Genomic DNA, 89,008 nt, shown 5'->3' on the forward strand with positions numbered 1-89,008 from the left:
GCCAAAGCGCCGGCCGCAACCCGGGCAGGTTCGCTTCGTTCGGCTCCGCTACGCTCCGCCTCACTTCGCTTCACCTGCCCGGTGGTTAACTCTCCAATACAGTTACTTAATATTTATTTACACAAAGAACTAAACACTACCAAATTGAGAGACCCTTCGGCTTCACTTTGTTCCGCTCAGGGTGACGGAACGGGGGTTACGTTCTTCTACCAGGATGGCCGCCCCATTACGGTTCGGTAAAATCGCAAACGGGATAAATATCCACGCCGCGGGATTGGATATAGGCGGCTTCTAACAGTTTCATTAAATAAAACCATACGGAAAATTCATCCATCTCCATGCTAACGGCGCGGTCCGTGACGCCGTGGTATAGCGCCAGTGCATGCTAATTTAATTTTGTCTAATTGCTAAGTAGTCCTTTGTTATGTTCATTTGGCTCAATTAAGTCCCACAAGTTTCCATATAAATCTTCAAAGACAGCAACTGTTCCATATTCAAAGTCTTGTGGTGGTCTTACAAAATTTATCTCCCTGCTTTTCAATTTTTCGTAATCTCTCCAAAAGTTGTCGGTAAAAAGAAATAAGAAAACGCGTCCTCCGGTTTGATTGCCAACAATTGAGCTTTGCCGTTCATTCGAAGCTTTTGCCAATAACAAACAACATTCTTTTGCTCCTTGGGGTGATAGCATTACCCATCTTTTGTCCTCACTTAGTTTTGTATCTTCTAACAACCGAAAGTCCAGTTTTTTTGTATAGAACTCAATGGCATCATCGTAGTCGTCAACTACTAAAGCAATATGTGCTATTCTTTGATACATTTTTCGTTTGTTTTGCTATATGTGCGTTACTTAAATTGTGTCTGTTGCAATGACCGCTAACTCTTAAATATACGCAATTTGCCTATTTTTAGGCGTCTATAATGAATGATAAATATGCCTTTTATAAAAATGTAGAATGCACGTGGGGGCTACAATAGCTTCTCAGGAAAGGCCAGGGCCGATTTGCAGTCCCGACCCTATGAGATGAGGTCCCGGTTTTTTACAAACCGGGTTTTTTATGCAAAAATTTGAAGGTGAAACAAGATTTACCAGTAAATTTGGGTAGATTAGATTAAACGAAAATCCTATGTTTGAAAAGTTGATTCCCAAAGAGGCAATAGAGCAGTATCATATTATCCAGGCAGAGGAAGACCGCAGTATTCATTGGAAAGAGCATCTGGGTTATGCCGTGCGGCTGGGTAATGAATTTAAGAGTAAAACAACCGTTACATTTAATACCACCGAGGGGCCCCAGTCTGTAGAAACAACCGTATGGTCGCTCACGGAAAATTATATTTCATTAAAAGGAGGTATCCTGATCCCGTTGAACAGCATTATCGATGTTCATTTTTAGTGTCTAAAATTCAGTTTCCCTTCAGTATTATCATCCAACTTTGCAGGAATGAATATCCTGATCGTTGAAGACGAGCCTGCATTAAGCAAAAGTATCGTTACCTACCTGAAACAGGAAGGCTATACCTGTGCAGTAGCAACAACCGCCGCAGATGCGCTGGCTAAAACAGAGGTATTTGATTATGATTGCATCCTGCTGGATATCATGTTGCCCGACGGTAACGGGCTCGACCTGCTCCGGATCCTGAAACGGGATAAACGTATGGATGGGATCATTGTGGTTTCTGCCAAGGATGCGCTGGACGATAAAATAGCCGGGTTACAATTGGGGGCAGATGATTACCTGGCCAAACCCTTTTATCTGCCTGAATTGAGTGCGCGTGTGGCTTCCGTAATCCGTCGCAGGAAATTTGAGGGCAGCAATGAGCTGGAGTTGAACGAAATCAAAATAGATACGGCTTCCCGGATGGTTAGGGTACACCATAATGTGGTGGACCTTACAAAAAAAGAATTTGATCTGCTCATCTATTTTATCGTTAACAAAAACCGCGTATTATCCAAAACAGCTATTGCCGAACACCTTTCCGGTTCGGATGCCGATCTGTTCGAAAATTTTGACTTTATCTATGCGCATATCAAAAACCTGAAAAAGAAGCTGGCGGCTGCGGGTGCAGATGATTACCTTAAGTCAATTTACGGGATGGGGTATAAATTTGAAGTGCTTTGAAGCTGATCCATTATATATCCACGCGGTATAGCCTTTATACGATCTTGCTGGCCATTTTATCGGTGCCGTTGTTTTATCTGCTGGTGCAGCGCATTATGATGTATAACCTGGATGAATCGCTGGGCTACCAGAAAGCCTGGATCCAGCAGAAGCTGGAGAACGGTCCGCCGGAGGATTTTACCTCTTACAATAACAGTGTGGTGATTACACCTACCGCTAATAAAACGGTACGCGATACGTTTTACAGTAAAGATATTTTCATACCTGAGGATCATGAAAGGGTAAAGCACCGGGTACTGGAATCGGTGATCCATGTAAACGGGAAGTACTACGCACTGCAGATACAGAAATCCATGCTGGAGGATGCGGATCTTGTAAAAAGCATATCCCTGCTGCAATTTGTTTTTATTCTTTTCCTGCTGGCCGGCCTGTTCCTGATCAACCGGAATCTTTCCCGTAATATTTTAAGGCCCTTCCAGGATACGTTGCGCAAGCTTGCTGACTATCGGGTAGACAAACATCAAACCCCTCAGTTTGAACAGACGGCCATACAGGAGTTTGAAGCGCTGAACCGTTCGCTGGACGCGCTGATACTGCGGAATGCCAATCTGTATAAGGCGCAAAAGGAATTTACGGAAAATGCGGCCCACGAAACACAGACGCCATTGGCCATTATTCAAAGTAAGCTGGACCTGCTGCTGCAAACACCTGTAAACGGGGAACAGGCGGGACTTATAGAAGAGTTGACCCTGAGTGTGCGCAAGCTTCAAAAGCTGAACCGTACGTTGTTGCTGTTAACAAAAATAGAGAACAACCAGTTCCCGGAAACCGAACCCATCGAAGTAAAAACCGTGGTCTTGCATACTGCGGACCAATTTGCAGACATGATTGCAGAGAAACAGATCCAACTGGAGACAGGCTTGCTGGAAACCTGCCATGTGGAGGCAAATGGTCCGTTGATCGATATCCTGGTCAGTAATCTTTTTTCAAATGCCTTCCGGCATACCGCTTCAGGGGGTAGGATCGGGTTATCATTAACCCAGCATATCTTTACGATTAGCAATACCACTTCCGGTTCAGCATTAAATGAGGAGCAGATCTTTCAGCGGTTTCAAAAACAGTCAACCGATTCGAGGAGTGTGGGGCTGGGACTGGAGATCTGCAAACAGATCTGCGAGTTATATGGATACCAATTGCAGTACCGGTTCAGGGAGCAGCAACATTTTTTTTCGGTTGTCTTTCCCTGATGCAGCGCCCGCAAATTTCACAGATAAGCGCAAACTCAATGGATGTGATGTATTTCTGCGTTTCATCGGCGGGATCTGCGGGAAACAAACAGCATCTTAAGCCCCTAATTTTTTGTTAAGGAGCTGGCTGGTTGTAAAAATTCCATTTTTCTACAGAATCACCCCCCAATTTTATACTGTCCGATTTTTATCCTACTCTAAAAAAATGTTGAAAATGAAAACGAAGATCTTACTGGCCGGCCTGTTTGCGGCGGCCAGCCTTACCGGGTTCGCCCAGTCAAAAAGCGCGGCTCCTGTACCGGCTGCTGTAAAAACTGCTTTTGAGCATCAGTACCCAGGCACAAAGGCGAAATGGGAACCGGAGGATGGTAATTGTGAAGCCTCCTTTATCAACAAGGGTGTAAAGACAAGTGCCGTGTATAACAAAGCCGGCAAGCTGGTAGAAACAGAAACGGCCATATCCGGGGATGCATTTCCCAAGGCAGCAAAGGATTATATCGCCCGGAAAAAATTGGGCGTCGTAACCGAAACTGCTAAAATCATAAAGGCAGATGGTACCGTATCCTACGAGGCTGAAATCAAGAAGACGGATTATTTGTTTGATGAAAAAGGAAATTTTTTACGTACACAAAAGGATTAGCCGGCAGACGCATTATAAAAACGAACGCATACGATGTACCGAATTTTTGTTTTGTTGACAGGAGTTATTTTTAGTTTGAATGTCCATGCCCAGTCAAAACTGCGGTTTCAGTTTCAAAACCCGGTTTCGGATAAGGCAGTTCCGGGGGTTACCGTTTCTGAGAATGGAAAAGCAACAGCCATTGCTGATAGCAGTGGCGTTGCTGTTTTGCCGGTTCCGGCAGGGATCCACAATTTTTCTTTTTCCGCCGTGGGTTATGAAAAGGAGCTATTGATGATTCATATTACGCACGATACGACGCTGGTTATAAAAATGAATGCCCTTGCCAGGGAAATGGATGAAGTAGTGGTAGTATCTACTACCCGGAATAATCAATCCATCGAAAACGCACCTATAAAAGTAGAAGTGCTGGGGAAGGAAGAAATGAACGAGGAAAATGGTATCCGGCCCGCTAATATCGCCAGTATTCTGGGTGATGTAAGCGGTGTACAGATCCAGCAAACCAGTGCCACATCGGGTAATTCCAATGTGCGCATCCAGGGGCTGGATGGGCGCTACACCCAGATCCTGCGGGATGGCATGCCTCTGTATGATGGCTTTAGCGGTGGGTTTGGCATCCTTACCATTCCGCCGCTGGATCTGCAACAGATCGAACTAGTAAAAGGATCAGCCTCTACTTTATATGGTGGTGGCGCCATTGGCGGATTGGTTAACATTATTTCAAAACGGCCAACAGCGGCGCAGGAAGGAACCCTTACGCTGAACCAGACCACCCTGAAGGAGACCGATGGAAATGTCTATTTGTCGAAACGGTATAAAGGATTTGGGTATACGCTTTTTGGCGGGTATATACACCAGAACCCGGTGGATGTAAACAAGGATGGCTTTTCGGATGTTCCGAAACTGAATAGTTATAATATACACCCGCGTTTGTTTTTCTATCCAAAAAATACCACCATCATCCTTGGTTATAACGGGAATGCGAATAATACGAAGGGAGGGGATATGCAGGTATTAAAGGGCAACTCCGATGCCGTGCACCAGTATTTTGAGCAAAACAACACAACACGTCATACCGGCGAACTGGTGGTGGAGCACCATTTCGATAGCGGTAAAAGCCTGTATTTTAAAAATACGGTAAGTGACTATACCAATAATTTTGCAGATGCCCAATTGAATTATAAAGGCAACCAGCTGAGTTACTACAGTGAGTTGTCTACACTGATCCCTTACGGAAATAAGAACAGTTTTGTAGGCGGGGTAAACGTAACCGGCCTTACGGAAATAAGAACAGTTTTGTAGGCGGGGTAAACGTAACCGGCGACCAGTTTAAGGCAACGCATCAGAATCAGTTTATCCCCATCGCTTCGCTGAACAATAATACCATCGGGGCCTTTGCACAAAATACCTGGACCATAAAAGATCAGGCTACATTGGAACTGGGCCTTCGGGATGACTATCATCAGAAATATGGCAACTTCTTTTTGCCAAGGCTGGCGTTTTTCAACCGGTTTAATGAGCATTGGGCCACCCGCCTGGGAGTAGGCTGGGGCTATAAAGTGCCCAATCCGTTTACGCCCTGGTATATGGATTATACCCCGGATAAAATTGCCGCCTTGCCAGCCAGTATCACGCCTGAAAAATCGGTAGGATATAATGCAGAAGTGAATTACAAGTTGGAATGGGAGGGTGGAAACAGCCTGTTTATTAACCAGGCCTTCTTCCTTACACAGATCAAAGATCCGATTTACGGAACCATTAATCCGGATGGAACCCTGCTCTATCAGAACGGGAATAAAAATGTGCTCAGCCGCGGTTTTGATACCTATGTGAAGGCCAAGCTGGATGAATGGGAGCTGTATGCCGGGTACACCTATACCGTGGTGACCCGCAACTATCTCCCTCAAAATCAGTTTATGCCATTAACCCCCAGGAACCGGACTTCTTTTGTATTGGCACGGGATTTTGAAAAAGCGGGCTTATTGACCGGACTGGAAGGTTCTTATAACGGAAGTCAAAAACGGCTGGATGGCTCCAATACGCCCGGTTATATGTTTATGGCGGCGGTGATTCAAAAGCACCTGGGCGATCATGTAACCCTGGTATTGAATTGCGAGAACCTGCTGAACTATAAACAAAGTAAGGTAGAAGCCTTGTATACGGGGTCGGTAACCGATCCGCAATTTAAACCGCTATGGGCACCTATCGACGGAAGAGTGGTAAATCTGTCGATTCGTCTTAAATTGTGAGCATGAAGAAAATCATATTCCTGTACCTGTGTTTTAGTTCATCCTTTTCTTCCCTGTTGGCCCAGCAGGATTCTACTGTATCGGCTGTTGATTCCGCTCAGATACGGCTTCGCGAGCAGCCGGCCTCCGGTAGCCCAGTGCGGTTAAAACAATTTATTGCACCGGCTACGCTGATCGCGTTGGGCGGACTGGCAGATGGTACCAATCTGTTCAAGGGATTGAATCAAACGACCCGGAACGAAATTGTAGAAGACCATCCGAACTTCGCAACGCATATCGACAATGTGCTGGAATACACGCCCGGACTGGCAGTGTTTGCGCTGCGGGGGCTGGGGATAAAAGGAAAAAATACGCTGGGGCATGAGGCTATCCTGTATGCCATGTCCCTGGGGATCAATGCGGCTTTGACGGTACCGTTAAAGCATATTACCAATGTGGAGCGCCCGGATGGCAGCAACCGTTTGTCCTTCCCTTCAGGGCATACGTCAACAGCATTTGCTTCGGCTGAGTTTCTCCGGAGAGAATACAAGGATGTATCGCCCTGGTATGGCGTTGGCGGCTACCTGGTGGCAACAGCAACCGGTGTGCTCCGGATGTATAACAACCGGCACTGGCTGGGTGATGTGGTGGCGGGCGCAGGGTTTGGTATCGCTTCTACTAACCTGGCCTATCTCTGTTACAATAAATTGCATATCGGCCAGAAAAAAGACAGGCAGGGAAGTACCACGTATTTTTATCCCGCTGTTTCGGGCAGGTCGTACGGGGTCGGATTGGTAAAGAATTTTTAGTAAAACAATTTATATGTGGTGGTTTTACGCATTGCTGTCGGCATTTTTTGCGGCGCTCACAGCCATCTTTTCAAAAATCGGTGTGTCTTCGGTAAATGCCAACCTGGCCACGGCCATACGCACCATTGTGATATTGCTGGTGGCCTGGGGCATTGTGTTTGTAAAGCGGGAGCAGCAGGGACTTAGTTCCATATCCCGGCATTCCCTGCTCTTCCTGGTTATTTCCGGTGTGGCCACGGGGCTTTCCTGGCTTTGTTATTTTAAGGCGCTGCAAATGGGCAAGGCCTCCCAGGTGGCGGCGGTAGATAAGCTGAGTGTACCGTTTGTGTTTGTGCTTTCCCTCCTGTTTTTAAACGAATCGCTCAACTGGAAAGCCCTGGTGGGCGTGCTCCTGATCGCCTCCGGTTCTGTTTTAATGATCCGGGCATAAAAGAACGGCAACGTTGCCCATGATCTGTATTCGGATTTATTTTAATAATTTCACCCTATGGCAATGGGAAGAAAACGGGCACAGGGAAAAACGGTAGACAATACCGGGCTGAATACGGCGGTAACGGCCAAGTACGCCCGTTTTATCAATAAAGATGGCAGCGTCAATGTGGTCAACCGGTCGGGATCGGTGTTTGATAAATACAGTATTTACAATTTCCTGATCAACCTGAGCAGCTGGAAATTCGGTCTGCTAATTATCGGGTTTTATACCATCATCAACCTGCTGTTTGCTTCTGTTTATTATTTGTTTTGTATTCCCCATTTACAGGGACTTGTAAGAGGCACCCCCATAGAAACCTTCGAGGAAGCCTACTTCTTTTCTTCGCAAACCTTAACCACGGTAGGATACGGCCGCATCAGTCCCATCGGGTTTATCACCAATACCATTGCCTCCATTGAAGCGCTGGTGGGCATTCTCACCCTGGCCATCATTACCGGTTTGCTGTATGGCCGCTTTGTAAAACCCCGGGCCTATATCCGGTTTAGTAAACACGCCATTATTGCGCCCTTCCGGGAAGGAAAGGCCATTATGTTTCGTATGGCGCCCATAAAAAACGCCACGCTTAGTGAAGTGTCGATACAGGTTACGGTAAGCATGCTGATCAATGAGAACGGTCAGGACAGTTACCGGTATTTTTCCCTGCCCCTGCAGTTCAATACCATTAATTCACTGCATATATCCTGGACGGTGGTGCATCCCATCAACGAGGAAAGCCCGGTGTACAATATGACCATGGCGGAGCTGGAGCAGGCCGATTTTGAAATGATGGTCTACCTGAAGGCTTTTGATGAAGATTTTTCCAACACGGTAATTGCACGTACCAGCTATACCTATGGTGAGTTGGTGAACGGGGCAAAATTTGTTCCGGTGTATCATGAATCCCCGGAAGGAAGGGGCACCATTGTGGAATTATCCAAATTGCACGACTACCGGCAGCATCCCGAAGCCGCGATCTGATGATTTGCATGCATTTCTTTAAATTTGCCTCGCTTGAAAATACGGTACCATATTATTATATATAGTTTGCTGGCAGCAGGGATCCTGTTGTTCAGCATGCCTATGTTAAGACCGGCCTGCAAGCGGCTGATGCACCAGGTGAGTGCGGCAGCCGGTAAGCACCCCGTTCCGGCCGGAGATATGGAGGCCCCGGCTTCCTGTGGTGTTGCGGGTATTGCCATTGAACCGGTTGTGGTGGAATATGTACCGGTGCTGGCTGCATTGATCCTGAAGAAGAACTACCCACCGGCAAAGACCCGCTTTCCGGCAGATCCTTTTCCCGAATGCATTGATGCGCCTCCGCGTGGTTGCCCTGTTGTGATATAAAATAAAGCCGCTGGTAACAAGAGGCTGGGCATATATAATCTTAATTTAACAATCAAAAAACAGTGAATGAAACTGAATACTATTATACTAATGATCGGGTTGGGTATGGTTACCCTTGCAGCCTGTAAAAATGAAGAAAAGCCGGATACGGCTAACAGCACGGCACCTGCTGCAACAGATACAACAACAGTGGCACCCAATGTGGAAACGAATACAGCACCGGCAACACCTGCGGTATCGATGATGCCGGCATTTAAAATGTCAGACGAGCAGGGCAAGCCGGTAACCCTTGAATCCCTGAAAGGAAAAAAAGTGGTGGTGAATATCTGGGCCTCCTGGTGCCCGCCCTGTCGCGCGGAAATGCCTTCCATTCAGAACCTGTATAAAAAAACGGATAAAGAAAAAGTGGCCTTTGTATTACTGTCGGTAGATGATCAGATGGAAGACGCTGCGGCATTTAAAAAGAAACAGGGCTTAAACATGCCGGTGTTTTTCCCCGCGGAAAACCTGCCGCTCCTCTTTAATGTACAGGCCATTCCTTCCACTTTTATTTTTAATGAAAAAGGAGAGCTGATCAAGAAAATGGAAGGCATGGAAGACTATGATACCCAGGAGTATGTAGATCTGCTGAAGGGGTAATTATATACGTTAACAGGTTAATAAGTTGATGGGTTAACAGGGGTATTAACGGAAAACGTTGCTCCCTTGTTAGCCCGTTTGCTTTATGCATGTTCTGGTAAATGTGTAGGCCCGTCATAGGGCTTTTTTATTGTCCCGGCTGTAGTGCCGATGGCAGCTGTCTTGCGTCGCACACTTCAGCAGCTCAATATAGGGCAGCTGGTTGTTTTCGGGGGACTTGGGCGACTGGTTCGACATTGAGTAATCCCCAGGGTATGATTGCTTGCCCTGGTCGACCAGGGCAACACGTAATTATTTCACTTTTCCAAGAAATAGCTGCAATACCCATGTTCTCCAAGTCCCACCAGTCCCCTCAATGATGTGGTATTATTTATTATAGCAGTTCTATTTCCCTTTAAAAATTGGATCATCAAAAAACTTACTTAATGAAATTCCAATCTCTTTACAAATTTATTAACGGTATATATAGTAGCGCCGCGCCCGGTTTTCCCATCGGCTTGGGATTTACCGGTCTTTTTCAGCATCGCTTGCAAAAGCGGATTGTTTTTTCCAGAGCTTTCCCGAAGACTTGCTTCGGCTGCGCTCGAAATGACAATGGTCCTTTTGTCATCGAGGCCATTGAGTTTGCATCACAAATGGAATAATCGGGGTGCAAAGCGCATTACATAAAAACAAACCAGGCTGGCGTTGGTCTTCTGACCAGGGCCTGCTGTTTAGTTAAGCCAGAAATGGCCTATAAGCTCCGGCCACCAGTGAAAGCCTCCGCTCAATGTCCCGCCGGTCTCCCCGTCACCAGGCAAGCACCCAAATCATTTCACCATCCCGTTATAAAGTTCATTAATCACATCATACAACAATGCCACTACTGATTTTTTATACTGCGGCAGGCAGCCATTGGTGATGACCACAAACCCAAATTTCTTTTCCGGTTGAAAAAACATACTGCTGAACAACCCATAGGCATCACCGGTATGGCCCACCATTTTTTCACCGTCTATTAACTTTTCGGTTGACCAAAGCGCAAGGCCGTAGTTCTCCTTGTCGGACAGTTTGGTTTGCATGGTCCTGCTGCTTGCTTCACTGATGATCCGTACATTATTGGAGGTACCATAGTTCATATGCATCATCATATACCGGGCCAGGTCCAGGGCGGAGATCTTCATGCCACCGGTAGGCGAAAATACAGGCGTGCTGTATCCCCTGGTATAGTTGGCCAGCTTAGCCTTTGGAGAAGCATACGCACCCGGGGCAACTTCAAAGGTTTTTGAAGAATCGTTGTATTCATAAAGCGGCACCAGGCGGTTGCGGTCCAGCGAATCTACATTGTAGCCACCATATAAACGGAGCGGATTTAAAATGTGATTCTTTACATACTGGTCAAATTGCTCTCCGGAAAATTTTTCCAGGATGCTGCCGGCCAGGTTAAAATTCAGATTGCAGTATTGATAACCTTCCCCGGGTTTGTAATCATTATAGCATTGCGCCCAGTTGGGATTTTTATCGGGGTTAATGGCATCCAGCGTGAAATAACCGTTTTTATCGTTGATGCTGGATGTGTGGGAGAGGATCATTCGGAGGGTGATCGGCACATCGGGGTATTTAGGATTGTGCACCTTAAAGCCAACGAGTTTGCTTACCGCATCATCCAGGCTCAGCTTGCGGGCTTCCACCAGCTGCAACAGCGAAGTGGCAGTAAAGGACTTGGAAATAGAAGCAATACGGAAGATATCGGTGTTCTGGATAATGGTTTTATCCTCCCTGTTCTTGTATCCGAAAGACTTATTGAAAATGATCTTATTATCTTTTACAACAGCTACGGATAAGCCAATAGCCTGATATTGCTGCATCAGTTTTAATAGATTCGTTTCAACAGAAGTTTGTGCCGTTGCGTTCCCCAGCAATAGCCCCGTCAGGAGCATGATAAAAAAACAATGTTTCATCGTTGATCAGTGGTTTGGAAAAGAAAGATACAATTATACTTCGTCTTTGCTCAGTATAATGGAAAATTGATCACTTTTTTTATCCGTTGCCCGGCACAAAGGCAGAAAAGGTCAAACTTATTGTATAACTTTGAGCGAAGTGGCAAACGATCGGTGACCTTTGAATAGCGGAAAAATCCATCTTTTAACGGTTAAACCTGAATACCATGAGCACAACATTGTTGGAAGAGCGCCTGAAAAACTGGTGGCTGCTTCTTGTTTCCGGGATCCTGTTTGTATTGCTGGCCTTTTATATTTTTAACCAGCCGGTAGCCTCTTATCTCGCCCTGTCCATTTTCTTTGCTTCCACATTTTTGGTAGCGGGTGTTTTTGAAATTGCCTATGCGGTCAGCAGCCACAAGCACGACCAGGGCTGGGGCTGGTCTTTATTTGGCGGTATTGTAGACCTGCTGTTTGGCATCTTCCTCCTTTCTTCACCGGCGCTTACCATGGCCGTATTGCCGATGTACATTGGTATCGTCATTTTGTTCCGTGCCCTGATGGGCGTGTTTTATGCCTTTCATTTAAAGAAGGCGCAGGTGTCCGGTTGGGGCGGCGTGCTGTTTATGGCCATCATCGGGATCCTCTTTGCCTTGCTGATGATCGGCAACCCCGTCTTCGGCGGACTGACGATCATCATCTATACTGCGGTTTCTGTTTTAATGCTGGGCATCGTTCAGATCGTGCTTTCATTGCGGTTGCGGAAATTGAAAAAGCGGTTGGAATCCTGATCCGCTATCAATTTTGTTTCGCGGTCGTTGGCGGTAAGGATCTGTTTTCGAATAGGCTTCATTCAAATCAGGCTTCACTGTTTGCGGCAGCAATAATTTTGACATGCTAACGAAGCGATTACATACTCGCGGGGCGTCCGCCGCACAGCGAAAGATAAAATCAAGTGGAATGGCGGTTGTGACGCCAATAAGAGCGTCTCAAAAATAAGGTTGTGCGAAAGGGTGTCATAACCAGGCCTGCAACGCAGATTTTATCGGTTCCGCATTGCCCGTAAATGTTCGAAAAATACCGAAATTTCATCGGGCGGAACTCGCCTTGTGGCGGACAAGATTTTTATTCGCTGATTTATTATTTTTTTAATGGACCTTATGAGCTCCCTTCGGTCGGTTGCTCCACTTTTCATTCCCGATTGATCCTATCGTGTGGACACATTTTTTGGGGTTGTACCGGGCGATCATTCTATAACTGTGCCCGCAGGGTGCCATGTGCAAAGCCCCCGGCTTTAGCCGGGGGAAGAGAAGCGTAGCCGATGCGGCCCCGGAGGGGTCGAATGGGATGAACCAGATTGGTTCTTCGAAAATTAAATGTAAATTAGAGCGGACAGAACAATATTTTATAACCTATGAAATCAATATCATGAGCTACCGCCAAATTTTCTACCAGATTATTTTTGCTACTAAAAATCGCCGTAAAACAATTACAGAAGCGCACTGTGAAGAACTTTACAAGTACATCTGGGGGATTGTAAAGAATAAAAAATGTAACCTCTATCGCATCAACGGCATAGAAGATCATATACATATTTTTTCAGATCTTCATCCGTCAACATCACTTGCGGATTATATCAGGGATATAAAAGCATCCAGCAGTATATGGATGAAAAACAGCAACCTGTTTCCTGAATTTCGTGGATGGCAGGAAAGCTATGGCGCCTTCACCTATTCAATAAAAGAGAGGGATATCATCATCAACTATGTCAAGAATCAAAAAGAGCATCATAAGAATGAAATGTTTTACGATGAATATAAGCGGTTGCTAATTGAGAATGGCGTTGAATTTGACGAAAAATATTTATTATGAGACCCTATTCGACCCCTCCGGGGCCGCGTCCTATACACCATCTGTTACCCCTGGCGCAGCCAGGGGCTATGCACATTAGACCCTTTGGGCCACACCCGCTTTATTTCGATAAGTATTCGTTATTCAGTTGTTGTAAAATTGCCTTTTATGAAACTCCAGGTTCTTTGACCATCTTTAAGAAATGTGTCCACGCGATAGGATTGATCGGGAGAAAAGTGGAAAAAGAAAAATCCAGGAAGTCCAACTTAAGCAGCTAGCCCTTTATATAGACTCAACGCTGCACTGCAGCTTTTCACTGGGTGAAAATTTATGTACTTACAACAGCGGAGACAACAACCTGCAGGTTTTTTCAAACAGCTGAATATACAGCGGCCGGCTCAGCCATTTTTCAGCGTCGATCTGTTCCGCATCCAGCAGGTCATTTTCAAAGGCCTGTGCCAGCTGCTCCGCAATCGCGGTATCGTATACGAGGGCATTCACTTCAAAGTTCAGGTCAAAGCTGCGATGGTCCATATTGGCCGTGCCCACCATTACCAGGTTGCGGTCTGATACCAGGGTTTTGGCATGCACAAATCCCTTTTTATAACGATAGATCGCTACACCTGCTTTCAGCAATGTAGCATAATAGGAATTAGCGGCGGTATTTACGAGTAACGAATCGGAAATGCCCGGTACCAGGATCCGGATCCTGATGCCACTGTAGGCTGCTACGATGAGGGCCTCCATAATGCTTTCTCCGGGGATGAAATAAGGCGTGGTAATCAGCAACTCTTTTTTAGCCAGACCAATGGCCCGCAGGATGGCATAAAGAATAGTTGGATTATCGGAATCCGGACCACTCACGGCGGTTTGCACCAGCTTGTTTTCCTTCTGCAGGAGGGTATGCACGGGTGGAAAAAAATGTTCATTCACCGTAAGCCGGTCGCCGGCACAAAAATTCCAGTCGGCCAGGAACAGGTATTGCAGGTAATACACACCGGGGCCCCGGATCATCAGGTGGGTATCCCGCCAATAGAGTTTGTTATTAAAAGCCGGATCGTTCACATACTTATTGCTTACATTAATACCGCCTACAAATGCGGTAAGTCCGTCAATGATGATGATCTTCCGGTGGTTGCGGTAATTGAGCCGGTTAGCCAGGGCAATAAAAATGATCTTGTGAAAAGGAAAGGCCTTCACACCCGCACTACGCAGGCGTTTGACCAGTTTTCTCCGGATGGAATGACTGCCAAAATCATCATAGATAAAGCGGACTTCAACACCCTGCTGTACTTTTTCAATCAGCAGATCGGCAATCGCATTGCCGGTTTCGTCGTTCTCGTAAATATAATATTCTATGTGAATGTGATGGGTGGCCGCGCGCAATTGTTCCAGCACCCGGGGAAACTTTTGCTCGCCATTTAATAGCAGTTCTACATGGTTCTGTCCGGTTAGCGGACTGCCCTCCCGGAGTAAGTATTGAAAGAGCCGGTCATTATTACTTACTGCTGCTTTTCCCTGGGTATATGCTTCCAGCGAGCTGGACTGTATCCGGTCGTTGAGCGATTGTTCCATCGCCTCATTCATCAGCAGTTTTTTGCTGTACAATTTTCTGCGCCGGTAATTAATACCAAAAGAAAAATAAGTAAACATGCCAATCACCGGTAGAAAGATGATCAGCAGCAGGTAGGCCAGCGTTTTGGTGGAGCTGCGTGTATCATAGATCACCCGCATGCAAACCAGGATCACCAGGATCACATACAGTACTTCTGCCACAAGAAGCCAACTCCAGTTCATACCTGTAAGTTAGCTCAAGGAATTTAAATTAACCAATGTAAAATGTAAAAGGAAGCGGGCCCTCGCTGTTGCTCCGCAAATCGCATTCTTAAAAAACAATCGATACTGTTGCATTCCTCGGTCCCCCCAGTCTCCCCGTCCCTTAATGTTGGCGCGTGAGAACACGCGCCAACCAGAAAATCACCCCTCTGCAAAAATATCCTTCAACAACGAATAAGACCGCAGTTTCTTTTTCTGATCAAACACCTGCGAAATAACCATCAATTCCTGTATCCCTGTCTGCTCAATAAAATCCGTTAGCTCCTCCTTTACTTTTTCCTTACTTCCAAAAAAAGCATTGGACAGCATGTGCATTACCCCGTATTTCTGTTCCGGAGTCCAGAGCTTTTCCAGTTCTTCGTGTGTAATGGGCGGTTGCAGCGGTGAGCGACTATTGGTAAAAATACCCAGGAACATCCGGTAAAGCGAGGTGGAGAGTGCCGCTGCTTCGGCAGAGCTATCGGCTACAATCACGTTTACACAGGCCATGGCGTAAGGCTTGTCAAGTACGGCGGACGGTTTAAAGCGACTATGATAGATCTCCATCGCCTGTATCAGTTGCGCGGGGGCAAAGTGTGCTGCAAAGGCATAAGGCAAACCCATCTCTGCAGCCAGGTAGGCGCTATCGGTACTGGAGCCCAGCACCCATAGGGGAATGTCCACGCCCTCACCGGGGAGCGCCCTTACTTTAGAGTGACTGTTCTCCTTACTGAAGTATTGTTGCAGGGCTTCGATATTACTTTTAAAATCATAGGGGATGTTAACCGGCGCCTGGCGGATGGTCATAGCGGTAAGCGCATCGGTGCCGGGAGCCCGTCCCAGACCCAGATCGATCCGGTTGGGATACAGGATGCCGAGGGTACCAAATTGCTCAGCGATGATCAGTGGCGAATGGTTGGGCAGCATAATACCGCCGGATCCTACACGGATGGTTTGGGTACCGCCGGCTACATAGCCAATGAGGATGGAAGTAGCAGCACTGGCCACGCTTTCCATATTATGATGCTCAGAGAACCAGTACCGGGTATAGCCCAGCTGTTCGGCATGCCGGGCACTTTCCAGGCTGCGTTCAAAGGTTTGTTGTAAAGTATCGCCCTGGCAAACGGTAGCCAGGTCCAGGATGGAATACCTGATGTTTTGTAAACGGCTCATATATCCGGTTTTACTGTTGGCCCCGCATTTCCGGGAAACAGGCAAGTAAAAGAACAGTTCTGGAAGAAAAAAGTTTTAAGGCCACTGAGGCACAGAAACACAGAAGGGCTTCTTTTTACTTTAGAACCCATTGGCAAAAGTTTTGCACACATGTCTCCCTGGTCTTCCCGTCCCCTAAGCCGCACTGGCAATAACAGCCCCTTTACCATTTCGTAATATCGCCAACTATTTAATCGATTGTAAATGAATTATTAATGAGCCATTTTATAATGCCTTTAACACGATTCGCCGTCCAAAATAACCGTTGGGTATCATGTTCCCGGCAGTATTTTGTAACCATAAAACCGGTTATTAAAACTACCTTGCATAGAGCGATTTGTGTTTGATGAACAACAATGTGTACTAACTACATATTATTATTAATAAAGATCTTTATTTGAGGCAATGAATAAAAAATTATTTCCCCTGGCACTTGGCGGCCTGGGTATCGGAACAACAGAATTTGTGATCATGGGGCTGCTGCCGGATGTGGCGCAGTCGCTGGGTGTGAACATCCCGGTGGCCGGGTACCTCATTTCCGCCTATGCGCTGGGTGTGGTGATAGGTGCGCCCTTGCTGGTAGCCCTGTCTGCCAAATACCCACCTAAGCGGATCCTGATTGGACTGATGGCCCTGTTTACCATGTTTAACGGACTGTCGGCCTTAATGCCCGGCTTTTACAGCCTGTTCTTTGCCCGGTTCTTTTCCGGCTTACCCCATGGTGCGTTCTTCGGAGTGGGGGCTATTGTAGCTTCGCGACTGGCCCAGGAGGGCAAACAGGCGCGCGCCATTGCCATGATGTTTACCGGTTTGACGGTGGCCAACCTGGCCATGGTGCCCCTGGTTACGTTTATCGGGCACCAGTTTAACTGGCGACTGGCCTTTGGAATGGTATCCGTTATCGGTGCGCTCACCATCTTATTCCTGCACCTGTGGTTACCAGCCATGCCCAGCATGAAAACGACCGGCCTTCGGGAGGAGCTGCAATTCTTCAAAACCAAAAAATCCTGGCTCATCATTGCCATTACCGGTATCGGTTTTGGCGGATTATTTGCCTGGTTCAGTTACATAGCCCCGCTCATGACCCATGTATCCGGCTTTAGCGAAAGCTCTATTTCTTATATCATGGTGCTGGCCGGCGGCGGCATGGTAGTGGGCAACCTGGTAGGCGGTTATATGGCCGACCAGATGAAACCCATTAAGGCGGCAGCGATTCTCTTTTCGTTGATGGTAGCCGCGCTCATCGCCGTATTCTTTTTCTCCGGTAACCAGCCCGTATCCCTGGCGCTCACCTTCATCTGTGGTGCACTTTCTATGGCCGTGGGTACGCCGGTAAATGTGCTCATGCTGCGTTCGGCCAAAAAATCAGAAATGATGGCTGCTGCTATTATGCAGGCGGCTTTTAACGTGGCCAATTCATTGGGCGCTTACTTTGGCGGTATCCCGTTAAAGCATGGATTCGGATACCAGTATCCCTCGCTGGTGGGTGCGGTAATGGCCTTTGCCGGTCTGGGGCTTTGTGTACTGTTTATACGGCGTTACCAGCAGGAGCGGACCGTTAACAAAGTACCCGCAGTGGCTGCTACCACCCGGATCATTGCTCCAGAAAACCGCGAAGCGACCTGCCCATAATTTCGTTCCAGCCCTGTTCATAGTTTTCTTTTGCAAAGGCGGCACCACCATCTGCCAGTTGCTCAATGCCCGAATGGGTGAGCAATACACGGGTCTGGTCCCCTTCCGGAAACAGCTCCCAGGTAAGTAAGGAAATGCCCTTGCTTTGCTCCGGGTGCGTCCAGGTATGCTGAAACTTTTGCAGGGGAACGATCTCCGTAATAGTGCAGCGGTGCAGGAATTCCTTTTTCTCGCTTTCATAAAACTCAAAGCTGCTGCCCACCTCGTGCCGGAAATCGGGGATGTTGAAATACCAGCTTTTCATCTGGTCCTTATCCGTAAGCGCCAGCCAAACTTTTTCCACCGGCGCATTATAGGTTTCTTCATGTGTTACGGTTTGCGGTTCCATTTTTTTTTATAAAGTTAGCACGAATCCGGTAAATACCCGAGCAGGCGGGTGGCATGCATTTTTGGGCGTGTCCCCGGCCTTCCCCTGAACCAGAACCACGCACGGCCGGGGCCGGGCTGTGCGCTCATACTCCGCCACAGATCCATCGCACAGGGCTTCAGCGGGGTATCCGCTGCCATCCCTCACGCGGACTTCCCGTTCCTTAACCCGGTTTGCGGTAGGGAGCGGAAACTATATGTCGTGTTGAGCTGACAAGGCAGCTTCTATAATCAGGCAGTTATAATCAGATGATTTGATTACGGAAAAATGAAAAGTGATTTTATACTTCATTATTAATTTTTTACAAATCCGGATCTTTCTCCATTTATTTGCACCAAATATTTTCTATGAAATGGTACCTGACCGTCTGTTGTGTATTCTGTTTTTGTGGCTATGCAGCTGCTCAAACAAAGCATCCGGAAAAGGAAGTGCTCCTGGTGGGCGTCTTTCATTTTAATAACCCCGGAGCCGACTTAACCAAAACAGAAACGTTTAATGTAATGAGCAGGGAGTCGCAACAGCAGCTGGAGGTAATGGCGGCGCAGGTAAAGAAGTACCATCCTGATAAGATATTCGTAGAGTGGGATTATAACGATCAACCGGCCCTGGACTCCCTCTATGATCTCTACCGGAAGGACCAGTATTTTTCATACGTACAGAACAAGTATCCTAAAAGTACCTTTTACACGCAAAATGAAATATTTCAGCTGGCATTCAGGGCGGGGAAGAAAGCGGGACTTCAGAAAATACATGCCATAGATGTGCAAATGGACTGGCCTTACGACAGTCTGCAGTTGGCCATGCAAAAGGCGGGGCAAACAGCCCTCCAACAGGAAATCGAAAGCAAAATAGCAGCCTTCAGCAAACACGCCAATACATTAATAAAAAAAATGTCGCTTACCCAGCTTTTGCTGGAGGAAAATAAAAAAGCAACCCGTGATATGAATCTGGGCCTTTACATCACCCTGCTGAATAAAGGTGGTGCGCTCACCGATTTTATGGGAGCCGAAGTGGTAAATGCCTGGTACCGGCGCAACTTATATATGTACTCGTTGGTGCAAAAGCTGACAACGGAGCAGGATAAACGTATAATGATCATTGTAGGAGGTGGCCATGCTGCTTTATTTAAGCATTTTATTGATATGGACGAAAATTATAAAGTAGTGGAGCTGGCTGAGGTGCTAAAAAAATAACTCAATACCAGCTTGAGGCGGTTCTTTACCCCAGTAGGTGTAAAGCACGTTTTATATGATCGTCTGTTGTTAACCGGATTTTTGATGATGAAAGAGGCATAAAGAATCGTCTTCTGGCTACTCAGAAAAATCTGAACATTGGAATCATGATATAAAATGAAGATACTCTGGTTGCATCATTGATAAAGTAATTCCGTGGAGATCGCTCCGCGATGGTCGAGGTGACGATGATCATTGTTCTTCAAGTGCTGCCAATCAATCTACAACAACGCCCGCAGATCCTCCTTGGTATTGGCTTCAGATGCCGGCTTGTCCTCCCGCCAGCGCAGGATGCGGGGAAAACGCAGGGCTACACCGGATTTATGCCGCTTGCTTTCCTGGATGCCTTCAAAAGCGATTTCAAAAACCAGCTCCGGCTGCACACTTCTTACAGGACCAAACTTTTCAATAGTATGGGTTTTTACCCAGCGGTCGAGCCGCAGAATCTCCTTATCCGTAAGACCCGAATAGGCCTTTGTAAACGGCACCAGCTGATCACCATCCCAAACGGCAAAGGTATAATCGGTAAATAAATTGGACCTTCTGCCGGAGCCGCTTTGTGCATAGATGAGCACAGCATCCACGGTCATAGGCGCTGTTTTCCATTTCCACCAGTTGCCCCGGCGCCGGCCGGTTTCATATACACTGCTGATCCGTTTGATCATGATGCCCTCGCAAAAGAAATCTCTTGCCCGTGCACGGAACTGCGCTGCTGCTTCCCAATGATCAAATTCGAGTAAATGGGATAATTGCAATACGGAATTGACTGACGGCAATGCGAGCAGGGAGGTGAGCAGCAGCCTGCGTTCTTCCAGTGTTTTATTGCGGATGTCTTCCCCATTATATTCCAGCAGGTCGTAACAGATCATGATCAGCGGTACTTCGGTAAGGTGTTTTGTCGTCAGTTTTTTGCGACCGATGCGTGTTTGCATCTGCGCAAAGGGAAGCACCTGGCCATCTTTCCAGGGAATGATCTCCCCATCGATGACCGTGCCATTGGGCAGCAGGTCTTTGAGCCGGTCAAATTCCGGGAACTTATCGGTAACCAGTTCTTCGCCCCGGCTCCACACAAATACCTGGTGGTTGCGAACGATGATCTGCCCGCGGATGCCATCATACTTTTTTTCCAGGTACCAGTCGCTGATGGGGCCCAGACTGTCTTCCGGCGCGCCTTCCAGCGGATAGGCCAGGAAAAAGGGATAAGGCAGGTAGGCTTTATTTTCAACAGTGCGTTCCCCAAAAAGCGATTCCAGGGTTTCGGCTGCCGGGTTCCACTTGCCCATCAGCCGGTGGGCTACGGCTTTTTCATCCTGCCCCAGGTATTGCGCCAGCGCCTTAATGACGAGTTGTTTGCTGACGCCCATCCGGAAATTACCGGTAATGAGTTTATTAAAAACAAAATTCTCCTCGCCGCGGTGCTCCATCCAAAAGCGGGTAATGAAGGTTTGTTGTTCTTCGTGATCTAACCCTGCTAATTGTTGCAGCGCCTGTAATAGTTCGGTGAGGGTAAGCACCGGTGCTTCGGTGTTTTCCTGGTCGCCGGCCAGCAGCGCCAGTGTTTCTGCCAGATCGCCCACGATGTAGTAAGACTCTTCGATCAGCCACAGGGGCAGACCGGTGAGCGCGGCGATCCAGGCCCGGAGGTCGGTGGTCTTCACCGGCCGCCGCGGACGGTTGCCCATCAGCAGGGTAATGGCCCATAGCCGGTCCTGCGGGGTCGCCTGTTGAAAATAACGGACCAGCGCTGCTATCTTGGCATTGGTCTTTGTGGTGGTGTCGATCTCCTGGAATAAGGTTACAAAATCTTTCATTCGGGCGTTTTTTGATCTTCACCGGTAATGGCTTCTTCGTTGTTTTCAAAATGGGTGGTAAGCTCCACGGCATTCAGGCCATATTGTTCGCGCAGCCAACGGCTGTATACCGACTGATAGCCATGGGTTACATAAATGTTTTGTGCTCCCGTGGCTTTGATAGCGGTATTGAGTTGCTCAAAATCGCAATGATCACTAAGAGCAAAACCTTTATCTACCGATAACCGCCGCCGGGGTCCGCGCAGGGCCATCCAGCCGCTGCAAATGGCTAAACGGCAGGGTTGCAGCCGGCGCAGCCAGGAACTGCCCAGTACGCTTTGCGGCGCTACCACAACGACGTTTTTCAACCGGTCGGCCGGTGTTTCGGGGGGTAACCATTCACCCGGAAATGAAAGACCTGCACGTGCCAGGGCTTCATTCATATTGAATACAGCGCCATGTACCAGGGGTATACCCAGGTCCGGATCCAGGTTAGCCAGCAGGTTTTGCGCCTTACCCAGGGCATAGCCGATGAGGACGCTGCTATACCCTTCTTTAGCATTTTGAGCGCACCAGTGATTGATGTCTTCGTAGATAGAAGCACAGGGCTTAAATTGATAGACCGGCAGTCCGAAGGTGCTTTCCGTTATAAAGCTATGACAGGCTACCGGCTCGTACGGTGTAGATACCCCATCGCTGAGCAGCTTATAATCGCCGGTGATTACCCATACTTCGCCCTTATATTCCAGTCGCACCTGTGCAGAGCCGATGATATGGCCCGCAGGATGAAAGCTGATGGTAGCGCCGTTGATGTGCAGCGGCTCGTTATAATCCAGGGTTTGTATGGAGATGTCTGGCCCCAACCGGTGCCGGAGGATCTCTTTGGTAAGGGTGTGGCAGAGATAGTGGCCCATTTCCGGGCGGGCATGATCGCTGTGCCCATGCGTGATCACCGCGCGGGGCACGGGTTTCCAGGGATCAATATAACAATCCGCAGCAGGGAAATAAATACCTTCTTCTCTGAATTGGAGCATGGGCGCTTTGTATTCAATTTATTCCTGCAAATGACCGGCCAAATAATGCCCGTAAACCGCCGGCGCGAAAAATTACCGTCGCCCCGACCGCAGCGGAGAAGCCCTTACGGGGTTATTCATGAAGAGCGATTTTGAGAATTTGTCTGTTGAGCATGTACCCGTAGGGTTTTCTCGGCTGCGCTCGAAAAGACGATGTTTTTTCTTGTAAAGTTTTCCCGACAGGCTCGAAAAGGCGATGCTTTTTGATGTTAATGCTCAAACCCAGTGATCTTTGCTTCTTCCAGGTCCAGTTGCATTTCCTGGTTGCGGAGCACGGCATCATCAAACTGTTGCTCATGCCGTAGGCGCAGCAGCTCGTGGCGCTGTACCCGGATCAGGTCGCGTGCGATGTCTTTATTTACAGAAGCGGCTTCTGCATGATGCGCTGAAGTGGCAATGCATTGTAATTTGGTCGACAATAATTCAAGATCGGTTTCCAGTTTTATTTTCTGGTGATTCACCAGCGAGTTTTGCGCGATCTGGTTTTGGTAATTACCATTCATGGCGGTAAGGGCCGCATGTTTCAAACTGGCCTGTATCAGGGCTTCCTGTTTTTCCCGCGGCAACACTTCATCCGCTTCTTTAATCTTCAGCCATTTGATCACCAGGGGCAGGAGCAGGCCCTGTCCTACCAGGGTCAGCACAATGATCACAAAGGTTACAAACAGCATGATATCCCGGTGAGGAAAAGCTTCACCCGAAGGCAGCAGCAGCGGAATAGCCAGGGCCGATGCCAGCGATACCACGCCGCGCATGGCGGCAAAGCTCATCAGCAGCGGACCGCGCCAGCCGGGGTTGGGTTCCGTTTCGCGGATCTTTTTTGAAAACCAGCGGGGCGCAAATGCGATGAGGTAACACCAAAAAATACGGGTGGCCACAATGATACCCCCAAGGATCACGGCGTATTTAATGCCATCGGCAATGGAGTAGTTTTTCATGCCCTGCACTACAAGCGGCATTTCCAAACCGATCAGGACAAAAATAAATGCGTTGATCAAAAAGATAAGGGTGCTCCAGACATTCGCGGCCTGTATACGCGTGGTATGACTAAGAAAGCAATGGGAGTGGTAGGACATCACCAACCCACCTGCCACCACGGCCAGCACACCGGAAAAATGGAAACGTTCGGCTACGATATAGATCACATAAGGCACCACAAGGGTAAGCACGGTATCGATATTGGAATTGGACCGGATCCGGTTGAGCAGCCAGGCAAAAAGAAAACCAATGGCCAGACCTACCAGGGTGCCCATCGTGGCCATGATCAGCAGGTCCTTCAGCGCATGATGCCATACAAACTGCCCGGTCATTACCGCAGCCAGGGCAAACTTAAATACGATCAAACTGGAAGCATCATTTACCAGGCTTTCGCCTTCCAGGATGGTGATATCGCGTTTGGGGATCTTCATATGTTTTAACACCGAAGTAGCGGCAACGGCATCGGGTGGAGAGTTGATGCCGCCCAGCAGGAAGCCAAGTGCCAGGGTGATCCCCGGGATCAGGGCAGAAGAGGCCAGTGCCACCACCAGCGCGGTAAGGAACACGAGACCGAAGGCCAATAGGAAGATCGGCCTGCGCCATTTCCAGAAATCCTTCCAGGAAGTGAACCAGGCGGCTTCAAAAAGAATGGGTGGCAGGAAGATGAGGAACACGATATCCGGGTTGATCTGCAACACCGGCATACCGGGGGTCAGACTGATGAGCAGCCCGGCAATGACCAGGAAGATAGGGTAGGCTACCTTTAGCCGCTGGCCGAGTATGACCAGCAGCATTACGCCCAATACCACGCCGATGGTAATGAGCAGGTAATCGTGTATCATCAATTCTTGTTTGATCTCCATTTTTTAGATACTTAGATTTTTAATAACCAGCAACGGCCCGTTTTTGTTCAACACAAATATAGCAAGTACCGCGCAGCGTAAAATGCCCCGGCCTTTTGTCATTAAACTGTCGGGAAGGATCGGTAAAATACAGCGGTCACTTGTCCCGTGGTTACAAATTAATAATACCCCACCATTGCTTTTTCTGTTAGTTTTGCGCATTGCTTATTTTTATCTTCCAAACCCATTCATATATTTTCAGATAATGAAACGCTTTTTACTTGCCATTGGCCTTTTAGCAACCGGATCCGTTGCCCTGGCCCAGGACCTTTCAGCTATTGAACGCAGCCGGGTACGGCTTCCGAATGGATGGTCGCTAACGCCCGTTGGTAAAAGTCTTCCGCTGGGTGATCTTCCGCTGAATATCGCCATAAGCCGCAGTGGGCGTTATGCGGCCGTTACCAATAACGGGCAAAGTACCCAAACCATCCAGCTGCTGGATGCCCGGAACGACAGGGAATTAGACAAAGTGATTATTAAAAGGTCCTGGGGTGGACTGGTATTCAGCGCCGATGATAAATACCTGTATGCCTCCGGTGGCGACGATAACCTCATCCTCCGCTATTCCATTAGCGGAAATAAGCTGACAGCAAGTGATACGATCCGCCTGGGCGCCGCCTGGAACAGCAAAACCGACAAGGGCTCCATTTCGCCCACGGGTATTGCCCTGGATGATGCAAAAGGTGTATTGTACGTAGTTACAAAGCTGGATAACCGGCTTTATGTGGTGGATCTGAAAACAAAAAAGATCCTGCAAAAAGAGAATCTTGGGGCCGATGCGTATACCTGTCTTTTATCTCCCGACAGGTCCAGTCTTTACATAAGCCTTTGGGGAGGTGATCAAGTAGCCATCTATGATACAAAAACCAACCAGTTCAAAGAGCCGATTGCCGTGGGCGATAATCCAAATGATGGCTGCCTGTCGAAGAACGGGCGCTACCTGTATGTAGCCAATGCCAATGACAATACGGTTTCTGTCATAGACCTGAAAAAAAAGGAGGTCATCGAAACATTGAATACGGCCGTATATCCCACAAAACTGAGTGGCACCACCAGTAATTCAGTTGCGTTGAGCAAGGATGACAAGACCTTATATATCGCCAATGCAGACAATAACTGTATTGCTGTATTTAATGTAAGCGACCCCGGTCATAGCAATTCGCTTGGGTTTATTCCCACCGGATGGTATCCCAGTTCTGTACGACTGGTGAATAACAAACTGTATGTGGCCAATGCCAAAGGATACGCCTCGCTGCCCAACCCCCGCGGCCCCAACCCGGTAAACAAAAAAGAAGCGGTTATTTTGCATGGAGGAGATACTGCAAGTCCCAAAACCGTACAATATATCGGAGGAGGTCTGCTGATGGGTGCCCTGAGTATTATTCCCGTTCCCGGCGAAAAGGAATTGTCTGTTTATTCACAAGCTGTTTATCACAATACGCCACACCACAATCAACGGGAACTGGATGCGGAGGGCGAAGCCGGGAACCCTATTCCAAAAAAGGTTGGTGATCCTTCTCCCATCAGGTATGTTTTTTATATTATTAAAGAAAACCGCACATATGACCAGGTATTGGGCGACCTTCCCGGTGGAAATGGCGATACCAGTCTTGTTTTATTCGGACGGCGTATAACACCCAACCAGCATGCGCTTGCGGAACAATTTGTACTGCTGGATAATTTTTATGTAGATGGAGAGGTTAGCGCTGACGGGCATAACTGGAGCATGGGTGCTTATGCGACGGATTATATGGAAAAGAACTGGCCCACCAGTTATGGCAAAAGAGGAAGGGGGGCTGTGGCAAATACCCGTTTTAACAAGGTTTATATCTGGGATCAGGCAGCCCGGCATAACGTTAGCTACCGTACTTATGGGGAGTTTGTATCCGGAGCCAATGCACCCAATATTCCTGTTTTGAAGGATCATATTTCCACCAGTTTTTCTCCGAAAGCTTTTGAGGTGAGGGATACTACGCGCGTTCGCGCCTGGGCCCGGGAGTTTGACTCGTTACTGCAACACCAGGCTTTACCTCGCTTATCCACCATCCGGTTACCGAATGATCATACACAGGGAACAGCTCCGGGCAAGGCCACACCCTTTGCGAATGTGGCGGACAATGACCTGGCAGTTGGCATGCTGGTAGAACATCTTAGTAAAAGCCCGGTATGGGAACAAAGCGTGGTGTTTATTTTAGAAGATGATGCTCAAAATGGTCCGGATCATGTGGACGCGCACCGTTCTCCCGCTTATATAGCCGGGGGGTATGTAAAAAGAAATTTTGTAGATCATACCATGTACTCTACTTCCTCCATGTTACGTACGATGGAACTGATACTTGGGCTGCCGCCCATGACGCAGTATGATGCAGCCGCTGCTCCCATGTGGCGCTGCTTCAATAACACGCCAGACAATGCCGGGTTTACCACCCTTCCTGCACAAGTGGATCTGAATGATATCAACCCGGAAAAAAGCAAGCTGGCCGCCCTCTCCAAAGGATTGGATTTTTCCGATATCGACCGGGTACCGGATGCCATTATGAACGAAATGGTATGGAAAGCCGTTAAAGGGGAACATGCAAAGCCACCCACTCCGGTGCGGGCTGCGTTCCTGAAAACCATTAAAAAGGCAGATGAGGATGATGACGATTAGGGACTTTGTAATGAGGTTGTATCAAAAGTCTCACTGGGGCAGGCCTCCCAGCCTGTGTCACTTCGTCACTCCGATAGCTGCCATAGGGGTCACGCCAATGTTGCTAACAGGAACGTTGCCCGCCCGGACGAACCGTTTGGACGGGCAACGCTGATACCCTTAACAAACAGGGATCTGTTATAGCTTACTGGGGAGTTTTATGAAAGCTGATCATCCAGTTGATTGAAAACCGGTCGGTACACATGCCAAAATAATCGCCCCAGAAAGTGTCAGCCATCGGCATGGTTGGCTTGCCACCTGCTGAAAGTGCGGAGAATATCCGGTCTGCTTCCTGCTCGGAATCAGGGTTCAACGAAATGGTGATATTGTTGCCTACCGTATGATCCGATGCCCATTCGCCACCGGTGTCGCTGCCCATTAAAGCCGTATAGCCAATGGGCAGGGAGATGTGCATGATCTTATTGCCGTCTGCTTCAGGCATGGTATAGCCTTCCTGCGGGGGCATGTCTTTAAAACGGCCAACGAAGCCGAATTCACCACCAAAGATGGATTTATAGAAGTTAAATGCTTCTTCGCAGTTGCCGTTGAACGTAATGTAAGGATTGATATGTGCCATAATGTTTTATTTTTTTGGTTTAAAAATGTATGACTGTAAAAGGTGCTGAACGCATTCCTGTTTATTGTTCCGCCAGTTTTTTCAGCTGCTGCAATCCGGTTGTAAAATCGGGGTCCATCATTTTTTCCATGTTCATAAACAGTTTCATGATCCGGAACGGATAAGGCATTTCGCTGTTAAAACCCCAGGTGGCCTTAGTGCCGGCACCGGCAGCCTTCAGCTTTACAAAGGCCTGGGCCTCGCTTTCGTAAGGGGTATAAAATTTAAGATCGGTTTCGATCAGCGATGGCGCGCTTACAGATTTGATGGTCTGACAGCCTTTGCCTACATCTTTTTTTTCACTTTCCCAGCAAAACCGGGCGCCCGGCGTACCATCGGTGCCTTCGCTTGTTTTTTTCATATTGGGGTCTTTGTTTACCCAGGGGCTCCAGGTGTTGATTGCTGCAAGACTGTTTACGTGGGTCCACACCTTATCAATGGGCGCATTGATGGTTACCGATTTTTCAAATTTGATTTTGCCGTCTACAAAGGCGGCTACCAGCAAAACCAGTAAAACGAGGGCCACGATTGCCAGCAGGATCTTTTTAAGAATACGCATGTTTTGATTTTTTATCGTTAGAAAAATGAACTGTTCTAAAGTGTCAAAGCCGCAGCATACATACCGCCTCCATGATATACGGAGGGCCGGGTTCCCAACAAGTGAAAATTTATAAAACCGCACCAGGTGGCCAGTTGTTTAGCCTTTGACAAAGGTACAGGAAAAGGCACCCACCGGTTTGCGGCAGGGGTATCATACTCCACCAGCACCAGGCCACCCCCCGGCTCCAGGTATTGCCGGAGCCTTGTAATTAACGCTCCGGGATCTTTTATATAATGCAGTGAATTAGCCATCAGGATGCCTGAAAGCGGCGGTACGGGCAATGGGACTGTTTCAAAGTCGAGTTGCATAAAACGGATGCCCGGCTCATGTAAGGTTTGCCTGTTTTTATCAAACGCGTATACCGTACTTTCCGGTGGAAGCAGGCTGTACAAGGCATGGGTAAATGTACCGGTACCACAACCAAGGTCGGCCCAGCTGCGCGGCTTGCCTAAAGATAGCGGTAAATCTTTGATCAGCTCCCTTGCTTCCCCGATATCCATCTGTGTTAATGTTTGCTTTTTTCGACCTGTTGATGAAAGGGCAGATACAGGGGCAGGGCTGCAGACCCATACCAACCATAGATCTCTGCCTTGAGCAGCCCCGATTTTACAGCCGGATCGGTTGCCAGCAAGGCTTCCGTTGCTTCTTTTGTTTTAGTGGTAAAGACGTACAACCCCCGGTATTGCTGCGGGTTTTTAGCAAACGGACCGGCAATGATCAATTGCTTTGCAGCCACCAGTTTGCCAATATTTTCCATGTGACCCTTAAAAAGGGCTGCCACCTTTTCTTTGTCGGTGATCGTGCTGTCGCCTGTTTTTAGGATAACAAACTGGTACATCCGCATCCCATACTCGTCGGCACCCAGACTATCTGCCAGGGATTTGTTATACGTATTACCGGGAGATTCCGTTTGGGCGCTGCCCGCCATGGGTATCAGCATCAGCACAAGAAATAGTCGCAGCATTGCAGGAGGTTTAATGCGAATGGTTCGCTGCTACTAAATTACACTTATTTCCGCGCTTTTTTGCAGGTACTCCGGATGCAATAAAAAATATATAGAGCGCTGCTTTTACCGGACTATACCCCAAACTGTCTTAAATGATGATCCAGGTGTTTGGAGAACAGGGTATTCCATTCTGTTTGGGTAAGCGGTCCAAAGGAATGGGATTCTTTGCCGTCGAAATGGGCACCACCCAGTTCCCGGGTCTGACGGATATAGCCAATTAGCCGTTCTTTTTCCTTTTCAAAGTCCCGGGCGCTGGTGATCAGGAAATGCGGTGCTGTTTTTATATTGCGTTTGTAGGGCGTATCGCCTACAACGGTTTTTTTAATAAAGGTTTTCATGATCCATTTGAGAAAGCCTTTGGGTTTGGGGTGTTTGTTGGTGTAAACCGTTTCATACATCACACAAAGATGCGCCAGCATCTGGCCTGCATTCATTTTGCCCCAAAGTGGCTTGCTTTCGGGCGTAAGTTGTTCAATACGGTTGATCATGGTTTGGGCCCCTTCAGGGGAAAAGATATCGGTCATAAGCGAAATAATTTAGGGTGTAAAAATAGCTATTCTTTGGATAGGGGTAAGGATGGCCACAAAGGCCCTAAAACACAAAGAATCACAAAGAGCTAAGTGATCCGTTCTTGGTGATTCTTCGTGTCTTTCTGTCTTCGTGGCAATATTCGGAAATCATTCCTCATCTTCTTCAATCGCTTCCAGATCTGTATACAGCTGGTTGTCCTTCACAAAATTGCACCAGTGGCAATCTTCTTTCCCGCAGCCCTTATAAAACTCATGGTTCTGAATATGCTGCCAGGTCTCCCGCACCTGCCGGCGCACAATTTCCAGGTGCTCCGGAAGGATCACTACTTTTTGTTTGACGAAATTTTTCTTCTCATCCGGCTCAATAAAATCAAACTCGGTACTGGCTACCGTCCAGTTTTTTGCTTCGTAATGATCCACCAATAATTTATAAAAGACCGCCTGACGCCAGTAGTCGCCTCCGTTGGGATCTTTTTCAGAAGGCGGCAGCAGTTTGGGTTTGGCGTATTTAACGTTCCCTGTTTTGTAATCTACTACGTTTACATCCTTGCCATTAAATTCCAGCTTGTCCAGTTTTCCTTTTAAAGGCACACCATCCACCACTACGTTCTTAATGTTTAACTCTACTACCACCACCTTATTCCAGGCATCGATATAGTTATTGTAGTATTCCGGTAAAATAATGCCGCCTTGCTCCATGCGCCGTTTGAAAGACTCGCGGGTAAAGTGCTGCCGGTGCCGCTGCATATACCATTTAAAATCTTCGTAAAGCGATTGTACCGGGGGAAAGGCATTGGCCGCATGTTCCCGCATCTTCCGGAAGAAGCGTTCCAGCGCAAAGTGGATCGCACTTCCGAACTCGGTATTCTCATTCTTGCCCGAGGGAATGCGGATCAGGTTCTGGTAATAGAACCGCAGCGGACAGTTGAGGTAGTTGTTGAGCGCGGTTACGTTCATCACAAATTTATCCACCAGCGGCGTAATGAAATCGTCCTCCCGTTGCTCGATGGTAGGTGCCTGCGCCGTGAACTGCAAGAGTCGGAAGCGGGTCATCTCCTCTTCAGGAATGGAGCGGAATCGTGTTTGAAGATCATGCTGCTCCTGTATTTCAGCAATAAACATGGAAGGCTCCAGTTCCTTACCGGCATTGTTGCGTTTCGACCAGGAAATATGCAGGTGCTGTTCGGCCCTTGTAAGCGCTACATAAAATACACGCCGTAATTCTTCGGTGGCGTCTCCCTCCGGTTGCGAACTGAAAATGGTATCCGGCAGTTTAAAGATCGTTGGAAAACTTTTCTTCTTTTCCCAATAAGAAGCATTGGTACCCGCCAGGAACACCTGCTCAAATTCCAGTCCCTTGCTACCATGTGCGGTTAACAGGTTTACGCCCTTGTCGTTACCAATGGTGCGCGTCATGGAAAGCGGCACGCCTTCTTTCTCCATCAGGTCAATGATGCTAATGAGTTCGTCCAGGCTAAAGGCCGGGTTGCGGCTGTTTTCCTCTTTTACAAAATCGAAAAAGGCCGACAGGAACTGCATCAGTTCTATCTTTTCTGTATGCTGCATTATATAAGCCAGTACGCCGGCATTGCGGATCACACTTTCTACCAGCTGTTGCAGGGTAAGATTGGATACATCGCCGATCAATTGCTCATACGTATTGCTGAACTGTTTTAATTGTGGGTGGATGCCGGTATCAAAGAGATCTTTTGGCGGACGGTTGGCTTTTTCGGAAAGCAGCTGACGCAGGGATGTGGCTTCTCCTTTAAACTGCCGGTTGTTTACTTCTACATTGAGCTTTGCAATTTCTATAGGTGGGATCTTATAAAAATCGTAATGCAATAATTCAAACAACAGTTCATCACCGCCATAGGGGATATCGTGCTCGGCATTCAGGTAACGAAGAATCGTGATCGTTTTTTTGATGAACGGATCTTGTAACAGGTTGATAGGGCGTTTGCTGAACACCGGTACCTGCATCAGCCGGAAGTAGTTGGAAAGCTCTTCGCCATATTTATTTTCTTTATAGATCACGGCAATACGGCCTGGCGCCATACCATTCCGGATCAGTTGCTCCACTTCCATACAAATACCGGCCATCTCTTCTTTTTCGCTATTGTATTCGGTAAGCACGGGTGGGGTGGTCAGGTGATTGATGGTGCTGTTGGCCGCTGCCAGTTCCTTGCTGAGGCCGGGCAACTGGTTTACCAGGCGTTCATTATTTTTGGTGATCACCGATTTGGAAACATCCAGTATGGGTTGAATACTCCGGTAATTGTTGGTAAGTACAATCGTTTTCAATGCCTCCTGGTATTGCTGGGCAAAGTCGAGCATATTTTGCACATTGGCGCCCTGGAATCGGTAAATACTTTGATCATCATCACCTACCACAAATACATTGGGCTGCTCCCAGTAGCTGATCAGCAGTTGTACGATCCGGTTTTGGGTACCGCTGGTATCCTGGAACTCATCCACCAATATGTATTGAAAGCGCTCCTGGTAGTTCCGCAGCAGCGATTCATTTTCTTCAAAAGCGCGGATCACCCAATTGATCATATCGTCAAAGTCATAGCGGCGTTTTTCATTCAGCAATTGCTGAAAGGCATCGAAGGCATTCACCGCAGCACGCACTTTTTCTATTTTTTCCGTGGCCTCCGCAATTTTATCGGTACGCAAGTCACCCTTCTTAAAATCCCGGGTGGCCCGCTTGGTGATATACTCATCCCTGCTGGGAAGATCCTGGATATAGGCATCAATTTTTTCATTGATAAAGGCGGCCGTCCAGCCCTCGCGCTTCATGGCAGAGAACAATTGCTGCAGGTGGGGTGCATCAAAATACACATCGCCCCGGTAACGCTTTAGCGGATGGCCTTTGGGAAAGGCATCAATCAGCTTTTTAAAGTATTCGATGCGTTCCAGCTCAGAGATAGGGTCCAGCGAATTTTTTTCAAAAAGCGAAAGGTTGTCCTGGATCACATCATTGCAAAAAGCGTGAAAGGTGTAAATGTTTACTTTATAGGCATCGGCGCCAATGAACTGTTGCAGGCGCTTGCGCATGGCCACCACACCCGCATCGGTATAAGTAAGACAAAGAATGTTTTCCGGCAGGGCATCCGCATCCAGCAGGATCTTTCCGATACGGGCTGCCAGGATCTGCGTTTTACCAGTTCCCGGACCGGCAATCACCATCACCGGACCTTCCAGCGTGTCTACGGCGATGCGCTGCTGGTCATTAAGCTGCTGATATACTTCCTTAAATTTTTCTTCCAGTTTCTGTTTGGGAAATGCCATCTGTGTTTTATTTATTGTCCGCAACCGCTGTTTTCCGGTTGCCGGGGCTTCTTGCTACGTTTAAAAATACAAGGTAGGAAAAAATCAACGCTTTGGAGTGGGGATTCCCGCATTCTCGGTTCTTATTTTTAATTTTATCGCTTCAAAGCAGATCAATGACGGATGAATATTTTATGCAGCAGGCGCTGAAAGAGGCACAGCGCGCATTTGAAGAAGATGAAATTCCCATCGGGGCCGTGGTGGTGCAGGATAACCGCATCATTGCCCGGGGATATAATATGACGGAAAAATTAAACGACCCTACCGCACATGCGGAAATGATCGCATTAACCTCCGCATTCAGTTTTTTGAATGCCAAGTATTTGCCGGATGCCACTTTGTATGTCACAGTAGAGCCCTGCGTAATGTGTGCCGGCGCTCTTTACTGGAGCAAGATCCGCCGGGTGGTATGGGGGGCATCGGATATCAAGAACGGCTTTAGCCGCGTAAAGCCGGTCACCTCGCCGTTTCATCCCAAAACGGAGATTGTTACCGGTTTGCTGGAGGAAGAATGTGCCGCTTTGATGAAGGCTTTTTTTAAGGCAAAACGGTAGGGGCTGTTTATTGGCCCGCCTGTGGTGCAGGTGGCAGCGGTCTTGCGTCGCACACTTCAGCACTTCAATATAGGGCAGCTGTTTTTTTCGGGGAACTTGGGCTACTGGGTGGACATGGAGTAATCCTCCAGAGTATGGTTGCTTACCCTGGTCTACCAGGGCAACACGTAATTATTTCACTTTCTCAAAATAGCCGTAATACCCATGTCCTCCAAGTCCCACCAGTCTCCTGAATGATAAAGTTATCAGCCTTGTGGTAGCGGGCTCTGCTACTGTTTATCCCACCAAACCCTTCCCGTAAGATCATCTTTGCCGTTCAGGCCCGGTTGGGCGGCTACTGCTGCCTTGTAATTGGCTGTATTGATGTTGGGCTCCTTGAGGGGATAACCCTGTCTTCTGGGAATGGGAATATTGTTGTTGTTGGGGGCAGGTGCTAATACGGGGTAGCCGGTCCTTCTCCACTCTGCCCAGGCCTCGTAGCCGTTTAAGTACAGGTGTACCCATTTCTGATACCCGATCTGCTTTAAAGCATCCACGCTGCTGTATTTTATGGAAGGCTGATTCATAAACGTGCTCAGGCCGGTGATATCATTATTATTCCATTGTCTTATGGAATACTCGATGGCCTGCTTGTAATTGTTTTCTGCTTCAGCATCTCCTCCCGGTATCCAGCCGGTTTTAGCAGCTTCGGCAATAGCAAACAGCACTTCCGGGTAAGTAACAAGATAGGAAGGAGCATCCTGTTTGCGCAGCTTTGCGCCGAGGAAGGAAACATTGGCCGCCTGGATATTGCCTGCCGCATTAGCTTCCAGCCCGTAGGGCATGCCTATATAGTCGCCCTTGCTTGCTGTTGGGTCTGCAAAGGTTGGTAAGCGCGGATCTCCAACCGGCTTCATATAATTAACCAGCGGCTCGCTGATACAGTACCATTTTCTGTTCTGTACTTCAAAAACATAGTACCAGTAGTTTTCATTTGCTGATTCCGGCAGGTGCCGGTACACTGCACTTTGACTATTGTCTGTAAAAACGCCAGCGCTTAATGCATCTGCAAATTCTGCCCTGCCTCTTACCGGATCAATCTTTGACAACCGCAGTGCCATCAGGAGGCGTATAGAATTAGCAAACCTGCGCCAGTTATCCATTGTTCCATCATAAAGAATATCTCCTGTTACTCCTTTTCCATTATCTATCTGCGCGGCAGCAGCCTTAAGCTCTTTAAAAAGGTTGTCGTAAATATCTTTTTGACTATCGTATTTATACGTGAATTTTTCCTGGCCTTTTAAGGCTTCCGAATACGGAATATCTCCCCAGCGGTCGGTAGCATACCAGAAGTAATAGGCTTTAAGAATTCTTGCCACGGCATATTGGTTTGCTTTGGATCCGTTCTCGTCGTTGAGTATGGTGCTGTTAAGAATGGCTTCAAGGTTGATCAACGGCCCGGAGTAGATCCAGTAAAAATCAAAATTAGTGGTGGTGTACCGAGAATTGTCTGTATAAATCTTATCCGATAGCTGCTGGGCATAGAGTATGGGATAGGGTGTTTCTAATGTATACTGCAATTGCATAATGGCATACGTGAGCAATTGTGGATTAGATGCTTTTGTAGGCTTATTGGGACTGATGTTAAAGTCCTCGCTAAACTTGGTGCAACCCGCAAAAAAAAGGTTGATTACGGATACAAGGAGGATATATCGAATGCGTTTTTTCATCTTGCAGTTTTTTAGAATGTAATGTTTAAACTGATGCCGTAAGATCTTGTGGTAGCCAGCTGGCCTGTTTCTAACCAGTTAAGGGATGATGCTCCGGTGGAAAGCTCATCGGGGTTTAATCCTTTGGGTGCTTTTTGCCAGATCATTGCCGGGTTACGTGCAATAAGAGATAAGGTGACTACGTTGAATGGCAAACGGGCAAACTGCTCTTTTGTAAAATTGTATCCAAGGCTTAGCTCCCGGAATTTTATATAGGAAGCATCATAGAGCCACTCTTCATAGATCTGGGTTCCCAAACGATTACGGTAATAAGTGCGGGCGTTTACATAGGCCGTTACTTCCTGTCCGGTAGCCGCTGATATACCGGTAACTTTTACACCGCCACCCTGATCCAGGGGATCACGTACATTTTTACCGTTATCGTTTGTAGCGGCTGTTATCGCAGCCTGGCCAGATTTTACTGCCAGCATTTGCGTCCAGCTGAAGAACTGTCCGCCAGACTGGAAGTCGATCATGGCATTCAACTGAATGTTTTTATAGCGGAATGTATTTTGCCAGCCGCCGTTGAACCTGGGCAGCACGGATCCGAAATTATGGTTTTGCTCATATAAAGGCAGGTTCTGTGCATCTAATAATATCTTGCCGGTAGCGGCATCGCGTTTATACGCATTGCCCACCAATGAACCGAATGCCTGGTTTTCATTCGCAAGCAGGAACATATCAACGCTTGAGTACCGGTTTTGATCCAGTACCAGTGTCGATAAGCCCGTGGCCAGTTTTTTAATCATGCTTTTATTGCGGGCAAAATTGACCACGGATGTCCAGTTGAAATGCGTGGTCTTTACCGGAGCTGCATTAAGCGTTAACTCGATTCCTTGGTTCTGAATAAGCCCGGCATTAATAACCTGGCTGGTGTACCCGCTTCCTCCTGGTATGTCGAGTACTACAACTGCGTCTTTATTTTGCTGGTTGTAATAGGTGAAATTAAACCCAAGTCTGTTTTTAAGGAAGTTCATTTCCAGTCCGGCTTCGTATGCAGTGCCTACTGAAGGCTTCAAATTGGGATTGGAAAGCTGATCCGGTATATACATGGGATAGTAGGTTTTGGGATTTTCAGGATCAGGGATTTTATAGGGAGCACCTAATTCGTAAAACGGTGCCGTTTTATAAATAGGAAGATCTGATCCGGCCTGGGCATAGCTCAACCGCAGTTTCCCAAAGGAAAGTGGTTGCCATTTAACCAGTTCGCTAAACACAAAACTACCCGAAAGCGAAGGATACCAGTATGAATTATTCTTGAGCGGCAAGGCAGAAGAAATATCATTGCGCAATGAAGCATCAATATAATAGGTCTTATCATAACCCAGGGATACGGAGCCAAAGGCACTTCTGATTTCCTTGCGGTTAAGGATGTTCTCCACATAAGGTTTTTCCAGTGAGTTTTGAATGTTGAACCACCCGGGGGTTACAAATCCGCCTGCGGTTGCCTGATACAGGTAAGTGTATCGCTGCGTTAGAATATTGCCACCCAGGTTGGCATTAAAAGATAGTTTGCCAAAGTCTTTGTTATACTGTGCCATGAACTCATAGTTCATTTCGTTGTTCTCATATTTGCCAATAGTAAAATCAGGCAGGTACCGGCCGCCTTCCGCATTGCGGGTATCAATATTCTGAACGTAAGCGTCTTTACGTACAAAGCCACTCACCTGCAAGCCGGGTGCAATGGTATAGGTTAAACCGATATTGCCCCAGTACCGGCTGCGACTGTCGTGCGATGGATTTTCATATGCTTCAAAATAAGGATTGTTCCAGTCGATGGGTTTCATATCTTCATAAATACCTTCATCATTGGGATCGTTAAGGTTCCATTGATAAAAAGTGCCGTCCGGATATTTGTACTGTTTTAATTTTTTCATATCCAGGTTGCGCTCGAACCACTGGTACATATTGCGGGTGCCATTGTAATATCCCTGTGCCGGGCGCTGGCCTTTGTTGTCGGCATAATTAATTCCGGTAGAAAGCATCAGTTTTGAAGTGATGTTCAGGGAACCATTAAAGGCAACGTTGTTCCTTTTTAAATAGGTATTGGGTTCAATTCCTTTTATGTCTGTATGGTTGTACGACAAACGGAACGAGGTGGTAGCGCCGCCTCCTGAAACAGAGATATTATTGTTCCATGTATGCCCGTTTTCGAACCAGTCTTTTATATTATCAGGATGTGGAATAAATGGAGTGGCTTTTCCAAAATCGGGATCGGCGGGATAAAAGCTGTATTGTTGGCGTACCGGGGTGCCATCCATTTTTGGCCCCCAGCTTTCATCCCAGCTGCCGTCTACATATTTTGTATCTACACCGTTGATCTTGATCGTGGGAAAATTCAGACTGGACCCGGCACCATAAAGGTTCTGCAGGGGCAGGAAATTGGCCGCTTTTTCTATAGAGTAGGTGGAACTGAAATTAACAACAGGTTTAATCGTACTCTTGCTTCCTTTTTTTGTAGTGATCATAATTACCCCAAACTGACCCCGCAGGCCATACAGGGCAGATGCTGCCGGACCCTTTAATACATTCACCGTTTCAATATCGTCCGGGTTGATATCCTGAGCCAGGTTTCCATAATCCGGTCCGTTTTTATCACCATAATTTGTGTTCGAGATCGGTGTATTATCTACTACGATCAAAGGTTCGCCGCTGCCAGTAACGGAATTAACACCTCTTATCTGAATTTTTTGAGTGCCGCCCATGCTGGCACCGGAAGAACCCGACACCTGTACTCCGGATATTTTTCCCGCCAGGGCGCCAATGACATTTTGTTGTTTGGTAACGGTAAGGTTTTCCCCGGAAACCGCCTGTGCGGCATAGCCAATCGCCCTTTGTTTTTTGCCAATTCCAAGGGCGGTCACCACTACTTCTTCCATTGTCGCTTTCTTGTCTGTTGTCAGGGTAACCGTAATATCGGTGTTATTGCCAACGGATAGTTTTTGTGAAGCATAATTAACAGAAGAAATTTCGAGCTGCGCGTTGTTGCCGGTTACACGCATCAGAAAGCGTCCTTCATCATTTGTGGTAGTGGCATTATTGGTGCCTGTTTGAACAATGGTGACCCCGGCAACCGGTTCACCGGATTCGTTTTTAACGGAGCCGCTGATCTGTCGTTGTTGGGCATTTAAGAAGAGCGGAAAGAGCATTAAAAGCGAAATCGCCAGAGGTAGGAAAAGCATTCTCTTCATGCAAATTGAGTTTAATTTGGAGTTGTAGGTTTGTTAAATATAAGTTATTTAAACTAAAAATGCGAAAAACAGATAAAGTTTGCAAAAAACTGCAGGTATTGGAGAAATATACTGCTCCATTTAATGTAGCGGTGAATATTTAATAATATAATATGTTTAAATATGCCTTATTTTTTTTAAATTCATATTGGATTCCTGTTATCGATATATATAATAATTGTATTTCATTTATGAGTTGACATGAAATTTCCGGATACATCAAAAATTTACGACCACTTCCCCAAAGAAGTAACGCCGCTGGCAGATCGGCAGGAGTATGAGCGGGTATATGCCCGGCGTAAGCGGTCGGTACGGACGCTGAAGGAAGGATCGATGACACAATGGAAGGAGTTTGTGCAGCTACTTGGAGAAAACCTGTTGCGGTATGAACTGAAGGACCAGACGGAGCTCTTTCATAATAAATTTTGCTATTACCTGGATTGTACTTCAAAAGAAGGACGCGGTTTATTTAAAATACATGTGCTGTTGAGCGTGCTGATGCCCTGGCATAGCATTGTAGTAACGGACTTCCTGGGGTTGAATGGCTCAGCAATGATGGATCACGACCAGTTTTGCCTGAATGATGAAAAACGCCACCGGCAGTACCTGGAGGATATCGGGATGATCGACCAACTGCTGCGGGAATCGTTTCAAACGAAAGCGGTCCTTTTTAGGGAACTCAACAAAGTGCCGGTGCCCGGCGCATACCTGCAAACCAAGAAGGCGAACGTGAATCTGTTCGACCTGGTATTTACCAACTATTTTACCAATTTTTGACAGTCGCGCAATGCAAAATCAAAACGGTTCATTCCCTTCATAAGCAGGGTGGCTGAATTTTTGCTGCTAAGGTTTCGTGTAGCAACTATAATGGTTTAACTTTGTTATAGTTATAAATATTGTTCACTAATAAAAATAAAGAATCATGGCATTTACACTACCAGCCCTTCCTTATGCGCCCGACGCGCTGGAACCGCACATTGACAAGCAAACAATGGAAATTCACCATGGCAAGCATCACCAGGCTTACGTGGATAATCTGAATAAAGCAATTGATGGAACCGAGCATGCCGATAAATCGCTGGAAGAACTGGTGAAAAACGCTGGTGCTATTTCTCCAGCTGTACGCAATAACGGTGGTGGTCACTGGAACCACTCGTTCTTCTGGGAGATCCTGAGCGCTGATGGTGGTGCGCCCTCCGGGAAACTGGCAGACGCGATCAATGAAACATTTGGCTCCCTGGACGGACTGAAAGAAAAAATAAATACCGCCGGTGCTACCCGCTTTGGAAGCGGATGGGCCTGGCTGATCGTAAAAGACGGCAAGCTGGAAGTAACTTCCACGCCCAACCAGGATAATCCCCTGATGGATGTTGCTGAAGTAAAAGGAACACCTATCCTGGGTGTGGATGTTTGGGAACACGCTTATTACCTGAAGTATCAGAACAAACGTCCGGATTATCTGAAAGCATTCTGGAATGTGGTGAACTGGGCAAAGGTTGCAGAACATTATAACAGCGCACTCTAAAAACAATAAAGAAACCGGATATTTTCCGGTTCAAGGTTTTTGCGATGTACGTAAGGGCGGTCTAAAATAACACAGACCGCCTTTATTATGCCCGTTCATTTCACTATTTCAAAAGCCGGATGGCATACACTTTCAGCAAGTCCTGTTCCTGGCTTTTCCCGTCGGGATCCGGCAGGATCTTAACCCCATTGAAAGCTCCCTTGTAATGCGCTATAGAAGCAAGGGGAAGGATATATTGTCTCCGGCCGGGTTGAACATCCACATCCAGGTAATCTTCAAATGCGGAACCGCTAAACCTGCTGAAATAAATACGTGCTTTTTTTACAGAAGCCGGCCACTGCGCATCCACCAGCAGGCGCGAAGCATCCGTTGCCTTCCAGAAAATTAAAGGGCTGATCATTGCCGCATTCCGGTTTAATGTTATTTCAAGACAGCCGCGGATAGGCCAGCCCCGGTCTTTGGTATTTTCGTAATACCATTGCAGCCGGCTGTTGCGGAAATGAAAACCGGGAAGGGCTGTTGGTAATTGCTTACAGGCATAGTTCCGGATGGCGTCCAGTGTACCCACAATCAGCACATAATGATAGTCGTAAGTGATGTTGTGATCCAGTATGTCAATGCTATTGGGAGCAATATAGCCGGTAGAAATATCGTGACTTCCGCCCTTAAATGAGGAGTCGCCATAATATCCGCCGGAGAAGCGTTGCACGCCTTCATTCCAGATACCAAGACCATATCCGTCTTCATTTACACAGGCCGCCCAGTTTTCGGTGGCCTGCCAGGCTGCCCACCGGATGGAAGGGTTTTGAGGCAGGTTGTGGTTTTTAATAATGCTTAGGGTGTCATGCGTATAAGGTTCGGCGCCGGTGTAGGTTACCAGCTGGTGATAAGGCGCATTGGTGTATACGGCAGGGAGCTCCTGTCCGCGGGCGGGATACTGTGTGTGATCCGGCCGTTGGTTGACCATGCGGCTCCGGACCTTTACGGTATTGCCTTCTAACTGTATCCGGCATTCGTAGGTACAGGTACCGGGCACATTATCCAACGGCCAGTGCATGGGGATGCAACGTACATAAAGGCTGTTCCCGGTACGTTTAAATTCCGTGACCCGGGAGCGGTTCCCTGCTACGTCGCCGGACTGGATGGGGTTCCAGCCAATAAAGGTCCAGCCCTTGTGTGGCTTTTTGCCTTCGGGTTCATAGGGTACAGGTCCGCTGTAAAATGACATCTGAATCTGCCGGCCCCAGTCCCAGTTATTGATCATATTGGGTTTCCCTTTTTCACTCAGGTAGGTAATGGCCCCGCCCAGGTTCAGGTCGATGCCCAGTCGTATAATACCATTGTCGATATAACGCATGCCGTTTGCGCTGTCTTTTTGGGCATTGACCAGGTTCGTACAAAATAAAAACAGTAACGGCAGCAGGAGCCGGAAACGGTTGTTACGGAGTATCTCTTTAATGTGGAATGATGCCGGTAAACTTTTGCTCATATTTGGTTTTGATATAAAACAGAGGAGTATAAATGTAGAATAATATTAGTTGCGGGAGTAAGGAAAACGATAATTTTTGATGAGGTTTTTTTTGAAAAGAAGTTGGTGGTGTCAACGTTTTGACCGTATATATAGTAAACCCGATGATACCCTAATGTGCAGGTTACCTTGCGCCATGGATACTTAACGTAGCCTGTATAAGGATGAGTGCTATCATTTTCATACAATGATTCTTTCTGATGTTATAAGCAGGGACCGGCAACAACAGGGATTTGAAAAATTGAGTACAGATCCTTCCCCGGTTCATGGCGTAAATGATCTGAACGGATAGAGCTGTTTTGACAAATAAAAAAGCCGGACGAAATAAATGTATCGTCCGGCTTTTATATAAAACTTCCCTGTATTAAAAATACTTTGTCTTTCCGGGCATTGCAATCGGATAAAAACCATCAGCGTCCGGAACCACGGGCGGTGTGGCGTTGAAGGCATATTCCTTAGGCATGATGTCGATGCCAGAGTTCAATGCTTTGTCCCATTCAATTACCTGGCCGCTATAAGTAGCCATACGCCCGATAATAGCCGTTAGCGTACTCTTGGCACCATATTCGGCATTGGAGAACTTGTGCTCACCTTTGGCAATGGCCTCAAACAGTTCGTCGTGTTCTGTCTGATAAGGATTACGCTCGTTCTTTTTGTCGAACGCATACAGCACTTTTCCCGACCGGTCTTTGATCACGGCCTGGTCGCAAAAAATAGATCCCTTGGTGCCCACCAGCAACTCATCTACCTTGCTCATGGTGCCGGGTATATGGCGGCACTGGCTGTTGAGGATAGAGCCATCTGCATATTGAAATTCTACGTAGTGGTGATCGTAGATCTCTCCGTATTGTTTCCCGGTCCTTACCTGGCGGCCACCCATACCCTGTGCTCTTACCGGGTAGGCATTTTTGAACCAGTTCATTACATCAATATTATGGATGTGCTGCTCGTTAATATGGTCACCGCAAAGCCAGTTAAAATAGTACCAGTTCCGCATCTGGTATTCCATTTCAGTTTGCTGGGGTTCCCGCTGTTTTACCCAAACGCCGGAATTGTTCCACCAAACCTGTCCGGAAATGATCTCACCGATCATATCCTTCCGCTCAAACAATGCGCGGTAGGAGTCCTGGTAACGGCGCTGAAGGCCCACTACCACATTCAGTTTTTTCTGCTTGGCGATTTCTGCAGCATCCAGCACTTTTTTAATACCCGCCGGATCGGTCGCCATGGGTTTTTCAGTAAAGATGTGTTTGCCCTGTCTTACCGCTTCTTCAAAATGAATAGGACGGAATCCCGGAGGGGTGGTAAGGATCACCACATCTGCCAGGGCAATGGCTTTTTTATAAGCATCAAACCCAGTGAATTTATTCGCTTCCGGAACATTGATCTTTTCCGGGCTGATGCCGCTGTCGTCCTTTGAGGTAATGGTTTTGTAGCAGCTATCGATGCGGTCTTTAAATGCATCGGCCATTGCCACCAGTTTTACATTCTGTTTAGTAGATAATGCCTGTGATACAGCGCCGGTACCCCGGCCGCCACAGCCGATCAGGGCTATTTTGATCTCTCCTTTAGCGCCGGAAAAAAAGTTTACATTGCCCATAACGGGTGCGGCAAGCAAACCTCCGGCAATAAGGGAACCGTTTTTTACAAAATCTCTTCTTGTTGTTTTGTGATTCATGATATGGTATTTAATCGCTGGAAATTATAAGATATATGTTGAGAAAAATTTTTCAATTTCTGCAGCACCTGGCTGTTTAACCGGACGTACCAGCCGGAATCCAACAAACGGCGCATCCGCATTCCACCATTTGCTCTTGGGGATCTGCGGATCACGGCGGTTCCAGATCGGATCCGATTCGGTCCGGTTGGCACTGCGCAGTGCAGCTGCATCATCCTTATAATTACCACCTCTTACCATGCGCGGATTTTTGGCATCGGGCAACCGCGTAGGGTTGGTGGCTTCTTTTCCCAGTGTTTTATAATAATCTGCCTGGTATTGATCCAGCACCCATTCGGCTACATTACCGTAGATATCATAAAGCCCCCAGGGATTGGGTTTCTTGAGCCCTATTTTGTGGTATTTATCCTCACTGTTTTTTGCGTACCAGGCGTAATCGTCTAACTGTTTTGCATCAGAACCAAAAAAATAAGGCGTATTGCTGCCGGCACGGGCAGCGTATTCCCATTCTGCCTCTGTAGGTAAGCGGTAAAACACCCCCGTTTTTGTATAAAGCCATTTGCAATACATAATGGCAGCGCGTTGCTGCATGCTGTTGGCCGGAAATCCGCCTTCCTTACCCATACCTAATGTAAGATCAATATAGGGAGTGGTGGGGCGCGTAACGGCGTCGGCATCTACGTTCTGACCAAGACTTTCATCGTACTGGAAAAGGGCATACTCATCAAAGCTCACCTCGTGCGATCCCATGTAAAAGGCATCCAGTTTTACGGTTACCTGGGGCTGCTCATCGGCATCCTTAGGGGTATTGCCGGAAGCGCTTCCCATTTTAAAGGAGCCGGCGGGTATAGGGACCATGGTGAATTTTACGGATGAACCCGGAATGGACTGTTCATATTTTTTCAATTCGGGATCCTTTTTTTCCTGAGCACCCAGTGCGCCTGCACCAGCGCAAAGCAATGCTGCAGCAATCAATTTTTTCATCGTTCCGAAGTTAAGTAAATTTTCAGTTTGACAATTAAATGGGTTCCAAAATAGCACAAAACGAAAATAATTCCTAAATCTTTTTTATAAATATTAAAGTTTCCTATTTTTAGTTCGAAAAAATTTGCCACAATGAACCGAAGAAACTTCGTAAAAAACAATGTATTAACGATGAGCGCCCTGGGGCTGGGAACCAGTTTATGGGCGGGATCAGCGAAAGATGTAAAAGCGGATAAGACCTTTCACCTGGATTATGCTCCCCACGACGGCATGTTTGGGAACAGCGCCGGTAAGGATTTTATCGACCAGATAAAGTATATGTATGATAAGGGATTCCGCTCTATTGAGGATAACGGCATGACCGGAAGGACGCCGCAAATGCAGTCGAAGATAGGAGAAACCCTGGCTAAATTAAATATGCGTATGGGGGTTTTTGTAGTGCCCAAGGGCGGTAACGGCGCCAATACCCTGGCCGCCAATAAAAAAGAGCACCTGGATATCTTCCTGGATGGCTGCCGTCAATCGGTGGAGGCGGCCAAACGGTGTAATGCCAAATGGGTAACCGTGGTGCCGGGCGATTTTCAGCGCGACCTTCCGCTTGAAGTACAGACCGGTAATGTGATTGATGCGTTGCGGAGAGGGGCGGAGATCTTTGAACCGCATGGAATTGTAATGGTGCTGGAGCCACTCAGCGACACGCCGGACCTGTTCCTGCGCACTTCTGCCCAAACCTTTGAAATCTGCCGGGGGGTGAACAGCCCTTCCTGTAAAATTCTTTATGATATTTACCATATGCAGAAAAATGAAGGGAACCTTATCCGGAATATGGGCCTTACCTGGAGTGAGATCGGCTATATCCAGATTGGGGATAACCCCGGAAGAAAGGAACCCACAACCGGAGAGATCAATTATAAGAACGTATTCAAATGGCTTTATGAAAAAGGCTATAAAGGGATCCTGGGCATGGAACACGGCATCTCTCAATCCGGAAAAGCCGGCGAAGACCGCCTGATTGCAGCATACCGGGAATGCGATGCCTTTATGTAAGAAAGAAATAAAAGAACAATCTTAAAAGGGGCAGCCTTACCGGCGCCCTTTTTTATTTTACCGGTTCTCTTAAGATCGTTTTCAGTTTTTCCGGAGCTGTTGTTCTAAAATCGGACAAATAAATTTCATGATGTACCCCGTTGCGGGTAAGATGCTGTTCATTCATAAAACTACTGATCTTTTCCAGGGACTCCGGTTCGGTGGCAAATGGTCCCTTGTGCAGCAATTGTACGCAACGGCCTTCTTCCATATGGAATAATTCAAGAAATTGAACATCGATGAGCTGTTTCTTTACAAGCACTGCCGCCTGGCTTTCCTGTACATCTTGTTTCGTAACAAAATCGGGTAGCCGTATCAGCAGGCGGTACTCCCATTCGCTTCGGGGTACCAGTTGAGAAGCTTCGGCCGCCGATTGTATATGGAACCGGCTTTCGTCGAACCACCAGAGCCCTTCCAGTTTTGAAACCACAAAATCCCGGTTGCGGGCTTTACAGGCAAACTTGAGCGTATATGCGGTGCTATACAAGGCTTCAATATGTTTTTTAAACGTTTCGCCGGAAGGGTCGCCCTTGCCGGTAATAGACAGGAATTGGGCCACCTCAATGGTTACCAGTGCGGGTTCCGGCTTTGCAGTGTAATAGTGTGGGTATTGCTTTGTAAGATCCAGTTTCTCCATGGTTCATATTTTAATGATACAAAGAAAATACAGGGTCGTGACAGCTATATGTCAGCAGAAATAAAACCAATAAAAAAAGGTCACTCCCATTTCAAACAGGAGTGGCCTTCCGCATTGTGCTACAAAAATGATGCGTTCAAATAAATCGTTGCGGCATTGCAACCTTGCGTGAAACAAAACCGTTTTATTCCTTGTTTTTGGAAAGACCTACCCGGTACAATACAAAGGCCATGGTGGCAAAGGCCAGCGTGCCCAATATATAATAACGGCCTTCTCCGAGTGCGGTACTCAGTCCATGTTCGGCATTCACGGCTTTTAAGGCAGCAGCAGGTCCATCGAAGCCGGAAAGAATGGCAATGACCACTCCGGCTACTGCACCACCGGCTACTAGTCCGGTTGCAAAAAGATTGCCTCTTCCCAATTCTTCTTCTTCAGGGTTTGCTGCTTTCCCCGCTTTTTTGTCCACGGCGCCACGGATGAGGCCGCCAATAAAGATGGGCAAGGTGGTAGACAATGGCAGGTATGCTCCCACAGCAAAACTCAGCGATTTAACACCGCAAAGTTCCAGCACAATGGCAATAAATACACCAACCAGTACAAATTGCCAGTCGAGGTTAAAGGACAGGATCCCTCTTGCAAGGGTGGCCATCAGCGTACCCTGTGGGGCGGGATAATACTCCGAACCAATGGCATGCTGGGTTACACCCTTCGCCACCATATCTGCAGTAGGTTTATCAAGGAAGTTCACCGTAAGACCGATCACAATAGAAGAAACGATCACCCCCACGAACAGGGCCAGCTGCTGGTATTTGGGTGTGGCACCCACAATGTAGCCGGTTTTCAGATCCTGCGACGTGGCACCGGCATTAGCGGCGGCAATACAGATCAATCCTCCCACTACCAGGGCCATAGGTTCATAGGCCTTTCCGCTCCAGCCAACGGCAATAAAGATCAGGCAGGTGCCCATCAACGTGGCAATGGTCATACCGCTGATCGGGTTATTGGAAGAACCGATCAAACCTACAATACGGGAAGACACGGTTACAAAGAAGGCACCGAAGATCACCACCAGGATGCCGATCAGTAATTTTTGAAGAATGGTATGGCCGGGTATCTGGGGCAGCAGGGCGATGAGGATCACCAGGCCCAGGCTCCCCAGGGCTACTACTTTCATGCTGAGATCGCGCTCCGTTCTTTTAACCGATGTTTCCGCAGCTGCAGCACCGCCTTTGATAGAACCCAGGCTTCCTTTAAAGGAGGAAACAATGGTGGGAATGGTTTTGATCAGCGTAATAAAACCACCGGCTGCCACCGCTCCGGCCCCGATCTGGCGGATATAGGCATAATACACAGCGGAAGAAAAATCATCAAATGTTTTCGCTACCGGATCCCAGCCGCCCTTACCGCCGGCAGTTCCGATATCGGCCAGGTAACCCAGTTTTACCAGCTGACTGGCAATAAGGTCGGGTGCCACTACGGATGATAGCAATGGAATCAGCACCAGCCAGGCCAGTACGCCACCGGCTACCAGTACGCCCGCGATCTTTGGTCCAATGATATAGCCCACGCCCAGGTATTCCGGGGTGATTTCCCCGCTCACTTTGGCAGAAGGGAAAAATTTATTGGTTTGCTTGGTTACAAATGCAGGAGTCTCTGCAATTACATGTACGATCTTTTGTAATACCGCATACACAAAGGCAAAGCCGAGTCCCCAGAAAGCGGTCTTGGCAAAATTGCCACCCTTTTCCCCTGCTTTTAGTACATCCGCGCAGGCCGTACCTTCCGGGTAGGGCAGGGTTTTGTGCTCGTTTACGATCAATGATTTCCGGAGCGGGATCATCATCAGGGTACCCAATATACCCCCAATAATGGCCAGGGTAAGGATGGTCATATAATTAAAGAAATGTTCGCCGCTGCCATCACTCAGGAATAAAAATCCCGGCAGGGTAAACACCACGCCGGCCGCAATGCTTTCACCTGCAGAACCGGTGGTTTGTATAATATTGTTTTCAAGAATGGTGGTCTTTAAAAATTTCCGGCCCAGGGTGATGGCAATCACCGCAATGGGAATGGAGGCCGATACGGTAAGCCCGGCCTTTAATGCCAGGTAAACGGTGGCCGCACCAAAAATAATCCCGAAGGCAGCACCGGTAAGTACTGACTTTAATGTAAACTCCGCCATGCGCGCGTCGTCCGGCACAAAGGGCTTAAATGAAGATTTTGTTTCCTGCATAGATATACTTAAAAAATGATTGCGGATCTGCTATCGGTTGCTGTGCTGCTTGTTCGTATTATGCTACCCCTTTTTCTTTCATTACCCGGTTCAGCCATTTTAAAATGGCAAAAAGGAACAATGCCGCACCAAAAAGCAATACGAAATTCAACCAAAAGTAGCTTTCTTTATTGGTATACTCATCCCATTTGCTGGAAAGAATCCCACTAAGCTTATTGCCAATGGAGATGGCCAGGAACCAGCCGCCCATCATCAGGGAGGTAATACGCACCGGGCTTAATTTAGATACCAGCGACAATCCCATCGGGCTTAAGAACAGTTCGCCGATGGTAATAATGCCATAACTGCCCACCAGCCACCAAATGCTTACTTTTTCGGCGCCATTGTTACCGGCTTTTACGGCAAAGACCATCACCAGTACCGACATAGCCGATACCAACAGGCCCAGCGCTATTTTGGAGGGGGTGGAGGGCTCTTTCCCTTTCCAGCGAAGCCAGGTAAAAAAGGCTACCAGCAGGGGCGTGAGTACGATCACCCAGAAGGGATTGATGGATTGCGACAGGGAAGGAGCCCAGGCTTTCACCTGGTCGCCGTCTTTAAGCGGAGTTTCCGCCAGGTTCATGTTTTTGAAATAAGAAGGATAATCCAGTCCCTTTACCTCCTTGCCGTTCTCTTTTAGCTTCCGGAACTGGTTATCGAGCAGGGTAACTGAATCCTTTTTATAGGAAATAGTTTCAGTCAGTTTTAATGCGCTCAGGACCTTTCCTTTTGTGCCTTCCACATGCCGCTCTGTATACCGGCTGGCCCAGGTATTGAGCGCGGAGCCATTCTGCTTGAAGATGGCCCAGAATAAGATCACTACTGCAAAGATCGAAAGCAGTGCCGCCATGGGGCGCCGTTCTTCTTTGGGGCTCCGGAGCAGGAGGGCAATAAAGAAGATGGCCACCGGGAAGCAGGCAAAGATGAACGCATCCGTACTGCTGCTGTCAAAAATAGCCCCATCGGCACCCTTTATCAGGTAACCGATTACGCCAAAGACCAGGGCGGGTAATACAACCAGTCCGAATATTTTGGACATAGACATATCGCCTTCTTTCAGGGGCTTCCGGGTATCAAATGATTTATAGTGGCGCATACCAATTACGAAGATGATTACACCTAGGAACATGCCCACACCGGCAGCAATAAAGGCCGCCCCCCAGCCAATGGTAGTATAAAGTGCGGCTCCGAAAAAGTTACAGATAAAGGCCCCGATATTGATCCCCATATAAAAGATATTGTATCCTTCATCCTTTTTATCCTGGTATTGGGGGGTAGAATATACGTTGCCCAGCAGGGTGGAGATATTCGGTTTAAAAAAGCCGTTACCAATAATGATCAGGGTCATGGCCAGGTACAACATAGGTATTGAGCGCACACTCATCAGGCAATAACCCACGCCCATCAGCAAGCCGCCCAGGATGATAGCATTGCAGTAACCCATTTTACGGTCGGCCAGTAATCCTCCCAGGAACGGCGTAAAATAGATCAGCGCGATAAAGGTACCATAAAGGGAGGCGGACTCTTTTTCATCCATGCCAAAACCGCCGGTGGCGTCTTTCAGGTAAAATGTAAAAATACCCAGTAACAGATAGAAGCCAAAGCGCTCCCACATCTCACTAAAAAATAAAAAAGGCAGCGCCCGGGGATGTCTTTTCCACATGACCAATTTGTTTCAGGGGCGAAAGATAACAAATGATCGTTTATAAAATAAAAAATCACGCAATGTTCTTGATTGCATGATTTTAGAATGAATTACCCGTATACAGTTATACGCTTCCTGTTTTTTCCTTTACGACCTGTGCAATGCGCTTGCTTAAAATAAAAATGATGATCCCGGCAATCAACGCTGCTATAACAAGTATCAGGAAGTAATTGCTTTTATTTTCAAAGCTGTCCCAGAAAGTAGCCATCAGTCCGGCTACTTTCCCGCTCATGGAAGTTATGATAAACCAGCCGCCCATCATCAGGGAGGTAAGGCGGGCGGGGGCCAGTTTGGAAACCATGGATAACCCCACGGGACTTACAAATAGTTCCCCGATCGTGAAGATGGCGTAAGTACCTACAACCCACCAGCCGGAGGTTTTGTCGTGATAAATATTGGTGCTCATCGCGGCTGCCACCATCAACAGCGCCGATAGCCCCGCAATCCAGGTGCCCAAACCGGCTTTTACCGGGGTATTGATGGGGCGCTTTTTCCGGGCCAGCCACCCCAGCAGGCCAATGACCAGCGGGGTAAAGATGACTATGAAGAACGGGTTGATCGATTGAAAAATTTCTGTGGAAAGCAGGTTCATTTTACCAGATGGCGGCCATTGATCTTTGGGAAGGTTGTTAAAATAAAGATCGGGCCCTGTGGTGGTCAGTGCATTCCCTTTGTCGTCTGATTGTGTGCGAAGAAGGCTGTCCACTTTTGCTACCTCATGCGGAGTTGTGGTTACCGTTTCCAGCATTCCAAAGGGTTTTGTTATGTTCTCCATAGATTGTGGCATTTCGCGCGCCGTATATTGATCGGCCCAGATGGTAAGCCCGGTACTGTTCTGGTTATAAATGACCCAAAATACAAAGGCACCAATAAAAAAGGTAAACAGAGCGCCCAGCCCTTTTTTATCTTCTTTTGCCGCCTTGGTATACAGGCTAATGAAAAAGATAATAATAGGAATACAGGCAAACATAAAGGCATCATTGGATTGTGATCCAAAAAGCGTATGCCCCAACATATCTTTTATGAACCAGCCAATCACTGCGGTGATGATCGCGGGCAGAAATACCTGTAAAAAGATCCGGCTCATCGGAATATCGCCTTTCTCCATCGGTTTTTTAATATCACCTTCTTTTACATGCTTTAATCCTGAAATAAACCAGATCACAGAAATGGTCATTCCAACCCCGGCCGCTGCAAAAGCAAATCCCCATCCGTAATAGTTGCGCATATAGGCGGCCACAAAATTGCAGATAAAAGCGCCGATATTCACCCCCATATAGAAAATGTTATAGGCAACGTCCTTTTTGGGTTTCAGGTCTTCCCGGTTATAAATATTACCCAGTAACGTACTGATATTAGGTTTAAAAAAACCGTTGCCAATCATTAACAACGGTAGTGAAATATATAAAGCCTTATCCCCCGGAATGGCCAGGCAAAAATAGCCCGCTGCTAAAAGGATTCCCCCCAGGATGATGGCTTTCCGGTACCCCAGGTACCGGTCGGCAATAAGTCCCCCGATGAACGGTGTTAAATACACCATGGCAATATAGGTCCCTACAAGATCTGCCGCTTTTTGCGGAGTAAATCCGATGCCGCCATTAACTGTGCTATCTTTTAAATACAAAAGAAAGATGCCAACCATCAGGTAGAATCCAAAACGTTCCCATAGCTCAGTAAAAAATAATACATACAGTGCTCGTGGGTGCCGGGATTTTTTGCCAATATTTTCCATATAACAAATGTTTGTATAAATTTCGCCGGGCAAAATACATAAAAATGATGAACCACCTTTTTTTTTCATTTTATAGCTATCTTGCCGCCCTTAATATTGATCAAAAGCAAAAAAATGAAAATACTGGTCTTAGGAAGCGGGGGGCGGGAACATGCCTTAGCCTGGAATATGAAGCAGCGGGGCAATCATGAGTTGTTTATTGCTCCGGGAAATCCGGGAACGGCTGCGCTGGGAACCAATGTAAACCTGGGTGTGAATGATTTTGCGGGGATTGGTGCATTTTGCGGGGAAAAGGGCATTGAAATGGTGGTGGTTGGACCGGAAGAGCCCCTGGTGAAAGGGATCCGGGATTTTTTCCTGGCGGATGAGGCCCTGAAAACCATACCGTTGATCGGACCATCGCAGTTTGGCGCACAGCTGGAAGGCAGTAAGGCGTTTGCAAAGGCATTTATGGAACGGCAGCAGATCCCCACAGCGGCGTATAAAGAATTTACCGAAGCAAATTTTGAAGAAGGCGTGCGGTACCTGCAGGCACATGCGTTGCCGGTGGTTTTGAAGGCGGATGGATTGGCGGCAGGAAAAGGAGTGGTGATCTGTCAGACCAATGAACAGGCGGTGGCGGAGTTTGAAGCCATGATCCAGGAGGCAAAATTTGGTGAGGCCGGCCGTAAAGTAGTGGTAGAGGAATTTTTATCGGGGATTGAAATGAGTGTGTTTCTGGTAACCGACGGAAAGGAATATGTGGTGCTGCCGCAGGCGAAGGATTATAAACGTATTGGCGAAAAGGACTCGGGGTTGAATACTGGGGGAATGGGCGCTGTAAGCCCCGTGCCGTTTGCCGATACTGCATTTATGCAAAAAGTAACGGATCGGATTATTAAACCTACAGTTGATGGGTTAGCAAAAGAAAAGATCGATTATACTGGTTTTGTGTTTATCGGGCTGATCAAAGTGGGTGATGATCCGTTTGTGATCGAGTATAACTGCCGCATGGGCGATCCCGAAACAGAAGTGGTGATGCCCCGGTTGAAAAATGATATTGCGGCGGTGTGCAAGGCTGCCGCCGAACACCGGCTTGCTGAAGTTACGATTGAGGAAGATCCGCGCACCGCTGTAACCGTAATGGCGGTGAGCGGGGGCTACCCGGGCGACTATGAAAAAGGATTTAAAATAACCGGCCTCAACCAGCCACTGAATGATGCCATCCTGTTTCAGGCGGGTACGAAGGATGTGGATGGTCAGGTAGTAAGCAGCGGCGGACGGGTGCTTTGTGCAACGGCATTTGGTGCTACGGTTGCGGAAGCGGTTGATCGTTCAAAATCGATCCTGGAGCAGATCCGTTTTGATGGTATGTATTATCGCCGCGATATCGGATACGAGTTCGTATAATGCAGTATTGAAGCGGAATTCAGAGGATTTAGGTATAAATTTAAAAATATAGTAACCATGAAAATTGAAAATCATATTTTCAATTTTCATGGTTACATTTTAGGCAATTCCTGTTCTAAAAAATGCTTTAAACCACAATGGATACTAGCCTGCTTGCCGGGGTAAGCTTCTCCATAAGGCGCAATAACAAAACGTTTTGCAGGGTTTAATGTATCAATACTTTCATAAAAACCGCGTGAGGGTTGGGCGCTGGCACTTACTTTAATTTCAATGGCTGCATAGGGTTTATTCTTTTTTACGAGCAGCAGATCCAGTTCTGCCCCGTTATGTGTGCGGTAAAAGAACGGCGACAGCGCAGGAGGTAGCACTTGTATGATCTGCTCAATAGCATACCCTTCCCAGGAGGCACCAATCAACACATTTCCTCTTAGTTCATCCATAGTATGGATCTGTGCCAGCCGGTGCAGGAGGCCACTGTCACGGATATACACTTTCGGAGATTTTACCAGCCGTTTATTCACGTTTGCAAACCAGGGTTGTAATCTCCTTACAAGATAGGCGCCCTCGAGGTAATCCAGATAGCGATGTACGGTAGGGTTGGTTACACCCAATGCCCGGGCAAAGTTTTCCGCATTTAGCACGCCGCTGTTATTGTACGCCAGCATCTGCCAAAAATTACGCACCAGGGTTGTGCTCAGCGTTACATGAAAAAATTGATTCAGGTCCCGTTCTATATAGCTTTTTATAAAATGATCGAGCCAGTTGCAGGATTGCGCCTCTGTTTTAGCCGTTAAGGCGCCGGGAAAGCCACCCCGGAACCAATGTCGTTGCAATGAGATGCTGGCTGGCAGTTCAGAAAAACCGATTGGAGGCAGTTCGGTATAGGCAATACGGCCGGCCAGTGATTCTGATACACCCTTAATTAAGGCTGGTGAAGCAGATCCGGTGAGCAGGTAACGGCCGGCTTTTCGTTTTTCATCAATAAGAGGGCGCAGGGTACTGAAGAGCGCGGGCAGGTATTGCACTTCATCCAGAACTACCAGTTTATTGCTATGGAACCGGAGATAAGTTTCGGCATCGTTCAGCTTCAACTGGTCGGAGGGCTTCTCAATATCCAGGTAAATGCATTCTTTACCGGTATGCCTGGCAATGCGTTTTGCCAGGGTGGTTTTCCCTACCTGCCGGGGTCCCAAGATGGCTACCGCCGGAAACTGTTTGAGCAGCTTGAGAATCTCTGTCTCCAGTTTTCTTTGTATCATACCACAAATATAACCATGAAATTTGAAAATCTTATTTTAAGATTTCATGGTTGTAGTTTTTCGTTAATTTTACTATTGTTAATGTTACCAACAAAAAATAGTAGGGCTGAAGGTGTGTAAGGCTACCGTTGGATACCGGCTTTCTGAAATCCTGTTTCGGGGAGTTGTGAAGGAGGCTAATGGATAAGTAACAGCAATTAGTCGGCGGGTGCTTGCCAGGTAGCATTGAGTGCTACTGTAATGGAAGCGGTTGACGGCTCAAAAGGGCTCCTGGAGCAAATCCATTTCGCGGATCGTATTACCGCCCTGATGCCGGGTATGAGTTTGTATAGGACCTACCGGATTTTTGCTAAATTCATGGCATGAAAAACGGTAAGATTAATTGTTTAATGAACCTGTGGCTGCTGCTGTTATTGTTGGTTTTTGCAAAAAGCATCAGCTCCCAGGAACTGACGGATAAGGCAGCCTTATTAAAGGACGTTGGTACATTTTATTTGTACGCAGATACTGTTCCCGCAATTGTAACCTACCCCATAGGATATGATGCCCAGGTGATCGCTTCAGGAAATATAGCTCAAGGCACAGATCCTCCTATATATGCGCCGGTGATTATCACCGGCAGGCTGGGAAAGGGAAAGATACTGGTTATTGGCAATGCCCATTTTCTTAGTAAAACGGTTGTAAGCCGGCCGGACGTTCATCAATTCTGGAAGAATGTATTTCATTGGGCACCTGGCCAGAGGATGGCCATTGGCTTTAGCAAAAAAAAACTGGGAGAATTAAACCGGATTGCCGGTCAGCAGCATTTGATCATCCGGCATATAACGGGAAACCGCATTCCTCCCGGAGTGAGAACATTATTCTTAAACGATATACCGGAGATCCCGGGCGGTCAGGAAATGATCAGTGATTTTATAAAGAATGGGGGAGCCTTGATTTATCTTTCTTCGGCATGGGAGGTCCTTAAAAAAAATGGTTATCATTTGGACCGCATTCCCGGCAACCAGTTACTAACGAAGGCCGGCCTGTTTCATTTTGGGGATATTGTTTCAGGAGCTCCCGACGATACCCTGTATACCGGCCCGGCACCGGATTATCTAAAACCGCAGAAGATCATTCCGAATATCCGCAATTATCAGTACATCCCTTTGTTTTACGATAAAGGTACTGGCAGGATACCGCTGAGCATACTAAAACTTATTTATTACTGGCGCGATTCAAGTACTGCAATCCGAAAGGACCTGGTACAATCCGTTTCGGGCCATGAGTTCGATAGTATCGGTTTTCCTGGCTTGAAACAGCCGTTATATACAGCCTATTGGCCCGATGTTTTTCGTCTTTTTCTGCGGGTGGCAGAAGATGAACGCAAGGCGGGGTTGGATCCGCATCACAGGTCTGCGAATAACAAGGAGTTCCCCGGGATTGTTCCCGACCATGTGTCCCGGGTTACAGAGCGCATTGAAATAGTCTACTCCAACCGGTGGAGTGGATTGCCGGAGCCCGATACCAGTTTTAAACGATGGCACAGTACGGGATTGTATGTGGCACCGGGAGATCTTGTTGAAGTAGTGCTGGATCGGCCGGTGGATACATCGCGGCATATCGAAGCCCGGATCGGCATACATGAAGATGATGTTACCAATGCGGAAACCTATTTACGAAACCCGTTTGACCTGGTTAAAAGCTTCAATCTGGATAGGGATACCGTGCGCATTCACTCGCTGTACGGAGGGCTGCTGTATTTTAATATACCGGTAACAGATAGTGCCAATTCCTTTAAAGCCGCCGTTACTGGAGCGGTGCATGCTCCTTACTTTCAATTGGGAAAGACCTCTAATAAGGAATGGGTGACGCAGGTAAAAAATTATGAAGCGCCATGGGCGGAGCTGGCAAGTAATAAGATCATCCTCACCGTTCCCTCAGACAGCATTCGGAATCTTCAAGATCCGGAAAAGCTAATGCGATTCTGGGATGCGGTCATGGATGCTAATGCCGACCTGGCGCAGATCCCGAGGGATCGCTGGCATCCGGAACGGATTATTATTGACAACAATGTGGCGTACGGGTATATGTATACTACTGCATCAAAAATTGTAGCGCCCAACGACAGAAGTCTCTCCATGCTTTTGAATGAACGTTATCTGCGGGATTCCGGGTCTTGGGGGCATTTTCATGAAATCGGCCACCGGCACCAGTTCTTCGGGATCGATTTTGATGAGCTGGGGGAAGTGACCGTGAATTTGTATACACTTTATGCTTACAGAACGGTCCTGGGAAAAGACATCTATCAGTCCCGGGATGGTGCCACAAGAGACAGTATTCATAAACTGATAAGGGATTATATTCACAATCCCGATTATTCCAGATGGCGGAATGATCCGTTCCTGCAGCTCTATACCTTGTTTTATCCCATTATTGATGCCTATGGCTGGGATGCCATAAAACAAATGAACCGATCCTCCAGAAAGATCTATGAAGAAAAATACAAGGGTACCAATATAAGCTTTAAACGGGCTGCAGATAACAATGAAAGAAGAAATGCTTATTTCGTTTTGTTATCAAAAGCTATTGGGGTAAATTTAAGCAGCTACTTTGACAAATTGAAAATACCGGTTTCTGATGATGCAAAGAAACAGGTTGCCGGCCTTCCTGTGTGGATGCCGGATCTGTTTAAATAGTACCGGGTAGCAGGCTACATATCCATAAAAAACTGAACCCAGGGGGAGGTGAGCCCAAAACCTTTGAGCAGCTTGGAAGAGGTTGCATTAAATTCCTTATTATTAACAACGGTACTTTTTCCAGGCTCAGGAAGCTTCCATTTGTCAACAGCGGTATCAAAACCGGTTACATTAGTGGCAAAAATAGAAATATGCTGATGAGGGATCGCGATGCCAAGGATCATGCCGGGCAGCCCGTTATACGCTTCGGGACCACCTTTGGTAAGGATTTCATCCGTATAAAACGCCACCACATAAATGGAATCAAAGAATAACGCATTGGCCCGGTGGCACTGGTATCCGGCGATCTCCCGGGTTTCGTCCGTGAGCTTCCATTTGATATTTTTTACGGAGTCTTTGATGAAAAAGTTTTTATCGAAGATGATTTTCTCTGAAACAGACTGGCCCAGTTGAAAATTGCTGTATACCTTGTTTTTATAAGCAGCCGGAATTTGAAAGGTTTGCGAAAATCCGATGTCTTTATTTACCGGCTCATAGAGGCTATGGTCCCTGTCAAAAAACAACTGGAAACTATCCGTCCAGAACTGGGGTGCGTTCTGCCGGTATTTTTGCATGAAACCGGCTAATTGATCTTCCGGAACCTGCTTGGTTTCTGACAGGAAAATTTTCATTGCAGCAAACGTGTTCACCTTACGCTCAAAGGTTATTTTGCCACTTTCCATAAACACGGCATGCTGTGCGTACAGGGTTGCTGCGCAACACACCATCGTAACTAACAGGAATAAATTTTTCATCTTCTATTGCTTAATGTTATTGAATTTGGTGAAGCTCCAGCTGGCGCCGATCATAAAGAAACGGCGGATGGTAGTGTATCGGTTTTCGGTAAACAGGTCGCTATTGGCTGTTCTGGAATACCCGGTATTCCGGTTTAAAATATCGTTACAGGAAACCTTGATCGTGAGCTGATCATTTTTTAACATATTGTAGCCGAGCCAGGCGTTCCAGATAAACCGGCTAAAGTTCTGATTAAAAGTTTGTGTTTTTTGTTGCCAGAAATAGTTGCCGTCCGTATGCAGCTCCATTTTTTTGAGAAAATAAACGGCCGCCGATGGATACAGGTTGTAGAAAAAGTAGTTGTTTTTGAGCTCGGGCTGAAGAGAAGATTTATTAAAGGTATAGCCACCGGTTCCGTATAAGCCGATACTGTATTTCTTTGTTTTTTCTTTGCCAGCATATAAGGAAAGCGCATAGGTGGAATAGTTAAGCTGGTTTAATGCACTGTTCTTTTTGTTGTAGCCAACACCTCCGTTGGTACTCAGGCCCGACTGTATGTTAAAGCCTTTGATCTGGCGACCATAATAAACGTTGAGCGCATAGTTGCTGTTATTATTGCCGGTTAAATTTTCATACCGGTAGGTATAGGCGCCGGATGAGTCATTGACTGTAGTAGTAATAACAATAGGATGACTGGTTAAACTTGCATTTAAATTGGCACCCATATAGGTTTGCCCCATATTTTTTACCTGGTAATAATTGCCATTAATGGTATGGGTAAAGCTGCTGTTAAGCTGGGTGTTGGATAAATAGGTGACCAGCTGTCGGTTGTTGTACTGATAAGGCAATAGTTGCGTTTTATCCGGGTTGGTATTGTTTCCGGAATATTCAAAATAGTAGCCTTTTAATTGAGTGGGGCTGTAACGCAGACTGGCGGAAGGGTTCCAGTTTACAAAATTCCGCTTTAACGCCAGGGGCTGATAAAAATTGTCAATATCTAAATTCGTAAAACGAATGTTGTTATTGGCCTTAATGATCAGTTTGCGATGTGTGTAATTGATACCTGCACCTGCCTGGTTGCTCCATTCGGTCGAATTCAATTTTGTACTGAATAAGGAATCGACATTTGCCTGTCCGGTACCGGCTGCCAGGTTATAAGAACTTCTGTTTTCGTCAGTTTCCTTATTTCCTAACTTATAGTTCAGCAGGAGGGATAGCTTTTTAGATAATGGCTCCGTGTAATTGACCGTTAAATTACTGGTACGGTAGGTATTGTTCATTTGTTGGCGCAGATTCAAACCTGCACTGCTGTCCCGGACATTGCTGGTATTAAAGAACTGGGTTTCCGAATGGCTGAAACCATTGGCATGATCATCGTTAAAATTATTATTGAGGTAAAAAGAAAGGGTTCTTCCGTATTTTTTTAATTTCTTTTCCCAGGAGAGATTGATATTGGCCGTTTTTATATTGTAGTCGCTATTGGCAGCACTTTCTGTGGCATTGATCCGGCTATTATCTGCCCGTTTGCTTTCTGCCGATGAAGAGGATGCATTTTTTGAATCGCCTGTGTAACCGTCTGCGTAAACGGTAACGGTGGAGGTGGTATCAAATTTATGAATGTATTTGGCGTTAGCCCGGTGATTTTCATTTCTGTTCTGAAAATGACTGTTGGATTCACTCCGGATAAAGCTGGAGAGAAGGTTATTTTGCGAAAGTGTAGATTCGCTGCCTTCCACATTCATAAAATTGTACTTGTAGTTTCCGTTAACCGATTCTTTATCCTGGTTCCATTTTTTATCATAATGCGCACCTGCAGATACAGCCCGGGGCAGGCCCTTGCCATCATAGTTTTCACTGCTTCTGTCATCGTCCCCAAGCTTTTGTTTGTCTGCGGAGCCCAGGCCAACACGACCAATATCACTGGTGGTTCCGTAAACCGACATTTTCCGTTTGCCCTTAAAGGCATTCACCATCCCCTGTACATTATAATGCTGGTCGGTACCCCCACCGGCCTCTATCTTGCCAAAAACGCCATGGTTCTTATCCTCCTTTATTTTCAGGTTAATGGTTTTGTCCTTTATCCCATCATCGATACCGGTAAATGTGGCAGCGTCCGATTTTTTATCGTATACCTGCACCTTATCGATCATATCGGCCCGCAGGTTGCGGGTAACCAGGGTAGGATCATCTCCAAAAAACTCTTCGCCATCCACCAGCACTTTTTTTACTTTCTGTCCCTGGGCAGTGATATTACCATATTGGTCCACCTGCAGGCCGGGTAGTTGTTTTAAAAGGTCTTCCACCGTGGCATTGGGCTGCACTCTAAAGCTGTCTGCCGTATATTCGGTCGTGTCGCCTTTTATCTTTATGGCGCTGACCTGCGATTTTACAATCACCTCCTGCAGCAGCTTTTCTTTAAGGATCATGTTCACCTTATTCATGTTGAACAGGTTGTTTTTTGCATCCCTCATGAAAACCCGGTGCGAATAATCGGCATATTTAGGATAACTGAAAAATAATACATACCGTGCCGTATCACTAAGATTGTAGAAAGCAAAGTTTCCCTCTTTGTCGGCCCGGGTATCGGCCACTATAAACGAATCCTTATCCTGAAGGAGCACTACAGAGGCGTTGGCCAGCCGCACATTGGCGCTGCTATCAATTACGCTGCCGGTAATGGATGCTTTTTGCGCATAACTCTGGATACAAAGAACAAGGGAAAGCAGTACAAATCCCAGGTATTTTATTGTCATTGAAGGTCAATTTTATTTAAGCTCAGGTATTAGTCGTTTAAATGCAGGAAAAAGTTACAGGGTTCTAAAAAAAATGTGAAAGTATTTTATGCCTCCTCTTTCCGGTACTCCAGGATATCACCCGGCTGGCAATCCAGCGCATTACAGATGGCTTCCAGTGTTTCGATGCGGATGGCTTTGGCCTTTCCGTTTTTCAATATTGAAAGATTCGACAGGGTGATGCCCACTTTTTCACTCAGCTCGTTGAGTGACATTTTACGGCGGGCCATCATAACGTCTAAATTGATAACGATGGGCATGGTTATACGATTAAATCATTTTCCTGTTGCAGTTGTACCCCTCTTTTAAGGTTTTTACTATACCGCAATTGAACAATTATATAAAAAAGAAGAAAGGTCTTCAATAAGGTTGCAATACTTACAATGGTCATGGCGGCGCCGGCTTCTACACATAGGACAATCAACAGGAGCCAGGGAAGCACATTTAAAAGCTGGATGACTTGTTTTGTTTTCATTCATGCGTCATTTAAAAATCTTATTAATTGTGCGCGAAAATGGCCGGTTAGCGGTTTTCCCGGAAATACAGAGGCCGGTGATTACCACCAGGAAAATGATAGCGTGCATCGTCAACGCAACGGTTTCTCCCCGGGCTTCATTTCCCTGTGTATGCGTGTAATGCCAGATGCCGGTGCTGCCGGTAAGCCCAAACATCCAGCGGCCAAAATTCCAGGCACTGTGAAGACCCATTGGCAGGGCGATGCCTTTTGTTTTAATGGCGGCCAGTCCGAATAAAAGTCCGCCCGTTCCCGAGCCAATTACCGACATGCGCCAGCTCATGCCCGAGAGCCGGTGCTCCAGGATAAAGACAGCAGTTGTTATCATCACGGCGGCAACATTGCCGTAGGCAGTAGCAACACGGGTTAAAAAATAGGAGCGGAATACCAGCTCTTCTCTTGCTGCTATAAACAGATAAAGCAGCAGTGCAGAAAAAACGGTCCCGATGCGGGGCGCTGCGGCCATTGATATTTGGAAGGGCGTTAACCATACAACAAGCAATACCCAGCTAAGCACCATCAGGATGCCGGTGATAAATCCCTTTAAAAAACGGGGGATGCTTTGTTGGTGCAAATAAACACCCGTCTGTTTTAAAGAGATCTTGTCTCTTTGGCAAAAGAAAATAAGGGTTATAAAGGTTAGTGCCGCCGCCCCTCCGATCGTTACCGTAGCGGCCGGGAGGAAGCCCGCCGTTGGTACAATTGCAGACATTGCTACAAAGAGTAAGGTCGTACAGATGTAAAAAAGAAGGGACCTGAATAAGATAGCGTTTGAACGATTTGTTTGCACCGTGGTAATTTAAATAGTGAATTCCTGGTCACGTTGCAGTTTTACTCCACTTGTGTATATAAAAGCAATGACCCAGATGATCAAACCGGTAATGAACCCATTTCCAACCTCTGTCTCTAACTGGAAACGCATGGCTGGAAACAGCTGCTGCAATATACGGCCCTCAACCAGGTAGTCGAGGATCTTAATAATATCATTTAGAATAAAAGCCAGGGCCATCAGGCGAAGGTAACGGATGATCTTTAAGTGAAAGGGCGAATCGCCTTTGTTGATGCTTTTTAATATCCGGATAAAAAGCCACAGGATCCATATGCCCAGCCCCATATATATTGTTTTTATAAAAACCGTATAATAGCCGGCCGGTGTATCAGGCTGAACGCTGATCACGTACCGGTTGTCTAATTGCTTGTATTGGGCCATACCGCCTGCGTTTGTAACCATCGGTGAGGTTGCCGAACTGAAGGACCGTGCATTTAAATTGAACTCGGGCAGATCATGGGACCGGGAATCCGGCTTGATACCGGCGATATACAGCAAGGATTTTGCCAGGAATAGGGCGGTGAAAAGTACCAGCAGGCAAAAACCGATATAAGCAAGTACTTTTAAAATTCCGATAGCGGGTTGTGGCCTCATTTTTTTAGTAATTTAGTAATTGAATATTATACGGTTAAATCACGCTTCTGTTGCAGTTTGAGTCCTTTAATGTTTAAGATCTTAAACGGTTAATTCCTGTTCTTCCTTCAACTGCACACCGCGGGTATATACAAATGCGATTACAAATATGATCAGGCCGGTAATGAGATCGTTGCCAAAACTCATTTCCGGTCGGAAATGCATGGCTGGAAACTCCCGATCAAGGAACACAGACATTACAAAATAATCAATAAAGCCAACCAGTTCGCTGGTTATATATACGAATGCAAGAAGCCGGAGATACCGGGTAATTTTTGCATGAAAGGGTGTGGTATTGCTGATGGTGTTCAGCGTGCGCAGTAATAGTCCCAGTATGGATAGACTGATTAAGAAGTACAGGACCCTGATGAAAAGAAGATAATAGCCGGCGGTCGTGTTGGGGTTAGGCTGGAAAAGATAGCTGTTAATCTGTTGATAGCTACTCGTATGTTGCTGATTGATGATTGGCTTGCCCGTTACAGTTGAGTTGAACGAACGCACCGTTATGGCGTTTGAAGGGTTGATCTCTTTATTAATACTGATCCCGTATATTTTCATAACCGATACGGCAATGAAAAGAATTATAAATAGTAGTAGCAGGTAAAAGCCAATACGAACAAGGATCTTTAAAACAGTTAAGGTGATCTTGAGATTCATGGGAAACAATTTTGATCAAAGGTAAAGTTGTTTTTATCAAATTTCAAAATAAATTTATTGTAAATCGATAAATTTATTTTGAAACTCAATTGATTTAAAGCGCAAGATCCTTGCACTCAATATATTATTGAATTGGAACGATTGATTAAAAATTGCCGGGTCTACCGCGTAGGAGGCTTAAGCCTGGACGTCACGCAAAACTATTGATCGATGACGCCCAGTTTTTTCATCAGGTAGGAGGCGCTCAGTTTGGTACAAACGCCATTTTTCAGTTTATAATCAAAGATCAGTTCATCATGGATGATTTCGGATTCAAAAGCCTTGTTGGAAATATAGCCGGGGTAATCCTGTATCAGATCGGCCACCACTACATCATGTGTGGCAATAATGCCAAAGGTATCAAAGCCCGCCATTTTCCGGATCAGCCCGATGGTGCCGTTGCGCTTATCGTTGCTGTTGGTGCCGCGGAGAATTTCATCCAGGATCACAAATGTCGTATGGCCTTGTTCCAGATGTTGTACAATGGTCTGCAGGCGTTTTAATTCTGCATAAAAAAATGATTCGCTTTCCTGCAGCGAGTCTGTAATGCGCATGCTTACATATACATCAAACGGATAAAATACAAAATGCGCTGCCGTTACCGGTGCGCCACTGCGTGCCAGCACGAGGTTCATGCCCACGGTGCGCAAAAAGGTGCTTTTGCCGCTCATGTTGGAACCGGTAAGAATGATGAATTTTTGCTGTTGAAAGTCCACATCATTGCAGATCCTTTTTTCGGCGCGGATCAGCGGATGCCCCAGATTTGTAGCTGCAAGTGTAGGCGCCGCGCTGATTTCCGGAAAGCAATTGCCAGGATTGTTGAAGGAGAAGTTTCCCAAACTACCCAGCGCCTCAAATTGCCCGATCACTTCGAGCCAGCCGGCTATATGAGCTCCATGCTTCTTTTTCCACACACCCAGGCGGTAAAGGATGTGCACATGAAACAGGCATAACCCGTTCAGCAGGATACTCACCAGCAGGTTCACGATCGACTCCAGGTATTCGAACAAAGATGCCAGTTGATGTAATTGCTGTGATGCGGGCGGGGTATCCTGCTTTAATTGCTGCTGGTATGCCTGAAGAAGGGGACTCTTAAATTGTTGCGCTTCGATCAGCCGCAGCTGGTCCTTATAAGCAGCCAGTATTTTATTCACGGAAGTTGAAACCGTTAGCTGGGCTGCAATTTTTTTTCCAAAAGAAAACGCAATGAACAGGTTCAATACAAAAGTGATGTAGAGGATCCGGAATACTTCGTCGCTGTCTGAAACAAACAGGTAATATAACAGGCTGCCGATCGTAATCAGCGGAAAAAGCATCAGGAAGGCATACAGAAATTTGCTGATGCCGGTATTGGAAGAACGCACCCAGGCCATAAGCTGCTTCAATTCCTTTTCCCTGTTTTCCTGCAGGCTGCCGCTGGCATAAAGCTGTTGCCGGAAGTCATTCATGGCAGCCAGTTCTTTTACGGCTTCCTGTCGCTGAAGAATGGTTGTTGTATCCGGGTTTAGCAGCAGGCGTGCCAGCTCTTCTTTTCCAAAAGAGGTGCTGCAGCGGTTCAGGTGTGCGTACAGTCCACCCTCCCCAAACAGATCCAGGTCGTAAGAATAAGGGTGATGCGGATCTTCATAAGCTTTTCCATTGGAATAGGGCGAACGGTTCGTATCGAGGAAGGCGATCTCATCGGTATTGTATTGAACCAGGGCCTTGTAATAAGCGGTTTTTTGCTGAAGCCGGTCATACCATTTTACCACTACCAGGAAGGCTGCAAAGAAAATGACTGTCGCCCCAATTGTAAGGGAGGCCCCGGTTTGGGTAGATCGATAAAGCAGGTAGATGAAAACTGCAAAGAGCAGGAGCCGGAAGAAACTGAGCCATCCCGACTGTTGCTTTAGCTGGCTCGCATGTTTAGAAAATCGTTCCGCTCTTTCTTTATAAATTGTAGTATCCATAGAACGGTAAAAGTAAAGAAGAAGCGTCAATGATGCATAGAAATGGCCGATCCGTTTTTACTTTACTCAAACAGGTGACTTACGTTAAATTTTAGCTCGGGGAACAGTGCGGAATGTATTTCATCGGTTTCAATAAAGGGCTTTAGCCCCTGGAACTTCCCGTCTTTTAACAGGTACACCAGGATCACTTTATCCTGCGGTTCTACAAGCCAGTATTCTTTTACGCCGCTTTCTTCATAGAGGTCAAATTTTATCCCCATTTCTTTTTGAGTATTTCCCGGTGAGAGGATTTCGATTACCAGGTCAGGGGCACCGATGCAACCCCGGTCGTCTATTTTGTTGGCATCGCAGATGACGCAGATATCCGGCTGCACTACCGTAAAAACAGCAGCATCATTTTTTTGCTTTTTTGAATCAGGCAGACGTACATCAAAGGGGGCCGCAAAAACTCTGCAGGATTTTTTACTAAAAAAATTGTAAAAAGCGCTGGATAGAAAAAGAGAGATAGACTGGTGCCTGGGGCTGGGCGCCGGGCTCATTTTATGGATCCATCCTCTGAAAAGCTCTACTCTTTCCTTGAATTTCCACCGGAAATAATCAGCATAAGAGTAACGCCCCGATAAGTCAAGCTGATCCAGGGAGGTGATGGCTCCAAAAGGAACGAAAGGCTCTTCTACTTTATTTTCCGGATCCATTAAATAGCTTTATGGTTCCTGTAAAGGTACTCTTTTTAAATGGGTGCCTGCATGCAGGGTGTCGGCCGGTTGATTGTTGGGGATGGCCATGCGTTACGAATATCCGCCTATTCAAACAGGTCGCTCACGTTAAATTTTAACTCCGGGAACAGTGCGGAATGTATTTCATCGGTTTCAATAAAGGGTTTTAACCCCCGGAACTCCCCGTCTTTTAACAGGTAAACCAGGATCACTTTATCCTGCGGTTCTACAAGCCAGTATTCCTTTACGCCGCTTTCTTCATAAAGGTCAAATTTTATCCCCATCTCTTTTTGGGTATTTCCTGGTGAGAGGATTTCGATTACCAGGTCGGGAGCGCCAATGCAACCCCGGTCGTCTATTTTGTTGGCATCGCAGATGACGCAGATATCCGGCTGTACTACGGTAAAGACAGCGGCATCATTCTTTTGCTTTTTTCGATCGGGCAGGCGCACGTCAAAGGGGGCTGCAAAAACTTTACAGGATTTCCCTTCAAAATAGTTCCCGATTTTAAGTGTGAGTTTTAAGGATGCAGATTGGTGTTTCATACCGGGTGCCGGGCTCATTTTATGGATCCATCCTCTGAAAAGCTCTACTCTTTCCTTGAATTTCCACCGGAAATAATCCGCATAAGAATAACGCCCCGATAAGTCAAGCTGATCGAGGGAGGTGATGGCTCCAAAAGGAACGAAAGGCTCTTCTACTTTATTTTCCGGATCCATTAAATAACATTGTGATCCCTGTAAAGGTAATCTTTTTAACCGGTTGCCGGATACGGGACATTTGTTGGTTGATTATCAGCGGGTAGCTATGATTTATGGATATCGTCCTGTTCAAATACTAATTTACCGGGCATTTTTCGTGGTAGTTAATCAGTTCAATGGGGGTAGCTTCTATTTCGATGCTGGAATACTTTTCGATGATTTCATCCAGTACTTCCCGTATGGGGGCCTCTTCGGTAAGGCGCACCAGCTTACTCCGGTATTCTTTTATATTGGTCAGCCCTTTCAGGTAATTGGCATAATGACGGCGCATTTCGTTGATACCAACAATGGGGCCCTTCCATTCCACACTTTTTTGCAGGTGTTTACGTACCACGTTTACCCGTTCCTCCACGGTAGGAGGAGCCAGTACGGTACCTGTTTGCACAAAGTGCTTTATTTCACGGAAGATCCAGGGATAACCGATGGCTGCCCGGCCAATCATGATGCCATCCACGCCATAACGGTTCTTATATTCCACTGCTTTTTGAGGACTGTCGATATCACCATTGCCAAAAATGGGTATATGAATTCTTGGGTTGTTTTTTACTTTGCCGATCAGGGTCCAGTCGGCTTCTCCCTTGTACATCTGGCAACGGGTGCGTCCATGGATGGCCAGCGCTTTAATGCCCACATCCTGCAGGCGCTCCGCTACTTCTTCAATGTTCAGCATGCTATCATCCCATCCCAGCCTGGTTTTTACGGTTACCGGCAGTGAAGTGGATTTTACCACGGCGTCCGTAAGCCGTACCATCAGGTCGATATCTTTCAGTACGCCCGCGCCAGCTCCTTTGAGCGCCACTTTTTTTACAGGACAGCCAAAGTTAATATCCAGCAGGTCCGGCTGCGTTACATCCACAATTTTGGCTGCCATCGCCAAACTGTCTTCATCACCTCCAAAGATCTGGATACCGATGGGTTGTTCATAGTCAAAAATATCCAGTTTCCGGCGGCTTTTAATAGCGTCACGGATCAGGCCCTCACTGCTGATGAATTCGGTATACATCAGGTCGGCTCCGTTATCCTTGCACACAGCACGAAAGGGGGGATCACTTACGTCCTCCATGGGAGCGAGCAAAAGCGGAAAATCCGGCAGTGATATGTTTCCTATATTTACCATTTCTTGAGTTATCAGTTTAACAGCCATCAGCTTTTAGCCGTTAGCGTTCAGCGTTCTATGTTCAGCTTGTGGAAATCAACTATTTTTGAGCCCGCAAAGGTACGATTTATTTTTTTGATGTTATGACGACAGATCCTTATAAGAAAGATATATCCTATACCGCCGGCTTCTTTATGCTGGTGGCGTTTGGGGTGGGAGGCATGGTTTTAACAGGCGCCATCGGTGGCATTATCTGGCAATTAATGACGGGAAAAGATCTCGTGGAGCTAACAAAGGCGATTGGAAACCCGGCCTATTTGAGGGAAATACAACTGTTGCAAACCCTGCAGGCAGTGTTTGGATTTTTGGTTCCCACGATTATAACTGCTTCTTTTTTAAGCCGTAAACCATTAAAACTGGTCGGTTTTGGCCAAAAAACCCATGCCCGTCAGGTGGTACTCAGTGTGGCGATCATTCTTTGCGGCTTAGGCATAAGCGCCGGATTGGGCCATTTAAGCTACCAGGTGCCATTGCCGGCATCAGTTAAAGAACGATTTGATCAATGGGAACAGGTTTATGCTGCACAGGCTGCGGGATTGGTAAGTTTTAAAAGCATACCAGACCTGTTGCTCTCGATCCTGGTGCTGGCGTTGATACCCGCGGTTTGTGAAGAAGCGTTTTTCCGGGGGGGATTGCAAAACTTTATGTACCGGGGTAACCGGAACCTGTGGCTTTCAGTGGTAGTAGTCAGCCTGATTTTCAGTGTGGTACATATGTCGGGGTACGGTTTTCTTTCCCGCCTGGCATTAGGAGTGATCCTGGGGCTGATCTATCATTTGTCCGGCAATATCTGGTTGAATATCCTGGCGCATTTTATTAATAATGCCCTGGCGGTGATTGTAATGTACATCCAGGTGCAATCAGGAAAGTCGCTTGCGGAGGCCATGAGCGACAAAAGCGGCAGTTACCTGGGACTGCTGGCGATACCCGTGGTGGTCCTTCTTTTTATGCGGATGAATCAGAAAATACAACAAACAAAAGCGGCAGATGGCATTTAACTGGAAAACGTTCTGGACAAGGGCTTTTACCGCGCTGATCTTTGTGGCGGTAATGATGGCCGGATTGCTTTATAATGAATGGAGCTTTTTGATATTGATCAGCCTGATCCATTTTGGTTGCTGGTGGGAATACCTGCAGCTGATCGAAAAGATTTTTGGTGTTTCGTTTCATCCTTATATGAAGCTTGGCTTCTGTTTAACCGGCTACCATTTGCTGCTGCTTTGCTGCGGATCGCTGCAGCTATCCGGTTATACCCTCGACGCCAGCTTTTCATTGCCGTTCCTGCTGGCAGGACTGGTATTGCTGGTTGTTGGAATGTTCCGGCAACGCATTCATGTAAAGGCGCTGTGCGCGGCAGCCCTGGGTTTTATTTATATTTCCCTGAGCTGGGCGTTGTTATTATCGCTGCGGTATACAACAGAAATCAATATTATGAAAGATGCGTTGCCGAGCGGCCTGTCCGGTTTCCTTATCCCCATCTTGCTGATCGTAGCCATATGGATCAATGATACCTGTGCCTACCTGGTGGGGTCGATGATCGGGAAAACGCCTTTTTCAGTGATCTCTCCCAAAAAAACAATGGAAGGCACTATTGGTGGTATGCTGCTTTGTGTAGCGGCGATTACCCTCATCCTCCAATACTGGTTTCAATGGCCGGTGCTGCTGGGTATCTCGCTCATTGCAGCCATTGCCGGAACTGCCGGAGACCTGCTGGAATCGAAGCTGAAACGGATGGCCGGTGTAAAGGACAGCGGCCATATTATGCCCGGGCACGGAGGCTTTATGGACCGTTTCGATTCCCTGCTGGTGGCCATCCCTTTTGTATGGCTGTTCCTTCTTTTTTTCAGATAAGAAGACCTGTCGATGTTGACACCTGGCAGGATGCATCCACGCATTAACAACCTCCTGGTGTATTTACGATCATCAGCGCCGTCTTCTGAGGAAAGCAGCTAATGAACGGCTGGCCCGCGTCGAAGAACACCATCCGTTTCTGTTGTAATGGATTCCGTTGGTACAGCTGGCTTCCTTCCTGGGGAGTGGCCCGTGAAATCCTGAGCCGTCTGCAAAGCCGGAGACATAACCGTTCCTGACCGTTTTTTGTGATAATTGTCACACCATTTTTTCTCCCGGCGTTATAGCTTTGTAATTCTATTAAAATAACACAGTATGAATCACAACGCAGCAACAATTGTATCCCAATTTATTGAGAATCTCAACAACGAAAATTTTTCAGATGCAAGAAACGCACTACATGATGATTTTGTATTTGAAGGCGTGCTGGGAAGAAGGGAAGGGGCAGACCTTTACATAAAGGAAATGTCAAAAATGAAGCTGAAATACGAAGTGCAGCAATCTTTTGAAGCCGGTGCGGAGATCAGTCTCTGGTACCTGATCGATATGGGCGGCAAAAAGATCCTGTCATCCGGCTGGTATCATACGGATGGCGGAAGGATCCGGTCACTGAAAGTGGTCTTTGATCCGCGCCCGCTACTGGATTCCGGACAGCAATAAGGACAACCGATGACGGAAGACAGCCTTATCTTTTGGAACCGGGCTCATCCGATCCTCATTTCCGGGAACGTTTTGATGCTTTAGGGCCGGGTTTGGAAGATCGCCGGACCAAAGGCCGGGCGGGGCCGTTCTTTACATCCGGTAGCCGGCGCTGTTTACCACCGGCCGCAGTTAAGAATGGTTTTTCAGAAAAGGGCATCACCGGCAATGCTTTCGCTTCTTCGCTTCCGGAAGCCATCACCGGGCCTGGTTGCGCCGGAACTTTAGGTGGGAACTCCGGCTGGACGGGTGTTTCCGGGGCCTGGGGCACCGGAACTGCAATTGTTTGCCGGGCCAGTTGTGCTTCATAACCGGCCAGTTCCTGCAGGTCCGCGTCAATAATTCCGACGGCTGTTTCAGCGATCTGCAGCCTGTTTTCCAGTTTGATCAACAAGACGGGGTTGTATCGCAACAAGCGTGCCTCCAGTACCATAACCTGGCTTTTAGCCAGGTCGCGTTTTAGCTTCGTCGTTACATCCGTGGGTGGTGCCTGGGTTAACGCCTGCTCATAACCATCGAGTACAGCTTGCTTCACGTACCGCTCTGCCAGGGTTTTTTCAATGATTTTTCGATGGCGCTCAATCCTGCGTTCAAGAAAACCGATTTTTACGGTTAAGCTGGATTGTTGCTGTCGCAATGTTTCTTTTAGCAATGCGCAGTCCTGTATGGTATAAACCCGGTTTAAAGATAGTTTTGTCATATTGGTTGCTTTAAGATTAAAAAACAGGGGCTTTCGCTACCTAAATATAACAAAAAAAACGATAATATGAAACGGTGGGTTTTCTTTTAGGTGATTTTTAACGATGCTCCTGGCCCGGTTGTGATTGTATCAGAGGTTGTTATTTTGTGGCGCTGGGTTTTTGATAGGGAAGGTAAATCAATGCCGTAATGATAAACGCTTTCGATAAATAGGAAGATGTTATATGAAATTACCGCCGCCTGCAGTTTGGAGAGCCATGTGTTGCTTTATGTTAGAAGGGTGAGCGCCGCGCTGCGTCTTTGTTTGTCCCGGTCAATCGCACATGCTCCAGGTTGCATTTTTAGGGTTGGAAAGCTGCAGCGCAGCGTTGATCCCATAGGTAACCGGCAGCGACAGTTATGAAGGTGCAGTGCACCGGTAATAAGGCAAGGTTTAGATAACCAGCGCGCAGCGCATTGTCTCTTTGTTTTTATTTGATCCGGTGTAATAAGGGGTACCGATGGTCAGGACGTTTTATTTTGAAATGGCGTTTCTGATCTTCGACAACGATGCATACGGGCCTCAGCTTTTTCCTTCTTCGAAGCTTATCGGTGCCTGGTATTTGTGTTTTGTAATTTTCGGGACAGATTGCGGTTAGATCCTTGCCCGGTTTTTCAGTTCCAGGTATTTGTTGATGGTGTTCACCGTAAGCTGCTGGGGTGTGGTAAGAATGCCCAGGATACCGTTCTGTTGCAGCTCCTTGATCATTTGCCGCTTTTCAAATGCAAACTTTTCGGCAATGGTTTTGATATATACTTCTTCGAGATTGGTAGCGGTCGATTCGATCAGCCCTTTGATGGCCGTGTTTTCAAAGATCACTACCAGCAGCAGGTGATAGTGGGCCATTTTTTTTAAAGCGGGCATTTCCCGCTGCAGGCTTTCCATGGATTCAAAATTGGTGAACAGCACCAGCAGGCTGCGGCTGTTGATCTTGTTGCGGATAACCGTATACAGTTTTTCGTAGTCGGCTTCCAGGAAGCGGGTCTCCTGTTGATACAGGGTTTCGAGGATCCGGCTGATATGTCCCGGACGCTTGTCCGCAGGTACAAAGCTATCCAGGTTTTCGGCAAACGTAATCAGGCCGGCTTTATCCTGTTTTACCAGGGAGATGTTCGAAAGTACCAGGGAGGCATTGATGGCATAATCCAGCAGGGTCATGCCTTCGAAAGGCATTTTCATCACCCGGCCTTTATTGATGATGCAGAATACCTGCTGGCTTCTTTCATCCGTGTAATTATTAACCATGATATTGCCCTTACGGCCGGTGGCTTTCCAGTTGATGGTGCGGTAGTCATCGCCGCGTACATATTCTTTAATATGCTCAAACTCCATACTATGCCCTAACCGGGGCGAACGTTTTATCCCGGCGTCCTGCAGCCGGTTACTGATGGCCAGCAGCTGGAACCGGCGCATTTGTACAAAGGAAGGATATACCCTGGTGGTTTTTTGTGCGGGAATGGTAAACTTCCGGGTCACCAGCCGCAGCGGGGCGGTAACAAACACCCGGATGTCATGAAAAATGTATGTACCCCGGGTGAGCGGCGTAACCTCATAGTGAATATCGGTTCCCTGGTTGCCGGCTAATGATCCATGACGGATCCAGTTCCGGTCCTGGAACTGGGCCGGCAGTTCATCGATAATAGAGAAGGAAACCGGATGCGGATAATTGTTGAATAAATGCAGGGTGATCCTGTTTGCATCTCCAATACTCAAACGGTCCGGAGTGGTGCGTGTGGCAATGATACCGTTCCGTTTACGGTACACCAGCAACGCATCTGCCAGCACAACCACACCAAGAAATAACAGCAGCAGCGAAGCCATGCCGTAAAGCTGCGGTATAAAATAGCTGGCAATAAAGCATAATGCCAGCGCACCGCCGATATAGTAAACGATCTTATTGAGGTAAAAGGATTGCAAGATCAGCGCTGATTTTTTAAAATTTGGAACTTGAGATTTAGTATTTAAAATTTAGCATTTATCGCGGTATTTCCAGTCCGTTGATCATTTGTTTAATGATCTCGTTCTCTGTAATACCCTCCATTTCTTTTTCGGGCGACAGGATGATGCGGTGTCTTAAAACAGGCGCTGCTACTGCCAATACATCATCGGGCGTAACAAAATCCCTGCCGCTGATGGCCGCCATCGCCTTGGAGGCATTCATGATCGACAGGGAAGCCCGGGGCGAAGCGCCCAGGTAAATGGCCTTGTTATTCCGCGTCTGATGTACCAGCTTTGCAATAAAGCCTAAGAGCTTTTCCTCGATGATGATCGCTTTTACCTGCTGCCGTAGCTCATTGATCTGGGCGCCGGTTAATGCCTGCCGGATACTGTCCAGCGGATGCTGGTTGCCCAGCTGATGAAACCGGCTGAGGATCTGCAGCTCTTCTTCTTCCGTGGGGTAAGGCACTTGAATTTTAAAAAGAAACCGGTCCAGCTGGGCTTCGGGCAGGCGGTAAGTTCCCTCCTGCTCAATGGGGTTTTGCGTGGCGATGACCATAAAGGGGGCATCCATGGTATAGGTTTTCCCATCTACAGAAACCTGCCGTTCTTCCATTACTTCAAGCAACGCCGCCTGTGTTTTGGCCGGAGCACGGTTAATTTCATCCACCAAAACGATATTGCCAAATACGGGCCCTTTCTTGAATTCGAAGCGCGCATCTGCGGGATTAAATACGGGCGTACCAATGACATCGGAAGGCATCAGGTCCGGAGTAAACTGGATGCGGGAAAAAATAGCATTTACAGACCGTGCAACCAGTTTGGCCGTAAGCGTTTTGGCCACCCCGGGCACCCCCTGTATCAGCACATGCCCGTCCGCCAGCAATGCAGTGATGATCAGCCGTACCATTTCATCCTGGCCAATAATGATTTTTTTAATTTCATCGGTGATCTTCATGACCGCCTGGTTGAGGTCGCTTAGATTGACACGGTTTTCAAAAATCGGTTCTTCCATGTATATTGTTTTTAGATGCTCTTATAAAATTTTTCAATGTTCGCCTGTAACAGGATCAGGTCCGAATCTGAAATAACCCCTTCCCTGCTGACCTGTTTGATTTGATAAACAATGGCCGTTACCAGGGCCGTATCTGCCCCGCTTTTATCGCTTACTTCCCGGACAAAGGCTTCATTCAGTTCTTTTGAAAAGATATGATATTTATTGCGCAGATGTTCCAGGAAGTAGGCGCTCATTTTTTGGGCCAGGTTGGTATTGTCTTTTTTATCGTAATAAAGCAGCCCCATGGTTTTTACAAAATCCAGTGTGTCGTTTTTGGGGGGAGCTATCCGGGGAATGAAACGTTGTCGCCGCCGCATTTCGAGCAAGGCGAAGGTCAGCAGCAGCAACAGTGCCAGTAAGATCCCGGCACGGAATGATTTCTGTTTCATAATGGCTCCAAACCAGCCGCTGTTGCGGTTTTTACCATAGCCTCTTTTGCGGTAGTATTCATCCCAGACGATCGTATGGATATTAGCGGGGATCATTGAAAACACCTGGCTGAAGTATTCCATGTTGTTTTGATACAACAGAAAGTAATTGCTGAAACTTAACGGGGATAAATGTATGAACAACCGGCCTCTTCCTTTTTTCAGTTGAATGAAATTGGCCCGTCCATCATGCCCCCTCCCAAGAATGCGGGTGGTGCTTTTGTCCGTTCGTACAAAATATCCTTCGAGTGCTACCCCGGGATAGCGGGTAGCATAGGTTTTTGGAAAAGGAACCGAATCCAGTTCCACGCGCATGGTATCCGGGCCGTAGTCGGCAAAAGGGTATGACAAGGTGGCCCCAATGCTGGCCCTGCCATCGATCAGGCGCTCCAGTTCCTCTCCGGGACGGAAACAGCTGATAAAGGCTGAATTGCCTTTTTCAATAAAACGCAATAAAGCATCCAGCTCATAACCGGATATTTCAAATTGAGGCCCGATGCTGATAAAAAAACGCCCCGGAATCCCCCGGTTTAGCAGCGTATCCTGCAGGAAATTTTTTGTATTAGAAACGAGGCGGGCTTGCGGGAAGAACTGTTTCATGCCCTGGTACGCCACATAAGTGCCGTAAGGATTCTTGTCTTCTTTTTTTAAGGAAACAAAGGTGCTGACCGGTTTGGCCGTTTTTGTCTCCGTTCGTGCGAACAGGAAAAGAACGACGATAATCAGCAAAAGAAGCAAGAGATATGGACTGTATTTTTTCAAGCGATCAGTTCTGATTAAAGTTTTTGTTTCAGTTGCTGGAACGTATTGTTTATTTTCTGATACATGTTTTCGGTAATATCAAATAACCCGTACCAGCTGTACTCATAATGACGGGTTGCCATAAAGAAATCATCATAGTAACTGCTGGAGCGCATTTGAAGCATGTATTCAAAATTTGTCTTATCGGGCAAAAAATGGATCAGCTGCCGGTCCGAAAGCTTTTTTAAAAGCTCAAGGTATTGCAGGCGGATGGCCAGCCGGTAGTTATTTTGCTGCAGGGCCTGGCGAATGGCCGCTGCGTAATCGATGGAGAAAATATCCTGATGCTCCTCCGTTACTGCGGGCGTATGAACCGACGTGCTTTTTTTCCGGAATAAAATAAAGTTATGGGAGGCGAGGTACCAGATCAGCAGCCCTATAAAAACAGCGATGGCGATATAGGGCAGTACTTTAAAGAATGCTACCCAACCGCGGGCTGGGGTATGCGGATTTCCTTCTTCCTGTATGTCCTTATGGGTAAGGCCGGTTTTTACATAATGAAAATCGGCATCTTCCTGTAGCTTTTGGGTAAAATGACCGGGCATCGGACGGATCGCGTTGGTTTCGTGTTCAAAACTTTCCACCGGATCAAAGCTTGCCTCGGTTTCATTATCGGATTCTTCTGTGACGACTACGCTGTTTGCAGAAGAATCCGGGGCCGCAACCACGGTTTCCTTTTTCTCCTGGCCCATGCCGGGGGTACCGATCAGCAGCAGCCCGCAACAGGCCAGGCGGAATATGGTCCGGATGCAATTATGCATGGCTGGCTGGGTCCTCCTTTGCAATGTTGCCGGCCCGGCGGAACAGCTGAACCGGATAGATAATAAAGTACCAGATTACAAAAAGCACTGAGGCGGCTGTTATACATGTGGTAAGCCAGGAAGCGTTATTGTAGAGCCGGGTAAAAAGGCCTTCAAAAAAGGCGGCAATAATAAACGCCGGCAAAATTCCGATCATGATCTTAACGCCATCTTTTGCACCTTCAGCAAACGCTTCCATGCGTTTTTTTGTACCGGGAAACAGGAAGCTTTTTCCTAAAATGAACCCGGCCGCACCGGCAAGGATAATAGCGGTGATTTCCAGGGTGCCGTGAACGAATACCACCAGCCAGAACTGTATACCCAGTCCCCTTGACGCAAATAGCTGATCAAAAATACCCATCATGGCGCCGGTTTCGGCCAGTTTATACATCGTGGGTACGCCACAAAAAATGCCGGAAACAAAAAAGAAAAAGGCTACGCGTATATTGTTGATCATGATGCCCAGCCAGCTCAGTACCGGGTTGCCGGTTTCATAAATGCCGAAGGGATTCCCATCAGCAATATTATCCAGGGTCTTTTGTACATAGTTATCTCCAAAGAAATTATTGGCGAGCTCCGGGTCCTTTGCTGCAATAAAAAAAGCCAGCAGGAAAAAAACGGTAAACAACACAAGGGCAAATAAAATGGTCCTGCGATGCTTGTAAATGACCATTGGTAATTCGTATTTCCAGAAATACGTGATCCGGCTGGATTCTTCCCGGTGGTTCTGATAAATGCTCAGGTACAGGTCGGAGGCCTGTTTATTCAGGTACTGCGTGGTTTTACTGGTAGGATAAAACGTTTTGGCATAGGCCAGATCATCTACCAGCTGGGTAAAAGCCCGGGCCTGCTCATCGGGAGCTTCCGGAGGTTCCTGTTGGTTTTTCTGCCAGCGGTCTTTGTTTTTCTTAATAAACAGTGCTTCTCTCAAGCAAAAGATTTTTGCCAAAATACAATTTTTATTTAAGAAGAACCATTCTCTTCGCTAAATAATCGCACGGCATATAATAATTAAAGCGTATTTTGCCCGGTAAACACTTGCTCCATGCCGGTAATCAGCATTCCTACTTCTTTCAATATTGATGTGGCTTTTGAAGTGCCCAGCTTTGGAAGGCGGATGGGGGCCCTGTTGATCGACATGGCGGTGGAGATCTGTTACCTGATTGCAGCTTCCTGGCTCATCCGGAAGCTTTCCGGCCCGGCATCCTATTGGGATGAAGATGCGCGGTATAATTTGTGGGCCCTTCAGCTGCTGGCCGTTGCCCCGGTTTTTTTATACCATATCATTATGGAAGTAACTACCAACGGGCAAAGTGTGGGCAAAAAAATAATGAAGCTGCGGGTAGTGAACGATAAGGGCGGCAGGGCCAGCATCAGCCAGTTCCTGATCCGGTGGCTGTTGCGGGTTTCCGATCTCTGGATGGTGATCATCCTGTTCCTGTTGCTGAGCTTAGGGGATGGCACCAACCTGCAGGCTTTTTTTATGTTGCTGCTGGGATTGGGTTTCCTGGTTACGGATATTGTGCTGGTGGCTTCTTCCAAACGATCGCAACGTATCGGCGACCTGCTGGCGCATACGATCCTGATCCGGACCAACCGGCAGGAGGACCTTTCTGCTACGATCTTCCGGGAGGTTGGCGAGGATTATGTGCCTGCTTTTCCGCAGGTAATGCATATTTCTGACCGGGATCTGAACATTATCAAAAACCTGCTGGACAATGCGCATAAAACCCACCGGTACGAATCACTGAGGGCCGCTGCCGACCGGGTAAAACAATACCTGAAGATTGAAACGGATATGGAGCCCTACCAGTTTTTAGACAAGCTGCTGGAAGACTATAACTATCTTTCTACCCGCCAGCTGGTTTAAGCAGTGGCGCCCAAACCCATCACCAGGGTAGACAAAAAAAGAAACGCCAGGGAGCATAGCAACAGAATACCAATGATCTTAAAATAAGTGGCCAGATAAGATAGCCCCTTGTTGAGCGCATGCCGGTTATCCGTTCCAAGCCCCTTCTGAACATGTTTTGAAAAACGGTAAAGCATGTAAAACAATACGGCACTTACAAGAACGGATAGTGCAACAAAGAGCACCGGGCCCTTCGTCGTTACCTGAAGGGTGGCATCATCAAATCCTTCTTTTGCGAGTCCCGTTCTTACGGCAGGTTTTGTGATGTAGGCAACCAGGCTGATAATGGTTCCTGAAATCGAAAGAATGGCAGCGGTGCCGGCAACTTTTGCGGTGCTGCTGATCTTGCTTTTTGTATAAACGTCAAGCGGAATGAATGACGGGGTCTGATCTTGTTCCGGGTAGTTCATTGAAACAATGTTGAAATATTGGCAAGGAGGGTGATTCCTGAAAAAATGGCCATAACAATAAAAAAACGATGAAAATTCGAAAATCCTTCTGCCAGCAGGGTCGTGTCTTTTTGCAATACGCCCGCTTTCAGACAACTGGCTGCTTTATAAAGGAAGTACAGCACGGTTGCTGTTATAAAAAAGAAAATGAAAAAAACAACAATCAGTGCTCCGTAAGTTCCTTCCGCTTTTACCGGAAGAATACTTTCAAAGGCTTTTAAAATTGCTGCGCCGCTTGCCAGCATTATGGCCACCGCAAATGCACCCATACTAAAACCGATCACGGTGATTAGCCGTGCCCACTTGCTGATGGCCAGCAACTGCTGCTCCAATTCCGGATCGGTGTCGGCATCAAAAATAGAATCTGGCTCCTGTTCAGTCATTGACATACTTTAAAAATGTAAATATAGGCCATGTTTTTTAAGAAAGCCGGCGGAGGAAGTTAATTCCGGTAACAGCGATAAAAAAGGCTGTATCAAAATCCGATGCCATCGTTTCTGATACAGCCTTCACCGGTTGCTGCCGGTTTATTTCCAGCCGCCGCCCAATGCTTTATACAATTGGATAACGGCATTCAGTTTGCCGTACTTGGCATCTACATAATTCAGCTCTGCCTGCAATTTATTGGTCATGGCTGTGATCACATCGAGGTAGTTGCCCATACCATTATTTACAAGTTCCTGCGAATACTGCGTTGCAGAATCATATTGCTGGAACTCCTGCTTTTTAAAGTTGATAAGCTTTTGCTGGGCATCATAACTGAACAGCGCGTCCGACACTTCTTTTGCTGCGTTCAGAATGGTTTTTTTGTAACTGTTGTAAGCGATCTGCTGATTGGCCTGCGAAACCTCGTATTGTGTACGGATCTGACGTTTGTTTAATACCGGCTGTAGCAGGGAGCCTGTTGCCGTAGCAAAAAGGGAACTAACACTAAAGAGCCGGTCAAACTCTACGCTTTGTAATCCTCCGCTTGCACTGAGGGTTAACGAGGGATAAAACGCGGCCTTGGCGGCGTTGGTCATATGATACGCATTCATATATCCAAATTCTGCCGCCCGTACATCGGGCCGGTTGGTAAGGAGCTGTACCGGAACACCAATGGCCAAAGATGTATTGATCTGCTGCTGATCCAGGGTATTGCGCTCAATGGGTTGCGGCGGAATACTGAGGAGCATACAAAAATAATTTTCCATCAGTTTGATGCTGTTGTCCAGGTTCACCAGGATGCCCCTTGAGTTTAACAGCAAAGCCTCACTTTGTTTTACGGCTACCTGGGTAAGGCTGCCGGAGTTTTTGAGTGCTTTTGTTGTTTCCAGGTTTTGCTCGCGGTAGCGGATGGTTTCTTCTGTGATCTTTTTTTGTTCATCCAGCGACATCAACTGGTAATAGGTGTCTGCCACCGCAGCGATCAGGTCTGATTTTACAGCCTGGTGTGCGGCCTGTGATTTCAGGAAGTTTGCAACGGCAGCTTCTTTATTGCTTTTGATCTTACCCCAGATATCGGCTTCCCAGGAGAGGTTGCCGCTGATGCTGTATTGAACCAGGTGCAGCCGGTCTCCGCCGGTTAACTGACCCAGCTGAGTGTTGAGTGAATTGGTTTGATACATTACGGATGGTCCTGCGGACAGGGTTGGGAAAAAGCCCGCCTTCCCCTGTTTCATGTACGCTTCTGCTGCCGCAATCTGTTGAATGGCGGTGCGGATGTCCAGGTTCTCTTCCAGGGCCTTGTTGATGTAACCCACCAGTTTTTCGTCGGTGAACAGTTCCTTCCAGGAAACGTCTGCGATGGTCGTTGTATCTGCCGGTAGCTGGTCTGTACGGTAATAGCGATCGTCCACCAGGTCTTTGGGCCGGTGGTAAGGTTTTGCCACAAAACATGCCTGCAGCAGGATCATCACCAGCAACAATCCCGGAAGGGTGCTGTATATCCGGATCTTATTGTTTGATTTCATATATCTTTTTTTTATCCTGTTCTTTTACGCCGCTGCATTCCTGCTTCATCAACGATGCCTCCGGGCGGCGTAAAATAAATGGTGTTGCGTTGAATGATTACTCTGATAATTTTTCAGCCTTGTTGATCTTTACCGGGCTTATTTTTTCCTGCAGCCACTGGAAGATTACAAACAGCACCGGTATAACCAATAGTCCCAGGATGGTACCAGTCAGCAGACCGGAAGCTGCACCGGTGGCAATGGAATGGTTACCGATGGCTCCGATACCGGTGGCGTATACCAGGGGCATCATGCCGGCGATAAATGCGAAAGAGGTCATCAAAATGGGACGTAACCTGGCTTTTGCAGCATTGATAGCGGCCATGGGAATGCTCTCTCCCTTGTGACGGCGTTGTACTCCAAATTCCACGATCAGGATTGCATTTTTGGCGAGTAGTCCCACCAGCATGATCAGGGCGATCTGGAAATAGATATTGTTTTCGAGCCCGAACAGCCACTGTCCCAGGTAAGCACCCATCACCCCCATGGGTAAGGAAATGATCACCGTAAGCGGAATGATATAACTTTCATACTGGGCACTGAGAATGAAATACACAAATACCAGGCTCAGCGCAAAGATGATCAGTGTTTGTGAACCCGCATTGATCTCTTCCCTTGTTAAGCCGGAATAATCGATGCCATAACTGGCAGAAAGTGTGGTCTGTGCCACTTCCTGTACGGCTTTGATGGCATCACCCGTACTGTAACCGGGATTGGTGGCCCCGGTAAGATCTGCAGAAGAAAACAGGTTGAAACGGGTAACGGACTGCGGACCATACACGCGTTCCAGTGTTACGAACTGCGATACCGGTGCCATTTGTCCGCTTCCTGTTTTTATAAAAAAGGAGTTCAGGCTGTTGGCATCCATTCTTGCTTCGGGCAATGCCTGTACCATTACGCGGTATTGCTTGCCGTATTTGGTAAAGTCTGCCGCGTAGATACCACCAATGTATCCCTGCATGGTAGACAGCAGGCTGCTTACGGATACGCCGGCCTCACTGGCCTTGGGCACATTGATCACCATTTCATATTGCGGGTATTTCGTATTGAACGAGGTTTGCGCAAACTGTATTTCGGGGCGCTTCATCAGTTCACCGATAAAACGCTGAGTGGTTCCGTCGAGTTCGCTGATCGATTGTCCGCCTTTGTTGAGCAATGAAAGCTGGAAACCGGCGCTGTTACCAAAACCCGGTACGCTGGGCGGACTAAAGAAGATCATTCTTGAGTCGGGTATGGTTGCACCTACGCCAAACAATTGTTTGGTGATATCATCCACACTTTGTCCTTTTGCGGAGTTGCGGTCTTTAAACGGTGCCAGTTTGATAAAGGCCAGTCCATAGTTGCTGCCCGAACCGGAGATCAGGCTTCGCCCGGTGCTAAAGGTAACCCCCTGTATACCGGGTATTTTTGAGGCTTTGGCGGTGAGCTCTTTCATGGCCTGGTAGGTACGGTCCATGGTTGCACTGGGTGGCAGCTCTACGTTACCGAAAATAATACCGCGGTCTTCCGCAGGCACAAAACCCGTAGGCGTCTTTTTGCTGATGAAAAAGATCAGTCCCATGGAGGCTACAAGGATAATGAGCGTAACCCATTTATGACGGATAAGGAAGATGAAGGCCTTTCCGTAACGCTTGGTCATTGCCGTAAAAGCAATATTAAAGCTGGCAAAGAAACGCTGTAAGAAATTTTTCTTTTTATGTTCGTGATCTTCCGGGTGCGGACGCAGGAGCAGGGCACAAAGTGCCGGACTGAGCGAAAGTGCGTTTACCGCGGAGATCAGGATGGCGATGATCAGTGTAATACCAAACTGTTTATAAAATACACCGGTAGGACCGCTGATAAATGTTACGGGAATAAATACCGCCGCCATTACCAGGGTGATGGAGATGATGGCACCCGTGATCTCGTGCATCGCATCCATGGTCGCTTTTTTCGGATCCCGTTCCCCGTGATCCATTTTGGCATGGACGGCTTCCACCACCACAATGGCATCATCCACCACAATACCAATGGCCAGTACCAGCGCAAACAGGGTCAGCAGGTTCAATGAAAAGCCCATCAGGTTCAGGAAGAAGAAGGTGCCGATAATGGATACCGGAACGGCGATGGCCGGGATGAGCGTGGAACGGAAATCCTGCAGGAAGATGTATACCACAATAAATACCAAGATAAAGGCTTCTACCAATGTGTGAATTACTTTTTCGATAGAGGCTTCAAGGAATTCGTTGGTATCATAGTTGATCACATAGCCAATTCCCTGTGGCAATGTTTTTTCGGCATCCTTTAAATATTTCTTAATGTCTACGATGATCTGCTGGGCATTGGATCCCGGGGTTTGGAAGATCCCCATACTGATACCCGGGTTGCCGGAGCTTTCGCCCACACCGGAATAGGATAACGCATCCAGTTTTACGGTGGCTACATCTTTCAGGCGCAGGAACTCACCCTGTCCCAGCGATTTGATAATGATATCATCGTATTGTTCTTTTTCATTGAATTTGCCCTTGTACTTGATCACATATTCAAAGGCGCTTCCACTGTTCTGACCTACAGATCCGGCAGCGGCCTCCAGGCTCTGGCTGTTAATGGCTGCGGTTACATCACTGGGCTGTATACCGTATGCAGCCAGCTTTTGCGGATCGAGCCAGATGCGCATCGCATACGATTTTCCTCCAAATACCGTGGCATCACCTACCCCGTAGATCCGTTTAATACCCGGGATGATGTTAATGTCGAGATAGTTTTGCAGGAATACGTCATTGAGGTCCTTATTGCTTGTATAAAAAGTAAGGAACATCAGGGCGCTGGTCTGCTGTTTTTGCGTAACCACTCCCGCACGGGTTACCTCGGCTGGCAACAGGGGCGTGGCGCGGGCCACCCGGTTCTGTACGTTTACCGCGGCAATATCCGGGTCGATGCCCTGTTTAAAGAACACGTTGATGGTGGCACTACCGTCATTACCCGCGGTAGAGGTAATGTAATCCATTCCTTCCACACCATTCACCTGCTCTTCAATGGGGATGATCACACTTTTTTGTACGGTTTCGGCGTTGGCACCGGTATAGGTGGCCCGCACGTTTACCGTAGGCGGGGCAATATCAGGATACTGCGTTACGGGCAGGGAGATCACTCCCAGGATCCCCAGTAATACAAGTATTACGGAGATCACCGTAGACAGGATCGGTCGGTTGATAAATGTTTTAATCATGTGTTAAAAAACGGGTTTAATGGCATTAGTAATACTGTCAAAATCAACAGGACGGGGAATTACGGCTGCGCCGTTTCGTAACCCGCCTACACCGGCAGCGATGATGGTATCGCCTTTGTTAACACCGCCGCCCAGCAGGGCCATATTATTAATGCGGTCCAGAACGCCTACTACTGCAGCATTTACCGTGTCTTTGCCTACTTTATATACATAAATAATTCCCTGCTGCTCAAAAGTGGCAGCTTCCGGTACCGCCAGTACATCCGTATAGGTTTTGGGAATTTTAATGGTACCGCTGTTCCCGTTTGCCAGCAACCTGCCCTGGTTGGGAAAGGATACCCGGAACAGGATGGTACCGGTATTGGGATCGATCTGGCCGGTAACGGCTTTCACTTTTCCTTTCTGACCATATTCGGATCCATTTGCCAGTTCCAGTGAAACGGGAGGGATATTGCTGAGCTTTGCGGGAACGGTTAACCCTGGGGTTTGTTCCAGGAAGTTGAGGTATTCTTTTTCATTCATTGAAAAGTACGCATAGATCTCGCTTACATCCGAAACCGTGGTAAGTGGTGTGGGATCTGTGGGGCCCACCAGGCTTCCAACCCGAAGGGGCAATTTGCCCACGATACCATCGATGGGACTGCGGATAATGGAATATTCTACATTCGCTGCTGCGCTGCGATAATTCGCCTGTGCCTGGCCACGGTTGGCCCTTGCCTGTACCAGCTGGCTTTGAGCAGAGCGCAGGTTGGCTTTGGCCGTTTCGAGCTGCACGTTGCTGATGATGTTTTTTTCCACCAGCGGAGTCAGTTTATTTACCTCAACCTGGGCGGCATTTACATTCGCTTCTGCGGTACTGATGCTGGCTTCTGCAGCGCCCACGCCGCTTTTGGCTGCATCGGCGGTTTGCGAAAGCGTATTGGTCTCCAAACGGAACAGCACCTGTCCTTTGCGCACCGCCTGTCCTTCATCTACGAGTACTTCTTTAATATAGCCGGATATTTTTGCGCGTACATCATTGTTGTTGCGCCCCTGGATGCTTGCAGGGTAGGCACTGTATCCGGTAACGGTTTTTACCGGTACGGCAATTACGGGGTAAGGCCTTGCGGCATTCGGGTTGGGAGCTTGCTTTTTTCCTCCACAGGCGGCCAGGAGAAGGAGGAGAAGGCTGCTTGCTGCAATGCGGGTCTTTGTATTCATATATCCTGATTTCGGGTTATTAGTGTAAGCTTTTTACGGTGCTTTCTACTGTTTTGATATGTTTGTCTAAAATAGTTATATACTGGTTGATGCCTTTGATCACCTGCTCATTGGGATCTTTTGCCTGTTTATTGCATTGTACCATCCGTTGCATCAGTTCTTTTTCCCGAACCAGTTTTTCGAGAATATTGCCAAAACGGATGCCCATAAATTTGGGATTGATGCGGTAATACCGCTTGCGGGAGTCAATGGGGGTAATGTATTCTACATACTTGTTTTGTACCAGCATCTGCAGGCTGTTGGATAATGAGCTCTTGCTTACATTGAATTTTTCCAGCAGTTCGTCAAATGTATACCCGTCTGTTTTCAGGTCTATCATCATGTAAACATAAATCTTGGCATTCAACGGCGGAAGCCCGTAAAGGTTCCCGTAGAAGGTGACCATGTCCTGATAGAGTTCTTTTTTTGTAGCTACCATAATTTGTAAAACGAACTGCAAATTTATAGTTAGTTCGGTAAAATACGAACAAACAGGTATTAAAAATTTTTTAAGCCGCTTTTCCCTGCAAGGAACGTAATAACAAGAGGCGGGCCTAAAAGTTTGATTATGAGATGTTATTTTGCCTGCTGTGCCAGCCTGGATTTTATAAACGGTAAAATAGTTGGGTAAGCGGTGGCCTCCATCCAATGAAATGCCGGCTGTTTTTTAAACCAGGTCATTTGCCGTTTGGCATAGCGCCGGGTGTTTTGCTGAATGAGGGCGATGGCTTGCTCCCGGCTAAGCGTTCCGTCAAAATACTGAAATAATTCCTGGTAGCCTACGGTTTGCAGGGCGTTTAGCTGGCGCAGCGGTAGCAGCCCGCGAACCTCTGCCTCCAGCCCTGTTTCCATCATCGTAATCACGCGTTGGTTGATCCGTTCGTAAAGCAAGGTTCTGGGCAGTTCGAGCCCGATGCAGATGGTATCAAAGGAACGTTGCTGTTTTGTTTGTGACTGGAATGAAAGAATGGACCGGTCTGTGGCTGTGATGACTTCCAGTGCACGCATCATCCGCTGTGGATTTTGCATTTCTCCTTTTGCAGCAAAAAGCGGATCCTTTTTAAGCAGTTCCTGCTGTAGCCAGTCAATACCCTGGCTTTCATAAGTGCTGATAATTTCTTCCCTTAGCTCGGTTGGAACAGCGGGAACCGGATCCAGCCCTTCCAGCAGGGCTTTTATATATAAACCGGTGCCGCCGGTAACCACCACCACCGGATGTTGCTGAAACAGGCGCCCCAGCAATTGTAGCGCGTAGGTTTCATAAATAGCGGCGCTCATTTCTTCCCGGATGCTGTGCGATGCAATAAAATAATGCGGAACGGCTGCCAGTTCTGCTTCAGAGGGACGGGCCACGCCGATGGACAGCTCTTTAAAACACTGACGGCTGTCGGCAGAAAGGATAACGGTATCCAGCTGGCTGGCAACTTCGATGGCCACGGCCGTTTTGCCCACCGCAGTAGGTCCTGCAATTACAATGAGTACATTTTTATGAAGCTGCATTTGCGAACAGGCAATAGTGAATGGGCAATGGGTAACAGGGAATGGTGAATAGTGAAACCAGGAACAGGAAGTTGAGTATGGCCAGTGCTACATTTTCCGGGCCACCGGTGCGTTTTACCGGGTTCAGGCATCTGCTAATCTTCCAGTCCGTCGTTATACTCTTCCCCGCCTTCTCCTTCATCAATACCTACATCTTCTCCGTCTTCACTTTTTTCACCAAAACCTTCGGCAGAACGGGTGAGGTCATATTTTTCTTCAATATCGGCAAATTTTTCTCCAAGCAGCCCTTTGGTGCCATATTGTTTGGGACTGATGCCTTCTGACCGGGTGATTTTCGGGTAATCCACCGCTGCATTGCCATCCTTTGAAACATTGATCAGTTCGATTAGAAAATCCCAGTGCTTCTGAAAATCGTAGCTGTAGGTAAAGCGCTGGTTGGTGTTTTTTATTTCAGAACCGATGGTAGTGGTACGCATCAGGAGCGGAGCCACTTTATAGGTTCTGTCGGAGTACATCTCCAGGGTTATTTCACGGCCTTTTTGCCATTGATCATTACTCCTGAAAAAAGTAGCCTGATGTTTATTATCAAAATCGAATGCCTTGAGAATGGTTCCGTGCAGGTCAAAAAAAGTTTGGGTATGCAGCACCGCAATATCTCTGTAGATACTGTCATCCTCTTCAAAATATACCCTGAATTTTAAAATAGCCATAATTCGAAGGTACAAAGAATCTTGTAATCGCGGTTACATCTTATCCCTCAACAGAAGCCGGGATGCCGGTTTGGATCATACCAATGAAATCGAATATGTAAAGGGCTCGTTTGCCGGGGGCTATCGCCCGATAGTATTAAGCACCGGTTCTGATTTCGCAGCATCGCAGATGACGGTTCGTGCAGGTCATCTGCCGGCGGTCGCAGGCAGCATGCGATTTTCGTTTAAAAAGGTCCGGCGTGCAGTACATACATCGTTAGCCGATGTTTGCTGCAAAAAAGTCGCGGATTATTTTTTAAACCGGATCGCAGCAAATATCCCAATGCTGTAAAGGAACAAAAAAGCTCCAAATATGGTCAATAGGTTGGTCATCGTGTATAGTTTGTATGATTACATTTTCAAGAACCGGGCCAAACCCCCGGAGCTCAAACTTGATCCGGATCATGCTTCGCTGAACCGGCCGCAGTGCGCTGCGAATAGCCAGTTATACAAGATAAAGCCCGCTTTTGCGCTCTTTTTCCGTAGGCGTCACTCGTTTTTTAACATGTTTTAAGGGAAATAACGGGTGATATCTGATGGTTTCCCGGCTTTTTCCGAAAACGTTGTCTTAAAAAATAATCCCGATCCGGCCCCGGCATAAAAACATTTAATATTTTTAGGGCATTGTGTAATGGTTGTTAAATATAAATTCAATTAGAAATATGAAACGATTTGGTTTGCTTTTTTTGTTAGTCGCTGGTATTACGATTGGGGCAAATGCCCAGGCAACGGTTAAACGGCCGGATCCGCAGCCTGCTGCTGATACCCGGGAATCTTTTAAGCTGGGTATGGCCGGCTATACGTTTGCAAAGTTTGGTTTGGACACCGCGTTGCAAACCCTGCAACGCGCGGATGTACATTACCTCTGCATTAAAGATTTTCACCTGCCCTTTAACAGTACCGATGAGCAAATTGCTGCTTTTCATCAAAAGCTGAAAGACAAGGGTGTTACCGGTTATGGAATAGGGCCTATTTATATGAAAACCGAAGCGGAGGTAGACCGGGCATTTGAATATGCAAAAAGAGTAGGTGTAAAGCTGATCGTGGGTGTTCCCAATTATGAATTACTGCCGTATGTTAATAAAAAGGTACAGGAATATGATATGAAATACGCCATCCACCTGCACGGGCCGGATATGCCTCTGTACCCGGATGCGGATGATGTATGGAAAAATGTAAAGAACCTGGATCCGCGTATGGGTATGTGCCTGGATATTGGTCATGATACCCGTAACGGGAAAGACGCGGTTGCGGATCTGAAGAAATATCATACCCGGGTATTTGATATCCATCTGAAAGATGTTACCGGACCTACCAAACAAGGATACTCTGTGGAAGTGGGAAGAGGTATTATCAATTTCCCGGCATTTGTAAAAATGCTGCGCCAGGTTGGATATACCGGTGTGGTAAGCCTGGAACACGAGCGGAATATGGACAACCCGTTTATGGGAATTGCGGAATCGGTAGGTTATTTCCGGGCAATGATCGTTGCTACGAGGAAGTAGCCAGCTTTTAGCGATTAGCAATCAGTTTTCAGCAATTAGTTTTCAGTTTTCAGTCGGGGACTGACGGCTGATGGCTAAAAGCTCCTATGTTTGATTATAAAAAGTTCTTTGAGATATAGATCAAAGTTACCAATAGTTTTGAGTTTAATAAAGGTGAGAGGAGAGTGAGAGCGGGCTGAACGCTAAATAACATTAATAGTATATTGTCTATCAGATATCGC

Annotated in this window: 78 protein-coding genes; 29 read left to right on the forward strand and 49 right to left on the reverse strand. The window is 47.2% G+C overall.

Going from position 1 to position 89,008, the window contains the following annotated elements; all coding sequences use genetic code 11:
- Positions 1-240 (forward strand): hypothetical protein (locus tag Q1V85_RS21405; RefSeq protein WP_300603025.1); only part of this gene is annotated, 240 nt, incomplete at its 5' end.
- A gap of 160 nt (positions 241-400) precedes the next feature.
- On the opposite strand, the gene Q1V85_RS21410 is transcribed toward Q1V85_RS21405, so the two are convergent.
- Complete coding sequence (locus tag Q1V85_RS21410) at positions 401-817, reverse strand: VOC family protein (RefSeq protein ID WP_300603028.1); 417 nt, start codon at positions 815-817, stop codon at positions 401-403.
- Positions 818-1,124: 307 nt separating this feature from the next.
- Here Q1V85_RS21410 and Q1V85_RS21415 point away from each other — a divergent pair, with 307 nt between their 5' ends.
- The 12 genes from Q1V85_RS21415 (at position 1,125) to Q1V85_RS21470 (ending at position 10,140) form a co-directional block, all read left to right on the forward strand.
- Complete coding sequence (locus Q1V85_RS21415; protein WP_300603031.1) at positions 1,125-1,391, forward strand: hypothetical protein; 267 nt, start codon at positions 1,125-1,127, stop codon at positions 1,389-1,391.
- A gap of 48 nt (positions 1,392-1,439) precedes the next feature.
- Complete coding sequence (locus Q1V85_RS21420; protein WP_300603034.1) at positions 1,440-2,117, forward strand: response regulator transcription factor; 678 nt, start codon at positions 1,440-1,442, stop codon at positions 2,115-2,117.
- Entirely contained in the window at positions 2,114-3,364 is a 1,251-nt protein-coding gene (locus Q1V85_RS21425) for a HAMP domain-containing sensor histidine kinase (protein WP_300603037.1), read from the forward strand. Before Q1V85_RS21420 ends, Q1V85_RS21425 begins: the two co-directional genes overlap by 4 nt.
- 214 nt (positions 3,365-3,578) lie before the next feature.
- Complete coding sequence (locus Q1V85_RS21430) at positions 3,579-4,004, forward strand: hypothetical protein (RefSeq protein WP_300603039.1); 426 nt, start codon at positions 3,579-3,581, stop codon at positions 4,002-4,004.
- Positions 4,005-4,037: 33 nt separating this feature from the next.
- Positions 4,038-5,306, forward strand: a complete 1,269-nt coding sequence (locus Q1V85_RS21435) for a TonB-dependent receptor plug domain-containing protein (RefSeq protein ID WP_300603042.1) — start codon at positions 4,038-4,040, stop codon at positions 5,304-5,306.
- An 83-nt stretch (positions 5,307-5,389) separates the two neighbouring features.
- Entirely contained in the window at positions 5,390-6,253 is an 864-nt protein-coding gene (locus tag Q1V85_RS21440; RefSeq protein ID WP_300603212.1) for a TonB-dependent receptor, read from the forward strand.
- A 2-nt stretch (positions 6,254-6,255) separates the two neighbouring features.
- Positions 6,256-7,041, forward strand: a complete 786-nt coding sequence (locus tag Q1V85_RS21445) for a phosphatase PAP2 family protein (RefSeq protein ID WP_300603044.1) — start codon at positions 6,256-6,258, stop codon at positions 7,039-7,041.
- Positions 7,042-7,054: 13 nt separating this feature from the next.
- Positions 7,055-7,471: an EamA family transporter gene (locus Q1V85_RS21450; protein ID WP_300603046.1), complete on the forward strand. Its 417-nt coding sequence runs from the start codon at positions 7,055-7,057 to the stop codon at positions 7,469-7,471.
- Between the two features lie 57 nt (positions 7,472-7,528).
- On the forward strand, positions 7,529-8,491 hold the full coding sequence (locus Q1V85_RS21455; protein WP_300603049.1) for an ion channel: 963 nt from the start codon (positions 7,529-7,531) through the stop codon (positions 8,489-8,491).
- A 33-nt stretch (positions 8,492-8,524) separates the two neighbouring features.
- Positions 8,525-8,857, forward strand: a complete 333-nt coding sequence (locus Q1V85_RS21460; RefSeq protein WP_300603051.1) for a hypothetical protein — start codon at positions 8,525-8,527, stop codon at positions 8,855-8,857.
- A gap of 66 nt (positions 8,858-8,923) precedes the next feature.
- On the forward strand, positions 8,924-9,496 hold the full coding sequence (locus Q1V85_RS21465) for a TlpA disulfide reductase family protein (RefSeq protein ID WP_300603053.1): 573 nt from the start codon (positions 8,924-8,926) through the stop codon (positions 9,494-9,496).
- Positions 9,497-9,921: 425 nt separating this feature from the next.
- Positions 9,922-10,140 carry a hypothetical protein gene (locus tag Q1V85_RS21470; protein WP_300603055.1) on the forward strand — a complete coding sequence of 73 codons (219 nt, stop codon included), beginning with the start codon at positions 9,922-9,924 and terminating at the stop codon, positions 10,138-10,140.
- 165 nt (positions 10,141-10,305) lie between these two features.
- On the opposite strand, the gene Q1V85_RS21475 is transcribed toward Q1V85_RS21470, so the two are convergent.
- The gene (locus tag Q1V85_RS21475) at positions 10,306-11,436 is read right to left on the reverse strand and encodes a serine hydrolase domain-containing protein (RefSeq protein WP_300603058.1); all 1,131 of its coding nucleotides are present in this window, start codon (positions 11,434-11,436) and stop codon (positions 10,306-10,308) included.
- A gap of 206 nt (positions 11,437-11,642) precedes the next feature.
- On the opposite strand from Q1V85_RS21475, the gene Q1V85_RS21480 reads away from it, so the two are divergent.
- Both Q1V85_RS21480 and tnpA read left to right on the forward strand, forming a co-directional pair.
- On the forward strand, positions 11,643-12,206 hold the full coding sequence (locus Q1V85_RS21480; protein WP_300603061.1) for a DUF308 domain-containing protein: 564 nt from the start codon (positions 11,643-11,645) through the stop codon (positions 12,204-12,206).
- 637 nt (positions 12,207-12,843) lie between these two features.
- Positions 12,844-13,287 carry an IS200/IS605 family transposase gene (tnpA, locus tag Q1V85_RS21485; protein ID WP_300603064.1) on the forward strand — a complete coding sequence of 148 codons (444 nt, stop codon included), beginning with the start codon at positions 12,844-12,846 and terminating at the stop codon, positions 13,285-13,287.
- A gap of 315 nt (positions 13,288-13,602) precedes the next feature.
- Here tnpA and cls read toward each other — a convergent pair whose 3' ends face one another.
- The gene (gene cls, locus Q1V85_RS21490; protein ID WP_300603067.1) at positions 13,603-15,063 is read right to left on the reverse strand and encodes a cardiolipin synthase; all 1,461 of its coding nucleotides are present in this window, start codon (positions 15,061-15,063) and stop codon (positions 13,603-13,605) included.
- A gap of 180 nt (positions 15,064-15,243) precedes the next feature.
- Positions 15,244-16,254 carry an LLM class flavin-dependent oxidoreductase gene (locus tag Q1V85_RS21495; RefSeq protein ID WP_300603070.1) on the reverse strand — a complete coding sequence of 337 codons (1,011 nt, stop codon included), beginning with the start codon at positions 16,252-16,254 and terminating at the stop codon, positions 15,244-15,246.
- Between the two features lie 444 nt (positions 16,255-16,698).
- On the opposite strand from Q1V85_RS21495, the gene Q1V85_RS21500 reads away from it, so the two are divergent.
- Positions 16,699-17,925 carry an MFS transporter gene (locus tag Q1V85_RS21500; protein ID WP_300603073.1) on the forward strand — a complete coding sequence of 409 codons (1,227 nt, stop codon included), beginning with the start codon at positions 16,699-16,701 and terminating at the stop codon, positions 17,923-17,925.
- On the opposite strand, the gene Q1V85_RS21505 is transcribed toward Q1V85_RS21500, so the two are convergent.
- Positions 17,888-18,313 carry an SRPBCC domain-containing protein gene (locus Q1V85_RS21505; protein ID WP_300603076.1) on the reverse strand — a complete coding sequence of 142 codons (426 nt, stop codon included), beginning with the start codon at positions 18,311-18,313 and terminating at the stop codon, positions 17,888-17,890. The genes Q1V85_RS21500 and Q1V85_RS21505 overlap by 38 nt on opposite strands.
- Positions 18,314-18,699: 386 nt before the next feature.
- Here Q1V85_RS21505 and Q1V85_RS21510 point away from each other — a divergent pair, with 386 nt between their 5' ends.
- Positions 18,700-19,545, forward strand: a complete 846-nt coding sequence (locus Q1V85_RS21510; protein ID WP_300603079.1) for a DUF5694 domain-containing protein — start codon at positions 18,700-18,702, stop codon at positions 19,543-19,545.
- Between the two features lie 260 nt (positions 19,546-19,805).
- On the opposite strand, the gene Q1V85_RS21515 is transcribed toward Q1V85_RS21510, so the two are convergent.
- From Q1V85_RS21515 to Q1V85_RS21525, 3 genes are all read right to left on the reverse strand, one after another.
- A complete protein-coding gene (locus Q1V85_RS21515) occupies positions 19,806-21,395 on the reverse strand; it encodes an ATP-dependent DNA ligase (RefSeq protein WP_300603081.1) in 1,590 nt (529 codons plus the stop codon).
- On the reverse strand, positions 21,392-22,408 hold the full coding sequence (locus Q1V85_RS21520) for a ligase-associated DNA damage response exonuclease (protein ID WP_300603083.1): 1,017 nt from the start codon (positions 22,406-22,408) through the stop codon (positions 21,392-21,394). Before Q1V85_RS21520 ends, Q1V85_RS21515 begins: the two co-directional genes overlap by 4 nt.
- Before the next feature lie 248 nt (positions 22,409-22,656).
- Positions 22,657-24,288 carry a Na+/H+ antiporter gene (locus tag Q1V85_RS21525; protein WP_300603086.1) on the reverse strand — a complete coding sequence of 544 codons (1,632 nt, stop codon included), beginning with the start codon at positions 24,286-24,288 and terminating at the stop codon, positions 22,657-22,659.
- 244 nt (positions 24,289-24,532) lie between these two features.
- Between Q1V85_RS21525 and Q1V85_RS21530 the strand changes: the two genes are divergently transcribed.
- A complete protein-coding gene (locus Q1V85_RS21530; protein ID WP_300603088.1) occupies positions 24,533-26,977 on the forward strand; it encodes a bifunctional YncE family protein/alkaline phosphatase family protein in 2,445 nt (814 codons plus the stop codon).
- Positions 26,978-27,161: 184 nt separating this feature from the next.
- Here the strand turns inward: Q1V85_RS21530 and Q1V85_RS21535 are convergent, their stop codons facing one another.
- The 6 genes from Q1V85_RS21535 to Q1V85_RS21560 form a co-directional block, all read right to left on the reverse strand.
- Complete coding sequence (locus Q1V85_RS21535; protein WP_300603090.1) at positions 27,162-27,593, reverse strand: VOC family protein; 432 nt, start codon at positions 27,591-27,593, stop codon at positions 27,162-27,164.
- Between the two features lie 61 nt (positions 27,594-27,654).
- Positions 27,655-28,191 carry an SRPBCC family protein gene (locus Q1V85_RS21540; RefSeq protein ID WP_300603092.1) on the reverse strand — a complete coding sequence of 179 codons (537 nt, stop codon included), beginning with the start codon at positions 28,189-28,191 and terminating at the stop codon, positions 27,655-27,657.
- 35 nt (positions 28,192-28,226) lie between these two features.
- Entirely contained in the window at positions 28,227-28,733 is a 507-nt protein-coding gene (locus Q1V85_RS21545; RefSeq protein ID WP_300603094.1) for a class I SAM-dependent methyltransferase, read from the reverse strand.
- Between the two features lie 5 nt (positions 28,734-28,738).
- Entirely contained in the window at positions 28,739-29,197 is a 459-nt protein-coding gene (locus tag Q1V85_RS21550; protein WP_300603096.1) for a YciI family protein, read from the reverse strand.
- Between the two features lie 113 nt (positions 29,198-29,310).
- Entirely contained in the window at positions 29,311-29,763 is a 453-nt protein-coding gene (locus tag Q1V85_RS21555) for a DUF1569 domain-containing protein (protein ID WP_300603098.1), read from the reverse strand.
- Between the two features lie 153 nt (positions 29,764-29,916).
- Complete coding sequence (locus tag Q1V85_RS21560; RefSeq protein ID WP_300603100.1) at positions 29,917-33,060, reverse strand: ATP-dependent DNA helicase; 3,144 nt, start codon at positions 33,058-33,060, stop codon at positions 29,917-29,919.
- 155 nt (positions 33,061-33,215) lie between these two features.
- Here Q1V85_RS21560 and tadA point away from each other — a divergent pair, with 155 nt between their 5' ends.
- A complete protein-coding gene (gene tadA, locus Q1V85_RS21565; RefSeq protein WP_300603102.1) occupies positions 33,216-33,653 on the forward strand; it encodes a tRNA adenosine(34) deaminase TadA in 438 nt (145 codons plus the stop codon).
- 269 nt (positions 33,654-33,922) lie between these two features.
- Here the strand turns inward: tadA and Q1V85_RS21570 are convergent, their stop codons facing one another.
- The gene (locus Q1V85_RS21570; protein ID WP_300603104.1) at positions 33,923-35,362 is read right to left on the reverse strand and encodes a SusD/RagB family nutrient-binding outer membrane lipoprotein; all 1,440 of its coding nucleotides are present in this window, start codon (positions 35,360-35,362) and stop codon (positions 33,923-33,925) included.
- An 11-nt stretch (positions 35,363-35,373) separates the two neighbouring features.
- On the reverse strand, positions 35,374-38,592 hold the full coding sequence (locus Q1V85_RS21575) for a SusC/RagA family TonB-linked outer membrane protein (protein WP_300603106.1): 3,219 nt from the start codon (positions 38,590-38,592) through the stop codon (positions 35,374-35,376).
- A gap of 240 nt (positions 38,593-38,832) precedes the next feature.
- Between Q1V85_RS21575 and Q1V85_RS21580 the strand changes: the two genes are divergently transcribed.
- Together Q1V85_RS21580 and Q1V85_RS21585 are read left to right on the forward strand one after the other, a co-directional pair.
- Positions 38,833-39,408: a hypothetical protein gene (locus Q1V85_RS21580; RefSeq protein WP_300603108.1), complete on the forward strand. Its 576-nt coding sequence runs from the start codon at positions 38,833-38,835 to the stop codon at positions 39,406-39,408.
- Between the two features lie 145 nt (positions 39,409-39,553).
- Entirely contained in the window at positions 39,554-40,156 is a 603-nt protein-coding gene (locus tag Q1V85_RS21585; protein ID WP_300603110.1) for a superoxide dismutase, read from the forward strand.
- A 103-nt stretch (positions 40,157-40,259) separates the two neighbouring features.
- Here the strand turns inward: Q1V85_RS21585 and Q1V85_RS21590 are convergent, their stop codons facing one another.
- The 3 genes from Q1V85_RS21590 to Q1V85_RS21600 form a co-directional block, all read right to left on the reverse strand.
- The gene (locus Q1V85_RS21590; RefSeq protein ID WP_300603112.1) at positions 40,260-41,645 is read right to left on the reverse strand and encodes a hypothetical protein; all 1,386 of its coding nucleotides are present in this window, start codon (positions 41,643-41,645) and stop codon (positions 40,260-40,262) included.
- A gap of 403 nt (positions 41,646-42,048) precedes the next feature.
- Positions 42,049-43,362: a Gfo/Idh/MocA family oxidoreductase gene (locus Q1V85_RS21595; protein ID WP_300603114.1), complete on the reverse strand. Its 1,314-nt coding sequence runs from the start codon at positions 43,360-43,362 to the stop codon at positions 42,049-42,051.
- 24 nt (positions 43,363-43,386) lie between these two features.
- Positions 43,387-44,346 (reverse strand): SUMF1/EgtB/PvdO family nonheme iron enzyme, encoded by a 960-nt coding sequence (locus Q1V85_RS21600; protein WP_300603116.1) that lies wholly within the window; start codon positions 44,344-44,346, stop codon positions 43,387-43,389.
- Positions 44,347-44,478: 132 nt separating this feature from the next.
- Here Q1V85_RS21600 and Q1V85_RS21605 point away from each other — a divergent pair, with 132 nt between their 5' ends.
- Entirely contained in the window at positions 44,479-45,393 is a 915-nt protein-coding gene (locus tag Q1V85_RS21605; RefSeq protein WP_300603118.1) for a TIM barrel protein, read from the forward strand.
- A 52-nt stretch (positions 45,394-45,445) separates the two neighbouring features.
- On the opposite strand, the gene Q1V85_RS21610 is transcribed toward Q1V85_RS21605, so the two are convergent.
- The 4 genes from Q1V85_RS21610 to Q1V85_RS21625 form a co-directional block, all read right to left on the reverse strand.
- The gene (locus Q1V85_RS21610; RefSeq protein ID WP_300603120.1) at positions 45,446-46,069 is read right to left on the reverse strand and encodes a GyrI-like domain-containing protein; all 624 of its coding nucleotides are present in this window, start codon (positions 46,067-46,069) and stop codon (positions 45,446-45,448) included.
- 184 nt (positions 46,070-46,253) lie between these two features.
- Complete coding sequence (locus tag Q1V85_RS21615; RefSeq protein ID WP_300603122.1) at positions 46,254-48,302, reverse strand: OPT/YSL family transporter; 2,049 nt, start codon at positions 48,300-48,302, stop codon at positions 46,254-46,256.
- A 58-nt stretch (positions 48,303-48,360) separates the two neighbouring features.
- The gene (locus tag Q1V85_RS21620; RefSeq protein ID WP_300603124.1) at positions 48,361-50,004 is read right to left on the reverse strand and encodes a peptide MFS transporter; all 1,644 of its coding nucleotides are present in this window, start codon (positions 50,002-50,004) and stop codon (positions 48,361-48,363) included.
- 106 nt (positions 50,005-50,110) lie between these two features.
- Positions 50,111-51,778: a peptide MFS transporter gene (locus Q1V85_RS21625; RefSeq protein ID WP_300603126.1), complete on the reverse strand. Its 1,668-nt coding sequence runs from the start codon at positions 51,776-51,778 to the stop codon at positions 50,111-50,113.
- 114 nt (positions 51,779-51,892) lie between these two features.
- On the opposite strand from Q1V85_RS21625, the gene purD reads away from it, so the two are divergent.
- Entirely contained in the window at positions 51,893-53,167 is a 1,275-nt protein-coding gene (gene purD / locus Q1V85_RS21630) for a phosphoribosylamine--glycine ligase (protein WP_300603128.1), read from the forward strand.
- Between the two features lie 92 nt (positions 53,168-53,259).
- Here purD and Q1V85_RS21635 read toward each other — a convergent pair whose 3' ends face one another.
- The gene (locus Q1V85_RS21635; protein WP_300603131.1) at positions 53,260-54,426 is read right to left on the reverse strand and encodes an ATP-binding protein; all 1,167 of its coding nucleotides are present in this window, start codon (positions 54,424-54,426) and stop codon (positions 53,260-53,262) included.
- Between the two features lie 362 nt (positions 54,427-54,788).
- Between Q1V85_RS21635 and Q1V85_RS21640 the strand changes: the two genes are divergently transcribed.
- Positions 54,789-57,104, forward strand: coding sequence for a M60 family metallopeptidase (locus Q1V85_RS21640; protein ID WP_300603134.1), 2,316 nt, complete (start codon positions 54,789-54,791; stop codon positions 57,102-57,104).
- A gap of 14 nt (positions 57,105-57,118) precedes the next feature.
- Here the strand turns inward: Q1V85_RS21640 and Q1V85_RS21645 are convergent, their stop codons facing one another.
- The 11 genes from Q1V85_RS21645 to dusB form a co-directional block, all read right to left on the reverse strand.
- Positions 57,119-57,898 (reverse strand): GLPGLI family protein, encoded by a 780-nt coding sequence (locus Q1V85_RS21645; RefSeq protein WP_300603136.1) that lies wholly within the window; start codon positions 57,896-57,898, stop codon positions 57,119-57,121.
- Positions 57,899-57,901: 3 nt separating this feature from the next.
- Positions 57,902-60,631, reverse strand: a complete 2,730-nt coding sequence (locus Q1V85_RS21650; protein ID WP_300603138.1) for a TonB-dependent receptor — start codon at positions 60,629-60,631, stop codon at positions 57,902-57,904.
- A gap of 86 nt (positions 60,632-60,717) precedes the next feature.
- Positions 60,718-60,930 carry a helix-turn-helix transcriptional regulator gene (locus Q1V85_RS21655; RefSeq protein WP_300603140.1) on the reverse strand — a complete coding sequence of 71 codons (213 nt, stop codon included), beginning with the start codon at positions 60,928-60,930 and terminating at the stop codon, positions 60,718-60,720.
- 2 nt (positions 60,931-60,932) lie between these two features.
- Positions 60,933-61,145: a hypothetical protein gene (locus tag Q1V85_RS21660; RefSeq protein WP_300603143.1), complete on the reverse strand. Its 213-nt coding sequence runs from the start codon at positions 61,143-61,145 to the stop codon at positions 60,933-60,935.
- Positions 61,146-61,152: 7 nt separating this feature from the next.
- The gene (locus tag Q1V85_RS21665; protein ID WP_300603146.1) at positions 61,153-61,896 is read right to left on the reverse strand and encodes a CPBP family intramembrane glutamic endopeptidase; all 744 of its coding nucleotides are present in this window, start codon (positions 61,894-61,896) and stop codon (positions 61,153-61,155) included.
- An 87-nt stretch (positions 61,897-61,983) separates the two neighbouring features.
- A complete protein-coding gene (locus Q1V85_RS21670) occupies positions 61,984-62,607 on the reverse strand; it encodes a DUF2975 domain-containing protein (protein ID WP_300603148.1) in 624 nt (207 codons plus the stop codon).
- Between the two features lie 81 nt (positions 62,608-62,688).
- A complete protein-coding gene (locus tag Q1V85_RS21675; RefSeq protein WP_300603151.1) occupies positions 62,689-63,303 on the reverse strand; it encodes a DUF2975 domain-containing protein in 615 nt (204 codons plus the stop codon).
- A 200-nt stretch (positions 63,304-63,503) separates the two neighbouring features.
- The gene (locus Q1V85_RS21680) at positions 63,504-65,291 is read right to left on the reverse strand and encodes a DNA mismatch repair protein MutS (RefSeq protein ID WP_300603153.1); all 1,788 of its coding nucleotides are present in this window, start codon (positions 65,289-65,291) and stop codon (positions 63,504-63,506) included.
- Positions 65,292-65,353: 62 nt separating this feature from the next.
- Complete coding sequence (locus Q1V85_RS21685) at positions 65,354-65,986, reverse strand: Uma2 family endonuclease (protein WP_300603156.1); 633 nt, start codon at positions 65,984-65,986, stop codon at positions 65,354-65,356.
- Between the two features lie 107 nt (positions 65,987-66,093).
- Positions 66,094-66,726, reverse strand: coding sequence for a Uma2 family endonuclease (locus Q1V85_RS21690; protein WP_300603159.1), 633 nt, complete (start codon positions 66,724-66,726; stop codon positions 66,094-66,096).
- Between the two features lie 118 nt (positions 66,727-66,844).
- Positions 66,845-67,885, reverse strand: a complete 1,041-nt coding sequence (dusB, locus tag Q1V85_RS21695; RefSeq protein ID WP_300603162.1) for a tRNA dihydrouridine synthase DusB — start codon at positions 67,883-67,885, stop codon at positions 66,845-66,847.
- 122 nt (positions 67,886-68,007) lie between these two features.
- On the opposite strand from dusB, the gene Q1V85_RS21700 reads away from it, so the two are divergent.
- From Q1V85_RS21700 to Q1V85_RS21710, 3 genes are all read left to right on the forward strand, one after another.
- On the forward strand, positions 68,008-68,922 hold the full coding sequence (locus Q1V85_RS21700; RefSeq protein ID WP_300603165.1) for a CPBP family intramembrane glutamic endopeptidase: 915 nt from the start codon (positions 68,008-68,010) through the stop codon (positions 68,920-68,922).
- A complete protein-coding gene (locus tag Q1V85_RS21705; RefSeq protein ID WP_300603168.1) occupies positions 68,912-69,775 on the forward strand; it encodes a phosphatidate cytidylyltransferase in 864 nt (287 codons plus the stop codon). The genes Q1V85_RS21700 and Q1V85_RS21705 overlap by 11 nt, the downstream gene beginning before the upstream one ends.
- Positions 69,776-70,090: 315 nt before the next feature.
- On the forward strand, positions 70,091-70,435 hold the full coding sequence (locus tag Q1V85_RS21710; RefSeq protein ID WP_300603171.1) for a nuclear transport factor 2 family protein: 345 nt from the start codon (positions 70,091-70,093) through the stop codon (positions 70,433-70,435).
- 55 nt (positions 70,436-70,490) lie between these two features.
- Here the strand turns inward: Q1V85_RS21710 and Q1V85_RS21715 are convergent, their stop codons facing one another.
- The 6 genes from Q1V85_RS21715 to Q1V85_RS21740 form a co-directional block, all read right to left on the reverse strand.
- Complete coding sequence (locus Q1V85_RS21715; RefSeq protein ID WP_300603173.1) at positions 70,491-71,174, reverse strand: hypothetical protein; 684 nt, start codon at positions 71,172-71,174, stop codon at positions 70,491-70,493.
- A gap of 633 nt (positions 71,175-71,807) precedes the next feature.
- The gene (locus tag Q1V85_RS21720; protein WP_300603176.1) at positions 71,808-73,130 is read right to left on the reverse strand and encodes a DUF58 domain-containing protein; all 1,323 of its coding nucleotides are present in this window, start codon (positions 73,128-73,130) and stop codon (positions 71,808-71,810) included.
- Positions 73,131-73,188: 58 nt separating this feature from the next.
- Positions 73,189-74,166 carry a MoxR family ATPase gene (locus tag Q1V85_RS21725; RefSeq protein ID WP_300603178.1) on the reverse strand — a complete coding sequence of 326 codons (978 nt, stop codon included), beginning with the start codon at positions 74,164-74,166 and terminating at the stop codon, positions 73,189-73,191.
- An 11-nt stretch (positions 74,167-74,177) separates the two neighbouring features.
- Positions 74,178-75,374: a DUF4350 domain-containing protein gene (locus tag Q1V85_RS21730; RefSeq protein WP_300603181.1), complete on the reverse strand. Its 1,197-nt coding sequence runs from the start codon at positions 75,372-75,374 to the stop codon at positions 74,178-74,180.
- 38 nt (positions 75,375-75,412) lie between these two features.
- Entirely contained in the window at positions 75,413-76,198 is a 786-nt protein-coding gene (locus tag Q1V85_RS21735; RefSeq protein ID WP_300603184.1) for a hypothetical protein, read from the reverse strand.
- Positions 76,191-77,168: a stage II sporulation protein M gene (locus Q1V85_RS21740; RefSeq protein ID WP_300603186.1), complete on the reverse strand. Its 978-nt coding sequence runs from the start codon at positions 77,166-77,168 to the stop codon at positions 76,191-76,193. The genes Q1V85_RS21735 and Q1V85_RS21740 overlap by 8 nt, the downstream gene beginning before the upstream one ends.
- 114 nt (positions 77,169-77,282) lie before the next feature.
- On the opposite strand from Q1V85_RS21740, the gene Q1V85_RS21745 reads away from it, so the two are divergent.
- The gene (locus Q1V85_RS21745; protein WP_300603188.1) at positions 77,283-78,107 is read left to right on the forward strand and encodes an RDD family protein; all 825 of its coding nucleotides are present in this window, start codon (positions 77,283-77,285) and stop codon (positions 78,105-78,107) included.
- Here the strand turns inward: Q1V85_RS21745 and Q1V85_RS21750 are convergent.
- The 8 genes from Q1V85_RS21750 to Q1V85_RS21785 form a co-directional block, all read right to left on the reverse strand.
- The gene (locus Q1V85_RS21750) at positions 78,104-78,556 is read right to left on the reverse strand and encodes a hypothetical protein (protein WP_300603191.1); all 453 of its coding nucleotides are present in this window, start codon (positions 78,554-78,556) and stop codon (positions 78,104-78,106) included. The two genes, Q1V85_RS21745 and Q1V85_RS21750, sit on opposite strands and share 4 nt — an antisense overlap.
- Positions 78,553-78,984: a hypothetical protein gene (locus Q1V85_RS21755; RefSeq protein WP_300603194.1), complete on the reverse strand. Its 432-nt coding sequence runs from the start codon at positions 78,982-78,984 to the stop codon at positions 78,553-78,555. Before Q1V85_RS21755 ends, Q1V85_RS21750 begins: the two co-directional genes overlap by 4 nt.
- Before the next feature lie 138 nt (positions 78,985-79,122).
- Positions 79,123-80,547 carry an efflux transporter outer membrane subunit gene (locus Q1V85_RS21760; RefSeq protein WP_300603197.1) on the reverse strand — a complete coding sequence of 475 codons (1,425 nt, stop codon included), beginning with the start codon at positions 80,545-80,547 and terminating at the stop codon, positions 79,123-79,125.
- A gap of 97 nt (positions 80,548-80,644) precedes the next feature.
- A complete protein-coding gene (locus Q1V85_RS21765; RefSeq protein ID WP_300603198.1) occupies positions 80,645-83,794 on the reverse strand; it encodes an efflux RND transporter permease subunit in 3,150 nt (1,049 codons plus the stop codon).
- Between the two features lie 3 nt (positions 83,795-83,797).
- Entirely contained in the window at positions 83,798-84,994 is a 1,197-nt protein-coding gene (locus Q1V85_RS21770; RefSeq protein ID WP_300603201.1) for an efflux RND transporter periplasmic adaptor subunit, read from the reverse strand.
- A 19-nt stretch (positions 84,995-85,013) separates the two neighbouring features.
- The gene (locus Q1V85_RS21775) at positions 85,014-85,472 is read right to left on the reverse strand and encodes an ArsR family transcriptional regulator (RefSeq protein WP_300603203.1); all 459 of its coding nucleotides are present in this window, start codon (positions 85,470-85,472) and stop codon (positions 85,014-85,016) included.
- A gap of 137 nt (positions 85,473-85,609) precedes the next feature.
- Positions 85,610-86,533: a tRNA (adenosine(37)-N6)-dimethylallyltransferase MiaA gene (gene miaA, locus Q1V85_RS21780; protein WP_300603205.1), complete on the reverse strand. Its 924-nt coding sequence runs from the start codon at positions 86,531-86,533 to the stop codon at positions 85,610-85,612.
- A gap of 134 nt (positions 86,534-86,667) precedes the next feature.
- The gene (locus tag Q1V85_RS21785; protein ID WP_300603207.1) at positions 86,668-87,243 is read right to left on the reverse strand and encodes a hypothetical protein; all 576 of its coding nucleotides are present in this window, start codon (positions 87,241-87,243) and stop codon (positions 86,668-86,670) included.
- 701 nt (positions 87,244-87,944) lie between these two features.
- On the opposite strand from Q1V85_RS21785, the gene Q1V85_RS21790 reads away from it, so the two are divergent.
- Positions 87,945-88,787 (forward strand): sugar phosphate isomerase/epimerase family protein, encoded by an 843-nt coding sequence (locus Q1V85_RS21790; RefSeq protein ID WP_300603210.1) that lies wholly within the window; start codon positions 87,945-87,947, stop codon positions 88,785-88,787.
- Positions 88,788-89,008: the final 221 nt, after the last annotated feature.

The sequence above is a fragment of the Niabella sp. genome, from assembly GCF_030150205.1.
GTDB lineage: Bacteria > Bacteroidota > Bacteroidia > Chitinophagales > Chitinophagaceae > Niabella.

Excerpts from the sequence above, each read along its gene's own strand:
- Q1V85_RS21555 (WP_300603098.1), bottom strand. The coding sequence starts at position 29,763 with ATGACCGATATCTTTTCCCCTGAAGGGGCCCAAACCATGATCAACCGT.
- Q1V85_RS21680 (WP_300603153.1), bottom strand. The coding sequence starts at position 65,291 with ATGGATACTACAATTTATAAAGAAAGAGCGGAACGATTTTCTAAACAT.
- Q1V85_RS21455 (WP_300603049.1), top strand. The coding sequence starts at position 7,529 with ATGGCAATGGGAAGAAAACGGGCACAGGGAAAAACGGTAGACAATACC.
- Q1V85_RS21465 (WP_300603053.1), top strand. The coding sequence starts at position 8,924 with ATGAAACTGAATACTATTATACTAATGATCGGGTTGGGTATGGTTACC.
- Q1V85_RS21725 (WP_300603178.1), bottom strand. The coding sequence starts at position 74,166 with ATGGAAGAACCGATTTTTGAAAACCGTGTCAATCTAAGCGACCTCAAC.
- Q1V85_RS21510 (WP_300603079.1), top strand. The coding sequence starts at position 18,700 with ATGAAATGGTACCTGACCGTCTGTTGTGTATTCTGTTTTTGTGGCTAT.
- Q1V85_RS21790 (WP_300603210.1), top strand. The coding sequence starts at position 87,945 with ATGAAACGATTTGGTTTGCTTTTTTTGTTAGTCGCTGGTATTACGATT.
- Q1V85_RS21600 (WP_300603116.1), bottom strand. The coding sequence starts at position 44,346 with ATGAAAAAATTGATTGCTGCAGCATTGCTTTGCGCTGGTGCAGGCGCA.
- miaA (WP_300603205.1), bottom strand. The coding sequence starts at position 86,533 with ATGCAGCTTCATAAAAATGTACTCATTGTAATTGCAGGACCTACTGCG.
- Q1V85_RS21755 (WP_300603194.1), bottom strand. The coding sequence starts at position 78,984 with ATGTCAATGACTGAACAGGAGCCAGATTCTATTTTTGATGCCGACACC.
- Q1V85_RS21715 (WP_300603173.1), bottom strand. The coding sequence starts at position 71,174 with ATGACAAAACTATCTTTAAACCGGGTTTATACCATACAGGACTGCGCA.
- Q1V85_RS21650 (WP_300603138.1), bottom strand. The coding sequence starts at position 60,631 with ATGACAATAAAATACCTGGGATTTGTACTGCTTTCCCTTGTTCTTTGT.
- Q1V85_RS21570 (WP_300603104.1), bottom strand. The coding sequence starts at position 35,362 with ATGAAAAAACGCATTCGATATATCCTCCTTGTATCCGTAATCAACCTT.
- Q1V85_RS21575 (WP_300603106.1), bottom strand. The coding sequence starts at position 38,592 with ATGAAGAGAATGCTTTTCCTACCTCTGGCGATTTCGCTTTTAATGCTC.
- Q1V85_RS21605 (WP_300603118.1), top strand. The coding sequence starts at position 44,479 with ATGAACCGAAGAAACTTCGTAAAAAACAATGTATTAACGATGAGCGCC.
- Q1V85_RS21760 (WP_300603197.1), bottom strand. The coding sequence starts at position 80,547 with ATGAAATCAAACAATAAGATCCGGATATACAGCACCCTTCCGGGATTG.
- Q1V85_RS21775 (WP_300603203.1), bottom strand. The coding sequence starts at position 85,472 with ATGGTAGCTACAAAAAAAGAACTCTATCAGGACATGGTCACCTTCTAC.
- Q1V85_RS21645 (WP_300603136.1), bottom strand. The coding sequence starts at position 57,898 with ATGAAAAATTTATTCCTGTTAGTTACGATGGTGTGTTGCGCAGCAACC.
- Q1V85_RS21530 (WP_300603088.1), top strand. The coding sequence starts at position 24,533 with ATGAAACGCTTTTTACTTGCCATTGGCCTTTTAGCAACCGGATCCGTT.
- Q1V85_RS21590 (WP_300603112.1), bottom strand. The coding sequence starts at position 41,645 with ATGAGCAAAAGTTTACCGGCATCATTCCACATTAAAGAGATACTCCGT.
- Q1V85_RS21710 (WP_300603171.1), top strand. The coding sequence starts at position 70,091 with ATGAATCACAACGCAGCAACAATTGTATCCCAATTTATTGAGAATCTC.
- Q1V85_RS21580 (WP_300603108.1), top strand. The coding sequence starts at position 38,833 with ATGAAATTTCCGGATACATCAAAAATTTACGACCACTTCCCCAAAGAA.
- purD (WP_300603128.1), top strand. The coding sequence starts at position 51,893 with ATGAAAATACTGGTCTTAGGAAGCGGGGGGCGGGAACATGCCTTAGCC.
- Q1V85_RS21615 (WP_300603122.1), bottom strand. The coding sequence starts at position 48,302 with ATGCAGGAAACAAAATCTTCATTTAAGCCCTTTGTGCCGGACGACGCG.
- Q1V85_RS21640 (WP_300603134.1), top strand. The coding sequence starts at position 54,789 with ATGAAAAACGGTAAGATTAATTGTTTAATGAACCTGTGGCTGCTGCTG.
- Q1V85_RS21515 (WP_300603081.1), bottom strand. The coding sequence starts at position 21,395 with ATGAAAGATTTTGTAACCTTATTCCAGGAGATCGACACCACCACAAAG.
- tadA (WP_300603102.1), top strand. The coding sequence starts at position 33,216 with ATGACGGATGAATATTTTATGCAGCAGGCGCTGAAAGAGGCACAGCGC.
- Q1V85_RS21670 (WP_300603148.1), bottom strand. The coding sequence starts at position 62,607 with ATGAGGCCACAACCCGCTATCGGAATTTTAAAAGTACTTGCTTATATC.
- Q1V85_RS21500 (WP_300603073.1), top strand. The coding sequence starts at position 16,699 with ATGAATAAAAAATTATTTCCCCTGGCACTTGGCGGCCTGGGTATCGGA.
- Q1V85_RS21705 (WP_300603168.1), top strand. The coding sequence starts at position 68,912 with ATGGCATTTAACTGGAAAACGTTCTGGACAAGGGCTTTTACCGCGCTG.
- Q1V85_RS21625 (WP_300603126.1), bottom strand. The coding sequence starts at position 51,778 with ATGGAAAATATTGGCAAAAAATCCCGGCACCCACGAGCACTGTATGTA.
- Q1V85_RS21540 (WP_300603092.1), bottom strand. The coding sequence starts at position 28,191 with ATGCGTATTCTTAAAAAGATCCTGCTGGCAATCGTGGCCCTCGTTTTA.
- Q1V85_RS21445 (WP_300603044.1), top strand. The coding sequence starts at position 6,256 with ATGAAGAAAATCATATTCCTGTACCTGTGTTTTAGTTCATCCTTTTCT.
- Q1V85_RS21595 (WP_300603114.1), bottom strand. The coding sequence starts at position 43,362 with ATGAATCACAAAACAACAAGAAGAGATTTTGTAAAAAACGGTTCCCTT.
- Q1V85_RS21635 (WP_300603131.1), bottom strand. The coding sequence starts at position 54,426 with ATGATACAAAGAAAACTGGAGACAGAGATTCTCAAGCTGCTCAAACAG.
- Q1V85_RS21585 (WP_300603110.1), top strand. The coding sequence starts at position 39,554 with ATGGCATTTACACTACCAGCCCTTCCTTATGCGCCCGACGCGCTGGAA.
- Q1V85_RS21610 (WP_300603120.1), bottom strand. The coding sequence starts at position 46,069 with ATGGAGAAACTGGATCTTACAAAGCAATACCCACACTATTACACTGCA.
- Q1V85_RS21550 (WP_300603096.1), bottom strand. The coding sequence starts at position 29,197 with ATGCTGCGACTATTTCTTGTGCTGATGCTGATACCCATGGCGGGCAGC.
- Q1V85_RS21620 (WP_300603124.1), bottom strand. The coding sequence starts at position 50,004 with ATGTGGAAAAGACATCCCCGGGCGCTGCCTTTTTTATTTTTTAGTGAG.
- Q1V85_RS21415 (WP_300603031.1), top strand. The coding sequence starts at position 1,125 with ATGTTTGAAAAGTTGATTCCCAAAGAGGCAATAGAGCAGTATCATATT.
- Q1V85_RS21770 (WP_300603201.1), bottom strand. The coding sequence starts at position 84,994 with ATGAATACAAAGACCCGCATTGCAGCAAGCAGCCTTCTCCTCCTTCTC.
- Q1V85_RS21665 (WP_300603146.1), bottom strand. The coding sequence starts at position 61,896 with ATGTCTGCAATTGTACCAACGGCGGGCTTCCTCCCGGCCGCTACGGTA.
- Q1V85_RS21470 (WP_300603055.1), top strand. The coding sequence starts at position 9,922 with ATGAAATTCCAATCTCTTTACAAATTTATTAACGGTATATATAGTAGC.
- Q1V85_RS21535 (WP_300603090.1), bottom strand. The coding sequence starts at position 27,593 with ATGGCACATATCAATCCTTACATTACGTTCAACGGCAACTGCGAAGAA.
- Q1V85_RS21785 (WP_300603207.1), bottom strand. The coding sequence starts at position 87,243 with ATGGCTATTTTAAAATTCAGGGTATATTTTGAAGAGGATGACAGTATC.
- Q1V85_RS21525 (WP_300603086.1), bottom strand. The coding sequence starts at position 24,288 with ATGGAGATCAAACAAGAATTGATGATACACGATTACCTGCTCATTACC.
- Q1V85_RS21410 (WP_300603028.1), bottom strand. The coding sequence starts at position 817 with ATGTATCAAAGAATAGCACATATTGCTTTAGTAGTTGACGACTACGAT.
- Q1V85_RS21745 (WP_300603188.1), top strand. The coding sequence starts at position 77,283 with ATGCCGGTAATCAGCATTCCTACTTCTTTCAATATTGATGTGGCTTTT.
- Q1V85_RS21560 (WP_300603100.1), bottom strand. The coding sequence starts at position 33,060 with ATGGCATTTCCCAAACAGAAACTGGAAGAAAAATTTAAGGAAGTATAT.
- Q1V85_RS21480 (WP_300603061.1), top strand. The coding sequence starts at position 11,643 with ATGAGCACAACATTGTTGGAAGAGCGCCTGAAAAACTGGTGGCTGCTT.
- Q1V85_RS21765 (WP_300603198.1), bottom strand. The coding sequence starts at position 83,794 with ATGATTAAAACATTTATCAACCGACCGATCCTGTCTACGGTGATCTCC.
- Q1V85_RS21655 (WP_300603140.1), bottom strand. The coding sequence starts at position 60,930 with ATGCCCATCGTTATCAATTTAGACGTTATGATGGCCCGCCGTAAAATG.
- Q1V85_RS21495 (WP_300603070.1), bottom strand. The coding sequence starts at position 16,254 with ATGAGCCGTTTACAAAACATCAGGTATTCCATCCTGGACCTGGCTACC.
- Q1V85_RS21660 (WP_300603143.1), bottom strand. The coding sequence starts at position 61,145 with ATGAAAACAAAACAAGTCATCCAGCTTTTAAATGTGCTTCCCTGGCTC.
- Q1V85_RS21475 (WP_300603058.1), bottom strand. The coding sequence starts at position 11,436 with ATGAAACATTGTTTTTTTATCATGCTCCTGACGGGGCTATTGCTGGGG.
- Q1V85_RS21505 (WP_300603076.1), bottom strand. The coding sequence starts at position 18,313 with ATGGAACCGCAAACCGTAACACATGAAGAAACCTATAATGCGCCGGTG.
- Q1V85_RS21750 (WP_300603191.1), bottom strand. The coding sequence starts at position 78,556 with ATGAACTACCCGGAACAAGATCAGACCCCGTCATTCATTCCGCTTGAC.
- dusB (WP_300603162.1), bottom strand. The coding sequence starts at position 67,885 with ATGGTAAATATAGGAAACATATCACTGCCGGATTTTCCGCTTTTGCTC.
- tnpA (WP_300603064.1), top strand. The coding sequence starts at position 12,844 with ATGAGCTACCGCCAAATTTTCTACCAGATTATTTTTGCTACTAAAAAT.
- Q1V85_RS21545 (WP_300603094.1), bottom strand. The coding sequence starts at position 28,733 with ATGGATATCGGGGAAGCAAGGGAGCTGATCAAAGATTTACCGCTATCT.
- Q1V85_RS21690 (WP_300603159.1), bottom strand. The coding sequence starts at position 66,726 with ATGGATCCGGAAAATAAAGTAGAAGAGCCTTTCGTTCCTTTTGGAGCC.
- cls (WP_300603067.1), bottom strand. The coding sequence starts at position 15,063 with ATGAACTGGAGTTGGCTTCTTGTGGCAGAAGTACTGTATGTGATCCTG.
- Q1V85_RS21450 (WP_300603046.1), top strand. The coding sequence starts at position 7,055 with ATGTGGTGGTTTTACGCATTGCTGTCGGCATTTTTTGCGGCGCTCACA.
- Q1V85_RS21700 (WP_300603165.1), top strand. The coding sequence starts at position 68,008 with ATGACGACAGATCCTTATAAGAAAGATATATCCTATACCGCCGGCTTC.
- Q1V85_RS21520 (WP_300603083.1), bottom strand. The coding sequence starts at position 22,408 with ATGCTCCAATTCAGAGAAGAAGGTATTTATTTCCCTGCTGCGGATTGT.
- Q1V85_RS21435 (WP_300603042.1), top strand. The coding sequence starts at position 4,038 with ATGTACCGAATTTTTGTTTTGTTGACAGGAGTTATTTTTAGTTTGAAT.
- Q1V85_RS21420 (WP_300603034.1), top strand. The coding sequence starts at position 1,440 with ATGAATATCCTGATCGTTGAAGACGAGCCTGCATTAAGCAAAAGTATC.
- Q1V85_RS21430 (WP_300603039.1), top strand. The coding sequence starts at position 3,579 with ATGAAAACGAAGATCTTACTGGCCGGCCTGTTTGCGGCGGCCAGCCTT.
- Q1V85_RS21735 (WP_300603184.1), bottom strand. The coding sequence starts at position 76,198 with ATGCATAATTGCATCCGGACCATATTCCGCCTGGCCTGTTGCGGGCTG.
- Q1V85_RS21685 (WP_300603156.1), bottom strand. The coding sequence starts at position 65,986 with ATGGATCCGGAAAATAAAGTAGAAGAGCCTTTCGTTCCTTTTGGAGCC.
- Q1V85_RS21675 (WP_300603151.1), bottom strand. The coding sequence starts at position 63,303 with ATGAATCTCAAGATCACCTTAACTGTTTTAAAGATCCTTGTTCGTATT.